The sequence below is a fragment of the Pseudomonas sp. A34-9 genome (assembly GCF_029543085.1).
GTDB lineage: Bacteria > Pseudomonadota > Gammaproteobacteria > Pseudomonadales > Pseudomonadaceae > Aquipseudomonas.
Genome location: NZ_CP119967.1, coordinates 6,008,015 through 6,123,357 on the forward strand (window position 1 = coordinate 6,008,015; position 115,343 = coordinate 6,123,357).

Below are 115,343 nucleotides of genomic sequence, written 5' to 3' on the forward strand. Positions count from 1 at the left end.
GCCACCGGATCAAGTCCGGCGACAGCACAACGGTCTGGCAGGTTGGCGCGCTACAGGCGAGCGTGCTGATTGGCGGCACGACGTAGCGTGCGCTTGCGGGGAAAGGGCGGGGGGTGGCGTGATCGACTATCCATCATGCGTTCTCCCAGAACCTGATGTGGATAACTGACGGCTGTCCTTGTGCCATTGCAGTGAAGACAGCGCAGGAATCGAAGTCAAGGCAACGCCTTAGAACTGTATGAAATGTGATCAATTGCCGTTTGGACTATACCGGACGGGGCTTGCAGGGTTTGACGAACAAGTTATCCACATAGCCGCCCACAGCAAATGGGGGTAACTGTGGATGACTGGAAAAATAACTTGCTGATTTGTGAAGAAAAATCGTGACTTATCCGGAAGGACGGTTTGCGAGAGGTATTGGCTGTTTTTTGATCACTTCCCTGTAAGCCACGTTCCACGTGACCTGTAGCGGATGGCGAACACGTTATCCACAGAAGCGCCAACAGAGATCGGGGGTAACTTTATGGTATCTGTGGAAAAACCTTGGAGGCTGTGTGAAATCGGGGTTTACATAGGGATTTCCAGCTGAAACAGGTGAATTGACTATTTTTTGATCAAACCTTTGAAAGCCACGTTTTACATGGTCCCCAGCGGATAGCGAACATCTTATCCACAGAAGCGCCAACAGAGATTGGGGGCAACTTGTTCAGTTATCCAAGAGAAAAAGCCCTGAAAATCCGTGACTTAGGCTGGTTGTTTTTTGATCTGCGGCCTGCAAGCCACGGTTAACGTGACTTGCAGTGAAGCGCGAACACGTTATCCACAGACTGACCAACAGGGATTGTGCGTAAAACCCTGTCAGTGGATAACCAGCATCATGCGCGGTGCATCAGATACGCAGCACCTGTCACCCGGATCATCGGATGCGGCGTCACCTGGCAGGTTTTGACGATGATGAAGCCATGCCGTTCATAGAACCGCCGCGCGCCGGTATTGGCGGCATAATCGATCAGGCTCAGGCCTTTGAGCGCGAGTTGATCGGCGCGCGCCTGGGCGTGCTGGAGGAACCGTACTCCCAACCCTTGATTGCGCCAGCCTTCATGCAGCGCCAAGCTGGAGATGTACAGCGTGTCCGCCACTTCCATATCGGCGTAAGGCGCCAGCACTGGATCGGTGGGCGGTGTCGGGTCTGGGTCTTCGCGTGTGACATAGCTGTGCATCATGCCAACGACGCGGCCCTCGGCTTCGGCAATCAGGCAGTTCTGCCAGGAAAAGTCCACATCGTCGCGGGCATAACGCCGCTCGCCGACATCCAGCAATGGCTCGCCCGGCTCCGCCAATTGACTCCAGATGTAATCCGAAGCGCCCTCCGAGGAAATCTGAAACAAACGCGCAATGTCGCGCGCATCCGTGCGCCGGGCAGGTCGAAACTCAACAGTCATTCACTTAATTCCTTGTGTAGTGAGTGGCTTTTCTAACCTGCGTCTGAAAACGGCTGCAATCAGATGCACAATGTTTTTCATGTCAAAAAATGACCTAAAAGATATTGGGGGATTTTCAGCGCACCACACCTTCTTCGATCAGCAACTTGAGGATGGCCTCGGCACCGGCCTGCGGGGTCACGCCTTTGAGCACTTGTCCACCGCCGCCACTGGCTTTGGCGGTCGCGGCCTTCATGCGGTCGGCACCGCTTTTGGCCTTGATCACTTTCAGGCGTTTGGGCCTTGGTTTGGCCGGTTGCAGGGTGGCGACCGACAGGAGTTCGTCGTCGACAACCTCGACATCCGCAGCCGCCAATACACCGCGCCGCGCCGGGCCATAAGCGCTTTGCCGAGGCTTCGGCGCAGCGTTATCCACAGTCGCCAGAAACGGCAGCTTCACTTTCAACCGCCGCCGCTGCCCACGGGGCAATGCTTGCAGCACCAGTGCCGAACCGTCATTGATCGACTCGACCTGCGCCAGCCCGACCACCAACGGCCAGCCCAATCCTTCGGCGAGCAAAAACGGCAGCATCCCCGACCCTTCACCGGTTTCCGCCTGACTACCGGTCAGCACTACCTGCGCCCCGGCCTCGCGCAGATACGCGGTCAGCGCCGGCAGCGCATCGGCGCCAGCCGGTTGCTCCAGCACGTGCATCTGCTCAAGACCCATGCCCAAATAAGCACGCAATGCCGGTTCCGTAACGTCGCCGGCATGCAGCACTTGCAGGTTATCCCCAGCCAGTTGCAAACCGAGCTCCACGGCACGCGCGTCCTGATCAGCGCGGCGCGGCCGGCCCGAGGTCGGGTGGGCGCCGATTGAAACCAGACTGATAATCTTCGTGTTCATAGCGTTTCCTTAAGCCGCATCGCGCTTGGCGTCGTTGCGGTAAGCCGCGACGGCCTCGATCAACGCCTGAAGAATCTCTGCGCTCTCGCCGATCACCGAGAGGTCGGCGCGCTTGATCATGTCGCAACCCGGATCGAGGTTGATCGCCACCACCTTGTCGCAGGCACCAATGCCTTGCAGGTGCTGGATCGCACCGGAGATACCCACAGCCACGTAAACCCGCGCCGTGACCCAGGTGCCCGACGCGCCGACCTGGCGATCACGAGCCATGAAGCCATCGTCCACCGCCACCCGCGACGCGCCCTCAGTCGCTCCGAGTGCTGCCGCTGTTTCGTGGAATAGCTGCCAATCCTTGACGCCGTTACCGCCGGAGAAAATGAATTCGGCTTCGGCCATCGGAATTGCCGCCGGGTCCACCGCCACCGCACCGAGATCTTCGATCCGCGACAGACTGCGCGCGACACTTGTGGATAACTCTACCGGCAAGGCTTCATGACGGGTTTCGCTGACCGGCTCGGCGCATTCGGCGGCGGCCAGAATCAACCGCGCGACCGGACGGGCGAGGTCTTGCAGCCCAGCGCCAGCGCGGCCAATACATTCCTGATCCTTGACCTGCCAGACCCGCGTTGCCGGGCGCTCGCCCAGTGCAGCGGCAAAGCGCCGACCCAGTTCACCGCCACCGCTGCGACTGTCCGGCAGCAGCCAGTGGCGTGGGTTGAACTGGTTATCCACAGCGCGCAAACCTTGCACTCGCTGTTCCGGTGCATAACCGCTGAACTGGTCGCCTTCCAGCACCAGCAAGCGATCGACGCCGGCGGTCGCGAAAGCGTTTTCCTTATGCTCGCCAAACACGACTGCCAACACCGCACCGTCCGTGCCGGCGAGTTGATGGGCAAGGCCGAGCAGATCACGGTCGTGGCTGCTCAAGCGGCCGCCGACCATGTCCGGTACCACGCTGATGTAGAACGCCGGGGCCGGCACTTGATGCAGCGGCAATTGCACCTCAATCGTGGCCGAACGTTTGACCGCCCCGCCCTGCTGCGCGCCGCTGCGGTCGATACGTTTAACACCGTTGGGACCGATAAAACCGATGCCGTGCAGGTTCTTGCGAATGACGCCGTTGGGCCCCATCCAGCTGTGTTGCGCCGGTTGCATGGCCGCGTGCAGCGGGTGCAAACGGTTACGCGCTATCCATTCGGCGCGCGGGTCGCGGCGGATAATGTCGCTCATCAGTGGGCCTCCGCAGGTTCACGTTTGGCCGGGGTGGCAGGCTTGCCTGGCGCAGCGTCTTCGAGCAGCGCGTCGGCCACCAGTTCGGCGATGTCCTTGATCAGCGGACGTGGTTCGACCACGCCTTCGAGCATCGCCGTGCACTGTGGACAACCCACCGCCACCAGTTCGGCGCCGGTTTCGCGAATGTCTTCCATGCGCATGTCGGGAATCCGCTGTTTACCCGGAATGTCGGTGATCGGCGCCCCACCGCCACCGCCGCAGCAGCGCGAACGGAAGCCGGAACGTTGCATCTCTTTGACTTCGATACCGAGGGCACGCAGCACTTCACGTGGTGCTTCGTACTCGCCGTTGTAGCGGCCGAGGTAGCACGGATCGTGATAGGTCACGCTGTTGCCTTTGTGCTGGCCGAGATTGAGTGCGCCGGCCTGAATGATTTCCGCCATATAGGTGCTGTGGTGCTGCACCAGGTAGTTGCCATCAAACGCGCCGTACTCGTTTTTCAGCACATGGAAACTGTGCGGATCGCAGGTGACGATGCGGTTGAAGCTGTATTTGGCCAGGGTCTGGATGTTGCGTTTGGCGAGCAACTGGAAGGTCGCTTCATCGCCGAGACGCCGCGCGACATCACCGCTGTCACGCTCTTCGAGACCGAGCACGGCGAAGTCGATTTTCGCCGCTTTCAACACTTTGACGAAGGCGCGCAGGGTGCGCTGGTTGCGCATGTCGAAGGCGCCGTCGCCGACCCAGAACAGCACGTCGGTGGATTTCTTTTCGCTGAGCAGATTGAGGTTCAAGTCCGCAGCCCAGTTCATCCGCCCGCCCGGTGCAAATCCGCCAGGGTTGTCGGTGGCAATCAGGTTTTCGAGGACTTCGGCGCCCTTGTTCGGGGTCGCGCCTTTTTCCAGGGTCAGGTGCCGGCGCATGTCGACGATGGCATCGACGTGCTCGATCATCATCGGGCATTCCTCGACGCAGGCGCGACAAGTGGTGCACGACCACAGGGTTTCGGCGTCGACCAGACCGTTGACGATCGGTTGATGCGGATTGCCCGCGTGTTCACCGATTGGTTTGCCCGGATATGGGCTACCGGCGAATTTCGCGTCAGTGCCGCCAGCCAGGCCGACGACCATGTCCTGAATCAGTTTTTTCGGGTTCAGTGGCTGACCGGCAGCGAACGCCGGGCACGCCGCTTCGCACTTGCCGCACTGCACGCAGGCGTCAAAACCGAGCAACTGGTTCCAGGTGAAATCCTTGGGTTTTTCCACGCCCAGCGGCGCTGATGGATCGCTCAGATCCAGCGGTTTCAAACCGGTGGAACGACCGCCGCCAAAGCGTTCGGCGCGACGGTGCCAGGCCAGATGCAGGGCGCCGGCGAAGGCGTGCTTCATCGGCCCGCCCCAGGTCATGCCGAAGAACAATTCCGACACGCCCCATAGCACGCCAAGCCCCAGAATGACCGCGAGCACCCAGCCGCCGAAGTTCTCCGGGAGGATCCCGGCCACAGGCAATGTCAGCAGAAAGAACGACGCCGAGAACGCCAGCAGGCTCTTCGGCAGGCGCATCCACGGGCCCTTCGACAGCCGAGCCGGCGGGTTTCGTCGACGCAAATAAACGAAGATCGCGCCGACGAACATCACTGCCGTCATCAGCAGCAAGGCATAACCAAGAATGCGGTTATGCAGGCCGAAACCGTGCACCAGCAGCGCCAGCACAATCGACGCCACCGCACCGCCGGCCGTGGCCACGTGGGTGTTGGCAATGTATTTGTCCCGCGCCACCACGTGGTGCAAGTCGACCATGTAACGCTTGGGCATGGCGAACAGGCCGCCGATCAGATCGACCTTCGAGGCCCGGCCCCGACGCCACATGGCCACCCGCCGCAATGCGCCGAGGACACCAAGGCCCAGGGCTGCGAACAACAGGATTGGAAGAAGGGTGTTCAACATGGTGAAGCTCCCACCAGTACAACCTGGAGAAACACGATCCGCTTTACTGTGGGAGCGAGCCTGCTCGCGAAAGCGGTGGGTCGGTCGACATCATCGTCAACTGACAGATTGCATTCGCGAGCAGGCTCGCTCCCACAGGGTTTGGTGCAAGCCCTTAGAAATCCTTGCAGAGCCGCAGGGCGTCATAGATCGCGGCGTGGGTGTTGCGCTGCGCCACGCAGTCGCCGATGCGGAACAGCAAGTAGCCGTCGCCCGCCTCGCTCAACGAAGGTTGTGGCTGGATCGCAAACAACGCTTCAACATCGATCTGACCCTTGTTGCGCGAGCCTTCTTTGAGCGCGTAGTAGATTTCCTCATCCGGACGCACGCCGTTTTCCACCACCACTTGATCGACCACCCGCTCCTCTTTGGCGCCGGTGTATTCGTTCTCCAGCACCGCGACCAGTTTGTCGCCTTCGCGGTAGACCTTCTCCAGCATCATGTCGCCGGTCATGATCACTTCTTTCGGGTACATGCTGCGGTAGTAGGTCGGGAACGACGTACCGCCGATGGCCACGCCCGGTTTGATGTCGTCGGTGACGATCTCGACCTGGCTGCCTTTGTCGGCGAGGAAGTCGGCGACCGACATCCCGGTGAACTCGCAAATGGTGTCGTAGACCAGCACGTTCTTGCCCGGCGCCACCTTGCCGTCGAGCACGTCCCAGCTGCTGACCACCAGCCCTTCGGCAGCGCCCCAGTGTTCGTTCTGCTCCAGGTACGGATGCCCGCCGACCGCCAGCACCACCACGTCCGGACGCAAGTCCATGATGGTGTCGGCATCGGCCGCCGTGCCCAGGCGCAGATCGACTTTCAGCCGCGCCAGTTCCAGCTGGAACCAGCGTGTGATGCCGGCGATCTGGTCACGCTGCGGCGCTTTCGACGCGGTAGTGATCTGCCCGCCGATGAATTCCTTCTTCTCGAACAGCGTCACGTCGTGGCCACGCTCGGCGGCAACGCGGGCCGCTTCCATCCCGGCAGGGCCGGCACCGACGATCACCACTTTGCGTTTCGGCCCGGTGGATTTCTCGATGATGTGCGGCACACCCATGTATTCACGGGACGTGGCGGCGTTCTGGATGCACAACACATCGAGACCTTGATACTGGCGATCGATGCAATAGTTGGCGCCGACGCACTGTTTGATCTGGTCGATCTGGCCCATCTTGATCTTGGCGATCAGGTGCGGGTCGGCGATGTGCGCGCGGGTCATGCCGACCATGTCGACGTAACCGCCCTCAAGAATCCGTGTGGCCTGGTTCGGGTCCTTGATGTTCTGTGCGTGCAGCACCGGCACCTTGACCACTTCCTTGATCCCGGCGGCCAGATGCAGGAACGGCTCCGGTGGATAACTCATGTTCGGAATCACGTTGGCCAGGGTGTTGTGGGTGTCACACCCCGAGCCGACGACGCCGATAAAATCGAGCATGCCGGTGTCGTCGTAATACTTGGCGATCTGCTTCATGTCTTCGTGGGACAAGCCGTCCGGGTGGAACTCGTCACCGCAGATACGCATGCCCACGCAGAAGTCGTCACCGACCTCGGCGCGCACGGCTTTCAAGACTTCCAGACCGAACTTCATCCGGCCTTCGAAGGTGCCACCCCACTCGTCGGTACGCTTGTTGACGCGCGGGCTCCAGAACTGGTCGATCATGTGCTGGTGCACCGCCGACAGTTCGACGCCGTCGAGCCCACCGGCCTTGGCCCGGCGCGCAGCCTGGGCGTAGTTGCCGATCACCCGCCAGATTTCTTCCGGCTCGATGGTTTTGCAGGTCGCACGGTGTACCGGTTCACGGATGCCCGACGGCGACATCAGGGTCGGCCAGTGGAAACCGTCCCAGCGCGAGCGCCGGCCCATGTGGGTAATCTGAATCATGATCTTGGCGCCATGCTTGTGCATGGCGTCGGCGAGATTCTGGAAGTGCGGAATGATCCGGTCGGTGGACAGGTTGACCGAACTCCACCACTGCTGTGGGCTGTCGATGGCGACCACGGAAGAACCGCCACAGATCGCCAGGCCGATGCCGCCCTTGGCTTTCTCTTCGTAATATTTGACATAGCGCTCGGTGGTCATGCCACCGTCAGTCGCGTAGACCTCGGCGTGCGCGGTGCTGAGCACGCGGTTGCGGATGGTCAGTTTGCCGATCTGGATCGGCTGGAACATTGCTTCGAAAGCCATGGCGGGTTCCTCGACTTACAACGGCTTGACGGTGAACAGGCCGTCGTCGTGGCCTTCTTCGGAGCCACCGTAGACTTGCTCGGCAACCGTGCGAATCTTGCTGCCGCGCGCCTCAAGAATCTGATCCATGGCCCCGGCAAACCAACCGGTGAACATGTAATCGACCTTGCGCCCGACCTTGCCGTAGACGTAGACGAACGCCGAATGTTCGAGCTTGACGCTGGCGGTGCCTTTGTCGAGGTCGATGTCCTGGATCTTGAACAGGCCCCAGCCGCGTTGCGACAGGCGCTTCATGTAGTGCTCGAACACCGCGACGCCTTCCAGGCCGTGGCATTCAGCTTCTTTTTCGCACCAGTGCCAGGCTGACTTGTAGCCGGCCTTGTAGAGGATCTCGGCGTAGGCGTCAGCGCCCAGTACTTCCTCGATACCCATGTGGTTGTTGACGAAGAAGTGACGCGGTACGTAAAGCATCGGCAGGGCGTCGGAGGTCCAGACACCGGTTTCGCTGTCGACTTCGATTGGCAATTGCGGGGCGATCTTGGCCATGGAAACTTAACTCCAGAAAAATTTGTGTATTGCCCCCGGCGCGGACGGCCGGGGGAAAGGATTCAGAAGTGCGGTGGCTTATTCGCCCCAGACGTCCTTGAGAACGTTGACCCAGTTTTCGCCCATGATCTTGCGCACCACGCGCTCGGAATGGCCGCGCTTGAGCAGGGTTTCGGTCAGGTTCGGGAACTCGCCGACGGTGCGGATGCCCAGCGGGTTGATGATCTTGCCGAAGCTGGTCAGACGGCGGGCGTAGCCCTTGTCGTGGGTCAGGTATTCGAAGAAGTCCTGACCGTGACCCTGGGTGAAGTCGGTGCCGATGCCGATGGCGTCTTCGCCGACAATATTCATGGTGTATTCGATGGCTTCGGCGTAGTCGTCGATGGTCGAATCGATGCCCTTGGCGAGGAACGGCGCGAACATGGTCACGCCGACAAAACCGCCGTGGTCGGCAATAAACTTCAGTTCTTCATCGGACTTGTTGCGCGGGTGCTCTTTGAGGCCCGAGGGCAGGCAGTGGGAATAGCACACCGGTTTTTTCGATTCGAGGATGACTTCTTCAGAGGTTTTGGAACCGACGTGGGACAGGTCGCACATGACGCCAACGCGGTTCATCTCGGCGACGATTTCGCGACCGAAACCCGACAGGCCGCCGTCACGCTCGTAGCAACCGGTGCCGACCAGGTTCTGGGTGTTGTAGCACATCTGCACGATGCCGACGCCGAGCTGCTTGAACACCTCGACATAGCCGATCTGATCTTCAAAGGCATGGGCATTCTGGAAGCCGAAGAGGATGCCGGTCTTGCCTTGTTCTTTGGCGCGACGGATGTCGGCGGTGGTGCGCACCGGCATCACCAGGTCGCTGTTTTCGCGGATCAGCTTCTGGCTCGCGGCAATATTGTTCACGGTCGCCTGAAAGCCCTCCCACACCGACACCGTGCAGTTGGCTGCCGTCAGACCGCCCTTGCGCATGTCTTCGAACAGCTCGCGGTTCCATTTGGCAATGATCAGACCGTCGATAACGATGCTGTCGGCGTGTAATTCGGCTGGGCTCATCAGGCGTCCCCTTATTGGCGATTCATGCGCCGAATCGTCTGCCGGCGCTTTGGGGCCAGCATATGCCTCGGTGCCGGGGCGACCGGGTGCAAAAACGACAGGGGAATTGCCGAAAGCGTCAATCCGCGACAAAGGGTCGCCGGACGCTCCGATCAGCTACCTGTTCAAGCCCGCCAGCTTGAGCCAGAATCTCCGGCATCTTGGATACACCACTGGATTAGAGCGGCGACAACAATGAAATCGATCTTTCTGGCTTTGGCACTGATGGCGACCGGCGTACACGCCGCCGAAGAGTCCGACAACAACCCCTGCGACGCCGTCGAAAACGACGTGCAGACCCTGGAATGCTCGACCTACAGCCGCACCACCGCCGAAGACCTGCTCAAGGACAACTACGCCAGCCTCAACGAACGCATGCAGACGGCTTACGGCAAGAACCCGACGCAACTGGCGGACATCACCGCCAAACTGAAAACGGCGCAACAGCAGTGGCTGAAGACTCGCGATGCCGATTGCGCGGTGGAAGCGTTCCCGGCGACGGCGGGGAGCAAAGCGTTCACGATTGCGCAGAATGATTGCATCGCGCGGATGAGTGATGAACGGTCGGAGTTTTTGGAGTCGATTGGGCAGGAGTGATCCTGACCACTCGTAACATGCCGTCAATTCTTGTTGATTGGCCTTGGGAGAAATATAAGCAAAGATTCTGAAATCTTATAAAAGGCTTATATTTATCCGAATATGAAGTTACCCACAGATATCCAAATCATCAACAACGCTGATGGCAAACCAGCTTTCGTCGTCATCCCTTACGCGCAGTACGTTGCGCAGAAAATGCAGCCCGACTTGATTCCCCATGAGGTCGTCAGTCGGATGGTCGACGGCGCGACACCGATCCGTGCCTGGCGCGAACACCTCAATCTGACTCAGGAAGAAGTCGCCAAACGCATGGGCATTTCGCAACCGGCGTTCGCCCAGCAGGAAACCGTCGCCAAGCCTCGCAAGGCTACGCGTGAGAAAATTGCATCGGCGTTCGGCATCACCGCCAATCAGCTAGAGCTGTAAGCTGCCCTCTTCACTTCAAGGAATCCCCCATGAACATCTGCGGCATTGAAATCAAAGGCAGCGAAGCGATCATCGCCGTGGCCGCTCTCGACGGTCCGGCGTTGAGCCACGTTCCCCTTGCTACCAAGAAGATCGCCCTCGAAGACGATGACGAGGCGGCCAACGTGAAGCTGTTCGCGGCGCAGGTGGCGTCGTTTGTGCGGGAGAATTCGGTTGACCGGATTGCGATAAAGAAGCGCAGCAAGAAGGGTGAATTTGCCGGTGGCCCGACGACGTTCAAGATTGAAGGGATTTTGCAGTTGCTCGATGGCTGTGAGGTGACGTTGTTGTCGCCGCAGACGATCAATGCGCAGGCGAAAAAGCATAATTTTGAGCTGCCGGGGACGTTGAACAAGTATCAGCATGAAGCTTATAAGGCTGCGTGTTCGGCGTTGGTGAAGAAGTAACCAACAGCAAGATCAAAAAGATCGCAGCCTTCGGCAGCTCCTACAGGGCAATGCATTCCAAAGTAGGAGCTGCCGAAGGCTGCGATCTTTTGATTTTAGGCCTGGGCGGTACGGCGGTCTTCACGGGGGCAGCGCGCAAAGCGTGCCCGGTAGCTGCGGGTGAAGTACGACGGTGATTCAAAGCCGCAGGCGATGCTGACTTCGAGCACGCTCATGTCAGTCTGGCGCAGCAACTGCCGGGCCTTTTCCAGGCGCAGGCGCAGATAGAAATTGCTCGGTGTATCGTTCAGGTGCAGCCGAAACAGGCGCTCCAGTTGCCGCCGCGTCACCTTGATCGATTCCGCCAATTGCAGCGTGGTCAGCGGCGGTTCGCTGTGTTGTTCCATCTCGCCGATCACCTGCACCAGTTTCTTGTTGTTGATCCCGTAACGCGTGGCGACTTCCATGCGCTGGTGATCTTTGCGCGGTCGAATGCGCCCCAGCACAAACTGCTCGCTGACCTGAATCGCCAGCTGCGGGCCATGCGCCTGGGCGATCAGATCGAGCATTAGATCGATAGAAGCCGTACCGCCCGCCGAGGTGATGCGCCGGCGGTCGATCTCGAACAGCTCTTGGGTCACGCTGAGCTGTGGATAAGATTCCTTGAAGGCGTCGATGGCTTCCCAGTGCAGGGTCAGGCGATGACCGTCAAGCAGGCCCGCTTCAGCGAGGACAAAGCTGCCGGTGTCGATGGCACCGAGGGTCACGCCTTCGTTATCCAGCCGCCGCAACCAGTGTTCAAGGGTTGGCGTGGCGAACTTCAACGGCTCAAACCCGGCCACCACCAACAACGTCGCCCCTTTCTTCAGCGGCTCCAGCGCCGCATCGGCGTTGACCGACATGCCATTGCTCGCCAGCACCGCCCCGCCATCGGCACTCAGCACATGCCAGCGGTACAACTCGCCGCGAAAGCGGTTGGCCACCCGCAGCGGTTCGATCGCAGAGATAAAGCCGATGGCGGAGAACCCCGGCATCAGCAGAAAGTAGAAATCCTGAGACATGTGCGCACTCGATTCGCGGGTAACGAGAAGGAGGGTAGCGTGGCTCGTTGATACGCCGATTGTCGTCGGCGTTCAAGCGCACAGGTCGCTACAGTGCAAATGCCAGTCGCCGCAGTGCGTTTTCACCGGGGCATTGCTGCGTAACTTTGCATCACCGGCGCATCAGACGCCGGGAACCACAATAAACGACCTGCCGAGGAACCCGACATGAAACGACTGATCAGCAGCTGTGTTCTTGCACTCAGCGGTACCGCTTTCTTGAGCGCCAGCGTCATGGCGGCCGACCCGGCATCGTGCCAGAACGTACGCATGGGCGTGGTCAACTGGACCGACGTGATCGCCACCAGTGCCATGACCCAGGTCCTGCTCGACGGCCTCGGCTACAACACCAAACAGACCAGCGCCTCCCAGCAAATCATTTTCGCCGGGATCCGCGATCAGCGCCTGGACTTGTTCCTCGGTTACTGGAACCCGCTGATGACCCAGACCATCACCCCGTTCGTCGATGCCAATCAGGTCAAAGTACTTGAAGCGCCGAGCCTGAAAGACGCCCGCGCCACTCTCGCGGTGCCGACTTATCTGGCGGACAAAGGCCTGAAAACCTTCGCCGACATCGCCAAGTTCGAAAAGGAACTGGGTGGAAAAATCTACGGCATCGAGCCAGGCTCGGGCGCCAACACGCAAATCAAGGCGATGATCGCCAAGAACCAGTTCGGCCTCGGCAAGTTCCAGTTGGTCGAGTCCAGCGAAGCCGGGATGCTTGCCGCCGTCGACCGCGCCGTGCGCCGTAAAGAAGCCGTGGTGTTCTTCGGCTGGGCGCCACACCCGATGAACGTCAACGTCAAGATGACCTATTTGACCGGCAGCGATGACGCCCTCGGCCCGAACGAAGGCATGGCCACCGTGTGGACGGTGACCGCGCCGAAATACGCCGAGCAGTGCCCGAACGTGGGCCGTCTGCTGACCAACCTGACGTTCACCGCCGAAGACGAGAGCCGGATGATGCAGCCGCTGCTCGATCACAAGGACGCCTTCGAATCGGCCAGGCAATGGCTCAAGGATCACCCGGAAGACAAGCAGCGCTGGCTTGAGGGTGTGACCACGTTCGATGGCAAACCGGCCGCTGAAAACCTGCAGCTGACCAGTAAATAACCCTCTTATTTAAAGGCCCCTCACCCTGGCCCTCTCCCATAGGGAGAGGGGCCTTACCGAAGCTTCGCAGCCGCGAAAAGGGCTGCGGACAGACCCATCACGCCTGAAGGAAACCGCACCATGAACCACGACGTCATCATCACCTGCGCACTCACCGGTGCTGGCGACACGACCGCCAAGAGCCCGCACGTGCCGGTCACCCCGAAACAAATCGCTGCAGCTGCGGTGGAAGCAGCCAAGGCCGGCGCCACCGTGGTGCACTGCCATGTGCGCGACCCGCAGACCGGCAAGTTCAGCCGTGACGTGGCGCTGTACCGCGAAGTGATGGAGCGCATCCGTGAGGCGGACGTAGACATCATCGTCAACCTCACCGCCGGCATGGGCGGCGACCTGGAAATCGGCGCCGGCGAAAACCCGATGGAGTTCGGCCCGAACACCGATCTGGTTGGCCCGCTGACCCGTCTCGCCCACGTCGAAGCACTGCTGCCGGAAATCTGCACTCTCGATTGCGGCACCCTGAACTTCGGCGATGGCGACACTATTTACGTCTCCACTCCGGCGCAACTGCGGGCCGGCGCCAAGCGCATCACCGAGCTGGGCGTGAAGGCCGAGCTGGAAATTTTCGACACCGGTCACCTGTGGTTCGCCAAGCAGATGATCAAGGAAGGTTTGCTCGATAACCCGTTGTTCCAGCTGTGCCTGGGCATCCCGTGGGGCGCACCGGCGGACACCACGACCATGAAGGCCATGGTCGATAACTTGCCGGCGGATGCGGTGTGGGCCGGGTTCGGGATTGGCCGGATGCAGATGCCGATGGCCGCGCAAGCGGTGCTGCTGGGCGGCAACGTGCGGGTCGGGCTGGAAGACAATCTATGGCTGGACAAGGGCGTGCTGGCGACCAACGGCCAACTGGTCGAACGCGCCACCGAGATCCTCAGCCGCCTCGGTGCCCGCGTGCTGACCCCGGCGGAAGGCCGCAAGAAAATGGGCCTGACCCAGCGCGGCTAACCCTCAGCTCAAAAAACGGGGCTCTGACTGCCCGCCAATTTCACCTGTAGGAGCTGCCGAAGGCTGCGATCTTTTGACTTTGACTTTTAGAAGCAAGATCAAAGGATCGCAGCCTTCGGCAGCTCCTACAGGGATCACCCAATCTTCAGGAAATCACCATGAGCTTTATCACCGAAATCAAAACCTTCGCCGCGCTGGGCAGCGGTGTCATCGGCAGCGGCTGGGTGGCCCGCGCCCTCGCCCATGGCCTCGACGTGGTGGCCTGGGATCCGGCCCCCGGCGCCGAAGCAGCACTGCGCAAGCGCGTGGCCAATGCCTGGGGCGCGCTGGAGAAAAACGGCCTGGCGCCGGGCGCGTCGCAAGAGCGTCTGCGCTTTGTCGCGACCATCGAAGAGTGTGTGCGCGATGCCGACTTCATTCAGGAAAGCGCCCCGGAACGTCTGGAGCTGAAACTCGATCTGCACAGCAAAATCAGCGCTGCGGCCAAGCCCAATGCGCTGATCGGTTCGAGCACTTCCGGTCTGCTGCCAAGCGAGTTTTACGAGAGTTCAACGCACCCGGAGCGTTGCGTGGTTGGCCACCCGTTCAACCCGGTTTATCTGCTGCCATTGGTCGAAGTCGTCGGTGGCAGGAACACCGCACCGGAAGCCGTGCAGGCGGCCATGAAAGTTTATGAGTCCCTCGGCATGCGCCCGTTGCACGTACGCAAGGAAGTGCCCGGCTTCATCGCCGACCGCTTGCTCGAAGCGTTGTGGCGTGAGGCGCTGCATCTGGTGAATGACGGCGTGGCGACCACGGGCGAGATCGACGATGCGATTCGGTTTGGCGCAGGTTTGCGCTGGTCGTTCATGGGCACGTTCCTGACCTACACGTTGGCCGGTGGTGACGCGGGCATGCGCCACTTCATGTCGCAATTCGGCCCGGCGTTGCAGTTGCCGTGGACGTATCTGCCAGCCCCGGAGCTGACCGACAAGTTGATTGATGACGTGGTCGATGGCACCAGCGATCAGCTCGGCCGGCACAGCATATCGGCGCTGGAACGCTATCGTGATGATTGTCTGCTGGCGGTGCTGGAGGCGGTGAAGAGCACCAAGGAGAAGCATGGGATGGCGTTCAGCGAGTAATCGGTTCGCTACAAACCGCTGCCCTCACCCTAGCCCTCTCCCGGAGGGAGAGGGGACTGACCGCAGTGTTCATGCGAGCTGCACCGACCTGCACCACCGAGCCGAACTCCAGTTTTGAAAGGCCCCCGATCGGCTCCCTTTCCCCCTCGCCCCCCCTGGGGGAGAGGGCTGGGGTGAGGGGGTTGCTCTTGATCCTGACCACCCGCCACCTGCCGGAATCCAAACCATGCCGCACCTCACCACTTACCAAACCAGAATCATCCCCGACTGGGTGGACTACAACGGTCACCTGCGCGACGCCTTTTACCTGCTGATTTTCAGCTACGCCACCGACGCCCTGATGGATCGCCTCGGCATGGACAGCAACAACCGCGAAGCCAGCGGCCATTCGCTGTTCACCCTCGAACTGCACCTCAACTATCTGCACGAAGTGAAGCTCGACACTGAGGTCGAAGTGCGTACACAAATCATCGGCCACGACAGCAAGCGCCTGCACCTCTATCACAGCCTGCACAAGGTCGGTGACGAGCAGGAACTGGCCGGCAATGAACAAATGCTGCTGCACGTCGACCTCGCCGGCCCGCGCTCGGCACCGTTCAGCCCCGATACCTTGAGCCGCCTGCAAAGTATCGTCGCCGAACAGAAAGACCTGCCCGCCCCCGCTTACATCGGCCGCGTCATCGCGCTGCCACCTGCAAGGTAAATCCATCAATCGCAAGGAGCCGCCATGAACACCGCTGCCGCTGTTGCCGATTTCCGTACTTATCCGTTGATCAGCGCGCTGAGCGACGTGCAGAGTCTGGCGGATCGCGTTGCAATTGAATGGGCCGACGGGCGCGTCAGCCCGTTTCACCACGTCTGGCTGCGGGACAACTGCCCGTGTCAGCACTGCGTCTATAGCGTCACCCGTGAGCAGGTTTTCGAGATCGTCGATGCGGCTGAAGATCTGAAATCCACAGCCGCACACATCGATACCGACGGCTGCCTGCGCATCGACTGGCAGGACGGCCATCGCAGCCGCTTCGATCCGGGCTGGTTGCGCGCTCACGCCTACGACGATGAATCCCGCGCCGAACGCTTGGCCGCCAAGCCCAAACCTTATCTGTGGCGCAGCGATCTGCAATTGCCGGTGTTCGAATACACGGCGCTGATGAACGACAACGCCGCCCTGCTGCAATGGCTGCTCGCCCTCCGCGACACCGGCCTGACGCAGGTGCGCGGTGTGCCCACCGAACCCGGTTCGCTGAAACTCGTCGCGCAGCGCATTTCATTCATCCGCGAAAGCAACTTCGGCGTGCTGTTCAACGTGCAGTCCAAGGCCGATGCCGACAGCAATGCTTACACCGCTTTCAACCTGCCGCTGCACACGGATCTGCCGACTCGTGAGCTGCAACCGGGCCTGCAATTTCTGCATTGCCTGGTGAATGACGCCGAGGGTGGCGAGAGCATTTTTGTCGATGGCTTTGCGATTGCCGATGCGTTGCGCAGTGAAGACCCGGCATCGTTTCAGGCCCTGTGTGAAATCCCCGTGGAGTTTCGCAACAAGGATCGGCATAGCGATTATCGCTGTCTGGCGCCGATCATCGCTTTGGATGCCCTGGGTCGCGTGGCGGAAATACGCATGGCGAACTTTTTGCGCGGGGCGTTTGATACGTCGGTGGAACAGATGCCGCTGTTGTATCGGGCTTATCGGCGGTTTATTGCGATGACTCGCGAGCCACGGTTTCGGCTGATGCAGCGGCTCAATCCCGGTGAACTGTGGTGCTTCGATAACCGCCGCACGTTGCATGCGCGCAATGCCATTGATCCGGCCACGGGGGCGCGGCATTTCCAGGGCTGTTATGTCGACCGGGATGAGTTGTTGTCGCGGATTCTGGTATTGCAACGTTAAACCGTAAAAAGATCGCAGCCTTCGGCAGCTCCTACAGGGAAATGCATTCCAATGCAGGAGCTGCCGAAGGCTGCGATCTTTTGCTTTTCAGCAGGCAAAAAAAAGCCCCGATACCAGCCGTGACAGGATCGGGGCTCAAGCTACTGTTGAGGAGCTGCGATTCGCGGGTGACCAAACCTTCGTGAAGCGAGCTGAGGCCAGTGTGCCCACTGCCCTTTATCGTGAGTTAGCCGAAAACGACCTGTTCATAGCCGTCGCGGCCACTGCGACAAATCGCCCTTGCCGTCACTCCCCATGCCTACCAGAATCGAGCCACGACCTCCGTTACCGAAGAAGGATGCGCGTCATGATGTATGCCGATTTGATCGATCAGGAAGATTTGTTGGGCCAGCTCAAGGCGTTGGGGTTTCAAGTGCCGAGCGGCTCCACAGCGGAGCAGGCCTGCGAGTGTGCAGTGCGCGGCCTGGATAATGTGCGTGCGTTTGAACTGCGCAAGATGGTCAAGGACATGTACACCAGCGGCGCCAGCATTCAGCCCGCGGTGCGGCAGGCGATCGACAAGCAATTGTTGCCGGCATTGGCGCAATACCAGCAAACCCATAGCGCCTGAAAAATCCATTCGCGAGCAGGCTCGCTCCCACATTTGATCGAGTTTTCATGGAAGAACTCGGTTAAATGTGGGAGCGAGCCTGCTCGCGAAGAACGATGACGCGGTCTACAGCCTCACGCTGGCAAACGTCGACTCGTTACGCGCCTGACTCAACGCCGACATCGGCCCCGACAGCGGCGACATCACGATCGCCTGCGGCAGCGGCAGCATCGCCACTTGCTGGGTGGTGTTGGAACCCACGCGCTCGTCACGCGGCGGAATGCCGAAGTATTCGCGGTAGCACTTGGAGAAGTGCGGCGTCGAGACGAACCCACACACCGACGCCACTTCGATGATCGACATCGGCGTCTGCTTCAGCAACTGCCGAGCGCGGATCAAACGCAGCTTCAAGTAGTAACGCGACGGCGAGCAGTGCAGGTATTTCTGGAACAGCCGCTCCAGTTGTCGACGCGACACGGCGACGTACACCGCCAGTTCATCGAGGTCGATCGGCTCTTCCAGGTTGGCTTCCATCAGCGCTACGATTTCCTGCAGTTTCGGCTGGTTGGTGCCGAGCATGTGCTTGAGTGGCACGCGCTGGTGATCCTGTTCGTTACGGATGCGTTCGTAGACGAACATCTCCGAGATCGCGGCGGACAGTTCACGACCGTGATCGCGGCTGATCAGGTGCAGCATCATGTCCAGCGGCGCGGTGCCGCCGGAGCTGGTGAAACGGTTACGGTCGAGGGTGAACAAACGAGTGCTCATGGCCACGCGCGGGAAAGCTTCCTGCATCGCCGCGAGACATTCCCAGTGCACGCTGCAATCGAAACCATCCAGCAGGCCAGCGCAGGCCAACGCCCAACTGCCGGTGCACACGGCGCCGAGGCGCTTGGATTGACGCGCCTGGCTTTGCAACCACGAGACGTGTTCACGGGTGACCGTGCGTTGGATACCGATACCGCCGCAGACGATCACGGTGTCCAGTGGCGGGGCTTTGTGCATGGAAGCGTCGGGAGTGATTTGCAGACCGTCACTGGCCCACACCTGGCCGCCATCGACGGTGAGGGTGCTCCAGCGATACAGCTCGCGACCGGACAATTGGTTGGCCATGCGCAGAGGTTCTACTGCGGAGGCCAGAGAAATCAGCGTGAAATTGTCCAGCAGCAGAAAGCCGATGGATTGAGGCGCACGGTTCTGGGGTTGGGCCCCGGAGTTGAACGACGTCATCGCGGTATCTCCTCACACAAAGCGGGTGATGGCCTCAGGCGGAGGCTCTTGTTATTGCCAGCGTTCTCGCGTGGGAGACGGGCTTTGTTATGACAGAGCAATTGCCATGCCTAAAATTGGATGGCCGTTCAATAACTCCTGAAAACGACGTCGCGACGTGTCTATACGAGCCGTCCGACAAAAGGTATTTCGAAGTGCCATTAGCGACGGCGAGCGCGCTGTCCCAAGGTGTGTGAGCAAATCGGTAGCACTTGTGGGAACTGGCCTGCGCGCAGTTTGTGGGGAGTGTCACCGCAAGCACGGGTGACGGACGGTCGGGGCGCTAATCGCGCTCAGTGCGTGGGAAGGGTTCTTGTCTGAGAGCGACGCGCTAAAAGGTGGCGTGTTTGAGTTCGGGTGTTCCGTTAGCGAGCAGTTTTGACTGGTCTGGCCCCTTCGCGAGCAGGCTCGCTCCCACATTTGGAATGCATGCTCCTGTGGGAGCGAGCCTGCTCGCGAAGAACTCACCTCGGTGTCACTGATTCAGCACTCAACAGCACTGACCGCCAAGCCACCGCGCGAGGTCTCTTTATATTTGTCATGCATATCCGCGCCGGTATCACGCATGGTGCGGATCACCCGATCCAGCGAAATAAAATGCTGACCATCGCCACGCAGTGCCATTTGCGCCGCGTTGATCGCCTTCACCGCCGCGATCGCATTGCGCTCGATGCACGGCACTTGCACCAGGCCACCGACCGGATCGCAGGTCAGCCCAAGGTTATGTTCCAGGCCAATCTCCGCCGCGTTGCACAATTGCTCCGGCGTAGCGCCCAGAATCTCCGCCAGCCCCGCCGCCGCCATCGCACACGCCGAACCGACTTCGCCCTGACAGCCAACCTCGGCACCGGAGATCGAAGCATTCTTCTTGCACAGAATCCCCACCGCCGCAGCGCCAAGGAAGTAATCGACCACGTTGGCGTCGGTCACCGCTTCACTGAACTTCATAAAGTAGTGCAACACCGCCGGGATGATCCCCGCTGCACCATTGGTCGGCGCCGTGACCATGCGCCCGCCCGCCGCGTTTTCTTCATTCACCGCCAGGGCGAACAGGTTGACCCACTCCATCGCACTCAACGTCGAGCCGATCACATTGGGCTTGTTCAACTCCTGCAGACTGCGATGCAACTTCGCCGCACGCCGACGTACATTCAATCCACCGGGCAGGATGCCTTCGTGTTTCAGCCCCTGCTCGACGCAATCCTGCATCGCCCGCCACAGCTTCATCAGCCCGGCGCGAATCTCTTCTTCACTGCGCCAGACCTTTTCATTGGCCATCATCAGTTCAGCGACGCGCAAATTGTTCTTCTTGCACAACTCCAGCAGCTCGACCGCGCTGGAAAAGTCGTAAGGCAATTCAGTGCGATCCAGATCGACGACACCGCTGGAGGCCTGTGCCTGATCCACCACGAAACCGCCGCCGACCGAATAGTAGGTGTCGCGATGCAGTTCGCCGTGATCGCCCTCAGCAACAATCGTCATCGCATTGGGGTGGAACGGCAGGTTTTCATCGATCAGGCGCATATCCCGCGCCCAGACAAACGGCACCGACAAACGACCGTCCAATAGCAGTGTGTGAGTTTCGCGCAGCGCCTGAATGCGCGGGCCGATCTGCGACGGGTCGATTGCGTCCGGCCACTCGCTCATCAGCCCCATGATCACTGCGTTGTCGCTGCCGTGACCGATGCCGGTAGCAGACAGCGAACCGAACAGCTGCACTTCGATCCGCCGCACCTGTTCCAGTTGATGCTTGCCCCTTAACGACTCGACGAACAACGCCGCCGCGCGCATGGGCCCGACGGTGTGGGAACTGGAAGGGCCGATGCCGATTTTGAACAGGTCGAAAACGCTGATAGCCATTGCTGCAGAGCTCCTGAGGATGCCGGTCCGGGGCGTGAAGCGCCCGCTGGCGGAGCTGCTACGCTCAAGCTGCGATCCGCCGGAATGCCCGCATCATCAGGCTTTTGTCGGGGCGCACGGCGTCTGACACCGACGCACTCATGTCCACCAGCGCCGCGCCGTTTTCTTCCCGGTTTTTCGCCGTTTTTATGCGGCTCAGAGGGTCATTCGGGGCAGAAAAAAGCTGTAAACGACGTCACTGACACTAGATACGACCATCCCTGTACTGGATACGACCCCCCCTGTAGGCGTCAGATTTTCACTGGTACATGATCGTTATGACTCGATTGCAAGGCGCCGTGGTAGAGCTGTCTCCAGAACGCCATCCAACCGCAACCTATAAGTGCGGTGGTCCACAGTCGGAACACTGCCAAAAAAAACACCAAGGAGTCCATCCATGAAAGGTTCCCCGTCGTTGTTGTTGGCCGCCATGCTGAGTCTGCCGTTACTGGCGCAAGCTGCAGAACCGGCGCAGTGCAGTACCGTTAACTTCTCCGATGTCGGCTGGACCGACATCACCGCCACCACCGCTACCACCTCCGTCGTACTCAACGCCCTCGGCTACAAGACCAAGACCACCATGATCTCCGTGCCCGTGACCTACAAGTCGCTGGCCGACGGCAAGAACATGGACGTGTTCCTCGGCAACTGGATGCCGACCATGGAAAACGACATCAAGGCCTACCGCGACGCCGGCACCGTGGAAACCGTACGCACCAACCTCAAGGGCGCCAAGTACACCCTCGCCGTGCCGCAAGCCCTGTATGACAAGGGCCTGCATGACTTCGCCGACATCGCCAAATTCAAGAAAGAACTCGACGGCAAGATCTACGGCATCGAGCCTGGCAACGACGGCAACCGCCTGATCCAGAGCATGATCGACAAGGACGCCTTCGGCCTGAAAACCGCCGGTTTCAAAGTCGTCGAATCGTCGGAAGCGGGCATGCTCTCGCAGGTTGATCGCGCGCAGAAACGCGACACCGCCGTGGTCTTCCTCGGCTGGGCGCCGCACCCGATGAACAAGCGCTTCAAGATCCAATACCTGACCGGTGGCGATGATTTCTTCGGCCCCGATTTCGGTGCTGCGACCGTGGCGACCAACACCCGCAAGGGCTACGCCACCGAGTGCAGCAACGTCGGTCAGTTGCTGAAGAACCTGGAGTTCACCGTCGACATGGAAAGCGAACTGATGGGCAACATCCTCGACGACAAGATGAAGCCTGACGCGGCCGCCAAGGCCTGGCTGAAAAAGAATCCACAGGTGCTCGATACCTGGCTCGCTGGCGTGACCACCATTGACGGTAAACCTGGCCTGGAGGCCGTGAAAGCCAAGCTGAATCAGTAATCGCTTATGCCGGGTGGGCTCGCCCACCCGGGCTGTTTATTTCCTTGCATGCGGACGTTCACTACCATGCTGATTGATCAGAAAATACCTTTAGGCCAGTACATCGCGGGATTCGTTGAATGGTTGACGCAACACGGCGCCAGCACCTTCGACGCAATCGCCGTGACCCTGGAAACGATGATCCACGGCGTGACGTTTGCGCTGACCTGGTTCAACCCACTGGTCTTGATTGGCCTGATCGCCCTGCTCGCGCACTTGATCCAGCGCAAATGGGGATTGACCGCTTTCGTGATCGCCTCCTTCTTGCTGATCCTCAATCTGGGTTACTGGCAGGAAACCATGGAAACCCTCGCCCAGGTCATGTTCGCGACCCTGGTCTGCGTGGTCATCGGCGTGCCGTTGGGCATCGTCGCCGCGCACAAACCGATGTTCTACACGTTAATGCGTCCGGTACTCGATCTGATGCAGACCGTACCGACCTTCGTTTACCTCATTCCTACCCTGACCCTCTTCGGGCTGGGTGTGGTGCCGGGCCTGATCTCCACGGTGGTGTTCGCCATCGCAGCGCCGATCCGCCTGACCTACCTGGGCATCCGCGATGTCCCGCAAGAACTGATGGACGCCGGCAAGGCCTTCGGCTGCTCGCGTCGCCAATTGCTCTCACGGATCGAACTGCCTCACGCCATGCCGAGCATCGCGGCCGGCATCACCCAATGCATCATGCTGTCGTTGTCGATGGTGGTGATCGCCGCACTGGTAGGCGCCGACGGACTCGGCAAACCGGTGGTCAACGCACTGAACACTGCTGATATCGCCCTGGGCTTCGAAGCGGGCCTGGCGATCGTACTGCTGGCGATCATGCTCGACCGTATCTGCAAACAACCCGACGCCAAAGTAGGGGGTGACGCATGAGCATAATTCGCTTCGAAGACGTCGACGTAATCTTCTCCAAGGATCCACGCGAGGCGCTCAAGCTGCTGGATCAGGGTATGACCCGCAACGAGATCCTGAAGAAGACCGGACAGATCGTCGGCGTGGAAAAAGCCACGCTGGACATCAACAAAGGTGAGATCTGCGTACTGATGGGCCTGTCCGGTTCCGGCAAGTCGAGCCTGCTGCGCTGCATCAACGGCCTCAACACCGTGAGCCGCGGCAAGCTGTTCGTCGAGCATGAAAACCGTCAGATCGACATTGCCTCCTGCACCCCCGCCGAGCTGAAAATGATGCGCACCAAACGCATCGCCATGGTGTTCCAGAAGTTCGCCCTGATGCCGTGGCTGACGGTGCGCGAGAACATCAGTTTCGGTCTGGAAATGCAGGGCCGTCCGGAGAAAGAACGCAAGAAACTGGTCGATGAAAAGCTCGAACTGGTGGGCCTGACCCAGTGGCGCAACAAGAAGCCCGACGAACTCTCCGGCGGCATGCAGCAACGTGTCGGTCTGGCGCGGGCGCTGGCGATGGACGCCGATATTCTGCTGATGGACGAACCGTTCTCGGCGCTCGACCCGCTGATCCGGCAGGGATTGCAGGATGAACTGCTGGAACTGCAACGCAAGCTGAGCAAGACCATTGTCTTCGTGAGTCACGACCTCGACGAGGCGCTCAAATTGGGTAGCCGCATCGCGATCATGAAAGACGGCCGGATCATCCAGTACAGCGTACCGGAAGAGATCGTGCTGAACCCGGCGGACGACTATGTGCGTACGTTCGTGGCGCACACCAATCCGCTCAACGTGCTCTGCGGCCGCAGCCTGATGCGCACGCTGGACAAGTGCAAGCGTATCAACGGTTCGGTGTGCCTCGATCCGGGCGGCGACTCGTGGCTGGACCTGGCCGAAGGCAACACCATCAAGGGTGCGCGGCAGAACGGTTCGGTGCTGAACCTGCAGAACTGGGCACCGGGACAAGCGGTGGAAGGCCTGGAACGCAAGCCGACGCTGGTGGATTCGAACATCGGCATGCGCGATGCGTTGCAGATTCGTTATCAGACCGGCAACAAGCTGGTGCTGCACGATAACAATCATGTGGTGGGGATCTTGGGCGACAGTGAGCTGTATCACGCGTTGCTGGGCAAGAATCTCGGTTAAGACGGGATAAAAAAAGGGATCGCGGTGAGCGATCCCTTTTTTATTGGGTCAGGGAAAAGCCCCTCATCGGAACGCCGCCCGCCTAGCCCTCTCCCAGAGGGAGAGGGGACTGATTGGGGGGATGCTGCAGAGCTACACCGACCTGATCCTGCTTTACCGAATCCATAATCGACTCGATCTTCCATTTCGGTGCACTACGCCAGACACCTCGGTCAGCTCCCTCTCCCTCCGGGAGAGGGTCGGGGTGAGGGAGCTTTTGACTTTAGCTATACACCCGGCCAAGGAGCTGCCGATGGCTTTCAAACTGATCGAGCACATCGCGTGTGATCTGATCCTGCGTGAAGCCCATCAGGTCGTAATCCTGGCTGCCGTTGTGCAGATACACCTCGGCGCGGTAGTAACGCTGGCGCGCTTCATCGGACTGAGCCGATTCGGTTGGGGTCGCCAGATAGCCGTCCAGGCTGACTTCGTAGACGAAAGGGTTGCCCTCTTCCATCTCGACGCGCACGCCCATGCAACGCTTGGACTTGCCCAGCAACGTCTGCACTTGCAGACCCTGCGCACGCATCTGTGCGCTCGCGTCTTCCAGCGCCGGGCTGACTTGCTTGTCCATGAAACGCTGCACCACCGATTGGCTCGGTTGCAGGTCCAGCTGCGTCAAACGCTCGCTGAAACCACGACGACCACGCTCCGCCAGTTGCGCCTGCTCCTGTTCGATCTGCACGTCCTGGCGCATCGCCTTGTGCAGGCCGAACATGAAGAACACCAGCACCACCGAGAACGGCAGACCGGCCAGCACCACCATGGTTTGCATGGCTTCGAAGTTACCGGCGAACAGCAGACCGATGGTCACCAGGGTGATCACCACCGACCAGAAGATCCGCAGCCAGTGCGGCGCATCTTCATCGACGTTGCCGCCCTTGCAGGACAGGTTCGCCATCATTACCGCACCAGAGTCGGCCGGGGTCAGGAACAGCACGAAGCCGACAAAGATCGACACACCGATGACGACTTTCGACGCCGGGTAGTGCTCAAGCAATTGATAGATCGCCATCGACGGCTGTTCCAGCGCCGTCTTGCCAAGCTCCACCGCCCCCTGGTTCATCACCAGATCCAGTGCCGAGTTACCGAAGATCGACAGCCAGGCCAAGGTGAAGCCCAGCGGAATCAGCAGCACGCCCGCCACCAGCTCACGCACGGTACGACCACGGGAAATACGCGCGATGAACATGCCGACGAATGGCGCCCAGGAAATCCACCACGCCCAGTAGAACAGGGTCCACAGGCCCAACCAGCGGTCGGACTTGGCGCTGTCGCCTTCATAAACGTACAGGTCGAACGTTTTCAGCACGACGCCGTTGAGGTAGTCGCCGATGTTCTGCACGAAGCCGTTGAGCAAGTGCAGGGTCGGGCCGAACAGCAGCACGAAAATCAGCAGGCCGCTGAACAGCACGATGTTCAGGTTGGACAAACGACGGATGCCGTTCTCCACACCGGACACGGCAGCGATGGTCGCCACGGTGCTCATCACAATGATCACGATCAGCAGGTTGGTGTTGCTGTGTTCCATGCCGAACAGGTTTTCCAGGCCCGACGACACTTGCAGCGAGCCAATCCCCAGGTTCGTCACCAGACCCAGCAGGGTCACGAACATGCCGAAGCCGTCCACCGCGTGACCGGCCGCGCCTTTGACCCAACGCTCGCCGACCAGCGGATACAGCGCCGAACGCAGGGCCAGCGGCTGGTTATGACGGTAAGCAAAATACGCCACGGCCAGACCGACCAGTGCGTAGATCGCCCAGCCGTGCAGACCCCAGTGCAGGAACGTCAGCTGTACCGCCTGACGCGCAGCCATGTTGGTGGCCGATGCGCCTTCCGGCGGATTGAAGTAGTGGTCCAGTGGCTCGGACGCGCCGAAATACAGCAGCGAAATACCGATACCCGACGAGAACAGCATCCCCGCCCAGGCGCCGTAACTGAAATCCGGGGTGTCATCCTTGCTGCCCAGTTTGAGTTTGCCGTAGGAGGAAAACGCCAGGCCCACGACGAATACCAGGTAGGCGGCAATCACCACCATGTAGTACCAGCCGAAGCTGCGCGACAACCAGGCCTGAGCGATACCCAACAATCTGCCGGCCTCTTGCGGGGCGATAATCAGAATGGCGGTCAACAACAGAATCAGCGCGGTAGAGGTGTAAAACACCCAACCGTTGACCGTCACCTTCTCGGGCGGGGTCTTTATAAGCGAGGCAGAACTCATGGCACAAATGCTCCAGGCAGTGCGAGAGAAGAACACAAGGCAACACGGAACCCGACCAATCGGTTAGTTGGCAGCCGACCGGCGGGTGATATAAAGACATCCCGAAAAAAGCCCGAACCTGCCGAAATGGCGCTGCGAATCGCTTTCGTGGCCGAAGGTGGACGGACGTTCATCCGAAACCTGGCCCTGAGCGTCTTGCCCTTTCAACACGTCCATCGAATCGCGAACCGCGCCATGCCCCACGCAGGTTTCGAGCTGTTTCGCATGTCGGTTTTATCGCCACTTACACGTAGGAAAAATCTGTAGGCAGCGACGATTTGTCGCAGATCTTATTCTTTGTTGATTGAACGTTCAATCAAAACAAAATAGACTGGCCCTCAATCCGATAGGCGTGATTCGCCGCTCGGAAGGCCTAAGGAGATGTGCAAGATGCCCAAGGTCGGTATGCAACCCATCCGCCGCCAACAACTGATCGAAGCCACTTTGCAGGCGGTCGATCAGGTCGGAATGGGGGACGCCAGCATTGCGCTGATCGCCCGTTTGGCCGGTGTCTCGAATGGCATCATCAGTCATTACTTTCAGGACAAGAACGGCCTGATTGCCGCCACGATGCGGTATCTGATGAGCGTCCTCAGCGAGAACGTCACCCTGCGCCGCCAAGCGCTGGCAGATGACAGCCCACGGGCGCATCTGCAGGTGATCATCGAAGGCAACTTCGACGCCAGCCAGGTCAATGGCCCGGCAATGAAAACCTGGCTGGCCTTCTGGGCCACCAGCATGCACCAGCCGTCTTTGCACAGGTTGCAGCGGATCAACGATCACCGTCTGTATTCCAACCTGTGCTGCGAGTTCCGCCGTGTGTTGCCGCTCGAAGATGCGCGCAGTGCTGCGCGAGGACTGGCAGCGTTGATTGACGGCTTGTGGTTGCGCGGCGCTTTGTCGGGAGACGCTTTCGACACGGCGCAGGCGCAACAGATCGCTTACGAATACATGGATTTCCAATTGGCCAAGAAGGTGAGCTAGAGCACACAGAAAACGCTCGGCCCCTGAACGCCACCGCAGCCTCACCGCGGTGGTCACGCCAACCACTAATGCACTTGCGAGGACACTATGGCCCGTTTCGAACTGCAAAAACTTTACATCGATGGTGCGTACTCCGACGCCGGCAGCGATGCCACCTTCGAAGCCATCAACCCGGCTAACGGTGAAGTCCTCGCACTGGTGCAACGTGCGACCAAGGAAGACGTCGAGCGCGCTGTGGTCAGCGCTGAAAAGGGCCAGAAAATCTGGGCCGCGATGACCGCCATGGAGCGTTCGCGCATCCTGCGTCGTGCCGTCGACATCCTGCGCGAGCGCAACGATGAACTGGCCGCACTGGAAACCCTGGACACCGGTAAATCCTTCTCCGAAACCAAGTACGTCGACATCGTTACCGGCGCTGACGTGCTGGAATACTACGCAGGCCTGGTGCCAGCGATCGAAGGCGAGCAGATTCCACTGCGCGACACTTCGTTCGTCTACACCCGTCGCGAGCCGCTGGGCGTTGTCGCCGGTATCGGCGCGTGGAATTATCCGATCCAGATTGCGTTGTGGAAATCCGCGCCAGCCCTGGCCGCCGGTAACGCGATGATCTTCAAGCCAAGCGAAGTCACCTCGCTGACCACCCTGAAACTGGCCGAGATCTACACCGAAGCCGGCGTTCCAAACGGCGTGTTCAACGTGCTGACCGGCAGCGGCCGTGAAGTCGGTACCTGGCTGACCGAGCACCCGCGCATCGAAAAGATCTCCTTCACCGGCGGCACCGACACCGGCAAGAAGGTTATGGCCAGCGCTTCGGCTTCGTCGCTGAAAGACGTGACCATGGAACTGGGCGGCAAGTCCCCGCTGATCATCTGCGACGACGCCGATCTCGATCGCGCTGCCGACACTGCGATGATGGCCAACTTCTACAGCTCCGGTCAGGTCTGCACCAACGGCACTCGCGTGTTCGTTCCGGCGCACCTGAAAGCCGCTTTCGAAGCCAAGATCGTTGAGCGCGTTGCGCGCATCCGCATCGGCAACCCGGAAGACGAAAACACCAACTTCGGCCCACTGGTCAGCTTCCCGCACATGGAAAGCGTGCTCGGCTACATCGCCAAGGGTAAAGCAGAAGGCGCCCGCGTGCTGTGCGGCGGCGAGCGTCTGACCGACGGCGAATTCGCCAAAGGCGCGTTCGTCGCTCCGACCGTGTTCACCGATTGCACCGACGACATGACCATCGTCCGCGAAGAAATCTTTGGCCCGGTGATGGCGATCCTCTCCTACGAAACCGAAGAAGAAGTGATCCGTCGCGCCAACGACACCGACTTCGGCCTGGCCGCCGGTATCGTCACCAAAGACCTGAACCGCGCGCACCGCGTGATTCATCAACTGGAAGCCGGTATCTGCTGGATCAACGCCTGGGGCGAGTCCGACGCAAAAATGCCGGTTGGCGGTTACAAGCAGTCGGGTGTTGGCCGTGAGAACGGCATCAGCTCGCTGAACAACTTCACCCGCATCAAATCGGTACAGGTCGAGCTGGGCGATTACGTCTCGGTGTTCTAAGACCCGAGTCTTGTATTGCTCGTGAGGCCGTCTTCGCGAGCAGGCTCGCTCCTACATTGGAACAGTGTCTCCTGTGGGAGCGAGCCTGCTCGCGAATCGAGTGCAAAGCACTCGTCAGGCCCGACCTGACCACTATCAAAGAGGGTGCATTCAATGTCCCAAGAATTCGATTACATCATCATCGGTGCCGGCTCGGCCGGTAACACCCTGGCGACCCGTCTGACTGAAGACGAAGGCGTCACCGTTCTGCTGCTTGAAGCCGGCGGCCCTGACTATCGTTTCGACTTCCGTACGCAAATGCCGGCTGCTCTGGCATTCCCGCTGCAAGGTCGTCGCTACAACTGGGCTTACGAGACCGATCCAGAGCCACACATGGACGGTCGCCGGATGGAATGCGGGCGCGGCAAAGGCCTCGGCGGTTCCTCGCTGATCAACGGCATGTGCTACATCCGTGGCAACGCGATGGACTATGACGGCTGGGCGAAACTGCCAGGTCTGGAAGACTGGTCGTACCTCGACTGCCTGCCGTACTTCCGCAAAGCCGAAACCCGCGACATCGGCCCGAACGACTACCACGGTGGCGAAGGCCCGGTCAGCGTGACCACGCCGAAGGCGGGCAACAATCCGCTGTTCCACGCCATGGTTGAAGCTGGCGTACAAGCCGGCTACCCGCGCACCGAAGACTTGAACGGTTATCAGCAGGAAGGCTTCGGCCCGATGGACCGCACCGTGACGCCGAAAGGCCGTCGTGCCTCCACCGCCCGTGGCTACCTCGATGTCGCCAAGAAGCGTTCGACCCTGACCATCGTCACCCACGCCCTGACCGACAAGATTCTGTTTGAAGGCAAGCGTGCCGTTGGCGTGCGTTACCTGGTCGGCGATGCTGAAGAGCGTGTTGACGTCAAAGCCCGCAAGGAAGTGCTGCTGTGCTCCGGCGCCATCGCTTCGCCGCAGATTCTGCAGCGTTCCGGTGTCGGCCCTGCCGAACTGCTGAAATCGCTCGACATTCCGGTCGTTCACGATCTGCCGGGCGTTGGTGAAAACCTGCAGGATCACCTTGAGCTATACCTGCAATACGCCTGCACCCAACCGGTTTCGCTGTACCCGTCGCTGCTCTGGTACAACCAGCCGGCGATCGGTGCCGAGTGGCTGTTCAACGGCACCGGCATCGGCGCCAGCAACCAGTTCGAAGCCGGCGGTTTCATCCGTTCGCGTCCGGAATTCGAATGGCCGAACATCCAGTACCACTTCCTGCCGGTGGCGATTAACTACAACGGCAGCAACGGTGTGAAAGAGCACGGTTTCCAGGCGCACATGGGTTCCATGCGTTCGCCAAGCCGTGGTCGCATCCAGGCCAAGTCGAAAGACCCGCGCCAGCACCCGAGCATTCTGTTCAACTACATGGCCACCGAGCAGGACTGGCAGGAATTCCGCGACGGCATCCGCCTGACCCGTGAAATCATGCAACAGCCGGCACTGGACGCTTTCCGCGGCCGCGAAATCAGCCCGGGCATTGAAGTGCAAACCGATGAGCAGCTGGACAAGTTCATCCGCGAGCACGCCGAAACCGCGTTCCACCCGTCCTGCTCGTGCAAGATGGGCACCGACGAGATGGCCGTAGTGGATGGCGAAGGTCGCGTGCACGGCATGCAGAGCCTGCGTGTGGTCGATGCCTCGATCATGCCGATCATCACCACCGGCAACCTCAACGCGCCGACGATCATGATCGCCGAGAAAATCGCCGACAAGATCCGTGGCCGCAAGCCACTGCCGCGCAGCAACGCCGCCTACTACGTAGCGGGCGGTGCGCCGGTGAAGGGCAAGCCGATGCGTGATATCACGCCGGTTGCTCAGTAAGACGTAATACCGAGGCGCGGCCTTCGCGAGCAGGCTCGCTCCCACAGTAGATCTCCAGCGAACACAAAATGTGTGAGCGCTCAGGATTTAATGTGGGAGCGAGCCTGCTCGCGAAGGGGCCCTCACATTCAGCACAAATTCCCCCGCTGCACAGTAAATCCTCCTACAGCCCCTCTTCACTTGATCCTACCCCCACGCAGGCCTACTCTAGACCTCGCGCAACCATTTCACCCCCTCCCCGCCGTCGCTTTACCGCTTCCCCCTGACAAGGAGGTTCCCGAATGTTCGATTTCCACCCCCAGCTCAAGCAGCGCTTCGCTGCCTTGCGCACGGGCGCCGAGTTTTTTTCCCTGCGGTATGTACGCGAGTCCGGCCAGTACCTGTCGGTACGCAAGAACGTCGCCGAACCGCCGAGCCTGAGCCGCGACGAAGGTGCGATGCTCACCGTTCGCGTCAACGGCGTTGAGGCGTACGCCGCCACCAATGACCTGTCGCAGCGTGGCCTGCAAGCCGCCCTCGAACGCGCCGAGCTGCAAGCCCGTCGGCTCAAGCCGCACGCCTTGCTCGACCTGCGTGATCAGCCCGTATCGAGCGACCGCGCTGATTACTTTTCACCCAATCTCGAACAACCCTTCCCGTCCTTGAGCGAATGCTTCGAGCTGCTCGGCGCGGAATCCGCCTCGGTGCCCAAGGATGAGCGCCTGGTGAATTGGCAAGTGAGCATCGGCATCACCCACGTCGAACAGATCTACCTGAGCAGCGCCGGGGCCGAATTGCGCCAGGCCCAGCGCTTCGTCTATCCAGGCCTCGACGTCACCGCCTACGACGGCAACGACAGCCAGACCCGCAGCCTCGGCCGCGAGAACTTCGGCCAACAGGGCGGTGCTGACGTGATCAGCCGTTGCGGTCTGGTCGGCGCCGGCCCGCAAGTCGCCGATCAGGCCCTGCAACTGCTGCTCGCGCCGAACACCCCGCAAGGCCCGCGCGACCTGCTGCTGATGCCCGATCAGATGATGTTGCAAATCCACGAATCCATCGGCCATCCGCTGGAACTCGACCGCATCCTCGGCGACGAGCGCAATTACGCTGGCACCAGTTTTGTTAAAGCGAGTGACTTCGGCAGCCTGCAATACGGCTCGAAACTGCTCAACGTGACCTTCGATCCGGGCATTCCCGAAGAACTCGCCAGCTATGGCCACGATGACGACGGTACCCAGGCCAGCAAACAATTTCTGATTCGCGATGGCTTGCTGCTGCGGCCGCTGGGCGGTGCGCTGTCGCAATATCGTGCCGGGATGGAAGGCGTCGCCAACAGTCGCGCCTGTGGCTGGAACCGCGCGCCGATCGACCGCATGGCCAACCTCAATATCGAACCGGGCGACCAGCCACTTGAGCAGTTGATCAAAGGCATCGAGCACGGCATTTTGATGAGCACCAACCGTTCGTGGTCGATTGACGATGCGCGCAATAAATTCCAGTTCGGCTGCGAATGGGGTCAGTTGATCGAAAATGGTGAACTGAAAGGTGTGGTGAAAAATCCGAACTACCGGGCAATTTCTGCGCACTTCTGGAAAAGCCTGCGCGCCGTCGGCGACGCCAACACCGTCAAGGTGCTGGGCACGCCGAACTGCGGCAAGGGTGAACCGAATCAGGTGATCCGCGTCGGCCACGCTTCGCCGGCCTGCGTATTCAGCAACGTTGATGTGTTTGGGGGAGACGCCTGATGAGCATTTCGAAGAGTCAGTCCGACGCCTTCAAGGTCATGGTCAATTGGCTGCGTGACAGCGTGCGCGAGCCGGAGCAGTTCACCCTCAGCTACGCCGCCGAGTCTTCGGCGTTTGTGCGTTTCAATCACGCCAAGGTGCGTCAGGCCGGGCAAGTACAGCAGGCCAACATCGTTCTGAAGTTGATCAACGACGGGCGTCACGCCGACCTGCAAGTCACCCTGTCCGGTGATCAGGAAGGCGATTTGCAACGCCTCGCCGAAGGCCTGCAACAACTGCGCGAAACCTTGCCGTTGCTGCCGCAGGATCCGTATCTGCTGCTCAACCACAACGGCTGGCAGAGCCACAACGTGCAGGAACATCCGCTGCCGGACACTGAACAGGTGGTCGATGAAATCTGCGCCGCCGCTGAAGGTCTGGATCTGGTGGGCTTCTATGCCGCCGGCCCGATCAGCCGTGGTTTCGCCAGTTCTTCAGGGGCGTTCGGCTGGCATCAGGCCAACAGCTTCAATTTCGACTTCAGCCTGTTTCACGAAAACGGCGAAGCGGTCAAAGCCAGCTACGCCGGACACGACTGGAGCAGCGAAGGTTTTGCCAAGCGTTTCCAGCAGGCACGCGAGCAACTGGAATTTCTCGGTCGTCCGCTGCGCACCTTGGCACCGGGGCAGTACCGCGCATACCTGGCGCCAGCGGCGCTGGAGGAAATCATGGGCATGTTGAGCTGGGGCGGTTTCTCGGCGCAGTCGATTGCCAGCAAGAGCAGCCCGTTGCAGAAGCTGTACGTCGGCGATCAGGCATTCAGTCCGCTGCTGTCGCTGGACGAGAAAGTCAGCGAATCGTTGAGCCCGGCGTTTTCCGGCGAAGGTTATCCACGCAGTGATTTGCGCCTGATCGTCGAAGGCAAGGCGGGTGATCAACTGGTGGGCTCGCGCAGTGCCGCCGAATACGGTCTGACTGCCAACGGCGCCGGCGGCGGTGAAATGCCGAGTGCGTTGAACATGGCGGCGGGTGATCTGTCGCAAGCAGAGATCCTCAAGCAATTGGGCACCGGGCTGTACATCAGCAACCTGTGGTACCTGAACTACTCGGATCAACCGGCCGCGCGCATGACCGGCATGACCCGCTTCGCGACCTTCTGGGTCGAGAACGGCGAGATCCAGGCGCCGGTCAGCACCATGCGTTTCGATGACAGCGCCTACAGCCTGCTCGGTTCGCAGCTGGAGGCGTTGACCGCCGAGCGCGAGTTGCTGCTGTCGGCGAGTACGTATAGCCAGCGCAATACCTCCTCGGCATTGCTGCCGGGCGCGCTGGTCAGCCGGCTGACCTTGACCCTGTAAACGCAAAACCTGTGGGAGCGAGCCTGCTCGCGAAAGCGGTAGCTCAGTCGACATCAATGTTGAGTGAAATGGCCTCTTCGCGAGCAGGCTCGCTCCCACACTGACCGCGCTCGACAATGGATATGCATTAACTCCAACGACAAGAGGTTCCATGCCCAACCGCCCGCCTCTCGACGCCATCACCGCCCGCTGGTTGCCGTGGGTCGTCGCTATCGCGTTCTTCATGCAGTCCCTCGACGGGACCATCCTCAACACCGCGCTGCCCGCCATGGCCCGCGATCTCGCCGAAGACCCGCTGCGCATGCAGGGCGTGGTCATCTCTTACATGCTCACCGTGGCCTTGCTGATACCGGCCTCGGGCTGGATCGCCGACCGTTTCGGCACCAAGAAAATCTTCTTCGGCGCGATCCTGCTGTTCAGCTTCGGCTCACTGCTCTGCGCCCTGTCGAGCAGCCTGAGCATGCTGATCGGTGCGCGCGTCATTCAGGGCCTGGGCGGCGCACTGATGCTGCCCGTCGGGAGGCTCGTGGTACTGCGCGCGTATCCACGATCCGAGCTGGTGCGGATCATGGGTTTCATCACCATCCCCGGCCTGCTCGGCCCGCTGATCGGCCCGACCATGGGCGGCTGGATGGTCGAATACCTGACGTGGCACTGGATCTTTTTGATCAACCTGCCGGTCGGCGTCATCGGTTGCTACGCGGTGTGGAAATTCATTCCGGATCTGCGCGGCACCGAGCGCACGCGCTTCGATAGTCTGGGTTTCCTGCTGTTCGGCGCGGCGATGATCCTGATCACCATCGCCATGGAAGGACTCGGCGAATTGCACTTGCCGCACCTGCGCGTGATGTTGCTGCTGTTCGGCGGCATGGCCTGTCTGGCAGCGTACTGGTTGCGAGCCGGGCACATTGAAAACCCGCTGTTCGCACCGTCGCTGTTCAAGACCCGCACCTTTGCCGTCGGTATTCTCGGCAACCTGTTCGCCCGTCTGGGCAGCGGCGCACTGCCGTTTCTGGTGCCGTTGCTGCTGCAAGTGGCGCTGGGTTATTCACCGTCGCAGGCGGGGATGAGCATGCTGCCGCTGGCCGCGGCGGCGATGATCGCCAAGTGGGTGGCGCGGCCGCTGATCGAGCGACTCGGTTATCGCATTGTCCTCACCGGCAACACGCTGGCGCTGGGGATTATGCTGGCGAGCATGGGGTTGGTCAGCGAGCAGACGCCGTACTGGTTGTTGCTGTGTCTGCTGGCGATTCTCGGAGCGATCAACTCGCTGCAGTTTACCGCGATGAACACGGTGACCCTGATCGACCTCGATGATGCGAGCGCCAGCAGCGGCAACAGTTTGCTCTCGGTGGTGGCGCAGTTGTCGTTGAGTCTTGGGGTTGCCTGCGCCGGTGCGTTGCTCGGCGGATTTACTGCGGAGATTGGTAACGATGGCGTCGAGACCGTGCTGGGCGCGTTCCAACTGACCTTCGTCACCGTCGGGATCATGGCGATGCTTGCCGCGACGATCTTCTCGCAACTGTCGAAAGAAGACGGCCGCCGCGCCAAACGCCCGCAAGAACACATCGAACACTGACCACTGTTCGTCCAGAACTTTCGAAGAAAGTGGCACGGGGCTGCTACACTGCGCGACATTTTGTTTTGCAGGCCAGTCCCGTGACCACCATCGCCACCGCTTTTAATACTCTGCCACTGTCCGCCGCCATGCTGGCTAACCTCGAATCCCTCGGTTATGCCCAGATGACGCCGATCCAGGCGCAGAGCTTGCCGGTGATTCTCAAGGGGATGGACCTGATCGCCCAGGCCAAGACCGGCAGCGGCAAGACCGCCGCATTCGGTATCGGCCTGCTCAACCCGATCAACCCGCGCTACTTCGGTTGCCAGGCCCTGGTGATTTGCCCGACGCGCGAGCTGGCCGATCAGGTTGCCAAGGAAATCCGTCGTCTGGCCCGTGCCGAAGACAACATCAAGGTGCTGACCCTGTGCGGCGGCGTGTCGTTCGGCCCGCAGATCGCTTCGCTGGAACACGGCGCGCACATCATCGTCGGCACCCCGGGGCGCATCCAGCAGCACCTGCGCAAGGGCTCGCTGGTCCTCGATGGCCTGAACACGCTGATCCTCGATGAAGCCGACCGCATGCTCGACATGGGCTTCTACGACGCCATCGAAGACATCATCGTCAAGACCCCGGAGCGTCGTCAGACCTTGTTGTTCTCGGCGACGTACCCGGTGGGCATCAAGCAACTGGCCTCGAAGTTCATGCGTGACCCGCAAACGGTGAAAGCCGAAGCGTTCCACGATGACACGCAGATCGAGCAGCGTTTCTACGAGATTTCCCCGGAAGATCGCATGAGCGCAGTGACCAAAGTCCTGCATCACTTCCGCCCGGCGTCCTGCGTGGCGTTCTGCTTCACCAAGCAGCAAGTGCAGGAAACCGTCGATCACCTGACCGCCAAAGGCATTTCCGCCGTCGGCCTGCACGGCGATCTGGAACAGCGTGATCGCGATCAGGTACTGGCGATGTTCGCCAACCGCAGCACTTCGGTACTGGTTGCCACCGACGTCGCCGCCCGTGGTCTGGACATCGACGCGCTGGACATGGTGATCAACGTCGAACTGGCCCGCGATTCGGAAATCCACATTCACCGCGTCGGCCGTACCGGTCGTGCTGGCGAGAAAGGCATCGCGATCAGTCTGGTTGCACCGGGCGAAGCGCATCGCGCTCAAGCCATCGAACAATTGCAGAAATCGCCGCTGAACTGGGATCAGGTCGACAACCTCAAGTCCCAGGGCCTTGCACCGCTGCAACCGCCAATGACTACCCTGTGCATCGGCGCTGGTCGTAAAGACAAAGTGCGTCCGGGCGACATTCTTGGCGCATTGACCGGCGACGCCGGCATTCCGGGTGCGCAGGTTGGCAAGATTGCGATCTTCGATTTCCAGGCTTATGTAGCCGTTGACCGCACCGTGGCCATGCAGGCTTTGCAGCGTTTGAACGACGGCAAGATCAAGGGCCGTTCGTTGCGCGTGCGTATTTTGTAAACGATCTTCCATTTAACGAAGATCCCTTGTGGGAGCGAGCCTGCTCGCGAATGCAATCTGTCAGTCGACATCAATGTTGAATGACACACCGCTTTCGCGAGCAGGCTCGCTCCCACAGTTTGTTTTGTAGCGACCCACCAAGAGGACACCGTTTTGCGCTCTACCGAAGTCGTGATCATTGGCGCTGGCGCCGCTGGGTTGATGTGTGCACTGACCGCCGCCGGGCGTGGGCGTCAGGTGTTGCTGCTCGACCATGCGAACAAGGCCGGCAAGAAAATCCTGATGTCGGGCGGTGGCCGCTGCAATTTCACCAACATGTACACCGAACCGAGCAATTTCCTCTCGCAGAACCCACACTTCTGCAAATCCGCGCTGGCGCGTTATACCCAGTGGGATTTCATCGGCATGGTCGGCAAACACGCCGTGCCGTATCACGAGAAGAAACTCGGCCAGTTGTTCTGCGATAACAAATCCAGCGACATCCTCGAAATGCTGCTCACCGAGTGCGATCAAGTTGGCGTCGAACTGCACCTCGATACCTCGATCCAGACTATCGAGAAAGTCGAGAGCGGTTACCTGCTCGACACCACCCTGGGCCAAGTCCAGTGCCAGTCGCTGGTGATCGCCACTGGCGGTCTGTCGATCCCGACCTTGGGGGCTACCGGTTTCGGCTATCAAGTCGCCAGACAGTTCGGCCATGAACTGCTGCCGACCCGCGCAGGACTGGTGCCGTTTACCATCACCGACCAGCTCAAGGAACTGTGCACCGAGTTGTCCGGGACGTCGGTGGATTGTCTGGTCAGCTGCAACGATCAGAGCTTTCGCGAGAACATCCTGTTCACTCACCGTGGCCTCAGTGGCCCGGCGATCTTGCAGATTTCCTCGTTTTGGGAATCCGGCGACACCGTGGAAATCAACCTGCTGCCGGATCACGACGCCGCCGCCTGGCTGCAACAGCAAGTAGCCGAGCGGCCGAACAGCGAGCTGAAAACCCTGCTCGGCGAGATCTTCACCAAGAAGATGGCCAATCTGCTGGCGGACAACTGGTTCGTGTCCAAGCCGATGAAGCAGTACACCCACGCGGAACTGGCAGAAATCGCCGACAAGCTGGGCAGCTGGAAAGTCGTGCCGGCGGGGACTGAGGGTTATCGCACTGCCGAGGTAACACTCGGTGGCGTCGATACCCGCGAGGTGTCGTCCAAGACCATGGAATCGCTGAAAAGCCCGGGCCTGTACTTCATCGGTGAAGTGCTCGACGTCACTGGCCATCTGGGCGGCTTCAACTTCCAGTGGGCCTGGGCCTCCGGCTACGCCGCCGCGCAGTACGTCTAACTCAAAGCCAAATACAAAACCCTCCATGTAGGAGCTGCCGAAGGCTGTGATCTTTTGATCTTGATCTTAAAAAACAGGATCAAAAGATCGCAGCCTTCGGCAGCTCCTACAGAGAGCGCGGGGCGATCAAGGAACACTTTTTGCTGTCAGATGTGATCGGCGCCATTGCGTCGGCGTCATTACTGGCTCAATTTAGCGGCATCGCCTCGGAAGGCCTTCGCACTTCATGTCCTCGACCTCGTTTCGTCAGTCTTTGCGGCGCCTGTGGGCGCTGGATAAATTCAGCTACAGCGTGCGGGTGTTCATCGCCCTGACCGGCAGCATGGCGCTGTGTTGGTATCAGGATGAAATGGGCCTGTTGATCCCGTTGTTCCTCGGCATCATCGCCAGCGCTTTGGCGGAAACCGACGACAGTTGGCAGGGCCGCCTCAATGCCCTCGCGGTGACGCTGGTGTGTTTCAGCATCGCCGCGCTGTCGGTGGAATTGCTCTTCCCCTACCCCATCGTGTTTGCCATTGCCCTGGCGCTGGCCAGTTTCGGCCTGACCATGCTCGGGGCGCTCGGCGAGCGCTATGGGGCAATTGCTTCGGCGACGTTGATCCTGTCGGTGTACACGATGATCGGCGTTGATCAGCGCGGTGGCGCGGTCACCGATTTCTGGCATGAACCGATGCTGCTGGTTGCCGGTGCCGCGTGGTACGGCTTGCTCTCGGTGTTGTGGCAGGCGATGTTCTCCAACCAGCCGGTGCAGCAAAGCCTGGCGCGGTTGTTTCGCGAACTGGGTTTTTACCTGAAGTTGAAATCCTCGCTGTTCGAACCGATCCGGCAAATGGACGTCGAAGCCCGACGTCTGGAACTGGCCCAGCAAAACGGCCGCGTGGTGGCAGCGCTGAACAGTGCCAAGGAAATCATCCTGCACCGGGTCGGCAATGGCCGCCCCGGCTCGAAAGTCAGCCGTTACCTGAAGCTGTACTTCCTCGCCCAGGACATCCACGAACGCGCCAGCTCTTCGCACTATCCGTACAACGCCTTGGCGGAAGCGTTCTTCCACAGTGACGTGCTGTTCCGCTGCCAGCGCCTGTTGCGCCAGCAAGGCAAGGCCTGCCGCGCACTGGCTGAATCGATCCAGATGCGCCAGCCGTTCATCTATGACGCGAGTTTCGCCGAAGCCCTGAGCGACCTCGACGCCTCCCTCGAACACCTGCGTATCCAGAGCAACCCGGCATGGCGCGGACTCCTGCGCTCGTTGCGCGCACTGGCGGCCAACCTTGGCACCCTCGACCGTTTGCTCAGCGACGCGAGCAACCCCGACGCCCTGGCCGATGCAACCGACAGCAGCTTGCTCGACCGCTCGCCGCGCAATCTCAAGGATGTCTGGATTCGTTTGCGTACGCAGCTGACGCCAACGTCTCTGTTGTTCCGTCACGCCCTGCGCCTGCCGTTGGCCCTGAGTATCGGCTACGGCATGGTGCACTTGATTCACCCGTCGCAGGGCTACTGGATCATCCTCACCACATTGTTCGTCTGCCAGCCGAACTACGGCGCGACGCGGCGCAAACTCGGTCAGCGAATTCTTGGCACCGCCATCGGCCTGACCGTGGCGTGGGCGCTGTTCGATCTGTTCCCCAGTCCGTTGGTGCAGTCGTGTTTCGCCATTGCCGCCGGCGTGGTGTTCTTTACCAACCGCACCACCCGCTACACCCTGGCGACAGCAGCGATCACCATCATGGTGCTGTTCTGCTTCAACCAGGTCGGTGACGGTTACGGGCTGTTCCTGCCACGCCTGTTCGATACCTTGCTCGGTAGCCTGATTGCCGGCCTGACGGTATTCCTGTTCCTGCCGGACTGGCAGGGCCGACGCCTGAATAAAGTGCTGGCCAACACCCTGACCTGCAACAGCATCTATCTGCGCCAGATCATGCAGCAATACGCCGCCGGCAAGAGCGATGACCTCGCCTATCGTCTGGCTCGGCGCAACGCCCACAACGCCGACGCGGCGCTGTCGACGACGCTGGCGAACATGCTCATGGAGCCGGGGCATTTCCGTAAGGAAGCGGATGTCGGTTTCCGCTTTCTGGTGCTGTCGCACACCTTGTTGAGTTATCTGTCAGGGCTTGGCGCACACCGCGAGACGCAGTTGCCGGCCGATGTACGCGAACATTTGATTGATGGCGCCGGAGTGAAACTGGCGACGAGCATCGATGAAATCGCCCAAGGGCTGGCGAACAAGCAGCCGGTGGCGATTCAGAGTGATGAGGAAGAAGCGCTGGCCAACGAGCTGGAGCAGATGCCTGACGAGATTGATGAAGGGCAGCGGTTGGTGCAGACGCAATTGGCGTTGATCTGCCGGCAGTTGGGGCCGTTGCGCACGTTGGCGGCGCATTTGATCAAGGACACCAGTGAGGTCAGCGCTGGCTGAAAGGACGCCTTCGCGAGCAGGCTCGCTCCCACACTGGATTTGTGCACGACACAGACCCCCTGTGGGAGCGAGCCTGCTCGCGAAGAGGCCATCAGCCACACAGGGGATTCTGGATCAGCCCTCACATCCCATGCTGGCGCAGCAAGCGCTCATAACTGCCATCCGCCTTCATCGCCGCAATCGCCTTGTCAAACCCCGCGACAATCTGCTCATGCTGCGGATTCTTCAGGCTCACCAATATATGCAGGCTGTTCTCACTCAACGGCTTGGGCAAAAACTCCACCGAGTTGCGCACCTTGGCTGATTCGCGCGCCAGGTAATACTTCGCCACATACTCATCTTCCAGCGTCAATTTGACCCGATCCGCCGCGAGCATGCGCACGGCCATGGCGAAGTTATGCACAGGGACTTTCTGCAGCGCCGTGTCGGCATCGAACGGCGCCGAATAGGCGTAGCCGCGCACCACGGCAATCGGATAGGTGTGCAGTTGCTGCAGATTGGCGTAGTCGAGTGGCGTGTCTTTGCGCTTGAGAAAGCGGATGCGATTAACCAGGTATTCCCCGGAAAACTGGCCCAGCCTGGTCCGTTCGTCGTTGTACCAAGCGTTGACCAACACATCGTAGCGGCCCTCGCCAACGCCAAGCAGCGCCCGCGCCCACGGCACCTGCTCATAACCGCTGGCATAACCGGCCCGGGCCAGCGCAGTGCTGACAATGTCGGTGGCCAGTCCGCCGTTGACCAGCGTGTCGTCGGTAAAGGGTGGCCAGATATCAAACACCAGCCGCAGCTTCTCCGCTGCTGCGGTCTGAGCCAGCAAGAGCAATCCGATCAAAGCAAAGGCTCGATGCAAACGCGGCATGCTTGAAAATCCTTAGCGGGCGAGTTGCCCAGCATGTTTTCAGTCAAAACCCCAAGGCCCCTTACCGGCAAAACCCAGGCCCTAACATTAGCTCATTGCAGCCAGTGCACAGCGCTCTTCAGCAGATTACACAAAGTCGCCGCGGCTGCGAGAAAGGAATGATGGCATTTTGACCTTTGTCACAGACTCTTAAGCCATAAAGACATCTTTGCCGCAGGCGCTTAGTATCGGGCGACACGTTCAGGGAATCGGAAAATGACAATCGAGTGGATCTGCAAACATCACAGTGATCTGGGCAAGGAGCAGCTGTACGCGCTGTTGAAGCTGCGCTCGGACGTGTTCGTCGTCGAGCAGAAATGCGCATATCCGGACCTCGACGGTCAGGATCTGGAGGGCGACACCTACCATTTGATGGGTTGGGAAGATGATCAGTTGATGGCGTATCTGCGCCTGCTCGATCCCGAGTCCCAAGGCGGGGACGTCGTGATTGGCCGCGTGATTACCGCACCGCAGGGGCGAGGCAAAGGGCTGGGGCACGAGATGATGGAGCAGGCGCTGAAGCAGGCCGAAAAACACTGGCCGCAGGTGCCGATCTATCTGTCGGCGCAGGCGCATTTGCAGGGGTATTACGGCAAGTACGGGTTTGTCGTGGCGGGTGAGGAGTATCTGGAGGACGACATTCCACACATCGGGATGCGTCGTGCCTGAACAGCCCTCACCCTGGCCCTCCCGAAACGTCGGACCGCCCATAGGGAGAGGGGACTGACCGAGTTGTGCTGCGCTATCCACCGACCTGAAAAACCGCGTCGATTATGGATTCAGAGAAATTCGCTCAAGTCGGCGAACTTCTCCAATATCCCCCAATCGGCTCCCTCTCCCTCTGGGAGAGGGCTGGGCGGGCGGCGTTCCGATGAGGGGTTCTTCAGGGATACTCCAGAACTGCCTTGATCTGCCGCAAATTGCGCTCGATCCACCCACGATCAATCGCCCCCCACTCACGAATCCGATAGCGCCCGGCGTGATTACGCGCGCCCTCCTCCTGCTCGAACTCACAAACGATATCCAGATCGGCCAGCGCGGCAATGGTGTCCTGCGCCGTGCGCCGGGGCATGCCGGTCACTTCGGTCAGCGTCGGCACGCTCGGCGCCAGACCGCTGTCGATCAGGTACGCCACATACAAGCGGCGGTAGAAACTGCTTTTGGTCTTGCTGACGTCCATCCCTACCTTCCTGGTTGCGTACTGTTAAGCCTGCAGATCCCGCCACGTCAGGTACACGCGCAGATCAAACTCGACCTGGTGATACCCCGGCAGCATGTGCTCGCACAATTTATAAAACGCCTTGTTGTGATCCGACTCCTTGAAGTGCGCCAGTTCATGCACGACGATCATTTTCAGAAAGTCCGGCGCGGCGTCTTTGAACAACGAGGCGATACGAATCTCTTTCTTGGCCTTGAGCTTGCCGCCCTGCACCCGCGAAACCGTGGTGTGCAGACCCAGTGCCCGGTGCGTCAGGTCGAGGCGGTTGTCGAAAAGCACCTTGTCGATGGCCGGCGCGTTGCGCAGGTATTCCTGCTTCAGGTCCAGCGCGTAGCTGTACAGCGCCTTGTCGCTCTGCACGTCGTGCCGTCCCGAATAGCGTTGATTGAGGTATTCGCCCAGACGCCCTTCGGCGATCAATTGGCGCACCTGATCCTGTAATTGCGCGGGATAGGCCTGGAGGTACTTCAACACAGTCATGGACGAGCGACACGGTTCGAAAAAGGTGCGCCAGTGTAGCGAATTCAACCGGGCAGCGCGCTCCAGTCAAACGGTTCGGCGAAGCTGGCAGCGTCCTCGGCGATCAATGGCCGGGCCACGAGGAAGCCTTGCACATACTCGCAGCCGTGGGCTTGCAGCCATTGGTATTGCTCGATGGTTTCCACTCCTTCGGCGATCACCAGCAAACCGTATTGCTTGCACAGACTGATGACCGTGCTGACCAGCGAGGCGTCTCGCCTGGAGTCCGGCAATCGGGCAATAAGATGGCGATCAAGCTTGAGGGTATCGAGCTCCAGATCGCGCAGATGCGCCAGCGAGCACGGCCCGGAACCGAAGTCATCCAGCGCCACGCGTACACCGAGATTGCGCAGCAAACGCAACTGCTTGCGGGTTTCGTCGGGGTTTTGCATCAAGGCTTCTTCGGTGACTTCGACCTCCAGTTGCCGAGGCTGCAAAGCGTGCCGCTCCATGACCTGACGCAATTCAGTGACCAGATTCGGCAGGCTGAACTGGGTGTTGCTCAAACTCACGCCCAGCACCAGATCTTCGGCAAACAGGGTGTCCCAGGCTTTGCGCTGACCGGCGCCGCGATGATAAATCCAGCTACCGAGGCGACTGATCAACCGCGCTTCTTCCAGCAGCGGCAGGAACAATCCCGGCGGCACATCGCCCACGCTCGGATGCTGCCAGCGCAATAACGCTTCGAAGCCACGAATCTGGCCGCTGTCGATGGCCACTTGCGGCTGATACACCAGATTGAAGTCGCGGTTCTCGATGGCCGCGCGCACGCTCTCTTCGAGCATCAGCCGCGAGCGTGCCCGACCGTTCATTTCATGATCGTAAAAACGATATTGCTGTCGCCCGGCTCGCTTGGCTTCGTACATGGCGATGTCGGATGCACGCAGCAATCCGTCGAGGTTCGAGCCGCAGTCCGGATAGGTGGCGATGCCGATGCTGGCGCCGAGGGCGATGTCCAACCCTTCAATCTGCTGACAGATCGACACCCGTTCAATCAGTTTTTCGGCAATCTTCGCCGCTTGCTCGGGAAACTCCAGATCCAGCAGCGCGGTGAATTCATCGCCGCCCATGCGCGCAAGAATATCGAACGGCCGCAGGCAGGCTTTCAATTGTTCGGAGACCCAGCGCAACACGCGGTCGCCGGCATCGTGACCAAGCGAATCGTTGACCCGTTTGAAGCCGTCGAGATCCAGATACAGCAAAACCCAACTGCTGTCGCTGCGCTCACCGCGCAGCAACAGGTTTTCAACCGTCTGGTAAAAGCCGCGACGGTTGAGCAAACCGGTCAGCGGATCGGTCACTGCCTGAAATTCGAGCTGCTGGTGCAAGTGCCGCACCACCGACATGTCCAGCACCGTCACCACCATCGCATGTTGTTCGCTGGGCAACGCCGCGCAGGACAGCGCCACCGGCACCTGTTGGCCAGGCGCCGTGCGCAGCAAGGCGTCGTGCAGCCTCAGCGTTTCACCACGTTTATAGCCGGCATAAAACTCGGAATCAGCCCACACCGGAATGTGCGGCTTCTGTAGAAAATCAAGAAACTCCTGACCTTCCAACTCCTTCACCGGCGCATTCAGCAACCGCGAAATGGCCGGATTGGCGAAGCGGATCAAACCGTCTTCACCCACCACCAGAATGCCCTCGGCGGCGTTATCCAGCACCGACGCGTTGAAAGCGCGCGCCACTTCCAGGTCATGACTCAGGCGTTGCAAGGCGCGACGATTGCGTTGGTGTTCCAGCAACGCCTGCACCTTGGGCTTGAGGATCTGCGGGTCGAACGGCTTGAACAGGTAATCCACCGCGCCACTGGCATAGCCCTTGATCACGGCGTCCTGGGATTGTTCGTTGGCGGTCAGAAAGATGATCGGCGTCAGGCGCGTGCGCTGGCTGCCACGCATCAGACGCGCCACTTCAAAGCCGTCCATGCCCGGCATCTGCACATCCAGCAGCACCAGGTCGACGTCATGCACGAGCAGAATATTGAGCGCTTCGAAACCGGAGGCTGCGGTGAGGACGTGCCAATCCTGGCGCTGCAGCAACGCGCGCATGCTGATCAGATTTTCAGGGTAATCATCAACGATCAAAAGGACAGAGCTGCCTTCACCTGGCGGGGGTTGCGCGCATTCCATGCTGCTTCTCTTGTCGGGACTTTTGGTCGGTTTCCGGTAAAAACCGCACACATACTGAGCCTTCACTCTAGTACTGGATCCAACAAAGCAGAAGCTGTCATCAGGCCATCATTTAACCAAAGCGTGAGTTTGCCGACTAACGGTCACCGCTCAAGCCCCCGGAAACCGGCACAGATGGCATTTCGACAGGATGTTGACGTCAATCATCTGCCAAACGGGCGTTAACAAAATTTCCCTCTACGCTTATAAAGGCCGCCCCAAAACGTGCGGGCTAGAGCTTCTGGCACGTACGTGCAGTGAAACTTGAGTGGAAGAACCGACATGATCGATCTCGCAACCTGGAACCTCAGCGTTCCCGTTGGCAGCCCGCCATACACCGTCGAAACCTCCAAACTGGTGAACGGCTTCAAAGATCAGTACTTCCATTCCGACACCGGCACCTTGTTCTTCTGGTCACCGGTTACCGGGTCAAAAACCGAAAACGCCATCTACCCACGCACCGAATTGCGCGAAACCTACAGCAACGGCACCCTGCGCAACTGGTACTACCCGGATGCCGACAACTCATTGCGTGCGACCGTGACGGTGAACAAGGTGCCGAGCTCCGGCAAGATCGTCATCGGCCAGATCCACGCGTATGAAAGCCAGAAGCCGATGGTCAAACTTGAATACCAATACAAGACCAAAACCGAAACCGGCAACCTGGTGATCAAAGTTCGCATGCACCCGGACGAGGATGAGAGCCGCGTCATTACCCTGGCTACCGGGATCAAGCTGGATCGCGAATTCAACTACCTCATCCACTTAAGCCCCGGCGGCGCACTCGGCATCAGCGCGGCGGGTTATCAGTGGGACTCACAGATCAGTGCGACGTGGCGCAACAAGCCGTTGTATTTCAAGGCTGGGGTTTATGTGCAGGACAACACCGGGTACACCAGCGAAGGTGGCCAGGTAACCTTCTCCAAACTCGACATCGATCACGACAAATAACCCGCCCGCCCAACGCATTCTCCCGGTAGAAGCTGCCGGAGGCTGCGATCTTTTGATCTTGTTTTTGATTCTTGAAAGACAAATCAGAAGATCGCAGCATTCGGCAGCTCCTGCAGGTTTCAGCAGCCATTTCCGCTTCGATCAAACGGACTTAAAAAACGTAGCGAAATCCAAAAACGGTATAAAAACCTGTCAGACCTGACAGTTGGCCCTGTTAACCAACCCCGATAACGTTGGTTGACACGTCAATCCGCCAAGAAGCCACGCCATGCCAGGTCCACTCGGAAACTTCTGCAACGACGACAACAGCTTCTGCATAGACATTACCCATGCAAACGCAAACAACGGGCAGTTGTGGGGCACGCTGAAAGATAACGCTCAGAGCTACCCGATTGCAGGGTCTTATTACCACCGAGACAGCACCTACACCGACGTTTGGTTCATGGCCGACAACGCCGATGCAAAAGACAGCTGGCAAGGAGAAATAGACTGCTTGAGAGGTTACCCGACACTCAGCGCCATCCGCGCTCATGCGACGGGAGAAGGTCGCCACGTCCTGACCGGTTATCACTTGAAAGAGAAGCCTGCTCCCCAGTCAATTCAATGCGCCCATTCAAGTACGCAGACACCGCTTTACGGTGGGCTACTCGTTCATTTGAAGCGCTGGATGCTTGGTTGAGCCGTTTTAGTTCCAGCCTTTAAACAGCGCTGTTTAGATCTGTCCGCTGTTACTTCCGGATGCCTACAACAGCTTGCGTCGTTGCCTACCACTACGCCAGAATCCGCCGGCTTGTGAGCCTGGCGGGCCATCGGTAACTTGATTCGCGTCACTGATTTCCAGTGATCGGGTTTAGTAGCCCGAGGTTTCAAGCGTTGTGCACAAGCATCTGTCAGTCAGGTATTTCCATACCTGCGCTTGATGGTAACTGTGCGCAGGGCACCTTCGGGTGCGCCGGCTTGCTCGAAACCCCGGTCTACTAACCTGCGTACAGTTGCCTCCACTTTGATTTAGTAGCCAAAGCGGGGGCACTCCAATCAGGTTTCGAGCAAATGACAAAATCAACGCCGCACCCGCCAGAAACAGATCCCGCATCGCCCTACGAATCCCTCGATCCCAAAAAGCTCCACGACGCCGCCGAACGCGCCCTCGACCACTACCTCAACCCAGCCGCCCACATCATGGCGAGCACTCGCGAACCCGAGGCCATGTACCTCGCCAACCCGAAATACAACACCGAATCCCTGTTGGCCAACGCCAGCGAAACCCTGGGTTCAGCCAGCGAAATGCTCAACAACTTCGCCGCCATGCTCGACACCTCACACCGCAAGACCGCGCTGGGCATCGCACAGGTCGTCATGCTTGGAGAACTGGCGGTGAATCAGGCACTGGATCATGTCGAACTAAAGGAATAACCGCCCACAAAAAACCCGCCTCATGGCGGGTTTCTTTTAAAGCAGTTTAACGGTCAGGCTTATTTAACCTTGGCGTTCAACTGCCCTTCAGATAACGCCGAAAAATCGCTTCCGGCAAAATCTTAATTAATAAATTCGTCTCCCTTTGACAGACAGAATTTCAAAACTACCAGCTCCTTAGTGAACAGCACATGCAATACCTACTCCTCAACCATGGATGCGCCAAGGGTGCTTCTAATAATTAAACCTTACGGACAGAGCCATAAATCCTGATGTCCTTTGATTTTTGATCTGCCCCGCAATTACTTATAACCATTTAGTGAATCGCCCGACCAGAACATCGCAAATAACTATAAAAAACTGTCATTTCTATCAGGTTACAGAAGCCCGCCTTCAACCTAACCTCATCAACGTGATACGAAAAAAACCACTTCGGACTGGCATGCAGCCCGAGCCTTAAATATCGCGAACGAAAGGTTAATATAATGCCTACTTATCAAGGTACCGTCTCTGATACAGGCGAAAGCAATTGCGCCACACTGACATTTGACGAACCAAGCCAACAAAACGGACAGTTAAGCCATGGCAAAATGCAATATTACGGGCTCAACTTTACCGTCACCGGAAACTACACCGCGAAGAACTCAAGGACCTTTAATCTTCAAGCCAAAGCAAAGGCCTCAGATGGAGATGAATATGGGCATGGCGACAGTTCACTCACCATCAGCTTAAAATCGACCGACGCCAACGACAGTAATTTGAACGGTACTGTCAAGGTTGTATCAGGCGGGCCGAATGTGGGTAAAACCTACAATATGAACTTCACAAAAGGGTAACAACAGTGCACAAAAAACCCGCCTCACGGCGGGTTTTCTATGACACAGGAGAGTCCGAAGGCTTAGTTAACCTTGGCGTTCAACTCACCCTTCAGATAACGCTGATACATCGCTTCCAGCGAGATCGGTTTGATCTTCGAGGCATTACCGGCAGTGCCGAACGCTTCATAACGAGCGATACACACATCGCGCATCGCGGTCACGGTTGCGCCGAAGAATTTACGCGGGTCGAATTCGCTCGGGTTGGTGGCCATCAGGCGTCGCATGGCGCCGGTGGAGGCCAGACGCAGGTCGGTGTCGATGTTGACCTTGCGCACGCCGTACTTGATGCCTTCGACGATTTCTTCAACCGGTACGCCGTAGGTTTCTTTGATGTCGCCGCCGTACTGGTTGATGATCGCCAGCCACTCTTGTGGCACCGACGAGGAACCGTGCATCACCAGGTGAGTGTTCGGGATGCGCTTGTGGATTTCCTTGATGCGGTCGATGGCCAACACGTCGCCGGTAGGTGGCTTGGTGAACTTGTAAGCGCCGTGGCTGGTGCCGATGGCGATGGCCAGGGCGTCGACCTGAGTGCGTTTTACGAAGTCAGCGGCTTCTTCCGGGTCGGTCAGCATCTGGCTGTGATCCAGAACGCCTTCGGCGCCGATGCCGTCTTCTTCACCAGCCATGCCGGTTTCCAGCGAACCCAGGCAGCCCAGCTCGCCTTCTACCGAGACGCCGCAGGCGTGAGCCATGGCTACGGTTTGCTGGGTAACACGGACGTTGTAGTCGTAGTCGGTCGGGGTCTTGCCGTCTTCGCCCAGCGAGCCGTCCATCATCACCGAGCTGAAGCCCAACTGGATCGAGCGCTGGCAGACGTCAGGGCTGGTGCCGTGGTCCTGGTGCATGCACACCGGGATGTGCGGGAATTCTTCGATCGCGGCCAGGATCAGGTGGCGCAGGAAAGGCGCGCCGGCGTATTTGCGAGCGCCGGCCGAAGCCTGAACGATCACCGGGGAGTCAGTCTTGTCAGCGGCTTCCATGATGGCGCGCATCTGCTCAAGGTTGTTGACGTTGAAGGCTGGAACGCCGTAGCCGAATTCGGCTGCGTGGTCCAACATCTGGCGCATGCTGATAAGTGCCATTGTGTGTGTCTCTCCCGGTTTGGGTCGTTAATCGTGCCAGCCTGCCGGAGCGGCGGCGGCTATTCAAGTGATTGCAGATCGGGGGTTGAGGCCCGGCCTGGTGATTCGGTGTTACCAAAACTGTGTGAACAACAGAGAACCCCTGTGGGAGCGAGCCTGCTCGCGAAAGCGGTCTGACAGACACTGCATCATCGACGGCAAGATTGCTTTCGCGAGCAGGCTCGCTCCCACATCTGGATCTCTGTACATCAATTCAATCGTGCTACTCGGCTTTGCAGCCGCGGCCAATCAAGTCATTGGTGGCGACCCAGTACACCAGGCCTTCGTCACCCTTGACGTGTAACGCCAGCATGCCGTCGCTGTACAGCGTGCCCGAGGCGCCCGGCTCTTCTTTCAGGCGATAGACCTGATCACCGCCACCCAGCCGCACGTCGACTTCCTTCTGGCCAGCGTCGGCGTAACGCCACAGCACTTTGGCCTGGCTGTCGCAGGTCCAGGTGGTCCAGTTATCCGCCGGGGCAGATGACTGAAACAGGTTCAACTGCGCGCAACCGCCCAACAATGCCAACGCCGCAATGGCGATCAAGCCTTTCATCCGTGTTCCTCGACTGACGGCACATGCCGCCAGCCCTGAGTTAAAGAGTCAGACCCGTCAAGGACAACCATGTTCCTTGGCCGGGGTTTGCGTCTCGTATTTGTCCAGACCGTCCGGCCCCGAGCGCTTGTTCAGCACCGGGTTGGTTTCGGCCTGCCAGTCGGCCTGATAGCAGCCTTTCTGCGACTCGCTCGGCGCCGGCGTCGCTTCGGCCTTCGGGTTACTCCCGCAAGCCGCCAGCGTACCGGTCAGCAACAACAGTGCTAACGACTTGACCATGTAAACACTCCTTTGCCTGGCCAAACGGGCGGCCTCAGGCCTTGGCCCGGCTTTCCAGGACTTCTACGGCTGGCAACACTTTGCCCTCGACGAATTCGAGGAATGCGCCGCCACCGGTGGAAATGTAGGAGATTTGCTCAGCCACGCCATATTTATCGATCGCGGCCAAGGTGTCGCCACCGCCGGCAATGGAGAACGCCGAGCTTTCAGCGATGGCCTGGGCCAACACTTTGGTGCCATTGCCGAACTGGTCAAATTCAAACACGCCGACCGGACCGTTCCACAGAATGGTTTTCGACGATTTCAGCAGTTCAGCGAAGTTGGCTGCGGTTTGCGGGCCGATGTCCAGAATCATGTCGTCAGCCGCCACGTCAGCGATCAGCTTGACGGTCGCTTCAGCGCTTTCGGCGAATTCTTTGGCGACGACTACATCAACCGGCAGCGGCACGCTGACTTTGGCAGCGATGGCGCGCGCAGTGTCGAGCAGGTCTGGCTCGTACAGGGATTTGCCAACCGGGTGACCGGCTGCCGCCAGGAACGTGTTGGCGATGCCACCGCCGACGATCAATTGATCGCAGATCTGGCTCAGGCTGTTGAGTACGTCGAGTTTGGTCGACACCTTGGAACCGGCAACGATGGCCGCCATCGGTTGCGCTGGAGCGCCGAGGGCTTTGCCCAGTGCGTCCAGTTCAGCAGCCAGCAATGGGCCCGCAGCCGCAACCTTGGCGAATTTGGCCACGCCGTGGGTCGAACCTTCGGCGCGGTGAGCGGTGCCGAAGGCGTCCATCACGAACACGTCGCACAGGGCAGCGTATTGCTGGGCCAGTTCGTCAGCGTTCTTTTTCTCGCCTTTGTTGAAGCGCACGTTTTCGAACAGCACGATGTCGCCAGCCTTGACGTCAACGCCGCCCAGGTAATCAGCGACCAGCGGCACTTCGCGGCCCAAGGCCTTGCTCAGGTAGTCAGCGACAGGCTTGAGGCTGTTCTCGGCGGAGAACTCGCCTTCGGTCGGACGACCAAGGTGCGAGCAGACCATCACGGCCGCGCCTTTTTCCAGGGCCAGCTTGATGGTCGGCAGCGAAGCCAGGATACGCGCATCGCTGGTGACAACACCGTCCTTGACTGGGACGTTGAGGTCTTCGCGGATCAATACGCGCTTACCTTGCAGATCGAGGTCGGACATCTTCAACACGGTCATGGGTCGCACTTCCTACGGTTTTTTTGAAGTTGCTGTTTGCAGATAGTGTTCTGCAACGTCCAGCATTCGGTTGGCAAAACCCCATTCGTTGTCGAACCAGGCCAGGATGTTCACCAGCCTTGGGCCGGAAACACGAGTCTGACTGGCATCGACGATGGCCGAATGTGGGTCATGGTTGAAATCACAGCTTGCATGCGGCAATTCGGTGTAGGCCAGCAGACCTTTGAGCGGGCCGCTGGTGGCGGCTTCGCGCAGGATCCGGTTGACCTCATTGGCGTCGGTCGCCGTGGCGGTCTGCATCGTGATGTCGAGGCAGGACACGTTGACCGTCGGCACGCGTACGGCTTTGGCCTGAATTCGCCCGGCAAGTTCCGGCAGCAGGCGCTCGATACCGCGTGCCAGACCAGTGGACACCGGGATCACCGACTGGAACGCCGAACGGGTGCGGCGCAGATCTTCGTGGTGATAAGCGTCGATCACTGGCTGATCGTTCATCGCCGAGTGAATCGTGGTGATCGACACGTAATCGAGGCCGATCGCCTTATCAAGCAAGCGCAACAGCGGCACACCGCAGTTGGTGGTGCAGGAGGCGTTGGACACCAGCAACTCATCGCCGGTCAGGCAATCCTGATTGACGCCGTAAACGATGGTGGCGTCGACATCCGCCTCGCTGGCCATCGGCTGCGAGAACAACACGCGTGGCGCGCCGGCGTCGAGGAAACGCTGGCCGTCCGCACGGGTGTGGTAAGCGCCAGAGCATTCCAGCACCAGATCGACGCCCAGTGACGCCCAATCGATGCCTTCGGGGGTTGCACTGCGCAAGACCTTCACGCAGTCGCCATTAATATGCAGACAATCGCCTTCTACGCGCACCTCGCCCGGAAAGCGGCCGTGGGTGGAGTCAAAGCGTGTCAGGTATTCGATGCTGGCCATGTCCGCCAGATCGTTGATCGCGACAATTTCAAACCCGGCTTTCTCGCCTCGCTCAAACAACGCACGCAAGACGCAACGACCAATCCGGCCGTAGCCGTTGAGTGCAACTTTGTAGGGACGCGGTTGAGGCATGGGGTTCTCGATTACCGTGGTGAATCAGGCAGTACGATGTTGCCCGAACCAACGCTTTCGCGAGCAGGCTCGCTCCCACAGGGAAACGCGTTCCAATGTGGGAGCGAGCCTGCTCGCGAAGGCGTCAGCTCAGACGACATCTTTTCTGGATCAGTCTTCCAGCAGCTCTTCAGCCTGACCCAGGATGTTTTCCAGGGTGAAACCGAACTCTTCGAACAGTGCCGAAGCCGGAGCCGATTCGCCGTAAGTGGTCATGCCGATCACGCGACCTTCCAGCCCCACGTACTTGAACCAGAAGTCGGCGTGAGCCGCTTCGATGGCGATACGCGCGCCAACCTGCAACGGCAGCACGGCTTGCTTGTAGCCCGCGTCCTGAGCGTCGAACACGCTGGTGCAAGGCATGGAAACCACGCGCACCTTGCGGCCCTGCTCGGTCAGTTTGTCGTAAGCCTGAACCGCCAGACCGACTTCCGAACCCGTCGAAATCAGGATCAGCTCAGGCTCGCCTGCGCAGTCCTTCAACACGTAACCGCCACGGCTGATGTCGGCAATCTGGCCGGCATCGCGTTCCTGGTGCTGCAGGTTCTGACGCGAGAAGATCAGCGCCGATGGGCCGTCCTTGCGCTCCAGAGCGTTTTTCCAGGCCACGGCCGATTCAACGGCATCGGCTGGACGCCAGGTGTCGAGGTTCGGTGTGGTACGCAGGCTGGTCAGTTGCTCGATCGGCTGGTGCGTCGGGCCGTCTTCGCCCAGACCGATGGAGTCGTGGGTGTAGACGTGGATCACTTGCTTTTTCATCAGCGCCGACATGCGCACGGCGTTGCGGGCGTATTCCATGAACATCAGGAAGGTCGCGCCGTAAGGCACCAGGCCGCCGTGCAAGGTCACGCCGTTCATGATTGCGGTCATGCCGAATTCACGCACGCCGTAGTACATGTAGTTGCCGCTGGCATCTTCAGCGCTGACGCCCTTGCAACCTTTCCACAGGGTCAGGTTGGAACCGGCCAGGTCAGCCGAACCGCCGAGCAGTTCCGGCAGCAGCGGGCCGAACGCGTTCAGGGTGTTCTGGCTGGCTTTACGGCTGGCGATGGTTTCGCCTTTGGCCGCGACTTCAGCGATGTAGGCCGAGGCTTTTTCGGAGAAGTCAGCCGGCAGCTCACCGCTCAGACGACGGATCAGCTCGTTGGCTTCGGTCGGGAACGCAGCGGAGTAGGCAGCGAAACGCTGATCCCACTCGGCTTCGGCCGCGCGACCTTTTTCCTTGGCGTCCCACTCGGCATAGATGTCGGCCGGGATTTCGAACGGACCGTAGTTCCAGTTCAGCGCCTTGCGGGTCAGAGCGATTTCCGCGTCACCCAGTGGCGCGCCGTGGCAGTCTTCTTTGCCCTGCTTGTTCGGCGAACCGAAACCGATGGTGGTCTTGCAGCAGATCAGCGTCGGCAGCGGGCTCTTGCGCGCGGTCTCGATGGCGGTCTTGATCTCTTCCGGGTCGTGACCGTCAACGTTGCGGATCACTTGCCAGTTGTAGGCTTCGAAACGCTTCGGGGTGTCATCGGTGAACCAGCCTTCGACTTCGCCGTCGATGGAGATGCCGTTGTCATCGTAGAACGCGATCAGCTTGCCCAGACCCAGCGTACCGGCCAGGGAAGCGACTTCGTGGGAAATGCCTTCCATCATGCAGCCATCACCCAGGAACACGTAGGTGTGGTGGTCGACGATGTCGTGGCCAGGACGGTTGAACTGCGCGCCCAGCACTTTTTCAGCCAGGGCGAAGCCCACAGCGTTGGCCAGACCCTGACCCAGCGGGCCGGTGGTGGTTTCAACGCCTGGGGTGTAACCGAATTCCGGGTGGCCCGGGGTGCGGCTGTGCAGTTGACGGAACTGCTTGAGGTCTTCGATCGACAGGTCGTAACCGGTCAGGTGCAGCAGCGAGTAGATCAACATCGAGCCGTGGCCGTTGGACAGCACGAAGCGGTCACGGTCGGCGAACGATGGATTGCTCGGGTTGTGCTTGAGGTAGTCGCGCCAAAGCACTTCGGCGATATCTGCCATACCCATAGGGGCACCGGGATGGCCGCTGTTGGCTTTTTGCACGGCATCCATGCTGAGGGCACGAATGGCGTTGGCACGCTCACGACGGCTAGGCATCGCTGATCTCCTGGGTTCTGGTAAGTCGAAACGGAAAAAAGGAGGGCATTTTCCCTCACCGGAGCGTCTCGGGGCAATGACAGATAGTCATCGGGAGGCGTTTTTCCAATGGATAGCGGCGCTTTCTCTTGGTGAAACCTTTCCGCTACTCGTTTGTAGAGTTAACCGGTGGGTGAGAAGTGCAATAAAAAGCGCCATTGATCGAGCAATATCAAAACTTTTTGATATTGGCCTTGCGATGAATTGCCCCCCTCTCTAGACTGCCAGCCCTATGAACTTACGCGTGCCTTCCATTCGCCATGACGATTGCGACGAGCTGGCGGCCCTGTGCAAGGCCGGCGGCGATCCGTTGCGGCTGAATGTCTTGCGTGCGCTGGCCAACGATTCGTTCGGTGTATTGGAGCTGGCGCAAATTTTTGGCATGGGTCAGTCCGGCATGAGTCATCACCTCAAGGTACTGGCACAAGCCGACCTGGTGGCGACACGCCGCGAAGGCAACGCGATTTTCTATCGCCGCGCCCTGCCTCACACCGAATTGCTCGGCGGCAAGCTGCACGCGGCATTGTTAGAAGAAGTCGACAACCTGGCACTGCCTGACGAGGTGCAAGCGCGCATCGAGCAGGTTCACGGCCAACGCGCCGCGGCCAGTCAGGACTTTTTCGCCCGGGTAGCAGAGAAATTCCGTGCCCAGCAAGACTTGATTGCAGGCCTGCCGCAGTACCGTGACAGCGTGCTGGCCCTGCTCGACAAACTGAACTTCAATGGTGCAGCCACGGCCATTGAAGTCGGCCCCGGCGATGGTGCTTTTTTGCCGGAACTGGCGCGGCGCTTCGACACCGTAACCGCGCTGGACAACAGCCCGGCGATGCTCGAACTGGCACGTCAGGTATGTGAACGTGAAAAGCTGGCTAACGTCAGCCTGCAATTGGCCGATGCATTGAACGGCACAAGCCTTCAGGCCGATTGCGTGGTGTTGAACATGGTGTTGCACCATTTCGCCGCGCCGGCCGATGCGCTCAAGCACATGGCCGACCTGCTGCAACCGGGCGGTAGTCTGCTCGTGACAGAGTTATGTAGCCACAACCAGAGTTGGGCCAGGGAGGCCTGCGGTGATCTGTGGTTGGGGTTTGAACAGGACGATTTGGCCCGTTGGGCCACCGCTGCGGGACTCGTTCCCGGGGAAAGCCTCTATGTAGGCTTACGTAATGGTTTCCAGATCCAGGTCCGCCATTTTCAGCGACCGGCTGGCGACACTCACCATCGGTAAATTCAGGAAAACATCGAGATGAGCGAATACTCCCTCTTCACCTCCGAGTCCGTGTCCGAAGGGCATCCGGACAAAATCGCCGACCAGATTTCCGATGCGGTGCTGGACGCCATCATTACCCAGGACAAACACGCACGCGTTGCCGTGGAAACTCTGGTCAAGACTGGCGTGGCCATCGTTGCCGGTGAAGTCACCACCAGCGCCTGGGTCGATCTGGAAGAGATCGTGCGTAACGTGATTCTCGACATCGGCTACAACAGCTCCGACGTCGGCTTCGACGGCGCGACCTGCGGCGTGATGAACATCATCGGCAAGCAATCCCCGGACATCAACCAGGGTGTTGACCGTGCCAAACCTGAAGATCAGGGCGCCGGCGACCAGGGCCTGATGTTCGGCTACGCCAGCAACGAAACCGACGTTTTGATGCCAGCACCGATCACCTTCTCGCACCAACTGGTACAGCGCCAGGCCGAAGCCCGCAAATCGGGTCTGCTGCCTTGGCTGCGTCCAGACGCCAAGTCGCAAGTGACTTGCCGTTACGAAGGCGGCAAGGTTGTCGGTATCGACGCGGTTGTCCTGTCGACCCAGCACAACCCTGAAGTGTCGTACAAAGACCTGCGCGAAGGCGTGATGGAGCTGATCGTCAAGCACGTGCTGCCTGCCGAACTGCTGAGCAAAGACACCCAGTTCCACATCAACCCGACCGGCCAGTTCATCATTGGCGGCCCGGTAGGTGACTGCGGCCTGACCGGTCGCAAGATCATCGTCGACAGCTACGGCGGCATGGCCCGTCACGGCGGCGGCGCGTTCTCCGGTAAAGATCCATCGAAGGTTGACCGTTCGGCTGCCTACGCTGGCCGTTACGTTGCCAAGAACATCGTCGCTGCCGGCCTGGCCGAGCGTTGCGAGATTCAGGTGTCCTACGCGATCGGTGTGGCTCAGCCTACTTCGATCTCGCTGAACACCTTCGGCACCGGCAAGATCAGCGATGACAAGATCGTCAAACTGGTACGTGAAGTGTTCGACCTGCGTCCATACGCAATCACCACCATGCTCGATCTGCTGCATCCGATGTATCAGGAAACTGCAGCGTACGGCCACTTCGGTCGCACGCCAGAGACCAAGACCGTTGGCGAAGACACCTTCACCACGTTCACCTGGGAAAAAACCGACCGCGCCGACGCACTGCGTTCTGCTGCTGGTCTGTAAGACTTCCCCGGCGGTACAAAAAGCCCCGCACGGTTCGCGCCGTGCGGGGCTTTTTCATGGTTCGAAAAAAGCAAAAGATCGCAGCCTTCGGCAGCTCCCACAGGTGAAACGCATATTCGGTGTAGGAGCTGCCGAAGGCTGCGATCTTTTGCTCCTCATAGCTGAAACACGATGCAAAACACCCACCCGGCGCTGCTCTGAATCCTGACTAGCCTTCAAGCATTCCCCCCTGAGCAAGGACGCTCAACATGCTTGCCACGCTGCGCCTGTTTTCAATTCTTCTGCTGGGTTTCACCCACCTGATCACTTACGCCGCTTGCCCTGAATGGTCTGCCGCCACCGCGCAAAACGAAATCGCTACTCTGCAAAAGCAGATCGACGAATGGGACGACGCTTATCACCGCGAAGGCCGCTCACTGATTGCCGATGAGCTCTACGATCAATCGCGCACACGCCTGAACGAATGGCGAGAGTGTTTCAAATTGCCCCCGCGCCCCGATCCCTTGCGCACGGCCTCAGGCTCCATCGCCCACCCCATCGCCCATACCGGCCTGGATAAACTGCATAAAGCCGAGGCTGTGCAAGCCTGGCTGCGCGACCGCCAGGATGTCTGGGTACAACCCAAAGTCGACGGCGTCGCGGTAACGCTGATTTATCGCGCAGGCGTTCTGCATCAAGCCATCAGTCGTGGTGACGGGGTTGGTGGCCAGGACTGGACGCTAGCGGCGCAGAAGATTGGCGCCATTCCTCAACGCCTTTCACAACCCGTGGATCTGCTGGTGCAAGGCGAACTCTACTGGCGCTTGAGCGAACACGTGCAAGCCCGAGCGGGGAGCGTCAACGCCCGCGCCACCGTTGCCGGATTGATGGGCCGCAAATCCCTGAATGCTGAACAAGCCGCCGGTATCGGACTGTTCGTCTGGGACTGGCCACAAGGACCTGTGGACTTGCCTGAGCGAATATCCGGATTGGCCGCACTGGGTTTCGCCACCATTGAACCGTACAGCCATCCCGTCAGCGATGTCGCAGAAGCACAAAAATGGCGCGATCACTGGTACCGCTCTCCTCTACCCTTTGCCACCGACGGCGTGGTGTTGCGCCAGAGTCAGCGCCCGCCCGCCGAACGCTGGCAGGCTCGCGCGCCGTACTGGGCGGTCGCCTGGAAATACCCGTTTGCGCAAGCATTGGCTGAAGTTCGCAAGGTCAACTTCAAGATTGGTCGCACTGGCCGCATCACACCGGTGATCGAGTTAACCCCGGTCATGCTGGATGACCGAGAAATCAAACGGGTCAGCGCCAGTTCGTTGAAACGCTGGCAAGCGTTGGACATTCGCCCCGGCGATCAGGTGGCGATCAGCCTCGCCGGCCTGACCATTCCTCGGCTCGACAGTGTTGTACTGCGCACCACCGAACGCACGGATATCGATATCCCCGACGCGAAGGATTTCCACGCCTTGAGTTGCTGGCAACCTGACCCCGGTTGTGAAAGCCAGTTTCTCGCCCGTTTGACCTGGCTCAGTGGCAAACAGGGGCTGGCGATGCAGCATGTCGGTCGCGGTACCTGGGAGAAACTTCTCGAAACACGCCGCGTGAACAACCTGCTGGATTGGTTGACCCTCGACGCGCCAGAGCTTGCTAACATTGCCGGCTTCGGCGAGCGCAGCAGCGAACGCCTGATGAACAGTTTTCAGAGCGCCCGCCAGCGGCCGTTCGCCCAGTGGCTCAAGGCCTTGGGTGTGCCGCCAACCGGTCAGGCCCAACTGCCTGATTCCTGGCAGGCGCTGGCACAACGCAACACCGAACAATGGCAGGCAGAAGCCGGTATCGGCCCAGGACGCGCAGCGCAATTGAGCGCATTCTTCCGCGACCCGCAGGTACTGGCTTTGAGCAACACCTTACATGCCGCCGGAATCGACGGTTTCTGACCACGCAATCCCGGCGCGCCGGGAACCCATCGGCCACTGAGGCGCTCCAACAGCGCAGTGCCTGACCGACCCGACTGCCTTTGCACATGGAGCTTTTATGAAATTTCTCGCACCGCTCGCCATGCTGACCCTTTGCGGCGTAATGGCCGCCCCCGTCATGGCCGACGAAGACGCCCCGGGCCTGACCGGCTGCGCCGCCAAGAAGCAGGGCATCATGAACCAGATCGAACAGGCCAAGTCGCGCGGCAATGCCGATCAACAGGCGGGCCTGCAGACGGCTCTGGATGAAGTGACAAAAAACTGCACCGACGCGGGCCTGAAGAAAGAACGCGAAAACAAGGTACTCGACGCCAAGCACGAAGTGAACAAGCGTCAGGCTGATCTCGACAAAGCCATGAAAAAAGGCGACCCGGAAAAGATCAACAAGCGCAAAGACAAACTCGCCGAGTCGCGCAAAGAACTGCAGGATGCGCTGGACGAAATCGATAAGTAAAAATCAAAAGATCGCAGCCTGCGGCAGCGCCAACCCTGATCAATGCAGGCGCTGCCACAGGCTGCGATCTTTTAAATATCAATGATCGCGAAACTGTTTATGGCAAGCGCTGCAGGCATCTTCCACTTTCTGCACCGCGGGCCCGAGGTTGCTGGCCTTGTAGGGCTGGACCTGACTGGCGATCACCAATTCACCGGTGGCCGCTTCAAGGTTGCGGGCCATTTCCTGAAAACGGGCCTGCTGCTTCCAGACATCGTCCTTGGCGCTGGTGTGATCTTCTTCGCGAACCTGCGGGAAATGCTTCCACGGCTCATGGGACAACGTATCGAGCTTGACCGCGCCTTCGGCGAACTTCGGCCCGTCGAACGGAATGCGCCCACGCAACATGCCGCCCAGGTCTTCGCCGGTCTTGAGCATCTGTTTGAAGATTGCCTTGCGCTGGCCCAGCGGAGAATTCGGATCGACACCGCCACAGGCGGACAAGGTCAGACAGGCCAGCAATACAACAGAAATGCTTTTAAAAGTCATGGTGGCTTCAGGTCACGGAATTCGGCGGTCAGTATCCTCGCGTCACCGCCAAACACCAATAGCCCTATTAAAAATACGGGTTGTTCGAGCGCATGGAGCACGCGGACAACCGACTCAGGAATCACTCCATGAACAGCCGTCTCAAGGCCTGGCGTCACCCGTTGATCGCCACCCTGCCCCTGCTGGCGATTCTCGCCGGCTGCACCGGTGGCGACAGCGCCAAGCCAAAAACCCACGCACTGGCCACTTACTCCAGCGCTACCTGGGAAGCCCTGCCGGCAGTGTCCGACAGCGATCTGGTTGCCGGTTTCGGTTCGTGGCGCAGCGCGTGCACCCGACTCAAGGCTGATGCGATCTGGGCCACTACCTGCGCAGCCGCGGCCAACGTGCCGCAGAGTGCCGCAGAAATTCGCGCGTTCCTAAAACAGAATCTCGATGTCTACGGCCTGCGCGCTGAAAACGACAACCCCAACGGTTTGATCACCGGCTACTACGAGCCGGTCTACCCCGGCAGCCTGACGCCCACCGACGTGGCGAACGTGCCCGTGTATGGCGTGCCGGAAGACATGATCATCGTCTCGCTCGACAGCATTTATCCCGAACTCAAGGGCAAACGCCTACGCGGTCGCCTTGAAGGCCGGGTGCTCAAACCTTACGACGACGCCGCGACCATCGAGTCCAAAGGTGTGAAAGCACCGGTGGTTGCCTACCTGACCGACCCGATGAACCTGCAATTCCTGCAAATCCAGGGTTCTGGGCGAATTCAGACACAGGACGGCAAACAGCTGCGCATCGCCTACGCCGATCAGAATGGGCATCCGTACCGGCCGATCGGCCGCTGGCTGGTCGAACAAGGTGAGCTGAAGAAAGAAGACGTGACCATGAGTGCGATCAGCAATTGGGCCAAAGCCAATCCATCGCGCATTCCCGAACTGCTGGGCAGCAACCCGAGCTATGTGTTCTTCACCCGCAATCCGGACAGTAACGAAGGCCCCCGCGGCTCGCTGAATGTGCCGTTGACGGCCGGCTACAGCGCGGCGGTGGATCGCAAGGTGATTCCGTTGGGCAGTCTGTTGTGGCTGTCGACCACGCGCCCGGATGGTACGGCACTGGTACGCCCGGTGGCGGCGCAGGATACCGGCGGCGCGATTGCCGGCGAGGTTCGTGCGGATCTGTTCTGGGGCACCGGTGATGCGGCCGGGCAGTTGGCCGGGGACATGAAACAGCAAGGGCAGATCTGGATGCTCTGGCCCAAAGGCGCAGCGCTGCCGCAAGTGCCGCAGGTGGCAGACAAACCTTAAAAGCAAAAGATCGCAGCCTGCGGCAGCTCCTACACGGGATACGTGTTCAACCCTGTAGGAGCTGCCGCAGGCTGCGATCTTTTGATCTTGCTTTATCTACACCGACACGAAGAAGAACGAAGCAATCAGCCCCATCCCCACAAACCACACCAGCGACCGCAGGATCGCCCAGTCCGCCAGGTAGCAAATGATGTACAGCAGGCGACTGGTAATAAACATCACCGCCAGCACATTGACTGTCACCAACTGCGCGGTTCCCACCAGGTGCGCGACGATCACCGCCGCTGCAAACGCCGGCATCACTTCAAAGCTGTTCAGTTGCGCCGCGTGCGCCCGACGGGCCACACCGTTGAGGCTTTCGAGAAAGTCGCGCGGATCGTGGTTGTCACTCAACCGGTAGCCGCCCACGGCTTTCGCCACGCCAGTGCAGATGTACGGCAGAAAAATCGCAATCAACACACACCACAGAGCCACCGTCATAACGCCGTCCTTTTTTCGAGTTATACAATTGGCGAGCGCTCAGAACTTCATCACCAACATGCCGATCAGCACCAGCCCACAGGCTAAGAGCCGTGGACGGCCGAAAGGTTCTTTCAAGTAGCGCATGCCGAACAGCACCACCAGAATCACGCTGATCTCACGCAATGCCGCCGCCTCCGCAATCGAGCCCAACTGCATCGCCCACAGCACCAGAGCGTAGCTGGCCAATACGCAGAAGCCCACCGCCAACCCCAGCTTCCATTGCTCACGCCAGAACAACATGAACGCCGGGCGTTTGGCGACCCACGCCAGCAGAGGAAACGGCCAGGCGCTGAGCAGCGTGACCCAGACCAGGTAATCCAGCGGATGCGACCAGCGCCGCAGCGCCTGGCCATCGATGTAGGTGTAGCAGCCGATACACAGGCCAATCAGCGCCACTACCGGCAACATCGACCATGGCAAATGCTTGCCACCGCCACCCTGCCACAGCAGACAAACCATGCCGAACGGGATCAGCATGATGCCGAAGATTTGCTGCGTGGTGAGCACTTCACCGGCGAAGATCAAGGTCAGCGCCAGCACCACCAGCGGCGACAACCCGCGCATCAGTGGATACACCAGGCCCAGATCGCCGACCCGATACGCCTGGATCAGCAGGTAGCGATACAGCAGCTCGAATGCTGCCGACGCCAGAATCCATGGCCAGATTTCCATGGGCGGCAAGCTCACGAATGGAAACGCGATGGCGACGACCAGCAGCGCCACGGTGTCCATGCACGCCACTACCAGCAGCCGCTCGGCGCTGAACTTGATTAACGTATTCCACGTCGCATGCAACAGCGCCGCCATCAATACCAACCCCGTCGCCAGCACTATCACACTCCTTATTGTTTTTAGTCCGCTGACATTTAACAGCCGAAAACCGAATAGTCAGATTATTGATTCGCGATGTGTCAGCAGCTGTTTATACTGCAAACGACCACGCCGCACTCAGTTGCGCACAGAAAAATACCAATAATTCCTGCCTGCACCGCCCTCCATCGAGATCGGTCGTCGGCCTGCGTATGCCTGATCAAAGCGTCAAGACTACCGACAGAGACCTTGCGCATGCCACTCGCCTTGCTTGCACTCGCTGTTGCCGCGTTCGGCATCGGCACCACCGAATTCGTCATCATGGGCCTGCTGCCCGATGTCGCCCGCGACCTTGCCGTGAGCATTCCCCACGCCGGCCTGTTGATCACCGGTTACGCGCTGGGCGTAGTGTTCGGCGCGCCGATCCTGGCGATCGGCACCGCGAACATGCCGCGCAAAGCGACGCTGCTGGGCATGACCGTGATGTTCATCCTCGGCAACGTACTCTGTGCACTGGCGCCGAACTACGCCACGCTGATGGCCGCTCGTGTGGTCACGGCGCTGTGTCACGGGGCATTTTTCGGTATCGGTTCGGTAGTTGCCGCCGGGCTGGTGGCGCCGAACAAACGCGCGCAGGCGATTGCGATGATGTTCACCGGCCTGACATTGGCCAACGTCCTCGGCGTACCGCTGGGCACGGCGCTCGGGCAATACGCCGGTTGGCGTTCGACTTTCTGGGCGGTGTCGGTGATTGGTGTGATCGCCGCGCTGGCGCAGTGGCTGTGGTTGCCGAAACACATCCCGATGGACAAGGCCAACCTGGCCAGCGAATTCAAGGTGCTGGGCAAGGTCAACGTGTTGCTGGCGCTGGGCATGAGTGTTTTGGCGTCGACCAGCCTGTTCAGCGTGTTCACCTATATCGCGCCAATCCTGCAGGACATCACCGGCGTCAGCCCACATGGGGTAACGGTGATGCTGCTGTTGTTCGGCGTCGGCCTGACCGGCGGCAGCATGCTCGGCGGGCGTCTGGCCGATAGTCGTTTGTTGCCTTCGCTGGTCGGTGTGGCCTTGGCGGTGGTGGTGATTCTGGCGGCGTTCAGCCAGACCAGTCGCTCGGTGGTGCCGGCAGCGATCACACTGGTGCTGTGGGGGATTTTTGCCTTTGCGCTGTGCCCGATTCTGCAACTGCTGATCATCGATCAGGCGCACGAAGCACCGAACCTGGGCTCGACCTTGAACCAGAGTGCTTTCAACCTTGGCAACGCGGCCGGTGCGTGGATTGGCGGGCTGGTGGTTGCCAGTGGCGCGGACCTGGCGGACTTGCCGTGGACGGGGGCGCTGGTCGGCGTGTTGACCGTGCTGACGGCGCTGTTTTTCATCTACCTGCAACGTCGCGGCGCGGCTGCGGTCAATGTCTCCGGTTAATCGTGCTGTGCCAGAAAGTGCCCTCACCCTAACCCTCTCCCAGAGGGAGAGGGGACTGACCGTGTTGAATGTTCGAGTTACATCGACCTGACATTTCGAGCCGAGCTCAGGCCCTGAAAGACTTGAAGATCTGCTCCCTTTCCCCCTCTCCCTCTGGGAGAGGGCTGGGGTGAGGGGCTCTTGATCTTCCCCCCATTTCAACTGTGCCCTGAATCGGCCTCAACCCATCCAACCCCTGCACCAAAGATTCGGTGCGCTATCTTTCACCCCTCATCCAAAGGACCCCGGATGCTTGAACTTGTCGCCGCTTTCATCTGCCTCACCACCCTCCTGACCTTCGTCAACTTCCGCTTCATCGGCCTGCCGCCGACCATCGGTGTGATGGTTACCGCACTGCTGTTCTCGCTGATCCTGCAAGGCCTGAGCGTGCTCGGCTACCCCGGTCTCGAAGAGCGCGTGCAGCAACTGATCGGCCAGATCGACTTCGGCGATCTGCTGATGAACTGGATGCTTTCATTCCTGCTGTTCGCCGGCGCCCTGCACGTCAACCTCAACGACCTGCGCAGCTACCGCTGGCCCATCGGCCTGTTGGCGACCTTCGGCGTATTGATTGCCACCACGGTGATCGGCAGCCTCGCCTATTACATTTTTGCCCTGTTCGGCTGGCACGTGAGCTTCCTGTACTGCTTGCTGTTCGGCGCATTGATTTCGCCGACCGATCCGATTGCAGTGCTTGGCGTGTTGCGTACCGCCAACGCATCGAAACCATTGAAAACCACCATCGTCGGCGAATCGCTGTTCAACGACGGCACTGCTGTCGTGGTGTTCACCGTATTGCTGGGCATCGCCCAACTCGGCGAGACCCCGACCGTCAGCGCCACCGCGATGTTGTTCGTTCATGAAGCCATCGGCGGTGTGCTGTTCGGCGGCCTGATCGGTTATCTGGTCTATCGGATGATCAAGAGCGTCGAGCAGCATCAGATCACTGTGATGCTGACCTTGGCGCTGGTTATCGGCGGTTCGGCAATGGCCACCGAGATTCATGTTTCGGCACCAATTGCGATGGTGGTCGCCGGCCTCATCATTGGTAACGTCGGGCGTAATCTGGCGATGAATGACATGACCCGCCGCTACCTCGACGGCTTCTGGGAATTGCTGGATGACATGCTCAATGCGCTGCTGTTCGCACTGATCGGCATGGAGCTGTTGCTGCTGCCATTCAACTGGCTGCACATGGCGGCGGCAGGTTTGCTGGCGGTGGCGATTCTGCTGTCGCGCCTGCTCACCGTGGCCCCGGCAATTGTCCTGCTGCGCCGCTGGCGGACAGTGCCTGCCGGCACCATCCGCATTCTGACCTGGGGCGGTTTGCGCGGCGGTGTCTCGGTGGCACTGGCGCTGGCCCTGCCGCTGGGCCCGGAGCGCGATCTGTTGCTGAGCATCACTTACATCGTGGTGCTGTCGTCGATCCTGCTGCAGGGTCTGACCATCGGCAGGCTGGTCAAACACGCGACTCGCAACGAGCCCGTGACCAGCAGCGAACCCGCGCATCACTGATCATTTTTTGATCTCCTGCGGATCAGGTTTCTCGGCCTGATCCGCAGATTCCTTCGGCGCCCCGCTCTCACTGCGAATCTGCGCATGGCTGATCAGCGCGAAGATAAAGCTGCCGCCAATGATATTCCCCGCCAGCGTCGGCCCTGCGAATACCGCCCAGAAATCACTCCACGGCAACTCGCCGGCAAATACCAGATATGACACCTCCGCCGAACCCACCACGATATGGGTGAAATCGCCGAGCGCCATCAGATAGGTGATGAGGATGATGATCCACATCTTCGCGCTCTCCATGGACGGGATCATCCAGACCATGGTGGCGATCATCCAGCCGGAGACGATGCCTTTGGCGAACATCTGGCTGGCGTGGTTTTCCATGACCTTGCGGCCGATTTCGAGAAAGGCATGGTCAGTCTTGGTGTCGAAGATCGGCAGTTCGAGCATTACGTACGCGACCAGAATCGTGCCGCACAGGTTGCCGACCAATACCACTGTCCACAGACGGATCAGCCGGCCGAAATTACGGATCGTCGGCTTGGTCATGACTGGCAATACGGCGGTCAGGGTGTTTTCGGTGAACAGTTGCTGCCGGGCGAGAATCACCGCCAGAAAGCCTGCGCAGTAACCGAAACTGGCGATCACCTTGAACTCATCGCCCTCGGGCAGGCGCGAATTGAGCAGGCCCATGCCCATCAGTGACAGGCCCATGGTCAGCCCGGCCGCCAGCGCCGACCACCAGAGTGCGGCAATGCTGCGCTCCAGTTCCTGGTCGCCCTGGGTGCGGATGATTTCATGCAGAACCGCCGCGCGGGGCGGCTGGCTTTTCTCGACTTCATGTTTTTCATCGGTCGAGAGGTTGGGGGTCTTGCCGTCTGTCGGGGTACTCATGGCGCGGGAACCAGTGGGGGGCTTTCAGCTACGACCCCTGCCATTTGGAATACGTTCTGTAGGCGCCACGTAAATCCCTGGATATACGCTGATAATGTAGGAGTTGCCGAAGGCTGCGATCTTTCGATCTTGCTTTACAAAAAACAAAGTCAAAAGATCGCAGCCTTCGGCAGCTCCTACAGGGCTCGCATTATTTGGTGACGAGTTCATCTTCCTGAAACTGGTCTTTGACGTACTTGATCTCGGTGCGGCCGTGCGGCGCCGGCAGACCGTCTTCACCGAGGTTCACAAAAACCATCTTCTCGACGGTGAGAATGCTCTTGCGAGTGATCTTGTTGCGCACTTCGCAGGTCAGGGTAATCGAGGTGCGGCCGAACTCGGTGGCCGTAATGCCCAGCTCGATGATGTCGCCCTGGCGCGAGGCGCTGACGAAGTTGATTTCGGAAATGTACTTGGTCACCACGCGCTGATTGCCCAACTGCACGATGGCGTAAATCGCTGCTTCTTCGTCGATCCAGCGCAGCAGACTGCCGCCGAACAGAGTGCCGTTGGGGTTGAGGTCTTCGGGTTTTACCCACTTGCGGGTGTGGAAATTCATGTTCACTCCTGAGCGTTTGCCGAAAGATGGGCGCCATCTTGGCAGACCGAGCGGTCAGGCTCCATGCGGCTTCGACTATGGTCGCCATTAACGATCTTCATCTGGCCGACAGAAACCCTTTGGAAGATCAGTCTAGACGGCTATAATCGCCCCCGTTTCAAAACGGTCATCTTCAATTGATACCGTTTTCCCGCCACCTGTCCGAGGGGCGCTGCAGCAGGTTCAACCTGTCAGGCTCGGATGGGGCGTTGACCGGCCTTAGGCTGGACACTAAACGCACAACGGCGCCCATTCGCATACATTACGAATGGAGGCTCTTCATGAGCGCTGTTATCACGCCTGCAGATTTTAACGATTACAAAGTTGCCGACATGTCCCTGGCTGCCTGGGGCCGTCGCGAAACCATCATCGCCGAATCGGAAATGCCGGCCCTGATGGGTCTGCGTCGCAAGTACTCCGGCGAACAGCCGTTGAAAGGCGCCAAGATCCTCGGCTGCATCCACATGACCATTCAGACTGCCGTGCTGATCGAAACCCTGGTTGCCCTGGGTGCCGAAGTACGCTGGTCGTCGTGCAACATTTTCTCGACTCAGGATCAGGCTGCTGCCGCTATCGCTGCTGCCGGTATCCCGGTTTTCGCCTGGAAAGGCGAAACTGAAGAAGAGTACGAGTGGTGCCTGGAACAAACCATCCTGAAAGATGGCCAGCCATGGGACGCCAACATGATCCTCGACGACGGCGGCGACCTGACCCAGCTGCTGCACGACAAGTACCCACAAGTACTGGATCGCGTTCACGGCGTGACCGAAGAAACCACCACCGGCGTACACCGTCTGCTGGACATGCTGGCCAAGGGCGAACTGCGCATCCCGGCCATCAACGTCAACGACTCGGTGACCAAGTCCAAGAACGACAACAAGTACGGCTGCCGTCACAGCCTGAACGACGCGATCAAGCGCGGTACCGACCACCTGTTGTCCGGCAAGCAAGCACTGGTCATCGGTTACGGTGACGTGGGCAAGGGCTCCGCTCAGTCCCTGCGCCAGGAAGGCATGATCGTCAAGGTTTCCGAAGTTGACCCGATCTGCGCCATGCAAGCGTGCATGGACGGTTTCGAACTGGTTTCGCCGTTCATCGACGGTATCAACGACGGTTCCGAAGCCAGCATCGACAAAGCACTGCTGGGCAAGATCGACCTGATCGTGACCACCACCGGTAACGTCAATGTTTGCGATGCGAACATGCTCAAAGCCCTGAAGAAGCGCGCCGTTGTCTGCAACATCGGTCACTTCGACAACGAAATCGACACCGCTTTCATGCGCAAGAACTGGGCATGGGAAGAAGTGAAGCCACAGGTACACAAGATCCACCGTACCGGCCCGGGCGCTTTCGACGCACAGAACGACGACTACCTGATCCTGCTGGCCGAAGGCCGTCTGGTTAACCTGGGTAACGCCACTGGCCACCCAAGCCGCATCATGGACGGTTCGTTCGCCAACCAGGTGCTGGCGCAGATCTTCCTGTTCGGCCAGAAGTACGCCGACCTGTCGCCAGCCCAGAAAGCCGAGCGTCTGACTGTTGAAGTACTGCCGAAGAAACTCGACGAAGAAGTGGCCCTGGAAATGGTTCGCGGCTTCGGCGGCGTGGTCACGCAACTGACCAAGCAACAGGCTGACTACATCGGCGTGACCGTCGAAGGCCCGTTCAAGCCGCACGCTTACCGCTACTAAGACAAGAGCAGCTGCGAGCTTCCAGCTTCAAGCGGCAAGCGAGGTCAAAAGCCGAACTTGCCGCGCGAAGCCTAAGGCTCCGCCCCTATTTCAAAACAGTGTCAGGCCGCAAGCTTCAGGCACAAGAGACCGGCGCACCTCCGCTGCTCTTGCAGCTTGAAGCTTGCAGCTTGTAGCTGGAGGTTCCCTCCATGTCCCAAGACCGTCGCTACAGCTTCGAGTTCTTCCCGACCAAGACCGATGCTGGGCATGAAAAGCTGCTCAACGTTGCCCGTCAGTTGGCAACGTACAATCCCGATTTCTTCTCCTGCACCTATGGCGCTGGTGGTTCGACCCGTGATCGCACCCTCAACACCGTTCTGCAACTGGAAAGCGAAGTCAAAGTTCCGGCCGCACCGCACCTGTCGTGCGTCGGCGACAGCAAGGACGACCTGCGCGGCCTGCTGAACGAGTACAAGGCGGCCGGCATCAAGCGCATCGTCGCCCTGCGTGGCGACCTGCCGTCCGGCATGGGCATGACCAGCGGTGAGCTGCGTCACGCCAATGAACTGGTTGAATTCATTCGTGAAGAAACCGGTGACCATTTCCACATCGAAGTCGCTGCTTACCCGGAGATGCATCCGCAAGCGCGCAACTACGAAGACGATCTCGCCAACTTCGTGCGCAAGGCCCGTGCCGGTGCCGACAGCGCGATCACCCAGTACTTCTTCAACGCCGACAGCTACTTCTACTTTGTCGACCGTTTGCAGGCGCAGGGTGTGGATCTGCCGATCGTCCCGGGGATCATGCCGATCACCAACTACAGCAAACTCGCGCGCTTCTCCGATGCCTGCGGTGCGGAAATCCCGCGCTGGATCCGCAAGCAACTGGAAGCTTACGGCGATGACACTCAGAGCATTCAGCGCTTTGGTGAGCAAGTCGTCAGCGAGATGTGCGAACGCCTGTTGCAGGGCGGCGCACCGGGGCTGCATTTTTATTCCATGAACCAGGCTGAACCGAGTCTGGCGATCTGGAATAACCTGAAGTTGCCTCGTTGAAACAGCTGCAAGCTCCAAGCTGAAAGCTACAGGCAAGATCAAAAGATCGCAGCCTTCGGCAGCTCCTGCATTGGTGTTAATTACTCCGTGCAGGAGCTGCCGAAGGCTGCGATCTTTTGCTTTTAAAGCCCCGAAACAGAGCTTGTGCAGGCACTTTCTGGCTCTTTCGCGTTTCTCGTCGTAATCTCAAGCCATGCCTTTGATCACGCAATTATTCGCCGTGCTGGTTTTTGCTTGCCTGAGCTTCGCCGCTCGAGGCGAGAAGCTGCGTATTGTCACCGAGCCATGGGCGCCCTACGTGTATGAAGAGGGCGGCAAGAACCTGGGGCTCGACTACGAAACCACTGCCATTGTCTTCAAACGGCTGGGCATTGAAGTCGATTGGCAATTCCTGCCATGGAAGCGCTGCCTGTCGATGCTTGAGACCGGTCAGGCTGATGGCGCGCTGGACATTTTTCACAGCGAAGAGCGCGACGCCACCCTGCTTTACCCGAGCGAACCGCTATCGGATGTCGAGTTCGTGATGTTCTACGCCAACGACCGGCCGCATCCGTTCAGCAAACTCGAAGAACTCAAAGGTCTGACCATCGGCACTTCGCCGGGCTATCTATACAGCCCGGACTTTCGCGAGTCGACGCTGTTTAACCGTGAACCGGCACCGACCCACGAAGCCAACTTCGGCAAACTGGTGCGCGGTCGAATCGACTTGCTGATCACTGATCGCCGCGTTGGCCAGCATTTACTCGATGAGTTGAATATTCGCGATCAGATCACTGAAAACCCTACTGTCATTAGCCGTCAGAGCCAGTATCTGGCGGTTCGACGCAATGCCGGCATGGATTTGCTGGTGCAGCGGTTTGGCGCCGAACTCAAGCGATTCAAGCGCGAACCGGCCTACGCCGAGCTGAGCGCACGCTACGGCGCCGCCCCCGCCAGCAGCCCATCAATGAATTCAGCCAAGGCCAGCGGCAAAACCGTTGAGCAGCAGGAAAGCAGCGCGCAGTGATTGCTCTGTTATACTCCGGCGTTCCCGCCAGGCTCACGCCCGGACGCCCGGAACCGTAACAGGCCTCTCGACCCGCTACAGCGCAGCTTTGCAGCCCGCGCGAGCACTCCAGACGTGCCTTCGGAACCGCAGCAGGACCGGACGGGATTGCGTCCTCTTAAACGCCATTCGCGCCAGGCAAGACTCCCATTGGGCCAAGCCCTAACTAAAACAGGATTACTCATGTCCTTTGCTTCCCTCGGTCTCTCCGAGGCTTTAGTCCGCGCCATCGAAGATGCGGGCTATACCGAGCCTACTCCGGTGCAACAGCGGGCCATTCCCGCCGTGTTGCAAGGTCGCGACCTGATGGTTGCGGCACAGACAGGTACCGGTAAAACCGGCGGTTTCGCCCTTCCGATCCTGGAGCGGTTGTTCCCCAACGGTCACCCGGACAAATCCCAGCGTCATGGCCCGCGCCAACCGCGCGTACTGGTCCTGACCCCGACCCGCGAACTCGCGGCCCAGGTTCACGAGAGCTTCAAGATCTACGCCCGTGACCTGAAATTCGTCAGCGCCTGCATCTTCGGCGGTGTCGGCATGAACCCACAGGTTCAGGCCATGTCCCGTGGCGTTGACGTCCTTGTTGCCTGCCCGGGCCGTTTGCTCGACCTGTGCGGCCAGGGCAGCGTTGACCTGTCCCACGTGGAAATCCTCGTCCTCGACGAAGCCGACCGCATGCTCGACATGGGCTTCGTGCACGACGTGAAGAAAGTCCTCGCGCGCCTGCCGTCCAAACGTCAGAACCTGCTGTTCTCGGCAACCTTCTCCAAAGACATCACCGACCTCGCCGGCAAGCTGCTGCACAACCCGGAACGCATCGAAGTGACGCCGCCGAACACCACGGTCGAGCGCATCGAACAACGCGTGTTCCGTCTGCCGGCCAGCCACAAGCGCGCGCTGCTGGCCCACCTGATCACCGCCGGCGCGTGGGAACAGGTGCTGGTCTTCACCCGCACCAAGCACGGCGCCAACCGTCTGGCCGAGTACCTGGACAAGCATGGCCTGCCGGCTGTGGCGATCCACGGTAACAAGAGCCAGAACGCGCGCACCAAAGCGCTGGCTGACTTCAAGGCCAACCAGGTGCGCATTCTGGTCGCCACCGACATCGCCGCACGCGGTCTGGACATCGATCAGTTGCCGCACGTGGTCAACTTCGAACTGCCGAACGTCGATGAAGACTACGTTCACCGTATCGGCCGTACTGGCCGTGCCGGTCGTTCGGGCGAGGCGATCTCGCTGGTCGCGCCGGACGAAGAGAAGCTGCTGAAAAGCATCGAGCGCATGACCAAGCAGAAAATCGCCGACGGCGACCTGATGGGCTTCGATTCGAGCACCATTGAAGCCGAGAAGCCGGAAGTGCGTGAGCGTCCGGACGTGCGCAACCCGCGCAATCCACGTGGCCCACGCGGCGACGGTCCGAATGGCGGCGGCGGTGGCGGCGGTCGTAAAGACAAGGGCAAAGACAAGGGCAAAGAGAAGCCGGCCGGTGAACGTGGCGAGCGCCCTGCCCGTCAACAGAAACCGCGCGAAGGCACTCCGGCCCGTGAACAGCGCCCAAGCCAGCCGCCACGTGCGGCCGCTGATCGCGCACCGGACGAGTTCCTCGACGACGATATCGATAACTTCGGTAACCGCGTTGACTACGTGCCGAAGCCAGCTCCGGCCGGCGGCCGTGGTCGCCGTCCAGGTGCACCGGCTCAGGGCGCAGGTTCAGGCGCACCTCGCGGCGGTCAGTCGCAAGGTCGCCAGAACGGCCCGCGCAACAGCAACGGTTCGAGCACGGGTACCCCGCCAGCCAAACGCAGCGGCCCGCGCAACGGTGCACCGCGTGACGGTCAGTCGGGTCGTCGCGACGAGTCCTCCTCGTCGTCGCGCAACCGCCGCCCGGCCCGCGACGATCAGCCTCGTAGCGAGCCAGCCGTGCAGAACCCGCGCAGCAACGGCCCGAAGATCATGCACAAGGAATCGAAAGCCGACCGCTTCCCGACGCCTGAACAGCTTGATCAACTGCCAAGCCGCCCGCGTGGCGAAAAACCAGCACTGCTGACCCGCAATCGCTGAGTTAACGCCGCCATAAAAGATGCCCCGGTTCGCAAGAGCCGGGGCATTTTTATGAGCGCTGCAAATTGCTTTGTGTAGGAGCTGCCGCAGGCTGCGATCTTTTGATCTTGATCTTCAAAAACCAACATCAAAAGATCGCAGCCTTCGGCAGCTCCTACAGGGGTTTGTATTGTGACAGACAATAAAAAACGCCCCCGGCCTTGCGACCGGGGGCGTTTTTGTGTGGCGGCGAAAGTTATTTCGCTTTCACACCTTCAAACGAGATGTACAGGTCGACGTTGTCGGATTGTGGGCCCAGATCCATCATCTTGCCGAAATCAGAGCGCTTGATGCTGGTGGTGCCTTCGAAGCCGGCACGGTAGCCGCCCCATGGATCCTTGCCTTCACCCAGGAAGGTGGCTTTGACCACGATTGGCTTGGTCACGCCGTGCAGGGTCAGGTCGCCGGTCACGTCAGCAGTGTCTTTGCCAGCGGCGTTCTTGCCAGTGGATTTGACGCTGGTGGAGACGAATTTGGCGTCAGCGAATTTGCCCACGTCGAGGAAGTCTTTGCTGGAGATGTGCTTGTCGCGTTCGGCGTGGTTGGTGAACACGCTGGCGGTTTTCACATTGAATTCGATTTTGCTGTCTTCAGGCTTGGCAGCGTCGAAGCTGAACTTGCCATCGATATCCTTGAAGGTACCGGTGATGTAGCTGTAGCCCAGGTGGCTGATCTTGAAGTCAACGAAGGCGTGCTGGCCTTCCTTGTCGACGGTGTAGTCAGCGGCCATTACATTGGCGGACAGCACGGCAGAACCGATTGCCAGAGCGGCCAGAGTCTTTTTCAACATGCTTTCTTTTCCTTTGAGTCGAGGTTGAACTTCAGGCTTTGCGACCGAGCATTCGCGTCAGGGTCGCATCACGATCGATAAAGTGGTGCTTCAATGCTGCCAACGCATGGAGACCGGAAAAAATTACCAGTGCCCACGCCAGCCAGAGATGAATCACCCCAGCGGTATCTGCCTGATCCGGTAGCCCGGAAACCAGTGCAGGAACTTCAAACAGGCCAAACACCGGGATCCCGACACCGTCTGCGGTGGAAATCAGGTAACCGGCAATCATCACAGCGAACAGCGCCAGATACAGGAACCCGTGGCCGAATTTGGCGCCGATACGGGTCATGCGGCTGTAGCTTTGCAGCGTCGGCGGCGGTGGGCTGATAAAACGCCACAGCACCCGCAACACCATCACACCCAACAGCACCAGACCGATGCTCTTGTGCAGATCCGGCGCGTCTTTGCGCCAGGTGCTGTAGTAATCCAGCCCGACCATCCACAGGCCCAGCGCGAACAGTCCGAAGACCACCAGCGCCACGCCCCAGTGCATGAAGATGCTGACCCAACCATAGCGCGAAGAAGAGTTACGTAGCTGCATTGCCCAAATCCTGTGAGAACTGCGAACCAAGACTAGCGAGTTATCTATCGAATTAAAGCGGAAAATTTTGCTTTGAAATATCGAGAAATACGATCAAGAGTCTGTGAGTGGCTTGTTAAGGAAAGATTAAAGGGAAAAGTGTGGCTGGATGTTGTTGCCGGGCAATGGATTTGCGTTGTCTGAGCTGGCCCTGTGGCGAGCAGGCTCACTCCTACAGTGACCGTATTCCAACTGCAGAAATGCGTCCCCCTGTAGGAGTGAGCCTGCTCGCGATAGCGGTCTTACAGGCAAAAAAAAGCGCGGCATAAACGCCGCGCTTCTTCATTCACCGCAAGGCTTACTGCGCCTTGGTCTCCGTCGCCGCAGCAGGTTTAGCCGCTGGCTTCTTCGCCGGTTCAGCTTTCTTCACTGCCGGTTTCGCCGCAGGCTTTTTCGTTTCGGTTTTCGCCGCAGGTTTCTTCGCCGCAGGCTTGGCTGCCGCTTTCTTCGCTGGTTCAGCTTTCACCGGCGCAGCAGGCTTCGGCGCTTCCACCGGAGCTGGCGCTGGTGCCGGGGTCGGCGCGGGCGCTGGAGCGACCGGAGCAGGCGCTGGCTCTGGCGCCTTCACAGGCTCTGGCTTCTTCTCGTCATCCGAACCGCCGAACAGATTAGTGAAGAAGTTGCCCTTCTTCGCCGCCACGGCACCCGCCGCGCCTGCCGCTGCTGCAGCCGGCACCACTTTGACTGGCTCAAAGGATTTGCCCGCCGCCAGATCTTCAACCTGGCTGGCCGCACGCTGACCGGTGCGCAGTGCGCCTTCCAGCGTGCCCGGGTACAAGGTGTCGGTGTGTTCGCCGGCGAACGTCACGCGTTGCAGCGGACGCTCCCACAGGCGCCAGAACTTGCTGATCTGGCCCGGGCCGTAAGCCAGGTACGCGCCGCCCATCGACGGGTCGGTGCTGTAGCGACGGATTTCATAACCGGTGAACGAGCCACGGGCCTGTGGATAAAACGCGTGCAGACGGATCAGCACCTGATCGACCATCTGCTTGTCGCCGAATGCCTGCATCACGCGGGCATTGTCGCCGGACAGGTTGATCACCACGTTGGCGCCGCCCTTCAGGGCAGGTTCGATCCAGAGCATGCCGAGACCTGCGTTGCTGTAGATCTCGCCGGACATGCGCGCCTTGCTTTCCCACACCGGCGTCTTGAACTTCAACATGATCTGGTCGCGCCAGCCGTAGTTGGTGCCCTTGATCGCGGCCATGTGCTGGGCATCCAGCGCCGGCGTCAAAGCAATCTTGTTCAGCGCACGCAGCGGCACAGCCAGTACCACGTAGTCAGCCTGGTAGCCAACACTGCCGACCTTGACGGTCACGCCGTCCTTGTCCTGATTGATCGCCGACACCGGCGAGTTGGTCTTGATCGTCTTGATCTGTTTGACGAACGCCTGTGCCAGCACCTGGCTGCCGCCGACCAGACGCGAAGCACGCAGGTCACGGTCGGAGACGCCGCGATACACACGGTTCTGCTGGGCGAAATACAGCAGCGACAGACGCGAAGGTTCGTCGTAGTGAGTACGGATGTCCTGGTTGATCAACTGGCGCGCGGTGGCCGGCAGATTCTGCTTGTCGAGCCAACTCGCAACGGTGATCTGGTCCAGCGCGTGCAGGGTGCTGGTCGCCGCCGGGTTCTGCGGGTCGTCGATCGAGCGCGCCAGATCATCGAGGGTTTTCTGATAGCGCTTCAGGGCATCGGCGGTAGCCGGCTGCTTCGTCGCCAGATCGGCGGCAGAGAAATACTCGCCGTCGATCAGATAACCCGGCGTACGCACGAATTCCGGGGCCGGCGTGGTGCCGAGCTTGAAGGTCGAAACGTACTTGTTCAGCACTGGCTGCGTCTTGTCGTTGCCGATCCACTCGCTGGTGGCCATGCCCGAGCGCCCGCCCATGCTCGGCTTGGCTTCCAGCAGCGTGACCTGCCAGCCTTTGTTTTGCAGCTCATAAGCAGCGGTCAGACCCGACAGGCCGCCGCCGATCACGATTGCAGTTTTATCCTTGGCCAGCGCCGTAACGCTGAACAGCCCCAACATCACCAGCGCACAGGCGCGCAGCCAACCGACAGACATTCAGCGAACTCCGGAAATAACACAGAAAAAAGCAGTTGTGCGGGTCAGACGACCCAAAGAACCGCGAAGAATACGTTAGCCATCAAAACGCCGCCAGCGACGTCTATCGGCTCATACAAAGTAGCTCAATCGACACAATGGGTTGTCCCCGCGCGATGCATTGCATAGGCTTGCGCGATTGTTTGCCCGCGCCTGACGCGAGCCGCCTCGAGGAGACTGTAAATGGGCCTGAATAACCAGTGGATGCAACGCGACCTCGCGGTGTTGTGGCATCCCTGCACCCAGATGAAAGACCACGAACAGCTGCCGCTGATCCCGATCAAGCGCGGTGAAGGCGTCTGGCTCGAAGACTTCGAAGGCAAGCGCTACCTCGATGCGGTCAGCTCGTGGTGGGTCAACGTGTTCGGCCACGCCAACCCGCGGATCAACCAGCGCATCAAGGATCAGGTCGATCAGCTGGAGCACGTGATTCTGGCCGGTTTCAGCCATCAACCGGTGATCGAGCTGTCCGAGCGACTGGTGAAGATGACGCCGGAAGGCCTGAACCGGGTGTTCTACGCCGATAACGGTTCGTCCTGCATCGAAGTCGCGCTGAAAATGAGCTTTCACTACTGGCTCAATCGCAACCAGCCAAACAAGAAGCGCTTCGTCACCCTGACCAACAGCTACCACGGCGAAACCATGGCGGCGATGGCGGTCGGCGACGTGCCGCTGTTCACCGAAACCTACAAAGCACTGCTGATGGACACCCTCAAGGTGCCGAGCCCGGATTGCTACGGGCGCCCCGAAGGCATGAGCTGGGAAGACCACTCGCGCAATATGTTCGCCGCCATGGAACAGACCCTGGCCGAGAACCATGACAGCGTCGCGGCAGTGATCGTCGAGCCGCTGATTCAGGGTGCCGGCGGCATGCGCATGTATCACCCGGTGTATCTGACGTTGCTGCGCGAGGCCTGCGACCGCTATGGCGTGCACCTGATCCTCGACGAAATCGCCGTTGGCTTCGGTCGCACCGGGACCATGTTTGCCTGTGAACAGGCCGGCATCCGCCCGGATTTCCTCTGCCTGTCGAAAGCCCTGACCGGCGGCTATCTGCCGCTGGCCGCGTGCCTGACCACCGACGAGGTCTACAGCGCGTTCTACGACGACTACCCCACCCTGCGCGCGTTCCTGCATTCGCACAGCTACACCGGCAACCCGCTGGCGTGTGCGGCGGCATTGGCGACGCTGGATATCTTCGAGCAGGACAACGTCGTTGAGCACAACAAGGCCCTGGCCCAGCGCATGGCCTCGGCGACGGCGCATCTGGTCGATCACCCGAACGTCTCTGAAGTGCGCCAGACCGGCATGGTGTTGGCCATCGAGATGGTCAAGGATAAAGCCACCAAAGAGGCCTACCCTTGGCAAGAGCGCCGTGGTTTGAAAGTGTTCCAGCATGCTCTGGAGCGTGGCGCGTTGCTGCGTCCGCTGGGCAGCGTGGTGTATTTCCTGCCGCCGTACGTGATCACCCCGGAGCAGATCGACTTCCTCGCCGAAGTCGCCAGCGAAGGCATCGACATCGCCACGCGTGACAGCGTCAGCGTTGCCGTGCCAAAAGACTTCCACCCCGGCTTCCGCGATCCGGGCTGATTCAAAATTTGTGGCGCCTGAACTGCCGCTTTCGCGAGCAGGCTCGCTCCCACAGGGGAATGCGTTCCAAATGTGGGAGCGAGCCTGCTCGCGAATGAAGTCGACACCGATCCACCTGATTCACATCTTTCCAGAGACCCGAAATGAGACTGTCCCGCTTCTTTATCGACGCCCCCCTGAGCACTGGCGAACACGAATTGCCGGAGGCCCAGGCGCATTACATCAGCCGCGTGCTGCGCATGGCCGAGGGCGATGCGGTGCAGTTGTTCGACGGCTCCGGCCAGGAATTTCGCGGCGCCCTGCTGGAAGTCGGCAAGAAGCGCGTGACCGTGCAGATCGACGAGCAATTCGCCGGTCAGGTTGAATCACCGCTGCACATCCACCTCGGCCAGGGCCTGTCCCGGGGTGAGCGGATGGATTGGGCGATTCAGAAAGCCACCGAGCTGGGCGTGAATGAAATTACGCCTATCTTCAGTGATCGCTGCGAAGTGCGCCTCAAGGACGAACGCGCCGACAAGCGCCTGCTGCACTGGCGTCAGGTGGCAATCAGCGCGTGTGAGCAATGCGGGCGCTCGCGGGTGCCGGTGATTCATCCGCCGGTGCTGCTGGCGGACTGGATCAAGCAGACCGAAGCCGAGTTGAAACTGGTGCTGCATCCGGTGGCCGAGCCATTGGTGAGTCATGCCAAACCGGCAACTTTGGCGTTCTTGATCGGGCCTGAAGGTGGTTTGACGGATGCCGAAGTCGAGCAGGCCAAAGGCAACGGCTTCCACGCCGCCCGCCTCGGCCCGCGCGTGTTGCGCACCGAGACGGCGCCGGTGGTCGCACTGGCGGTGGCCCAACAGCTTTGGGGTGACTTCTAAGGCCCCATCGCTGGCAAGCCAGCTCCCACAAGAGATCCTGGGTTCGCACAAATGTTGTGTTCACTGGCTATCTACTGTGGGAGCGAGCCTGCTCGCGAAAGCGGTGTATCAGCCAACATCAGCATCAGCTGGACTGACGCCTTCGCGAGCAGGCTCGCTCCCACAGGGGATTGGGGATGATTCGGTTTAGAGGACGTAAAACAAGATCGCGACAAAGTGCAGCAAACTCCCGGCAATCACGAACAGATGCCAGATCCCGTGCGCATGCCGCAAGCGGTGATCAAGGGCAAAAAAGATAATCCCCACCGTGTACAAAACCCCGCCCGACGCCAGCCAGGCAAACCCGGTGGTGCCCAGCGCCGCAATCAACGGCTTCACCGCCACCAACACAATCCAGCCCATCACTGCGTAAATCACGATCGACAGAATCCGCGCCTCCGAACGCGGTTTGATCTCCTGCAGGATGCCGATCAGCGCCAGCCCCCAGACAATCCCGAACAGCGTCCAGCCCCACGGCCCGCGCAGGGTCACCAGGCAGAACGGCGTGTAGCTGCCGGCAATCAACAGGTAGATCGAGAAGTGATCGACCTTTTTCATGATCGCTTTCTTGCGCCCGCGCACGCTGTGGTACACGGTCGAGGCGCTGTAGAGCACCAGCAAGGTGAAAGCGTAAATCGCCACACTGACAATCTTCCACGGGCTGCCGTCGAGGCTGGCAATCACCAACATCCAGACGCCGCCGACAAAAGCCGCCACTGCCCCGACCAGATGGGTCCAGGCGTTCAATCGTTCTCCGTGATACATGTATCGCTTACCTCAATATTCGTTACGGCAGCGCGCAAGGCTCGGGCCTAGAGCGTAAAAGCGCAATGTTTCTGTTCAACACCAGGATCAAAAGATCGCAGCCTTCGGCAGCTCCTGCAGTGAGATCGCACTCCAATGCAGGAGCTGCCGAAGGCTGCGATCTTTTGCTCTTCAAGGCACAATCGACGCATTCCAAAAAGAGTCCGCGCCATGCTGATCGACGAAGAATTGACCCTGAAAAAACTCGAGGTGTTCCTCGCTTTCATGCGCACCGGCAACCTCGCCCGCGCCGCCGCCGAGTTGCAGACCAGCAACGTCAGTGTGCACCGCGCGATTCACTCGCTGGAAAGCGCCCTGCGCTGCCCGCTGTTCAAACACGAAGGCCGCAACCTGACGCCGCTGGAAAGCGCTTATGTGCTGGAGGAGCGCGCGCAGAAGCTGATCAACGACGTCGTCGAAAGCGTGCGCCTGACCCGCGAAGCGGCCGGGTTTTCCGCCGAACGCTTCAAACTCGGCTCGCTGTATTCACTGACAGTGAAAACCGTACCGCAACTGATCATGGGCCTGAAGATCCGCCGCAGCGAACTCAACATCGACCTGATCCTCGGTTCGAACATCGACCTGCTCTACAAGCTGAAAAACATGGAAGTCGACGCGATTCTGGTGTCGCTGGACGACAGCATCAACGACCCGGATTGCGAGCAAATTGCGCTGTTCTCCGACGACATCTTCCTCGCCACCCCGGCGGATTCAAAGTTCGCCCAGCGCAGTGAAGTGGACCTGGCGGAAGTGCGCGATGAAACCTTCATCACCCTGACCCAAGGCTTTGCCACGCATCAGGACGGCAACCGGGTGTTCAAGCAGGCGGGGTTCGAGCCAAAGGTGGCGATGCAGGTGAATGACATCTTCACGCTGTTGAGCATGGTCAGCTCGGGGGTGGGTTATGCGTTGCTGCCAGGAAGGATTGCGGCGGTGTATGAGAATCGGGTGAAGCTGATTCCGTTGCAGGAGAAGTACCGGTTGCAGCAGCACATTGGCGTGGTGTTTTTGAAGGCCAAGGAGAGGGATCCGAATTTGCTGGCGTTGCTGGCGGAGTGTCGGATGTATGCCAATCGCCAGACTGGGGTTTAGATCAAGATCAACAGCTACCCCCTCACCCCAGCCCTCTACCCCAAGGGGGCGAGGGGGAAAGGGAGCAGATCTCCGTGGGTTTCAAGGCCTGAGTTCGACTCAGAGCTTTCAGGTCGATGTATAACGCCAAAACAACTCGGTCAGTCCCCTCTCCCTCCGGGAGAGGGTTAGGGTGAGGGGCTCTTGATCTTCAGCCCACAATCCCGCGAACAATGAAGAACAACAGCGATGGCCCCAGCAAACACCCAAGCCCGGTGTGGAACGTCGCCGTCAGCGCCCCATAAGGCACCAACCGCCGATCCGTCGCCGCCAGCCCCGCTGTCACCCCGCTCACCGTCCCGGCCAAGCCACCAAACACCATCGCCGAACGCGGGTTATCCAGGCCCATCCAGCGCGCCGCGACCGGCGTGCCGACCATCACCAGAATCGCCTTGATCAACCCGGTGGCAATCGACAGCGCCATCACATCCGACGTCGCGCCAATCGCCGCGCCAGTCACTGGCCCGACGATGTAAGTCACCGCGCCTGCGCCAATGGTGGTCATGCTCACCGCATCGCGATAACCAAACGCCCAGGCCATGCTCGCGCCGACAATGAACGGCAGGATCGTGCCCAGCAGTAGCGCAATTACACCGATCATCCCGGCCTTCTTCGCCTCGGTCGCCTGCACTTCAAAAGCGGTGGCAACAATCGCAAAATCACGCAGCATTGCCCCGCCCATCAGGCCGATGCCGGAGAACAATGTCAGATCCGCCAAGCCTTTCTGCCCGCCAGTCATGGTGCCGCCGACCCACGCCAATACCAGCCCTATGACGATGGCGATCGCCGAGCCGTGAATGCGTCCGAACGTCAGGCGTTTGGACAGAATCACCGACACCCACATGATCACGCCGACGAAGGCGAATGCAGTGACCAGCCCGTTGTGTTCCAGACCTTTCTCGATGAGATCCCACATATCAGCGGCCTCCTACCGGGGTGCCAACCGGCGTGATTTCCGCCGGTTCATCGGGCAATGGTTCACCCTTGTGAGTACGACTGATCAAGGCAATCGTGCAGCCACAAACCACTACCGAACCAACCGCCGCCAGCACCGCCACCGGTCCACCATGCAGCGCCGTCACAACGTTCTGTTGCGCAGCCATTGCCACCACCACCGGAATGTACATCGCGCCCCAGAAGCCGACGCCCATCTCGCAATCCTTGGTCATGCCGCCGCGCTTCTGCATCCACAACCGCGCGCAGATCAACAGGATCATGGCAATGCCGACCCCGCCGACGTTGGATTTGACGCCCAACAACACGCCGAGCATGTCACCCATGATCACCCCTGCCAGCGTACAGATCGCGAGCAGCGCCACACCGTAAATAATCATTGTTGTAGTCCTCAAAGTGCATCGTCGAATGTTGTTTTTGTTGTTCGAAGCTTGAGTCGCGGCGGTCTAGAGTTGGCGGCTACCCTCCTCACGCAACAGCGCTTGCAGGGTATCGAGGCGAGCACTGTCGAAGGCAGTGACCGTGCCCTGTTCGAACACCCGGCGCGCCAGCCCGGTGAGTACCGCACCGGGCGGCAGTTCGATCTGTAAACGCACGCCGCGCTCATAAGCGCTTTGCACGGTGCCGCGCCAATCCACCACGCGGCACATGTTGAAGGCGAGGTCGTCGCGCAACGCTTCGACTTTGGTCACAGGCCGTGCGCGACTGCCGCTCAGGTAAGCGATTTTCGGTTTTTTCAGTTCAACCTTGGCGAAGGCTTCGGCGAGGGTTTGCGCCGGTTTTTCCAGCAGCGGACAGTGTGACGGCACACTCACTGCCAAGCGTTTTGCCAGACCGGCGCCACAACTGCGCGCCAGTTCGGCCACCGCTTGCATGGCCTTGTCACTGCCGGCAATCACCACCTGATTGTCGGCGTTGATATTGGCCAGATACACCGGCATATCCTCGCAGTGCACCTGCGCCAGCAACGTTTCGACTGTGGATAACTGCAGACCGATGATCGCGGTCATGCCGTAGCCTTGTGGATAAGCCTGCTGCATCAACTCACCGCGCAGGCTGACCAGATGCAGCGCATTGCTGAAGCTCAATGCACCTGCAACCACCGCTGCCGGGTAAGCACCGATGGATAAACCGGCGACGTAATCCGCTTTGAGTCCGTCCTGCAATAACTGCCGCGATGCTGCGACGCCAGCGATCAGCAGGCACAGCTGAACCGCCCTTGTCGTGCGCAATGCCTGGGCAGAGTCGAGCAGCACAACATCCTCACCGAGTACGTCGCTGGCCTCGACCAAGGTTTCCCGAGGCAAGCGCTGAAGCATGCCTGCCTGCTGCGCGCCCTGGCCGGGAAACACCAGCAGACTGCTCACGCCGCCTGCTCCTGCGGGTTCCATGGATCAACCACCAGGCACGCCTGACGAGCATTTTTCAGCAGCACGCGCGCCGAACCGCTGGCCCATTCACGCAGCGCCACAGCACCGAATGGCGTCTGCAATTGCAGGTCGACCCGGCACACTGCCTGATCGAAAAGCGCCACGAATTTGCGGGCCTGATTACGCGTGATCAGTTGCGGCGTACGCAAAATCAGATCGAGATCACTGGCCGCGTGCATCGCGGTAAAACCACTGGCCAATTCAAAGCCGACGCTGCCGCTGACACCCCAGACCCAACCGCAGTCATCGAGCATCGGCCGCAGTTGTTGCAGCGCCTGCATCACTGGCAGATCGCGCTCGCAATCGACATGACACAGCGCTTCGGGACTGACCCGACAGGTAATCGAATCAATAGCCATGAATGCCGCCAACCGCTGTTGGCGCAATACGCCGCGCACGCCGACCGCGATTAAACCTTCCTCGCTCAACGCCCGCCGCACCACCACCGGTTGCCCGGCGGCCAGCGACTCGACTGCCCACTGCGGCGCACCCGCCGGCAACTGCGCCGGGGTCATACCCCAGAGCAGATCGTGAGCCAGAGGGGTGATCACCACTGCGCCCTCAGCAACTCGCGAACGTTGCTCGAGGCCGCACGATTCTTGGCGCCGAGACGATTGCTCAGATCAGTGCTGGAAATATCGCCAATGGCTTGCTTCAGGCATTCGTTAACCCTTGATAGATCCTCCGCCGTCGGCTGTTCAATCTGCTCAACCGACAAGGTTTCCCAGAGCAATCCGAGGCTGGCGTAGCTGTCGATGTCATAGGCCATCGGCGGCACACTGGCGGCCAGCGCCTCCAACTCTTCAACACTGCGCAACGTCACCCGCGCTGCCGACGCCTTGCCCATCGCATGCACCATCACGCCCGGATCACGCAGCGCGATCAGGCGGTTGGCCTGATAACCGTGAGCCAGAAACGCCCCGGACATCGCCTTGCCCACCAGCAACGCAATCACCGGATGCCCGGCCAGACGCGCGCGGGCATAGCTGCCCGCCGCACCGGCCAGGGCCTGATGAATACCGAGCGCTTCTTCGCGGCGACCGTAAGCCTGGCTCGGCACATCGACGATGGCGATGATCGGGCGCTTCTGCGCCTTATCACGATCAGCAGTGACCGCATCATCCACAGCCTTGGCCAGACCCCAGCCTTCAAGCAAACCGACTTCGCCATTGCGAGCACGCGGAAAACGATTGTCCGGGTCAGCCACCACAGCGATAAAACGCCCCAGCTCACCGTCAGCGACCTTCAACGAGGCCGGCAGCCCTTCGACCGCGACAGCGCCCGCGCTCAAGGCGTTGAACCAGTTCAAACCGCGCAGTGAATAACCGCTCATGAGCGCTCTCCTTGATACAGATCGCGAACCACCGACGGTTCGATTTGCTGGTCAGTGTTCAGACTGCTCAGGCGTTGCAGGAACCATTCGGCACGTTGGCTGCGCGGTTGCGCCGGTAAACCTTGCTGGAGCAATTCACCGACCTGCTGACGAATCTTCGCCACATCATCAGCGACATACCGATCCACCAGTCCACTGCTGAAGCGCTGTTCGCCACCGGTCAGGCTCCAAATGAACGGCCGGTCGCGGGAGTCGTATTCTTCGATCCCCGCTTCCTGCTCAATCACCTGCGGGCCGTTGAGGCCGAGGCGTGCTTCCTGGGTCACCATCAAATAGCTGCACAGCGCCGCCGCAATCGACATACCTCCGAAGCAACCGACGCTACCGGCGACCACACCGACCACCGGTTGGTACTGCTGCAAATCGACAATCGCCGCATGAATATCGGCAATCGCCGCCAACCCGAGATTGGCTTCCTGCAAACGCACACCACCGGTTTCCAGCAGCAGGATGGCGCGGGTCGGGATGCCGTTGCGGTTGTCTTCGGCGGCCAGTTCCAGCGCGCCGGCAATCTTCGCCCCGCCGACTTCGCCGAGGCTGCCGCCCTGGAACGCACCTTCAATCGCCGCGATCACCACCGGCAAGCCGTCGAGGCTGCCCTTGGCGATCACCACGCCGTCATCGGCTTGCGGCACCACGCCCTGACGTTCCAGCCACGGCGACATCACCCGTTGAAACGGATCAAGCAATTCGCGAAAAGTCCCGGCATCGAGCAAGGCTTTCGCCCGTTGCCGCGCGCCGAGTTCGACGAAGCTGTGTTTGTGCAAAAGCGCTGCGCTGTCAGTCATGGCCGATCTCCTCGAAACCTTGTTCCAGTCGCAGTCGCACGACACCGGGGGTCGCGCCGAAATCGTGAATATCGATGGCCATGGCCGGCGGCGTGGTGCCGTCGAACATCCGCGCAAACAGATGCTGCCAGCGCAACTGCGCACCGTTGACCGAGGTCTGCACATTGATCGTCAGCTTGCCGGCCAGGCCCGGTTCGATCAGCACTTCCAGATCACCCGAGCCGACACAACCGACCAGCGCCCGCCCGCGTGGCGGCTGCCCGGCGGGGAATTCAAACGATAGGGTTTCCATCAAAACGCTCCCTGAAGGATGCCGTCGCGCTCGATGCGGTCGAGCAGCAGCGTGGCGGCAAGCAAATCGGCGGCGCCACCGGGCGAGGCATTCAATGCGATGAGTTGTTGATCGAGTTCGTGCAGGCGACGACGACCGCTGAGGCTGGCGCTGCCGCCGGCGTCGAGCACTGCTTGCGCGCCGTTCTGCATGGCGTGCAGGCCTTGTTCGCCAGCGCGGTAGAGCACGCAGGTGTCGGCCAGATCAGTCATGATCGCGAGCAAGGCGTCGAGCCGGGCATTCTGTTCGCCGTGGCCGTTGGCGCGGCTGCGCTTGAGTTGCGGCAGGCCGCGTTGCAGCACCGAAGGAAAGCCGAGTTGCGCTTCTTCACGGGCACCACGGGCGCCGTAACGCAGGGCGACTTGGGCGCCGTGGCTCAATGGCTTCGGTGCGTAGCGGTCATCCAGTAAGGCTAGACGTGCAGCGCGCAGGGTCACGGCGTTGGCGCTGGAGGATTGCGGTTCCAGTGCAGCGGCCGTCACCAACAGGCCCAAGGCCCAAATTGCTCCGCGATGCGTGTTCACACCGTTGGTGGTGGCGAGCATGGCTTGTTCGCCTTCACGGCCAATGCGGCCAATCGCTTCGCGCAACGTTGAACCGACCTCGCCGATTGCAACTGCCGCTTCAGCCATTTCCTTGAACGCCGGCCACAAGGCCAGCGCTGAAGCGTGCATCAGGCCCAGGTGCAAATCGGTGTGCGCGCCATTGCCACGACGGTCGACCAGCGCCGGTTTCGGCGACAGATCCGCTTCGTCGATCAGCGCGTCCACCGCCAGATCGGCCAATCGATCAGCCAGGGATAGCGGTTTCGCTTGCAGGTTAAATGCGTGCATTACCAGCTCCTGAATTTGGCGGGCGGGTTGTACAAGCCGCCGGACCACTCGACCAGATCAGCCACGCTTTTCGCCGCGAGCAGTTCGCGGGTGGCGTCGGTGCGGCGGATGCCGAGGTCTTCGGGCAAGGCGATCAGGCCTTCGCGGCGCATGCGTTCGGTGTCTTTCGGGTTGTGGCGCAGGCCGATGGCGGTGACGCCCGCAACGGCGGCGATCATCGCCTGACGCTCTTCCAGCGAGCGCGCCTTGTACAGGTAGGCGATGCCTTCTTCGGTAAGCAGGTGGGTGACGTCGTCGCCGTAGATCATGATCGGCGCCAGCGGCATGCCGCTTTTCTTCGCCACTTCGACCGCGTCGAGGGTTTCGACGAAGGTCGGTTTGCCGCCCTCCTGGAACGTCTCGACCATTTGCACCACAAGTTTCTTGCCGCGTTCGAGCATCGGTTGCTGCGAGTCGTCATGGCGCATGTCCAGCCACGCTGGAGTGCCGTGACGACGACCACGCGGGTCATGGCCCATGTTTGGCGCACCACCGAAACCGGCGAGGCGGCCACGGGTGACGGTCGAGGAATGGCCATCGCCATCGACCTGCAGCGTCGCGCCGATAAACAGGTCCACCGCGTACTGCCCGGCCAGTTGGCAGAACATCCGGTTGGAACGCAGCGAGCCGTCGCGGCCGGTGAAGAACACGTCGGGACGCGCGGCGATGTAGTTTTCCATGCCCAGCTCGGTGCCGAAGCAATGCACGCTTTCGACCCAGCCGCTCTCGATCGCCGGAATCAGCGTCGGGTGCGGGTTGAGCGTCCAGTTGCGGCAGATCTTGCCTTTAAGGCCGAGGGATTCGCCGTAGGTGGGCAGGATCAACTCGATGGCGGCGGTGTTGAAACCGATGCCGTGGTTGAGCGATTGCACGTTGTGTTTTTCGTAGATCCCGCGAATCGCCATCATCGCCATCAGCACGTGGACAGGCTTGATGTGGCGTGGGTCGCGGGTGAACAGCGGTTCGATATAGAACGGCTTGTCGGCAACTACGACGAAATCGACCCATGACGCTGGAATGTCCACGCGTGGGAGTTCACTGACGTCGTCGACCAACTGGTTGACCTGGACGATGACGATACCGTCGCTGAACGCTGCGGGTTCGATCAGTGCCGGGGTGTCTTCGGTGCTGGGGCCGGTGTAGATGTTGCCGGCGCGGTCGGCCATGAAACCGGCCGAGAGCACGACATTGGGGATCAGGTCCACCACCAGTCGGGCGTAGAGTTCGATGTAGGTGTGAATCGCGCCGATTTCCAGCAGGCCGTCTTCAAGCAACTGGCTGATGCGCAGACTTTGCGTGCCGGCGAAGGAGAAATCGAGCTTGCGGGCGATGCCGCGTTCGAACAGGTCGAGGTGCTCGGAGCGGCCGACGCTGGGCATGATCATGTGCAGGTCGTGGAGCTTTTCCGGGTCGGTCTTGGCCAGCGAACGCGAGAGAAAATCCGCCTGCTTCTGGTTGTTGCCTTCCAGCACCACACGGTCGCCGGGATGAATCAGCGCTTCGAGCGCGGCGACGATCTTGTCGGTGGGCAACACCACACCGTCGGCCAGCCCACGCACCTTGTCGAGGCGGCGCTGCTTCTCATCGCGCCGCCGCGTCCAGCGCGAGTCGGGGAAAATTGTTGTTGTCATGCTCACTCCACGGGGTTCGCTGTCGTGGAGCTAAGGTAGGCGTGTGGGGTGGGGACATCAATCAAGCGCGGCGGTGAATCATTACGCTCAGGGTAACGATCAAGAGCGCCCTCACCCTAGCCCTCTCCCGGAGGGAGAGGGGACTGATTGGGGGATGCTCAAGGGATACGCCGACCTGATCGTGCTTTACCGAATCCATAATCGACTCGCTTTACCAAACCCATAATCGACTCGGCTTTTCAGGTCGATGTATGACGCCAGACACCTCGGTCGGCCCCCTCTCCCTACGGGCGGTCCGACGTTTCGGGAGGGCTGGGGTGAGGGTCAGCTCTTTCGTTACTCCGTCGGCACCAACCTATCCAACAAACGATTGACGGCCATCTCCGCCACCATCACCACCTGAGCAATACCCTGCACAGTCTTGCGATGCGTACCTTCCACCATTGCCGCATGGTTGTTGAGCATCACCGTAGCCGAGCCAAGGGTTTCACTGGCGTCGGCCAGCAAGGATTCCGTGTCGGCATTGGGATTGGCCATGTACAGCGTGTTGGGGGTGTAAGGCGTGGCCATCAGATCGGCGTTGGTCGGGCCGAGGTAATGGTCGAGCGCGCGTTCGGCGGCTTCGTGGAATTTCTTTGAGTCGGGGGATTCGTAGGGGGATGCCGGGTCGGTGAGCGGGGGATTAGGCGTCGGTTTAATAATCTTCAGGTTCCGAAATAAAGCTGGAACCTCTTCTCTGCTAAAAGAAGGGTGGCAGCTGAACGCAGGTTAGCAGACCGGGGAACCTAAGGAAGCCGGCGCGCCGAAGCGCCCTGCGCACAGCCGCCATCGAATACAGGCGCTGAGCCTGACGATGATGCATGTGCACCCTTAGATTAACCACGGGCTGCTAAACCCGATCACTGGAAATCAGTGACGGAATCAAGTTACGCAGCATGCCAAAGGCGCACAAGCCGGCGGATTCTGGTGCATGCGTAGGCAGCGGCGCAAGGATTTGTAGGCCAGGGAGCCGTAACACCGGGTATCTTTAAACAACGCGACTGAAAGGCGTTTATTGCGCACAGAGATTGAGGATTTGTCTGTCGGATTGGAGTGTGGCGACTGGCGCTTTCGCGAGCAGGCTCGCTCCCACAGGGGGTCTGTGTCGTACGCAAAATCCGGGATCACTGAAGATCCAATGTGGGAGCGAGCCTGCTCGCGAAGAGGCCAGCAAGATCACCGCAAACTCAGGATCAGTGCACCAGTCCCGCATCCACCAACAACTGCTCCAGCCCCAACAAATCCGGCACCTTCGCCACCTGCTCCCCGACCTGCACCGCCGCCTGCTCCAGCGAGCACAACGGCACGTCGACATAACTCAGCTGGCTGTCGAGCTTGTACGAACGCGGAATCCCCTGCACCAGCAGCGCAATGAACTTCAGCTCCGGCAACCCGCCCAGCGCATTGAGAATCACGATCCGCGCGCGCTCGCCAATGACGATTTTCTGCCCGCAGGCCGATTCAAAACTCAGCAGCGGAATCTGCCGCTCGCGCCAGCTCACACGCCCCAGATACCACGGAGGCGTGTCCAGGTCGAAGGCGCTGGCCTGATAATCGATCAGCTCCGCGACAGCGACGTTAGGCAGGATCAAGTTGCGATCCGCCAACGGCAGCAGCAGCCCGGTGAGTTGACTGCTGCGCTGATTATGCCGGCGCTCATGCATGTTTCTTGCTCCATTGGGCAATGCTTTCAAGCAACACAGACTCTTGATACGGCTTGCCGAGGTAGTCGTTGACGCCAATTGCCATGGCGCGGTCGCGGTGTTTTTGCCCGGTGCGCGAGGTGATCATGATGATCGGCAGGTGTTGCAGGCGTTCGTCGTTGCGCACCTGGGTGGCGACTTCGAAGCCGTCCATGCGCGGCATTTCGATGTCGAGCAGCATCAGGTCGGGCATGTGTTCTTCCAGCAGCAACATGGCGTCGACACCGTCCTTGGCGGTCAGCACGTTCATGCCGTGGCGTTCGAGCAAGCGACTGGTGACCTTGCGCACGGTGACCGAGTCGTCGACCACCATCACCAGCAGCGGCTTTTGCGGTTCGCTGTCGATCTCTGGCAGCGCCGGCGGCTGTGCGACCCGCGCCTGCATCGCGCGGATCGGCGCGAGCAAATCGAGAATCAGCACCACTCGCCCATCGCCGAGAATCGTCGCGCCGGACACGCCTTGCACTGCCGCAAATTGCGCGCCGAGGCTCTTGACCACGATCTCGCGCGTACCGGCCATGGCATCGACCTGCACCGCAATGTGCCGGTCGTTGTAGTGCACCAACAGCACCGGCAATGGCAGGTTCTGCCCGAGCAGTTTCGGCCGTGGCGTGGTTTTCAGCAGCTCGCCGAGGTAGCACAGTTCGTAGGTCTGGCCGCCATACTGATAGCGCGGCGGATCAACGCGGAAGTGAGCTTCCAGATCATTCGGCAACACGCGAACGATGCCTTCGATGGTGTTCAGCGGAATCGCGTACTGATCCTCACTGCACTGCACCATCAACGCGCGGTTGACCGACACGGTGAACGGCAGACGAATGCGGAAATGCACGCCCTGCCCCGGCACCGAATCAATGCTCATGCTGCCGCCGAGTTGCCGTACTTCTTCATGCACCACGTCCATGCCGACGCCGCGCCCGGAAATCTGGGTGATCTTTTCTGCCGTGGAAAACCCCGGCTGAAGGATGAACTGCAACACATCGCGGTCGCTGATCTCGGCATTCGGTGCGAGCAATCCACGCTTGATCGCCTTGTTCCGCACCGCTTCCAACGGCACGCCGGCGCCGTCATCGCGGATATCGAAAACAATGTCGCCGCCCTCGCGAGACAGATCGAGGCTGATCTGCCCTTGCGCCGGTTTACCCGCCGCCAGCCGTACCTCGGCGGACTCCAGACCGTGGTCGACGGCGTTGCGCAGCATGTGCTCCAGCGGCGCGGCCATGCGTTCCAGCACGTTGCGATCCATCTCGCCTTCGGCGTTGCCGACGACAAACGCGACGTCTTTGTTCAGCTCTTCGGCGACCTGGCGGACGATGCGTTTCAAGCGCGGCAACATGCGCTCGAACGGCACCATGCGCGTGCGCATCAGGCCTTCCTGCAATTCGGTGTTGATGCGGCCCTGTTGCTGCAACAGGTTCTCGGCGTCGTGATTGCGGCGGTCGAGAGTTTCTTTCAGATCAAGCAAGTCGGAGGCGGATTCGAACAGCGCCCGCGACAGTTGCTGCAGCTGCGAATGGCGGTCCATTTCCAGCGGATCGAATTCTTCGTAGCCGAGGCGTTCGGCATCGACTTGCTGACGGCTGAGAATCCGCCCCTGGGTTTCAGTGTCGAGGCGGCGCAACTGATCGCGCATGCGCTCGATGGTGGTTTCCATCTCGTTGAGAGCAATCTGCGCGTCGTTGACTTGTTGCTCGATACGACCACGGAAGATCGAGGTTTCCCCGGCCAGATTGACCAGCTCATCGAGCAGTTCGGCGGAGACCTTGACCATGTCCGCGCCAGCCTCGGCAGCCGGCGGCGCGGGTTCGGTCTTGACCGGCACAGGGAGCACTGGCGGCGTTTCTACCGTCAGCGGGTGGCTGAAATTCTGGATCGCGTTGATCAGCCGATCCGCCGGTGGACACGGTTGCCCGGCGCGCACGCCATCGAGCATTTGCGCCAAACGATCATGCCCGCGCTGCACCAGCGCAAACAGCTCGGTCGATGGCTGCAATGTTCCGGAGGACAGGCGTTCGTAAAGGTATTCCAGTTCATGGGCAAGGTCGCCGATCGGGCCGATCTCGACCATGCGCGCGCCGCCCTTGAGGGTGTGCAGATCGCGCAGCAGGGTTTCCACTTCCTGACGATTGCCCGGTTCCGCCTGCCAGCGCAGCAACGCAGCGCCGGAGTTTTCGATGATGTCGAAACCTTCTTCGAGGAAGATTTCCAGCAGCTCGGGATCATGGCCGGCGCTGTCGTGATCGGCTGTTGCTGGCGGCGCTTCGGCAACGTTTTGACCTTGGCGGATCTGCCGGATCGTGTCGATCAGGTCCTGTGCCGGGGTCAGCGGCTGATGGTTTTGCAGTTGATCAAGCAACAGCGCCAAGCGGTCATGGCTCTTGAGCAGCAAGCCCGCCAAGCTTTCGCTGTAGTGGTAGCGACGATCCACCAAGCCTTCGTAAAAGCTTTCCAGCTCCTGAGCCAGATCGCCGATGGCCTCGACTTCGGCCATCCGCGCGCCGCCCTTGAGCGTATGCAAATCGCGCTGCAACGAGGACAGTGGCGCTGTGTTGTCCGGGTCGCTCAACCAGCGCTGCAAGGCCTGGCCTGAGCTGTCGAGAATGTCGACCGCCTCTTCGAGGAAGATCTCGACGATCTCATCATCGGGTTCGAGCGCCGTTGCCTTTTGCTGCAACTCAGCGGTGGCGCTGCCCAGTTCGCGAATGCTCAAAGTGCGGCTGCCATCGCTGCGAATCAGGCCCATCGATGACGGGTCGAGACTCTCATCAAGCAAATCATGCAAGGCACGAATCCGCGCCGGCTGCGGCGTCACTTCCTGCCCGGCCGCCAGTTCGTCGAGCATGTTGATCAGCGCTTCATGGGCGTTTTGCGCTTCCTGGAAAAACCGCTCGCTGACCGCCAGGCTGCTTTCTTCCACCGCGCCATACAGGTCGAGCAAGGCTTCACAGAGCACATCGACCGGTAGCAGATCGGCCATGTGCGCACCTTCGCCGAGGGTGGTCAGTTCATCCAGCAAGGCGCTGAGTTCCTGGCGCTCGCCAGGATGTTGCTGCCAACGCTGCAAGAGGTTTTCCGCGTCGAGGAGAATGTCCATGCCCTGGGCGAGGAAGTTGTTGATCAGTTGCGGATCGCGCTTGATCCGCAGGCCGGTGTGCGGCGCATCGAGGATCGACGCCAGACGCTCGGCGAGCAGGGTTTCCGAGCGTTTGATCAGCGACTGCGCACCGACAATCGGCGCCAGCGGATCATGCTTGAGTTGACGCAGGCCGACACGGAACAGGCCCTCGGCTTCGAGCAGCAACTCCACTTCGTCGAGGTCCAGCGGCAACTGGTGCGCCTTGAACTCGCGGGCCAGTTGATCGAGCGGTGCAGCGAGTTCGGCAATCGGCAATACGCCGGCCATCGAGGCGCTGCCCTTGAGCGTATGCAAGGCGCGCTGCAACTCGTCGCTGGCTTGCAACGGCACATGTTCGGCGGCCTGATCGAGAAAACGGTTGAGGCTGGCGAGGTGGGTTTCCGCTTCGTTGCGGAAGATTTCCAGCAACAGCGGATCCAGCGCGGCGACATCGTCGACGTCTTCGGCGGCCAACGGTTGATCGCCTTTGGCCAAGGCGTGCGCGCGGGCAGCGAGTTGATCGACATCACTGCGCTGACGCTGGCTGTTGGTGGCGAACTCATTGATCAATTCCGGCAGCAACAGCACCGTGTCGGTGAGCAGTTGTGGCACCACCGAGCCCGGTTCGACGCTTTGTTCGAGTACCCGGTTAAGCAGGTTCTCCACTGCCCACGCCAGCTCACCGAGGATCAGTGCGCGGACCATGCGCCCGCTACCCTTCAAGGTGTGGAAGGCGCGGCGCAATTCCGTCAGCGCGTCGCGATCCTGAGGATTGGCGGTCCAGCGCGGCAGGTATTGGTGGAGGACTTCGAGGACTTCGTCGGTCTCTTCGAGGAACACTTCACGCAATTCGTCGTCGACCGGTTCTTCATCGGCCGGCGGCGGCATCAGGCTGCCGGGGGTAATCAGCGCCGGCGGATTGACCGCAGAGACCGGGCTGGCCAACACGTCGGCCAGCGACTGCACAGTCTCGGGATCATCCAGCGTCTGCATGTCCTGCATCACCAGTACTTCGCTGGGGCTGAGAACTTCTTCGAGAACCGGCACATCGGGCTCTTCATCTGGAAAAAAACCGAGACGGGCGAGGCTCTTTTGCGCGATGTCGAGCAATTGTTCGCTCGGGGCCTGCGGGTCGTCGCTCAGGCGTTCAAGGTAATACTCAAGACTGCTGATGACATCGGCCAGACGATCCAGTTGCTCCCAACCCGGCTCATGCGGATCGAGCAACAAATGTTCGCCGATAAAACCGTTGCAAGCCTCGACCAGACTCGCCGCGCGATTCAGCGGAATCATCGCCAGCGCCCCGCGCACCTGGGTCAGCAGCGCCGGCAACGGTTGCAGGTGCTGGCGATCCCAATCGGCGTCGATGTAGTCGACGATCATGTCCTTGGCCTGTTGCAGGCAGATGCGCGCTTCCTTGATGACGATCTGGTGAATCTGCGTCAGGTCGGTGGTCGGCAGACGCGAATCTTCCGGGCTTTCCGGTTCGACGGTGCCGACCATCCCGGCCAGCGTCGCTTCGACGTAGAGCAAGGCGCCGGCGACGTCCATCAGGATCGCGTCGTTGGGTTCACGCTGGCCCTGGGCAAGGCTGAGCACCACCGCCAGTTGATCGATGATGACTTTGCGCGGCTGGCCAAATCCGAGTACCGCGAGGGTGTCGGCGATCTGTCGCAGCGGCGCCAGCAGGCTTTCCAGATCGGAGGTGTGCTGGCGGTCGCTGCGCACGAACAGGTCGAGGCGTTCCTTGACCCGCACCAGCTCTTCGCACAACGCCGCCAGCACCGAGCGCATCGCATCGCGGTCGGGGCCGGCCAGGCGCGCGCGTTCTTCGTCGACCATCGCGCTGTCGGGCAACGCGTCGTCCAGGGAGTAGCGATCTTTCATGGTCAGCATCTGCCCGGTGGGATGTTCGGCTTTGGCAATATAGAACAACAGGCTTTTCAGCAGCTCCGGCGGCGCAGGCTGATTGAGCCCGGTCATGCCCTGATCGAGCAGGCGTTTGAGTTCTTTGTCGGCGTCCTTGAACAGGCTGCGCAGCGCCGGGCTGTTGGCGATGACGCCTTCGCGCATGCCTTCGACCAGCGCCGAGGCGACCTGCCACAACGGGCTCAGGGGCGCATCGCCGCTCAACGCTTCGAGACGGGTGAACACTTTCGCCAGATAGCCAAGGTGCGTCTGGTCATCCTGCTCACGCAGCAAACCGACCAAAGCCATTTGCAGCATCTGGCGCAATTTGCGCAGTACGTTCGGCAGCTCTGCCGGCTCGAGCAGCGCCAGTGCTTCGGCGTTCAAGGGCGGTAACTCAGGCAGTTGCGGGCTGAACAGGCTGGTTTCAGACAACAGGCTTTGACCACGGGCGCTGCGCAGGTCGTTGATCAGCGGCAACACTACCAGCGGCAAATCGCGGCGGGCGCTCTGCACGCGGTCGAGGTAGATCGGCAATTGCCCAAGGGCTTGCAGCAACAGGTGCAGGGCTTCGTCGCGATGGCTGACGCGCTCGTGCTGCAAGGCTTCGACCAGATGCTCCATTTCTTCGGCGAGCAAGGCTGCGCCGTAGAACTCGACCATTTGCAAACTGCCGTGGACCTGATGGATGTAATCCAGGCACTCGTCCAGCCCGGGAAAGGCCTGCGGATCATCGAGCACGGCTTCAATCGCCTGATGCGCCTGCTTCAGCGTTTCGGCAATTTCGCCTTTGACCCATTCGAGGGCCACATAGTCGTGCCGATCACCCATAACCACTCCACTCACGCTTTATCTGTCGCCGCCGGCAAGGTGAATCCGGACACCGAACGCCGTAGCTGACTGGCCATTTTCGTCAGGTTGCCGATGCTCTCGGCGGTGGCCGTGGAGCCGGACGAGGTCTGCGACGTGATCTGCTGGATCACGTTCATCGTCAGGGAAATCTGCCCGGCCGACGTCGTCTGCTGCTGCGCGGCGTTGGAGATGCTTTGAATCAGCGCGGCGAGGGTCTTCGACACGCCTTCGATTTCTTCCAGGGCCACACCGGCATCCTGCGCCAGTCGCGCGCCGCGCACCACTTCGGTGGTGGTTTGCTCCATCGAGATTACGGCTTCGTTGGTGTCGGTCTGAATCGCCCGCACCAGGGTTTCGATCTGCCGGGTGGCGGCAGACGAGCGTTCGGCGAGGCGCTGCACTTCGTCGGCAACCACGGCAAAGCCGCGCCCGGCGTCACCGGCCATCGACGCCTGAATCGCCGCGTTGAGGGCGAGGATGTTGGTCTGGTCGGCGATGTCGTCGATCAGGCTGACGATGTCGCCGATTTCCTGCGACGACTCGCCGAGGCGCTTGATGCGTTTGGCGGTGTCCTGAATCTGTTCGCGGATGTTGTCCATGCCGTGGATGGTGTTGTGCACGACCTCGTTGCCCTTGTTGGCGATTTCCACCGAACGCTCGGCTACCGCTGAGGATTCCGCAGCGTTGGCCGAGACCTGATCGATCGACTGGGCCATGTCGCTGATCGCTGTCGACGCTTCGGAAATCTGCTGCGCCTGATGCTCCGAGGCCTGGGCCAGGTGCATGGCGGTGGCCTGGGTTTCCTGCACCGCAGCGGCAACCTGGCCGGCGGTGAGGTTGATGGTCGCGACCAGATCGCGCAACTGGTCGACGGAATAGTTGATCGAGTCGGCGATGGTGCCGGTGAAGTCTTCGGTCACCGAGGCGGTCACGGTGAGGTCGCCGTCGGCGAGGTCTTCGATTTCATCGAGCAGGCGCATGATCGCGTTCTGGTTGCGCTCGTTCTTCTCGGCGGTTTCACGCAACTGGCGATTGGTTTCGCGGACCATCACCAAGCCGATCAGGATGATCGAAGCCAGCGCCAGCAAACCGAGGACGTAGCCGCCGATGGTGTCGGTGTTGCGCCCGCCGGCAAGGTTCTCGAAACCGGTCGCCAAGTGCGAGGCTTCATCGAGCAGGGTTTGCGAGAGGCTGAAGATGTTGCTCGCCGATTCGCGGACCTTGAACAGCTCGGGCGAGGTTTCGAGGATTTCATCGACGGACCCGGAGACGAACTGGAACAGCTCGGATATTTCACTCAGGCGCGCACGGGCGTCACGGTCTTCGACCTGGCTTATTTTCAGCGTCGGGTTGCCTTGCAGCATGCCGTTGAGGACCTGGCCAAAACGGGTGGCGTCGCGGCCAAAGGCATCGGCGGCCTGCTGCGAGTTTTCGTCGCCGGCCAGTACGGTGTTGACCGCACCGAGGATGCGTTCAGCCAACAGCGACTGACGCTGAGCCATCGCCACCTGCGCGGCCGGGGCACCACGTTGCAGGAGGATTTCGACGACTTTTTCGTATTCGATCTGCAACTGCGGCACGGTTTCGGCCAGGGTTGCGGCGACCTGATGCAGCGACAGCACGGTCTGTTCGCTGGAGAGAATCGCGTCGGTGTTTTTCAGCAGACGTTCCCAGTCGAGCTGCACGGCGCGCATTTCCGGGCGCACGGTCGACGGCGCGGGCGGCAGGCCGGTGGCCGGGTCGCCCTTTTTCAGGTAACCCCAGCGCTGGGCGAAATCGTTGCGCGCATCGCTGAGCAGCTTGAACGCGGCAGCCTTGCCGGCGGCGGCTTCGGTGGCGTTCTTGGCGATGCGTTGCGAGAGCACGCGCAGCTCACCGGCGTGGCCGATGTACTGCTTGTCGTAGTTCGCCTGGGTGTTGAGGTAAGCGAAGTTGGCGAACAGCAGCATGATGAACACGATCAGTGCGATGAACAGCACGATGATCTGCGAGCGACTGCGCGATCCTTCCGCCGGCTTGCCTGTTTTTGCTTTTGTCATCGGTCCTCGCCCTTAACCCACCACCTTTGAGGCCTGCTGCAATCCCTGTGGGAGCGAGCTTGCTCGCGAAAGCGGTAGGTCAGCCAATATTTATTTCGCCTGACACGCCCTCTTCGCGAGCAAGCTCGCTCCCACAGGGGACGGTGTTGAATCTGTTATATCGCAACGCTCATGAACACCGGCGACTTGGCCAGCGCAAACAGGCTGAACACCCGCCAGTTCTGCTCGCGCCGGAAATAGCCTTTGACGAACTCGGCCTTGGAACCCTGGCGCTTGCTGATCGACAGCGGTTCAAAGCTGTCCTGCTCAAAATGCTGCAGGCCGATGACCTCATCGACCATCAACCCGGCAAACACGTCCCCATGCTCAACCACCAAGACCCGCCGCTGTTTACGCAATGGCGACAGTTCATGCCCGAAGAAACCGCACAAATCCATGATCGGCAGCAATCGTCCGCGCAGATTGGCCACGCCTTTGACCCACGGCTTGACCCCGGGCAACTGGGTGAAGCGCGGTTCGTGCAGCACTTCACTGACTTCGCCCATCGGCGCCACATACCAATGCTCGCCGAGGCGGAAGCCGATGCCGCTCCAGCGATCCTGACGCGCCGGTTGCGACGGCAGGTCCGCCGCCAGCAAGCGGCAGCGCTGGTCGATTTGCCAGAGCAGTTCGAACGCGGTCAGCGATTCGCTCATGGTTGCGCGATCAGCCTTTGAGCACGTTGTTCAGGGTCTTGATCAGAGTGTCTTCGTCGACCGGTTTGGTCAGGTAGTCCTTGGCGCCCTGGCGGGTGCCCCAGACCTTGTCGGTTTCCTGATCCTTGGTGGTGATGATGATCACCGGGATGTGGCTGGTCTCGGCATCCTTGGTCAGTTGACGGGTGGCCTGAAAACCGTTGAGGCCAGGCATGACGATGTCCATCAGCACCGCGTCGGGTTTTTCCTGACGGGCCAGGGCCACGCCGTCGGCACCGTTTTCGGCCTTCAGCACTGCATGGCCGTGCTTTTCCAGCATGCCGGTGAGTTTGTACATTTCAGTCGGCGAATCATCGACGATCAGGATACGTGCCATGGTTTTCCCCATTTTTCTTGTCGACCCGCGGCCCGCTGGCCGAGCGTCACTGTACGTGTCTTACTGCGGCAAAACGGCGGCGAAGCCCGGAACATGGGCCTGAATCGCGTTGAGCAGTTCTTCCTTGCTGAAAGGCTTGGTCAAAAATTGATCAGAACCGACAATCCGCCCCTTGGCCTTGTCGAACAGCCCGTCACGCGATGACAGCATGATCACCGGCGTGGCCTTGAACGCACTGTTGTTCTTGATTAAAGCGCAGGTCTGATAACCATCCAGACGCGGCATCATGATGTCGACAAAAATGATCCCGGGATGGTTGTCGGCGATCTTGGCCAGGGCGTCGAAACCGTCGATCGCGGTGATCACTTCGCACCCGACATTCTTCAATAAGGTTTCGGCGGTGCGTCGAATCGTTTTCGAGTCGTCGATGACCATGACCTTCAAGGCGCTGGACTGCTGTTCCATAAGAGGGCTCTACCGTCGCCTTTGCGAATCAAATTGTCCGTTTTGCGATGACTGATGGCTGGAAACCCTTGATGCTCAAGGGCCAGCACGGCATGGCAGCCTTTTTAGCACAGTCTCCAGATGCAATCTATCGACGGGTTTTTCCTTGACCGAAAACCCGCCCGGCGCCACTCTGGCGGCACTTTTTCAATACCGATCCGGTAGCCAATTTTCGAGGAAAACCCAATGAGCGTTCGCGTCGGGATTGTCATGGACCCTATCGCCAGCATCTCCTATAAAAAGGATAGCTCGCTGGCCATGCTGCTGGCCGCGCAGAAGCGTGGCTGGGAACTGTTCTATATGGAACAGCGCGACCTGTATCAGGGCGAAGGCCAGGCACGGGCACGGATGAAGCCGCTGAAAGTCTTCGCCAACCCGGAAAAATGGTTCGAACTGGACGCCGAGCAGGACAACCTGCTGAGCGACCTGGACGTGATCCTGATGCGCAAGGACCCGCCGTTCGACATGGAGTTCGTCTACTCCACCTACCTGCTCGAACAGGCCGAAACCGCCGGCGTGCTGGTGGTGAACAAGCCGCAGAGCCTGCGCGACTGCAACGAAAAACTGTTCGCCACGCTGTTCCCGCAGTGCACGCCGCCGACCATCGTCAGCCGCCGTGCCGACGTGCTGCGTGAGTTCGCCGCGAAACACGGTGACGTGATCCTCAAGCCGCTGGACGGCATGGGCGGCACGTCGATCTTCCGTCACCGCGCCGGCGACCCGAACCTGTCGGTAATCTTGGAAACCCTGACTGCCCTCGGTGGCCAGCAGATCATGGGCCAGGCTTACCTGCCGGCGATCAAGGACGGCGACAAACGCATCCTGATGATCGACGGCGAGCCGGTGGATTATTGCCTGGCGCGGATCCCGGCGCAGGGCGAAACCCGTGGCAACCTTGCTGCCGGTGGTCGTGGTGAAGCCCGTCCGCTGACTGACAAGGATCGCTGGATCGCCGCGCAAGTCGGCCCGACCCTGCGTGAGAAAGGCTTGTTGTTCGTGGGCCTGGACGTGATCGGCGAAAGCCTCACCGAAATCAACGTCACCAGCCCGACCTGCATCCGTGAAATCGACAACGCGTTTGGCACTGACATTGGCGGCATGCTGATGGATGCCATCGCCAAGAAGCTGCAAGCCGCCGGCAAAAAGCCACAAGCTTGATGTGTGTCACATGCAGTCTGTCGCTTGAAGCGTGAAGCCCAAGGCGTGAAACCAACATTGCGTTATCATGCGCAGCCTCTGAAAAACGCGATGTTGGTTTTCTTGTCATGACCCTCCCGTCCGATCTGCCCGCAGAACTCGCCCACCGTGGCGTGCGCCCGGCCGATCGCCTCGGATTTACCCTGTTCCTCGCGGCGCTGATTCATTTGGCGCTGCTGCTGGGCGTCGGCTTCACGATGGTCGAGCCCAAGCAAATCAGCAAAACCCTGGAAATCACCCTCGCCACCTTCAAGAGCGAAAAGAAGCCGGAGAAGGCTGACTTCCTCGCCCAAGAGCATCAGGAAGGCAGCGGCACGCTGGACAAGAAGGCGATCCCGAAGACCACCGAGGTGGCGCCGTTCCAGGACAATCAGGTCAAAAAAGTCACCCCGCCACCGGCCGCCAAACCGGAAGTGCAGGAAGCCGCGCCCAAGGCTGCGGTGACCACCGTCGCGCCGAAGCCGAAAAAAGCGCCGACCAAGAAAGAAGAAGCCAAAACCGCAGTCAAACCGACGGTCGATGCGCCGGAGTTCGACAGCTCGCAGTTGTCCAGCGACATCGCCAGCCTCGAAGCGGAACTGGCCAAGGAACAACAGCTGTACGCCAAACGCCCACGGATTCACCGTTTGAGCGCGGCGTCGACCATGCGCGACAAGGGTGCCTGGTACAAGGATGACTGGCGCAAGAAGGTTGAACGCATCGGCAACCTCAATTACCCCGAGGAAGCCCGGCGCAAGCAGATCTACGGCAATCTGCGCCTGATGGTCTCGATCAACCGCGACGGCTCGCTGTATGAAGTGCTGGTGCTGGAATCATCCGGTCAGCCACTGCTCGATCAGGCGGCGCAGCGCATCGTCCGACTGGCGGCACCGTTTGCCCCGTTTACCGGGGACTTGTCGGACATCGACCGCCTGGAAATCATCCGCACCTGGAAATTTGCCCGGGGCGACAAGCTCTCGAGCAATTAAAGGCAAAATCAAAAGATCGCAGCCTTCGGCAGCTCCTACATTTGAACTGCATTCCCCTGTAGGAGCTGCCGAAGGCTGCGATCTTTTGGCGGCTTCAGCTTGTCAGTTCGCCCCCCGAACGCCACACTAGCGCACATGAAAAACGTCAGCCCCAGCTACCTCAAGCATCAATTCCTGATCGCCATGCCCCACATGGCCGACCCGAACTTTGCCCACACCTTGACCTACATCGTCGAGCACACGGCCAATGGTGCTATGGGGATCGTGGTCAACCGGCCGCAAGAGCTGAATCTGGCCGACATTCTCGAGCAACTGCGCCCGGACATCGAGCCGCCAGCACTGTGCCAGCACGTGCCGATCTTCATCGGCGGCCCGGTGCAGACCGATCGCGGTTTCGTCCTGCATCCAGCGGGGAAAACCTTCCAGGCGACCGCGCAACTGGACGGCGATCTGGCCCTGTCGACCTCGCAGGACGTGCTGTTCGCCATCGCGGACGGCGTCGGCCCGGCAAAAAGCCTGATTGCCCTCGGTTATGCCGGTTGGGAAGCCGGGCAACTGGAAGCGGAACTCGCCGACAACGCCTGGCTGAACTGCCCGTACGACGCCGACATCCTCTTCAACACCAGCAGCGAATTACGCCTTGAAGCGGCGGCCAAGCACCTGGGGATCAACCTCAGCCTGCTGACCAGCCAGGCAGGTCACGCCTGATGGCCCTGCGCCTGATTCTCGGCTTCGACTACGGCACCAAACAGATCGGCGTCGCAGTCGGCCAGGTGATTACCGGCCAGGCTCGCGAGCTGTGCACCTTGAAGGCACAAAACGGCGTGCCGGACTGGAACCAGGTCGAAGCCCTGATAAAAGAATGGAAGCCCGACGCCGTCGTTGTCGGTCTGCCGCTGAACATGGACGGCACGCCGAGCGACATGTGCGTACGCGCGGAGAAATTCGCCCGCCGTCTCAACGGCCGCTTCAACCTGCCCTTCTATACCCACGACGAGCGCCTGACCACGTTCGAGGCAAAAGGCGAGCGACTGGCCCGTGGCGGTCAAAAAGGCAGTTACCGCGACAACCCGGTGGACGCCATCGCCGCCGCTCTGCTGTTGCAGGGCTGGCTCGATGAAAACACTGCATTGTTTGAATCCTGACAAGCGCTTCGGCGCTTTTCTTTTGAGTGAAAAACCGAGCCGCGTCCAAGGACCCGGCTCGCCCCCAACAAGGAGCAACCATGAGCCTGCCAAATCCCGCCGATCTGATCAGCCAGATGGCGACCCGCCTCAAGGCGCACCTTGCCCAGCGTGAAATTACTGAACCGCGTTACATCGGCATCCGCACGGGCGGCATCTGGGTCGCGCAGGCCTTGCTCAAGGAACTGGGCAGCGACGCGCCACTGGGCACGCTGGATGTTTCCTTTTACCGCGACGACTTCAGCCAGAACGGCCTGCACCCGCAAGTGCGCCCGTCCGCCCTGCCCTTCGAGATCGAAGGCCAGCATCTGGTGCTGATCGACGACGTATTGATGAGTGGCCGCACCATCCGCGCCGCCATGAATGAATTGTTCGACTACGGCCGCCCGGCCAGCGTGACCCTGGTTTGCCTGCTGGATCTGGACGCCGGCGAGCTGCCGATCCGCCCGAACGTGGTTGGCGCGACGCTGTCGCTGGCCGCTCACGAACGGGTGAAGCTGTCCGGCCCCGAGCCGCTGACGCTCGAACTGCAAGACTTCAACCTTTAATCCGCCCTATTGAGAGTCCCCTTCGCGATGACGCCTCTAGATACCAAGCGCCCGCTGCAGCTCAATGATCAGGGCCAGCTGCGCCACTTCCTCTCGCTCGACGGCCTGCGCCGCGAGTTGCTGACGGAAATCCTCGACACTGCCGACTCGTTCCTCGAAGTCGGTGCCCGGGCGGTGAAGAAAGTCCCGTTGCTGCGCGGCAAGACCGTGTGCAACGTGTTCTTCGAAAACTCCACGCGCACCCGCACCACCTTCGAACTGGCGGCCCAGCGGCTGTCGGCGGACGTGATCACCCTGAACGTGTCGACCTCGTCGGCAAGCAAGGGCGAAACCCTGCTCGACACCCTGCGCAACCTTGAAGCCATGGCCGCCGACATGTTTGTCGTGCGCCACGGTGATTCCGGCGCCGCGCACTTCATCGCCGAACATGTTTGCCCGCAAGTGGCGATCATCAATGGCGGTGACGGCCGTCACGCGCACCCGACGCAGGGCATGCTCGACATGCTCACCATCCGTCGGCACAAGGGCGGTTTCGAAAACCTCTCGGTGGCCATCGTCGGCGACATCCTGCACTCGCGGGTCGCGCGTTCGAACATGCTCGCGCTGAAAACCCTCGGCTGCCCGGACATCCGCGTGATCGCGCCGAAGACCCTGCTGCCGATCGGCATCGAGCAATACGGCGTGAAGGTCTACACCGACATGACCGAAGGCCTGAAAGACGTCGACGTGGTGATCATGCTGCGCCTGCAGCGTGAACGCATGACCGGCGGCCTGTTGCCGAGCGAAGGCGAGTTCTACCGCCTGTTCGGCCTGACCACCGCCCGCCTGGCCGGGGCCAAACCCGATTGCATCGTCATGCACCCGGGGCCGATCAACCGGGGGGTGGAGATCGAGTCGGCAGTGGCCGACGGCCCGCACTCGGTGATCCTCAACCAGGTCACCTACGGCATCGCGATTCGTATGGCCGTGCTGTCCATGGCCATGAGCGGGCAAACCGCGCAGCGTCAATTCGAGCAGGAGAACGCCCAGTGAAGCTCAGCATTCTCGGCGCACGCGTCATCGATCCAAGCAGCGGCCTGGATCACATCACCGACATTCACGTTGAAGCCTGCAAGATCGTCGCCCTCGGCGCGGCCCCGGCCGGTTTCAACGCAGTGGAAACCATTGACGCCCAAGGCCTTGTCGCCGCTCCGGGCCTGGTCGATCTGAACGTGGCCCTGCGTGAACCGGGCTACAGCCGTAAAGGCTCGATCATCAGCGAAACCCGCGCAGCCGCGGCCGGCGGTGTAACCAGCCTGTGCTGCCCGCCGAAAACCAGACCGGTGCTCGACACCTCCGCCGTGGCCGAGCTGATCCTCGACCGCGCCCGCGAGGCCGGCAACACCAAAGTTTTCCCGATTGGCGCGCTGAGCAAAGGTCTGGACGGCGAACAGCTGGCTGAATTGGTTGCGCTGCGCGACGCCGGTTGCGTGGCGTTCGGCAACGGTCTGGAGAGCTTCCGCAACACTCGCACCCTGTGCCGGGCGCTGGAATACGCGGCGACGTTCGATCTGACGGTGATTTTCAACTCGCAGGATCATGATCTGGCTGAAGGCGGTTTGGCTCACGAAGGCGCGGTTGCCAGTTTCCTCGGCTTGCCCGGGATTCCGGAAACGGCGGAAACCGTGGCCCTGGCCCGTGACCTGCTGCTGGTCGAGCAGACCGGCGTGCGTGCGCACTTCAGCCAGTTGACCAGCGCTCGCGGCGTCGCGTTGATTGCTCAGGCGCAGGCCCGTGGCTTGAAGGTGACGGCGGATGTCGCGCTGTATCAGTTGATCCTGACCGACGAAGCGCTGATCGACTTCAGCAGTCTGTACCACGTGCAGCCACCGCTGCGCACTCGCGCGGATCGCGACGGTTTGCGTGAAGCAGTGAAATCCGGCGTTGTGTCGGCGATTTCCAGCCATCACCAGCCGCACGAACGTGACGCCAAACTGGCACCGTTCGGCGCGACTGAGCCGGGCATCAGCAGTGTTGAGTTGCTGCTACCGCTGGCGATGACGCTGGTCGAGGATGGTTTGCTCGATCTGCCGACCTTGCTGGCGCGTTTGAGCGCGGGTCCGGCTGACGCGCTGCGTCTGCCGGCAGGCAAACTGGCGGTCGGTGGTGCGGCGGATATCGTGTTGTTCGATCCAAAGGCGTCGACGGTGGCCGGTGAGAATTGGCTGTCGAAGGGTGAGAACTGCCCGTTCATCGGGCACACTTTGCCGGGTGTGGTTCGCTATACGCTGGTGGATGGGCGGATCAGTCACCAGGCTTGATACCGAGTCGCCCCATTCGCGAGCAAGCTCGCTCCCACAAGGATCACCGCGAATCCTGTGGGAGCGAGCTTGCTTGCGAAGACTTACTGGAAGGCGCCTCTACCTTCGGCGTTACGCACCGAGACCTGATCATTCAGCGTCCAGAAGTCATACAGCACACCAATAAAGAACAACCCGCCCGTCAGCAGATAGATCAGTCCGCTGATCCACTTGCCCTGATACATCCGGTGCACGCCCAGCGCGCCGAGGAACGTCAGCAGAATCCACGCCACGTTGTACTCGATCGGCCCTGCGGTAAAACGCAGATCCGCCTCACGATCCATCGCCGGGATCAAGAACAGGTCGATCAGCCAGCCAATGCCCAGCAAACCGAAGGTGAAGAACCAGATCGTCCCGGTCACCGGCTTGCCGTAATAGAAGCGGTGGGCGCCGGTAAAACCGAAAATCCACAGTAGATAACCGATGATTTTGCTGTGCGTATCTTGCTGCTGAACAAATTGTTGATAGGGGTTCATGAAGACCTCGATTCACACGATAGATAAATATTCTTGAATTCTTTGTGACTTTTTTACAGGTAGCCGACGTACGGCAAATGTTACCGTTGCTACCGTCAAAGCCTTATAGCACCTGACTTCTGTCCGACAATTGCGTCCATTTGCCGCTTATTTGGTTCCGTTGGCCGCCAACTGAATCGACCAACGGACTCGGAATGAAAAAAAACTCTGTTATAAAGTTGCGCGCTATCACTGAAGAGCCACGCCTAATGCGACCATTTTTCAAGACATGGCTAACCATCTGCCTATTAATGCCACTGGCCGCCCACGCCACCAATCGTGAGCAACGTCTTCCTAACGTTAACGGTTTCACCCCTAAATCCCATGCTTCGGCTCCTTCGAGCAAGAGCAGCAAAAGCAAAACCACCACGCTGAGCAGCAAGAGCCACAGCAAGCTGGTGCCACCGATGGCGAGCAAGGAAAGCAGCAATGTGCTGAGCCGTGCGGTCAACGTCCTCGGTACCCCTTATCGTTGGGGCGGCAGCAGCCCAAGTAAAGGCTTCGATTGCAGCGGTCTGGTGAAATACGCGTTCAACGACGCCACGTTCGACCTGCCACGCACCTCGAACGCCATGGCCAGCGGCCACGGCGAGAAAGTCGAGCGCAAGGATCTGAAACCGGGCGACCTGATTTTCTTCAACATCAAGAGCCGTCGGGTCAACCATGTTGCCATCTACCTGGGCAACGACCGCTTCATCCACGCCCCGCGTCGTGGCAAAGCGGTGAGCATCGACACGCTGAACAAGCCGTATTGGGAACAGCATTACGTGGTTGCCAAGCGTGTGTTGCCGAAAGAGCCTGCCAGCAAGCAGATGCGCGTGGTTCAGCGCTAACAGCACGTACCGATCGTTCCCACGCTCTGCGTGGGAATGCCTCAATGGACGCTTCGGCAGGGACGCAGAGCGTCCCGGGCTGCATTCCCACGCGGAGCGTGGGAACGATCCCCCCTTCAGAAATTATCCGGCGTACGCGCCTTCTCCCGCGCATGGTCGCGGCTGATCAAACCCTTGGTCACCAGATCCTTCAGGCACATGTCCAGTGTCTGCATCCCCAACGACCCACCGGTCTGAATCGCCGAATACATCTGCGCCACCTTGTCCTCGCGGATCAGGTTACGGATCGCCGACGTCCCCAGCATGATCTCGTGTGCCGCCACCCGCCCGCCGCCGATCTTCTTGATCAGCGTCTGCGAGACCACCGCCAGTAACGACTCCGACAACATCGAGCGCACCATCGACTTCTCGTCACCGGGGAATACGTCGACCACGCGGTCGATGGTTTTCGCCGCGGAGGTGGTGTGCAGCGTGCCGAACACCAGGTGACCGGTCTCGGCAGCAGTCAGCGCCAGGCGGATGGTTTCCAGATCGCGCATCTCGCCGACCAGGATCACGTCGGGGTCTTCGCGCAACGCTGAACGCAACGCGGTGGCGAAACTGCGGGTATCACGGTGGACTTCGCGCTGATTGATCAGGCACTTGCGCGATTCGTGAACGAATTCGATCGGGTCTTCAATGGTCAGGATATGGTGATGACGGTGGGTGTTGAGGTAATCGATCATCGCCGCCAGCGTGGTCGACTTGCCCGAACCGGTCGGCCCGGTGACCAGCACCAGCCCGCGCGGCGCATCGGTGATCTTGCGAAAGACGTCGCCCATGGCTAGATCTTCCATGCTCAGCACTTTCGACGGAATGGTCCGGAACACCGCTCCGGCACCCCGGTTCTGGTTAAAGGCGTTAACCCGGAACCGCGCGACACCGGGGACTTCGAAGGAAAAGTCGGTTTCCAGATGTTTCTCGAAGTCGACCCGCTGGATGTCGTTCATGATGTCGTAGATCAATTCGTGCACTTGCTTGTGATCCAGCGCCGGCAGATTGATCCGCCGCACATCGCCATCGACACGGATCATCGGCGGCAGACCGGCCGACAGGTGCAGGTCGGAAGCTCCCTGTTTGGCGCTGAAGGCCAGCAGTTCAGTGATATCCATAGCGCTCCTCAATTCCAGTAGAATGCCGCGAACCTTCAGACCGCTGGCGCCTCTTGATGTCCACGATAGCAGACAACATCCAACTGGTTAGTTCGCGCATCCAGGCAGCGGTAACAGCTGCAAACCGCCCTGAAAACAGCGTCCAGCTGCTGGCGGTCAGCAAGACCAAACCCGCCCAGGCGCTGCGCGAAGCGTATGCCGCCGGCCTGCGCGACTTTGGCGAAAACTACCTGCAGGAAGCCTTGGGCAAACAGCTCGAACTGGCCGACCTGCCCTTGATCTGGCACTTCATCGGCCCCATTCAATCGAACAAGACTCGCGCCATCGCCGAGCATTTCGACTGGGTGCACTCCGTGGATCGCCTGAAAATCGCTCAACGCCTGTCCGAACAACGCTCGGCCGAGCTGCCGCCGCTGAATATCTGCATTCAGGTCAACGTCAGCGGTGAGGCCAGTAAATCCGGCTGCACCCCGGCTGACCTGCCGGCACTGGCCGCCGCGATCAGCGCACTGCCGCGCCTGAAGCTGCGCGGGCTGATGGCGATTCCCGAGCCGACCGAAGATCGCGCCGAACAGGACGCCGCATTTGCTGTCGTGCAAAAGTTGCAGGCCAGCCTCGAACTGCCGCTCGACACACTGTCCATGGGCATGAGCCACGACCTTGAGTCGGCCATCGCTCAAGGCGCCACTTGGGTCCGTATCGGTACGGCCCTGTTTGGTGCCAGAGATTATTCCCAGTCTTGAACGATTCCAGATAAGGACCACACATGAGCAACACACGTATTGCGTTTATCGGTGCGGGCAACATGGCGGCCAGTCTGATTGGCGGCCTGCGCGCCAAAGGGCTGGAAGCGGCGCAGATCCGCGCCAGTGATCCGGGCGAAGAAACCCGCTCCAAGGTCAGCGCCGAGCACGGCATCGAAACCTTTGCCGACAACGCCCAGGCCATCGACGGCGTCGATGTGATTGTGCTGGCCGTTAAGCCGCAGGCGATGAAAGCCGTGTGTGAGGCTATTCGTCCGAGCCTGAAACCCAATCAACTGGTGGTCTCCATCGCGGCTGGCATCACCTGCGCGAGCATGACAGCCTGGCTCGGCGAGCAGCCAATCGTGCGCTGCATGCCGAACACCCCGGCGTTGCTGCGTCAGGGCGTCAGCGGTTTGTACGCGACCAGCGAAGTGACCGCTGAACAGCGTCAGCAAGCCGAAGAGCTGCTGTCCGCCGTCGGCATTGCCCTGTGGCTCAACGAAGAGCAGCAACTGGACGCGGTTACCGCTGTTTCCGGCTCCGGCCCGGCCTACTTCTTCCTGCTGATCGAAGCCATGACCGCCGCCGGCGTCAAACTCGGCCTGCCGAAAGACATCGCTGAACAGCTGACCCTGCAAACCGCCCTTGGCGCCGCGCACATGGCGACTTCCAGTGACGTTGACGCTGCCGAACTGCGCCGCCGCGTGACTTCGCCAAACGGCACCACCGAAGCTGCCATCAAATCATTCCAGGCCAATGGCTTCGAAGCCCTGGTCGAAACCGCACTCGGCGCCGCCGCGCACCGCTCGGCCGAAATGGCCGAACAACTGGGCAAATAAGGAGCCTTACATGATTGGATTGAATACCGCAGCGGTTTATGTGCTGCAAACCCTCGGCAGCCTGTACCTGCTGATTGTGCTGCTGCGTTTCGTACTGCAACTGGTACGCGCGAACTTTTACAACCCGCTGTGCCAGTTCATCGTCAAAGCGACCCAGCCACTGCTCAAGCCGCTGCGCCGGATCATCCCGAGCCTGTTCGGTCTCGACATGTCGTCGCTGGTGCTGGCGATTCTGGTGCAACTGGCGCTGATGGCGCTGACCCTGCTGCTGACTTACGGCACCACCGGTAACCCGCTGCAACTGTTCATCTGGTCGATCATTGGCGTGACCGCGCTGTTCCTGAAGATCTTCTTCTTCGCCCTGATCATCAGCGTGATCCTCTCGTGGGTGGCGCCGGGCAGCCACAATCCGGGTGCTGAACTGGTCAACCAGATCTGCGAACCGGCCCTGGCGCCGTTCCGCCGCTTTCTGCCGAGCATGGGCGGTCTGGACCTGTCGCCGATCTTCGCGTTTCTGGCGCTGAAGCTGATCGACATGCTGGTGATCAACAATCTGGCGGCGATGACGATGATGCCGGAAATCCTGCGTTTGCTGATGTGAGCTGGTTCCGTTGGGACGGTGACGACTTGATCCTCGAGTGTCACCTGCAACCGGCAGCCCGCAGCGATGACTTCGCCGGACTGCACGGTGATCGTTTGAAGATTCGCCTGACCGCGCCGCCAGTCGAGGGCAAGGCCAACGCTTATCTGATGGGCTTTCTGGCCAAGGCGTTTGGGGTGTCCAAGAGCCAGGTCAGTTTGCTCAGTGGCGAGTTGAACCGGCAGAAGCGCGTGAAGATCTGCTCGCCGAAGAAATTGCCGGATTTGCCGGGGTTGGTTGGGCGCTCGTCTTGAGTTTTGCGGCGTCTGCGCCCCTCACCCCAGCCCTCTCCCCCTGGAGAGGGAGCCGATTTGGGTGATTTACAAGACCTGAGTTCAACTCGATAGCTCAGGTCGGCGTAGCCCAAAAGAACACCTCGGTCAGTCCCCTCTACCTCTGGGAGAGGGTTAGGGTGAGGGCTGCTTGCCGCTAACCCCCCCGGTCTTTAGACTTACGCCTCATTTCAACGAGAGCAGGGTCGATGCCAACTGCCTTTCCCCCCGATTCTGTTGGTCTGGTGACGCCGCAAACCGCGCACTTCAGCGATCCGCTGGCGCTGGCCTGTGGCCGCTCGCTGGCCGCCTATGACCTGATCTACGAAACCTACGGCACGCTCAACGCGCAAGCGAGCAACGCCGTGCTGATTTGCCACGCCTTGTCCGGCCATCATCACGCTGCCGGTTATCACAGCGTCGACGACCGCAAACCCGGTTGGTGGGACAGCTGCATCGGCCCCGGCAAACCAATCGATACCAACAAGTTCTTCGTTGTCAGCCTGAACAACCTCGGCGGCTGCAACGGCTCCACCGGCCCGAGCAGCGTCAACCCGGAAACCGGCAAACCGTTCGGTGCCGATTTCCCGGTGCTCACCGTGGAAGACTGGGTGCACAGCCAGGCACGCCTCGCTGATCTGCTCGGCATCGGCCAGTGGGCGGCGGTGATCGGCGGCAGCCTCGGCGGCATGCAGGCGCTGCAATGGACCATCACCTACCCGGATCGCGTGCGCCACTGCCTGGCCATCGCCTCGGCACCGAAGCTGTCGGCGCAAAACATCGCCTTCAACGAAGTCGCGCGTCAGGCAATCCTCACCGACCCGGAATTCCACGGCGGTTCGTTCCAGGAAGCGGGCGTGATCCCCAAGCGCGGCTTGATGCTGGCGCGCATGGTTGGGCACATCACTTACCTGTCCGACGATTCGATGGGCGAGAAATTCGGCCGTGGCCTGAAGAGCGAAAAGCTCAACTACGACTTCCACAGTGTCGAGTTCCAGGTCGAAAGCTACCTGCGTTATCAGGGCGAGGAGTTCTCCGGTCGTTTCGACGCCAACACCTATCTGTTGATGACCAAGGCACTGGATTACTTCGATCCGGCGGCGAATTTCGACGATAACCTGGCAAAAACCTTCGAAAACGCCACGGCCAAGTTCTGCGTGATGTCGTTCACCACCGACTGGCGCTTCTCCCCTGCCCGTTCGCGCGAGCTGGTGGATGCCTTGATGGCGGCGCGCAAAGACGTCAGCTATCTGGAAATCGACGCACCGCAGGGCCACGACGCCTTCCTGATTCCGATCCCGCGCTACTTGCAGGCATTCGGCAATTACATGAACCGCATCACGTTGTGAGAAAGCCATGAGAGCTGATCTGGAAATCATCCAGGAATGGATCCCCGCCGGCAGCCGCGTCCTCGACCTCGGTTGCGGTGACGGCGAGCTGCTGACCTGGCTGCGCGACAACAAGCAGGTCACCGGTTATGGCCTGGAAAACGACGCCGACAACATCGCCGAGTGCGTGGCCAAGGGCATCAACGTCATCGAGCAGGACCTGGACAAAGGGCTGGGCAACTTCGCCAGCAACAGTTTCGACATCGTCGTCATGACTCAGGCCCTGCAAGCCGTGCATTACCCGGACAAAATCCTCGACGAAATGCTCCGGGTCGGTCGCCAATGCATCATCACCTTCCCGAACTTCGGTCACTGGCGTTGCCGCTGGTACCTGGCGAGCAAGGGCCGCATGCCGGTGTCCGAATTTCTGCCGTACACCTGGTACAACACACCGAACATTCACTTCTGCACCTTCGAAGACTTTGAAGAACTTTGCCGCGAACGTGATGCGAAGGTCATTGATCGGCTTGCCGTGGATCAACAGCACCGCCACGGGTGGGCCAGTAAGCTATGGCCTAATCTGTTAGGTGAGATCGGTATCTACCGCGTCAGCAGCCCGCAGCTTGCAGACCACAAAGTCGCGGTCTGAATCCCGTCATTTCGAGGAGCACGATCATGGGTCGTTTAGCGTTGTTGTTATTGACTGCCTGCCTGAGCGCCAGCGCTCTGGCGGCTGATGTCATCAAGGGCGAGCGTCAGGAAACCTTTGGCGACGTGACGGTGCACTACAACACTTTCAACTCGACGTACCTGCAACCGGACATCGCCAAGGCAGCGGAGCTGATCCGCAGCAAGAATCAGGGCGTGATCAATGTCTCGGTGATCAAGGACGGCAAACCGCTGATCGCCAACGTCACCGGCACGGTCAAAGACCTGACCAGCCAGAGCGTGACGCTGAATTTCCGCCAGGTGACCGAACAGGGCGCGGTGTACTACATCGCCCAGTACCCGGTGGAACAGCAGGAAACCCGCACCTTTGAAATCAAGGTGCAGAACGGCGACAAGATCAACACCATCAATTTCAACCAAGAACTCTTTCCCGGCGAATGATGAACATCAAGCAGCTCGTACTGGCCAGCCATAACGCCGGCAAACTCAAAGAACTTCAGGCCATGCTCGGCGACTCGGTGCAACTGCGCTCGATTGGCGAGTGGAGCAAGGTCGAGCCGGAAGAAACCGGCCTGTCGTTCGTCGAGAACGCGATCCTCAAGGCGCGCAACGCCGCGCGCATTTCCGGGTTGCCGGCGCTGGCCGACGATTCCGGCCTGGCGGTGGATTTCCTCGGCGGTGCGCCAGGCATCTATTCGGCGCGCTATGCCGACGGCAAGGGCGATGCGGCGAACAACGCCAAATTGCTCGACGCCTTGAAGGATGTCCCGGAAGGCGAGCGTGGCGCGCAGTTCGTCTGCGTATTAGCGCTGGTGCGTCACGCTGACGATCCGTTGCCGATTCTCTGCGAAGGCCTGTGGCACGGGCGGATTCTGACGGCTGCCAGCGGCGAGCACGGTTTCGGTTATGACCCGCTGTTCTGGGTGCCGGAACGTGACGTCTCCAGCGCCGAACTGAGCCCGGCCGACAAGAACCAGATCAGCCACCGCGCCCGTGCAATGGATCTGCTGCGCCAGCGTCTGGGCTTGAAATGACCGGTGACTCTTCTGCGTCGTCGCTGATCGTCGGCGGCGCCGCTTCCTCGCCTCGGGCGCCGCTGCCGACGCTGCCGCCCCTGGCGCTGTACATCCACATCCCGTGGTGTGTGCGCAAATGCCCGTATTGCGATTTCAACTCGCACACCGCCAGCCCGGTGTTGCCGGAGCAGGAATACGTCGACGCCTTGCTGGCCGATCTCGATCAGGATCTGCACGCCGTTTACGGCCGTGAAATCAGCTCGATTTTCTTCGGTGGCGGTACACCAAGCCTGTTCAGCGCCGAAGCGCTTGGGCGTTTGCTGGAAGGCGTCGAGCAGCGCATTCCATTTGCTCATGACATTGAAATCACTCTGGAAGCCAATCCGGGCACCTTCGAACAAGAGAAGTTCGTCGCCTACCGCAAGCTGGGGATCAATCGCCTGTCGATCGGCATCCAAAGCTTCCAGCAGGAAAAACTCAAGGCGCTCGGGCGCATTCACAACGGTGACGAAGCGGTGCGCGCGGCGAGCATGGCGCGTCAGGCCGGGTTCGATAACTTCAACCTCGACTTGATGCACGGCTTGCCCGACCAATCGCTGGACGACGCCCTTAGCGATCTGCGTCAGGCCATCGCACTCAATCCGACGCACATCTCCTGGTACCAACTGACGCTGGAGCCGAACACCGTGTTCTGGAATCAGCCGCCGGTACTGCCGGAAGACGACACGCTGTGGGACATTCAAGAGGCCGGGCAGGCATTGCTGGCTGAACACGGTTACGCGCAATACGAAGTGTCGGCGTATGCCCAGGCCGGTCGGCCGGCGCGACATAACCTCAATTACTGGAGTTTCGGCGACTTCATCGGCATCGGCGCGGGCGCG

105 protein-coding genes, 1 pseudogene and 1 riboswitch (1 of these 107 cut by a window edge) are annotated in these 115,343 nt (G+C 60.2%); of the genes and pseudogenes, 58 read left to right on the top strand and 48 right to left on the bottom strand.

Going from position 1 to position 115,343, the window contains the following annotated elements:
- Window positions 1-875: 875 nt before the first annotated feature.
- The 7 genes from P3G59_RS26995 to P3G59_RS27025 all read right to left on the bottom strand — a co-directional run bounded on the left by P3G59_RS26995 (window position 876) and on the right by P3G59_RS27025 (window position 9,324).
- On the bottom strand, window positions 876-1,442 hold the full coding sequence (locus tag P3G59_RS26995) for a GNAT family N-acetyltransferase (protein WP_277759633.1): 567 nt from the start codon (window positions 1,440-1,442) through the stop codon (window positions 876-878).
- Window positions 1,443-1,557: 115 nt separating this feature from the next.
- Entirely contained in the window at window positions 1,558-2,328 is a 771-nt protein-coding gene (locus P3G59_RS27000; protein ID WP_277759634.1) for an electron transfer flavoprotein subunit beta, read from the bottom strand.
- A gap of 9 nt (window positions 2,329-2,337) precedes the next feature.
- Entirely contained in the window at window positions 2,338-3,558 is a 1,221-nt protein-coding gene (locus tag P3G59_RS27005) for an electron transfer flavoprotein subunit alpha/FixB family protein (protein WP_277759635.1), read from the bottom strand.
- Entirely contained in the window at window positions 3,558-5,507 is a 1,950-nt protein-coding gene (gene dgcB, locus P3G59_RS27010; protein ID WP_277759636.1) for a dimethylglycine demethylation protein DgcB, read from the bottom strand. The genes P3G59_RS27005 and dgcB overlap by 1 nt, the downstream gene beginning before the upstream one ends.
- Window positions 5,508-5,661: 154 nt before the next feature.
- The gene (gene dgcA, locus P3G59_RS27015) at window positions 5,662-7,722 is read right to left on the bottom strand and encodes a dimethylglycine demethylation protein DgcA (RefSeq protein ID WP_007911244.1); all 2,061 of its coding nucleotides are present in this window, start codon (window positions 7,720-7,722) and stop codon (window positions 5,662-5,664) included.
- Window positions 7,723-7,737: 15 nt separating this feature from the next.
- On the bottom strand, window positions 7,738-8,268 hold the full coding sequence (locus tag P3G59_RS27020; RefSeq protein WP_005792152.1) for a DUF5943 domain-containing protein: 531 nt from the start codon (window positions 8,266-8,268) through the stop codon (window positions 7,738-7,740).
- 78 nt (window positions 8,269-8,346) lie between these two features.
- Window positions 8,347-9,324, bottom strand: coding sequence for a dipeptidase (locus tag P3G59_RS27025; RefSeq protein WP_027610650.1), 978 nt, complete (start codon window positions 9,322-9,324; stop codon window positions 8,347-8,349).
- A 234-nt stretch (window positions 9,325-9,558) separates the two neighbouring features.
- Here P3G59_RS27025 and P3G59_RS27030 point away from each other — a divergent pair, with 234 nt between their 5' ends.
- The 3 genes from P3G59_RS27030 (at window position 9,559) to P3G59_RS27040 (ending at window position 10,832) form a co-directional block, all read left to right on the top strand.
- Complete coding sequence (locus P3G59_RS27030; protein ID WP_277759637.1) at window positions 9,559-9,960, top strand: lysozyme inhibitor LprI family protein; 402 nt, start codon at window positions 9,559-9,561, stop codon at window positions 9,958-9,960.
- 102 nt (window positions 9,961-10,062) lie between these two features.
- Window positions 10,063-10,386, top strand: coding sequence for a helix-turn-helix domain-containing protein (locus P3G59_RS27035; RefSeq protein ID WP_277759638.1), 324 nt, complete (start codon window positions 10,063-10,065; stop codon window positions 10,384-10,386).
- A 29-nt stretch (window positions 10,387-10,415) separates the two neighbouring features.
- The gene (locus P3G59_RS27040; protein ID WP_277759639.1) at window positions 10,416-10,832 is read left to right on the top strand and encodes a DUF3010 family protein; all 417 of its coding nucleotides are present in this window, start codon (window positions 10,416-10,418) and stop codon (window positions 10,830-10,832) included.
- Window positions 10,833-10,927: 95 nt separating this feature from the next.
- On the opposite strand, the gene P3G59_RS27045 is transcribed toward P3G59_RS27040, so the two are convergent.
- A complete protein-coding gene (locus P3G59_RS27045; RefSeq protein ID WP_027610647.1) occupies window positions 10,928-11,872 on the bottom strand; it encodes a GlxA family transcriptional regulator in 945 nt (314 codons plus the stop codon).
- A 207-nt stretch (window positions 11,873-12,079) separates the two neighbouring features.
- Between P3G59_RS27045 and P3G59_RS27050 the strand changes: the two genes are divergently transcribed.
- The 6 genes from P3G59_RS27050 (at window position 12,080) to P3G59_RS27075 (ending at window position 17,657) form a co-directional block, all read left to right on the top strand.
- Window positions 12,080-13,024, top strand: a complete 945-nt coding sequence (locus P3G59_RS27050; protein WP_277759640.1) for a choline ABC transporter substrate-binding protein — start codon at window positions 12,080-12,082, stop codon at window positions 13,022-13,024.
- 120 nt (window positions 13,025-13,144) lie between these two features.
- Window positions 13,145-14,032, top strand: coding sequence for a 3-keto-5-aminohexanoate cleavage protein (locus P3G59_RS27055; RefSeq protein WP_093429893.1), 888 nt, complete (start codon window positions 13,145-13,147; stop codon window positions 14,030-14,032).
- Window positions 14,033-14,190: 158 nt separating this feature from the next.
- A complete protein-coding gene (locus tag P3G59_RS27060) occupies window positions 14,191-15,156 on the top strand; it encodes an L-carnitine dehydrogenase (protein WP_277759641.1) in 966 nt (321 codons plus the stop codon).
- A 226-nt stretch (window positions 15,157-15,382) separates the two neighbouring features.
- The gene (locus P3G59_RS27065) at window positions 15,383-15,859 is read left to right on the top strand and encodes a thioesterase family protein (protein WP_277759642.1); all 477 of its coding nucleotides are present in this window, start codon (window positions 15,383-15,385) and stop codon (window positions 15,857-15,859) included.
- A 24-nt stretch (window positions 15,860-15,883) separates the two neighbouring features.
- Window positions 15,884-17,047 carry a gamma-butyrobetaine dioxygenase gene (locus P3G59_RS27070; RefSeq protein ID WP_277759643.1) on the top strand — a complete coding sequence of 388 codons (1,164 nt, stop codon included), beginning with the start codon at window positions 15,884-15,886 and terminating at the stop codon, window positions 17,045-17,047.
- A gap of 346 nt (window positions 17,048-17,393) precedes the next feature.
- Window positions 17,394-17,657 carry a hypothetical protein gene (locus P3G59_RS27075; protein WP_103304375.1) on the top strand — a complete coding sequence of 88 codons (264 nt, stop codon included), beginning with the start codon at window positions 17,394-17,396 and terminating at the stop codon, window positions 17,655-17,657.
- Window positions 17,658-17,762: 105 nt separating this feature from the next.
- On the opposite strand, the gene P3G59_RS27080 is transcribed toward P3G59_RS27075, so the two are convergent.
- Complete coding sequence (locus P3G59_RS27080; RefSeq protein ID WP_007949927.1) at window positions 17,763-18,866, bottom strand: GlxA family transcriptional regulator; 1,104 nt, start codon at window positions 18,864-18,866, stop codon at window positions 17,763-17,765.
- A gap of 522 nt (window positions 18,867-19,388) precedes the next feature.
- Window positions 19,389-20,765 (bottom strand): L-serine ammonia-lyase, encoded by a 1,377-nt coding sequence (locus tag P3G59_RS27085; RefSeq protein WP_277759644.1) that lies wholly within the window; start codon window positions 20,763-20,765, stop codon window positions 19,389-19,391.
- 436 nt (window positions 20,766-21,201) lie between these two features.
- On the opposite strand from P3G59_RS27085, the gene P3G59_RS27090 reads away from it, so the two are divergent.
- The 3 genes from P3G59_RS27090 (at window position 21,202) to choV (ending at window position 24,236) form a co-directional block, all read left to right on the top strand.
- Window positions 21,202-22,149 (top strand): choline ABC transporter substrate-binding protein, encoded by a 948-nt coding sequence (locus P3G59_RS27090; protein WP_277759645.1) that lies wholly within the window; start codon window positions 21,202-21,204, stop codon window positions 22,147-22,149.
- A gap of 66 nt (window positions 22,150-22,215) precedes the next feature.
- Window positions 22,216-23,061, top strand: coding sequence for a choline ABC transporter permease subunit (gene choW / locus P3G59_RS27095; protein ID WP_277759646.1), 846 nt, complete (start codon window positions 22,216-22,218; stop codon window positions 23,059-23,061).
- Complete coding sequence (choV, locus tag P3G59_RS27100; RefSeq protein WP_016772804.1) at window positions 23,058-24,236, top strand: choline ABC transporter ATP-binding protein; 1,179 nt, start codon at window positions 23,058-23,060, stop codon at window positions 24,234-24,236. Before choW ends, choV begins: the two co-directional genes overlap by 4 nt.
- A 262-nt stretch (window positions 24,237-24,498) precedes the next feature.
- Here the strand turns inward: choV and betT are convergent, their stop codons facing one another.
- A complete protein-coding gene (gene betT / locus P3G59_RS27105; protein ID WP_277759647.1) occupies window positions 24,499-26,496 on the bottom strand; it encodes a choline BCCT transporter BetT in 1,998 nt (665 codons plus the stop codon).
- Between the two features lie 429 nt (window positions 26,497-26,925).
- Between betT and betI the strand changes: the two genes are divergently transcribed.
- The 10 genes and pseudogenes from betI (at window position 26,926) to yccS (ending at window position 40,793) form a co-directional block, all read left to right on the top strand.
- Window positions 26,926-27,519, top strand: coding sequence for a transcriptional regulator BetI (betI, locus tag P3G59_RS27110; protein WP_277759648.1), 594 nt, complete (start codon window positions 26,926-26,928; stop codon window positions 27,517-27,519).
- 87 nt (window positions 27,520-27,606) lie between these two features.
- Entirely contained in the window at window positions 27,607-29,079 is a 1,473-nt protein-coding gene (betB, locus tag P3G59_RS27115; protein WP_277759649.1) for a betaine-aldehyde dehydrogenase, read from the top strand.
- A gap of 153 nt (window positions 29,080-29,232) precedes the next feature.
- Entirely contained in the window at window positions 29,233-30,936 is a 1,704-nt protein-coding gene (betA, locus tag P3G59_RS27120; protein ID WP_277759650.1) for a choline dehydrogenase, read from the top strand.
- A gap of 281 nt (window positions 30,937-31,217) precedes the next feature.
- Entirely contained in the window at window positions 31,218-32,660 is a 1,443-nt protein-coding gene (locus tag P3G59_RS27125; RefSeq protein ID WP_277759651.1) for a TldD/PmbA family protein, read from the top strand.
- The gene (locus P3G59_RS27130) at window positions 32,660-33,997 is read left to right on the top strand and encodes a TldD/PmbA family protein (protein WP_277759652.1); all 1,338 of its coding nucleotides are present in this window, start codon (window positions 32,660-32,662) and stop codon (window positions 33,995-33,997) included. Before P3G59_RS27125 ends, P3G59_RS27130 begins: the two co-directional genes overlap by 1 nt.
- A gap of 151 nt (window positions 33,998-34,148) precedes the next feature.
- A complete protein-coding gene (mdtD, locus tag P3G59_RS27135; RefSeq protein ID WP_277759653.1) occupies window positions 34,149-35,576 on the top strand; it encodes a multidrug transporter subunit MdtD in 1,428 nt (475 codons plus the stop codon).
- Between the two features lie 128 nt (window positions 35,577-35,704).
- Window positions 35,705-37,042: an ATP-dependent RNA helicase DbpA gene (dbpA, locus tag P3G59_RS27140; RefSeq protein ID WP_230669476.1), complete on the top strand. Its 1,338-nt coding sequence runs from the start codon at window positions 35,705-35,707 to the stop codon at window positions 37,040-37,042.
- Between the two features lie 28 nt (window positions 37,043-37,070).
- Window positions 37,071-37,160: pseudogene (locus tag P3G59_RS29480) on the top strand (metal ABC transporter ATP-binding protein); the annotation flags it as partial.
- A 35-nt stretch (window positions 37,161-37,195) separates the two neighbouring features.
- Window positions 37,196-38,374 carry an NAD(P)/FAD-dependent oxidoreductase gene (locus P3G59_RS27145; protein WP_277759654.1) on the top strand — a complete coding sequence of 393 codons (1,179 nt, stop codon included), beginning with the start codon at window positions 37,196-37,198 and terminating at the stop codon, window positions 38,372-38,374.
- Between the two features lie 226 nt (window positions 38,375-38,600).
- Window positions 38,601-40,793 carry a YccS family putative transporter gene (gene yccS / locus P3G59_RS27150; RefSeq protein WP_277759655.1) on the top strand — a complete coding sequence of 731 codons (2,193 nt, stop codon included), beginning with the start codon at window positions 38,601-38,603 and terminating at the stop codon, window positions 40,791-40,793.
- A gap of 121 nt (window positions 40,794-40,914) precedes the next feature.
- Here the strand turns inward: yccS and P3G59_RS27155 are convergent, their stop codons facing one another.
- A complete protein-coding gene (locus P3G59_RS27155; RefSeq protein WP_277759656.1) occupies window positions 40,915-41,652 on the bottom strand; it encodes a transporter substrate-binding domain-containing protein in 738 nt (245 codons plus the stop codon).
- A 255-nt stretch (window positions 41,653-41,907) separates the two neighbouring features.
- On the opposite strand from P3G59_RS27155, the gene P3G59_RS27160 reads away from it, so the two are divergent.
- Window positions 41,908-42,360 carry a GNAT family N-acetyltransferase gene (locus P3G59_RS27160; RefSeq protein WP_277759657.1) on the top strand — a complete coding sequence of 151 codons (453 nt, stop codon included), beginning with the start codon at window positions 41,908-41,910 and terminating at the stop codon, window positions 42,358-42,360.
- A 214-nt stretch (window positions 42,361-42,574) separates the two neighbouring features.
- Here the strand turns inward: P3G59_RS27160 and P3G59_RS27165 are convergent, their stop codons facing one another.
- The 3 genes from P3G59_RS27165 to P3G59_RS27175 are packed head-to-tail and all read right to left on the bottom strand — an operon-like array spanning window position 42,575 to window position 45,558.
- Window positions 42,575-42,871: a winged helix-turn-helix domain-containing protein gene (locus tag P3G59_RS27165; protein WP_007913779.1), complete on the bottom strand. Its 297-nt coding sequence runs from the start codon at window positions 42,869-42,871 to the stop codon at window positions 42,575-42,577.
- A 24-nt stretch (window positions 42,872-42,895) separates the two neighbouring features.
- Window positions 42,896-43,390, bottom strand: coding sequence for a M48 family metallopeptidase (locus P3G59_RS27170; protein ID WP_095121442.1), 495 nt, complete (start codon window positions 43,388-43,390; stop codon window positions 42,896-42,898).
- A gap of 44 nt (window positions 43,391-43,434) precedes the next feature.
- Window positions 43,435-45,558: an EAL domain-containing protein gene (locus P3G59_RS27175; protein WP_277759658.1), complete on the bottom strand. Its 2,124-nt coding sequence runs from the start codon at window positions 45,556-45,558 to the stop codon at window positions 43,435-43,437.
- Between the two features lie 321 nt (window positions 45,559-45,879).
- On the opposite strand from P3G59_RS27175, the gene P3G59_RS27180 reads away from it, so the two are divergent.
- From P3G59_RS27180 to P3G59_RS27195, 4 genes are all read left to right on the top strand, one after another.
- Entirely contained in the window at window positions 45,880-46,548 is a 669-nt protein-coding gene (locus P3G59_RS27180; protein ID WP_141126203.1) for a polysaccharide lyase family 7 protein, read from the top strand.
- Between the two features lie 268 nt (window positions 46,549-46,816).
- Window positions 46,817-47,227 (top strand): hypothetical protein, encoded by a 411-nt coding sequence (locus tag P3G59_RS27185; protein WP_277759659.1) that lies wholly within the window; start codon window positions 46,817-46,819, stop codon window positions 47,225-47,227.
- A 371-nt stretch (window positions 47,228-47,598) separates the two neighbouring features.
- Complete coding sequence (locus P3G59_RS27190) at window positions 47,599-47,961, top strand: DUF6124 family protein (RefSeq protein WP_277759660.1); 363 nt, start codon at window positions 47,599-47,601, stop codon at window positions 47,959-47,961.
- Between the two features lie 485 nt (window positions 47,962-48,446).
- Complete coding sequence (locus P3G59_RS27195; protein ID WP_277759661.1) at window positions 48,447-48,797, top strand: hypothetical protein; 351 nt, start codon at window positions 48,447-48,449, stop codon at window positions 48,795-48,797.
- 62 nt (window positions 48,798-48,859) lie between these two features.
- On the opposite strand, the gene fba is transcribed toward P3G59_RS27195, so the two are convergent.
- The 6 genes from fba to tkt all read right to left on the bottom strand — a co-directional run bounded on the left by fba (window position 48,860) and on the right by tkt (window position 55,209).
- The gene (fba, locus tag P3G59_RS27200) at window positions 48,860-49,924 is read right to left on the bottom strand and encodes a class II fructose-bisphosphate aldolase (protein ID WP_007913760.1); all 1,065 of its coding nucleotides are present in this window, start codon (window positions 49,922-49,924) and stop codon (window positions 48,860-48,862) included.
- 262 nt (window positions 49,925-50,186) lie between these two features.
- Complete coding sequence (locus tag P3G59_RS27205; RefSeq protein ID WP_277759662.1) at window positions 50,187-50,519, bottom strand: MliC family protein; 333 nt, start codon at window positions 50,517-50,519, stop codon at window positions 50,187-50,189.
- A 57-nt stretch (window positions 50,520-50,576) separates the two neighbouring features.
- Window positions 50,577-50,798, bottom strand: coding sequence for a hypothetical protein (locus tag P3G59_RS27210; protein WP_007913756.1), 222 nt, complete (start codon window positions 50,796-50,798; stop codon window positions 50,577-50,579).
- Between the two features lie 34 nt (window positions 50,799-50,832).
- Window positions 50,833-51,996 carry a phosphoglycerate kinase gene (locus tag P3G59_RS27215; protein ID WP_064119175.1) on the bottom strand — a complete coding sequence of 388 codons (1,164 nt, stop codon included), beginning with the start codon at window positions 51,994-51,996 and terminating at the stop codon, window positions 50,833-50,835.
- A gap of 12 nt (window positions 51,997-52,008) precedes the next feature.
- Entirely contained in the window at window positions 52,009-53,061 is a 1,053-nt protein-coding gene (epd, locus tag P3G59_RS27220) for an erythrose-4-phosphate dehydrogenase (protein WP_277759663.1), read from the bottom strand.
- 150 nt (window positions 53,062-53,211) lie between these two features.
- A complete protein-coding gene (gene tkt / locus P3G59_RS27225) occupies window positions 53,212-55,209 on the bottom strand; it encodes a transketolase (protein WP_277759664.1) in 1,998 nt (665 codons plus the stop codon).
- A 271-nt stretch (window positions 55,210-55,480) separates the two neighbouring features.
- Here tkt and P3G59_RS27230 point away from each other — a divergent pair, with 271 nt between their 5' ends.
- The 4 genes from P3G59_RS27230 (at window position 55,481) to P3G59_RS27245 (ending at window position 60,103) form a co-directional block, all read left to right on the top strand.
- Window positions 55,481-56,476 carry a metalloregulator ArsR/SmtB family transcription factor gene (locus P3G59_RS27230; RefSeq protein ID WP_277759665.1) on the top strand — a complete coding sequence of 332 codons (996 nt, stop codon included), beginning with the start codon at window positions 55,481-55,483 and terminating at the stop codon, window positions 56,474-56,476.
- 18 nt (window positions 56,477-56,494) lie between these two features.
- Window positions 56,495-57,685, top strand: a complete 1,191-nt coding sequence (gene metK / locus P3G59_RS27235) for a methionine adenosyltransferase (protein WP_016987231.1) — start codon at window positions 56,495-56,497, stop codon at window positions 57,683-57,685.
- Window positions 57,686-57,933: 248 nt separating this feature from the next.
- The gene (gene ligB, locus P3G59_RS27240) at window positions 57,934-59,610 is read left to right on the top strand and encodes an NAD-dependent DNA ligase LigB (RefSeq protein WP_277759666.1); all 1,677 of its coding nucleotides are present in this window, start codon (window positions 57,934-57,936) and stop codon (window positions 59,608-59,610) included.
- A gap of 97 nt (window positions 59,611-59,707) precedes the next feature.
- On the top strand, window positions 59,708-60,103 hold the full coding sequence (locus P3G59_RS27245; protein WP_277759667.1) for a DUF1090 domain-containing protein: 396 nt from the start codon (window positions 59,708-59,710) through the stop codon (window positions 60,101-60,103).
- Between the two features lie 78 nt (window positions 60,104-60,181).
- On the opposite strand, the gene P3G59_RS27250 is transcribed toward P3G59_RS27245, so the two are convergent.
- On the bottom strand, window positions 60,182-60,631 hold the full coding sequence (locus P3G59_RS27250) for a cytochrome c (protein WP_277759668.1): 450 nt from the start codon (window positions 60,629-60,631) through the stop codon (window positions 60,182-60,184).
- 128 nt (window positions 60,632-60,759) lie between these two features.
- Between P3G59_RS27250 and P3G59_RS27255 the strand changes: the two genes are divergently transcribed.
- Window positions 60,760-61,932, top strand: coding sequence for an MltA domain-containing protein (locus P3G59_RS27255; RefSeq protein WP_277759669.1), 1,173 nt, complete (start codon window positions 60,760-60,762; stop codon window positions 61,930-61,932).
- 96 nt (window positions 61,933-62,028) lie between these two features.
- On the opposite strand, the gene P3G59_RS27260 is transcribed toward P3G59_RS27255, so the two are convergent.
- Together P3G59_RS27260 and P3G59_RS27265 are read right to left on the bottom strand one after the other, a co-directional pair.
- Complete coding sequence (locus tag P3G59_RS27260; RefSeq protein WP_016987225.1) at window positions 62,029-62,412, bottom strand: MAPEG family protein; 384 nt, start codon at window positions 62,410-62,412, stop codon at window positions 62,029-62,031.
- Window positions 62,413-62,451: 39 nt separating this feature from the next.
- The gene (locus P3G59_RS27265) at window positions 62,452-63,285 is read right to left on the bottom strand and encodes an EamA family transporter (protein WP_095049492.1); all 834 of its coding nucleotides are present in this window, start codon (window positions 63,283-63,285) and stop codon (window positions 62,452-62,454) included.
- A gap of 234 nt (window positions 63,286-63,519) precedes the next feature.
- Here P3G59_RS27265 and P3G59_RS27270 point away from each other — a divergent pair, with 234 nt between their 5' ends.
- Window positions 63,520-64,689, top strand: coding sequence for an MFS transporter (locus P3G59_RS27270; RefSeq protein ID WP_277759670.1), 1,170 nt, complete (start codon window positions 63,520-63,522; stop codon window positions 64,687-64,689).
- 288 nt (window positions 64,690-64,977) lie between these two features.
- Window positions 64,978-66,243, top strand: coding sequence for a sodium:proton antiporter (locus tag P3G59_RS27275; protein WP_277759671.1), 1,266 nt, complete (start codon window positions 64,978-64,980; stop codon window positions 66,241-66,243).
- Here the strand turns inward: P3G59_RS27275 and P3G59_RS27280 are convergent, their stop codons facing one another.
- Window positions 66,244-67,131 carry a formate/nitrite transporter family protein gene (locus P3G59_RS27280; RefSeq protein ID WP_277759672.1) on the bottom strand — a complete coding sequence of 296 codons (888 nt, stop codon included), beginning with the start codon at window positions 67,129-67,131 and terminating at the stop codon, window positions 66,244-66,246.
- Between the two features lie 190 nt (window positions 67,132-67,321).
- Complete coding sequence (locus P3G59_RS27285) at window positions 67,322-67,729, bottom strand: hotdog domain-containing protein (RefSeq protein ID WP_016984776.1); 408 nt, start codon at window positions 67,727-67,729, stop codon at window positions 67,322-67,324.
- A gap of 197 nt (window positions 67,730-67,926) precedes the next feature.
- A riboswitch (S-adenosyl-L-homocysteine riboswitch) is annotated at window positions 67,927-68,026 on the top strand.
- Between the two features lie 23 nt (window positions 68,027-68,049).
- Between P3G59_RS27285 and ahcY the strand changes: the two genes are divergently transcribed.
- The 4 genes from ahcY to P3G59_RS27305 all read left to right on the top strand — a co-directional run bounded on the left by ahcY (window position 68,050) and on the right by P3G59_RS27305 (window position 73,602).
- Window positions 68,050-69,459, top strand: a complete 1,410-nt coding sequence (gene ahcY, locus P3G59_RS27290; protein ID WP_277759673.1) for an adenosylhomocysteinase — start codon at window positions 68,050-68,052, stop codon at window positions 69,457-69,459.
- A gap of 191 nt (window positions 69,460-69,650) precedes the next feature.
- The gene (gene metF, locus P3G59_RS27295) at window positions 69,651-70,496 is read left to right on the top strand and encodes a methylenetetrahydrofolate reductase [NAD(P)H] (RefSeq protein ID WP_277759674.1); all 846 of its coding nucleotides are present in this window, start codon (window positions 69,651-69,653) and stop codon (window positions 70,494-70,496) included.
- Window positions 70,497-70,689: 193 nt separating this feature from the next.
- The gene (locus P3G59_RS27300) at window positions 70,690-71,502 is read left to right on the top strand and encodes a transporter substrate-binding domain-containing protein (protein ID WP_277759675.1); all 813 of its coding nucleotides are present in this window, start codon (window positions 70,690-70,692) and stop codon (window positions 71,500-71,502) included.
- A gap of 222 nt (window positions 71,503-71,724) precedes the next feature.
- On the top strand, window positions 71,725-73,602 hold the full coding sequence (locus P3G59_RS27305) for a DEAD/DEAH box helicase (RefSeq protein WP_277759676.1): 1,878 nt from the start codon (window positions 71,725-71,727) through the stop codon (window positions 73,600-73,602).
- Between the two features lie 235 nt (window positions 73,603-73,837).
- Here the strand turns inward: P3G59_RS27305 and P3G59_RS27310 are convergent, their stop codons facing one another.
- The 3 genes from P3G59_RS27310 to P3G59_RS27320 all read right to left on the bottom strand — a co-directional run bounded on the left by P3G59_RS27310 (window position 73,838) and on the right by P3G59_RS27320 (window position 77,121).
- Entirely contained in the window at window positions 73,838-74,431 is a 594-nt protein-coding gene (locus P3G59_RS27310) for a YceI family protein (RefSeq protein ID WP_277759677.1), read from the bottom strand.
- 31 nt (window positions 74,432-74,462) lie between these two features.
- Window positions 74,463-75,014 (bottom strand): cytochrome b, encoded by a 552-nt coding sequence (locus P3G59_RS27315; RefSeq protein ID WP_166221461.1) that lies wholly within the window; start codon window positions 75,012-75,014, stop codon window positions 74,463-74,465.
- 337 nt (window positions 75,015-75,351) lie between these two features.
- Complete coding sequence (locus P3G59_RS27320) at window positions 75,352-77,121, bottom strand: flavin monoamine oxidase family protein (protein WP_277759678.1); 1,770 nt, start codon at window positions 77,119-77,121, stop codon at window positions 75,352-75,354.
- A gap of 222 nt (window positions 77,122-77,343) precedes the next feature.
- Between P3G59_RS27320 and P3G59_RS27325 the strand changes: the two genes are divergently transcribed.
- Complete coding sequence (locus tag P3G59_RS27325; RefSeq protein ID WP_277759679.1) at window positions 77,344-78,750, top strand: adenosylmethionine--8-amino-7-oxononanoate transaminase; 1,407 nt, start codon at window positions 77,344-77,346, stop codon at window positions 78,748-78,750.
- Between the two features lie 143 nt (window positions 78,751-78,893).
- Complete coding sequence (locus tag P3G59_RS27330) at window positions 78,894-79,613, top strand: 16S rRNA (uracil(1498)-N(3))-methyltransferase (RefSeq protein ID WP_277759680.1); 720 nt, start codon at window positions 78,894-78,896, stop codon at window positions 79,611-79,613.
- Between the two features lie 186 nt (window positions 79,614-79,799).
- Here P3G59_RS27330 and P3G59_RS27335 read toward each other — a convergent pair whose 3' ends face one another.
- Window positions 79,800-80,417, bottom strand: a complete 618-nt coding sequence (locus P3G59_RS27335; RefSeq protein ID WP_129395881.1) for a hemolysin III family protein — start codon at window positions 80,415-80,417, stop codon at window positions 79,800-79,802.
- A gap of 210 nt (window positions 80,418-80,627) precedes the next feature.
- Between P3G59_RS27335 and P3G59_RS27340 the strand changes: the two genes are divergently transcribed.
- Complete coding sequence (locus P3G59_RS27340; RefSeq protein WP_116028388.1) at window positions 80,628-81,548, top strand: LysR substrate-binding domain-containing protein; 921 nt, start codon at window positions 80,628-80,630, stop codon at window positions 81,546-81,548.
- A gap of 190 nt (window positions 81,549-81,738) precedes the next feature.
- On the opposite strand, the gene madM is transcribed toward P3G59_RS27340, so the two are convergent.
- From madM to pilG, 16 genes are all read right to left on the bottom strand, one after another.
- Entirely contained in the window at window positions 81,739-82,503 is a 765-nt protein-coding gene (gene madM, locus P3G59_RS27345; protein ID WP_277759681.1) for a malonate transporter subunit MadM, read from the bottom strand.
- 1 nt (window position 82,504) lies between these two features.
- Entirely contained in the window at window positions 82,505-82,921 is a 417-nt protein-coding gene (gene madL / locus P3G59_RS27350) for a malonate transporter subunit MadL (RefSeq protein ID WP_277759682.1), read from the bottom strand.
- Window positions 82,922-82,987: 66 nt separating this feature from the next.
- On the bottom strand, window positions 82,988-83,908 hold the full coding sequence (mdcH, locus tag P3G59_RS27355) for a malonate decarboxylase subunit epsilon (protein ID WP_277759683.1): 921 nt from the start codon (window positions 83,906-83,908) through the stop codon (window positions 82,988-82,990).
- Window positions 83,905-84,525: a malonate decarboxylase holo-ACP synthase gene (locus P3G59_RS27360; RefSeq protein WP_277759684.1), complete on the bottom strand. Its 621-nt coding sequence runs from the start codon at window positions 84,523-84,525 to the stop codon at window positions 83,905-83,907. The genes mdcH and P3G59_RS27360 overlap by 4 nt, the downstream gene beginning before the upstream one ends.
- Entirely contained in the window at window positions 84,519-85,304 is a 786-nt protein-coding gene (gene mdcE, locus P3G59_RS27365; protein ID WP_277759685.1) for a biotin-independent malonate decarboxylase subunit gamma, read from the bottom strand. Before mdcE ends, P3G59_RS27360 begins: the two co-directional genes overlap by 7 nt.
- The gene (locus P3G59_RS27370) at window positions 85,301-86,152 is read right to left on the bottom strand and encodes a biotin-independent malonate decarboxylase subunit beta (RefSeq protein ID WP_277759686.1); all 852 of its coding nucleotides are present in this window, start codon (window positions 86,150-86,152) and stop codon (window positions 85,301-85,303) included. The genes mdcE and P3G59_RS27370 overlap by 4 nt, the downstream gene beginning before the upstream one ends.
- Window positions 86,145-86,444: a malonate decarboxylase subunit delta gene (locus tag P3G59_RS27375; RefSeq protein ID WP_007913697.1), complete on the bottom strand. Its 300-nt coding sequence runs from the start codon at window positions 86,442-86,444 to the stop codon at window positions 86,145-86,147. The genes P3G59_RS27370 and P3G59_RS27375 overlap by 8 nt, the downstream gene beginning before the upstream one ends.
- A complete protein-coding gene (locus tag P3G59_RS27380) occupies window positions 86,444-87,316 on the bottom strand; it encodes a triphosphoribosyl-dephospho-CoA synthase (RefSeq protein ID WP_277759687.1) in 873 nt (290 codons plus the stop codon). Before P3G59_RS27380 ends, P3G59_RS27375 begins: the two co-directional genes overlap by 1 nt.
- On the bottom strand, window positions 87,316-88,986 hold the full coding sequence (gene mdcA / locus P3G59_RS27385) for a malonate decarboxylase subunit alpha (RefSeq protein ID WP_277759688.1): 1,671 nt from the start codon (window positions 88,984-88,986) through the stop codon (window positions 87,316-87,318). Before mdcA ends, P3G59_RS27380 begins: the two co-directional genes overlap by 1 nt.
- A 336-nt stretch (window positions 88,987-89,322) precedes the next feature.
- On the bottom strand, window positions 89,323-89,688 hold the full coding sequence (locus P3G59_RS27390; protein ID WP_034153647.1) for a DUF6124 family protein: 366 nt from the start codon (window positions 89,686-89,688) through the stop codon (window positions 89,323-89,325).
- A gap of 530 nt (window positions 89,689-90,218) precedes the next feature.
- Window positions 90,219-90,689 carry a chemotaxis protein CheW gene (locus P3G59_RS27395; protein ID WP_277759689.1) on the bottom strand — a complete coding sequence of 157 codons (471 nt, stop codon included), beginning with the start codon at window positions 90,687-90,689 and terminating at the stop codon, window positions 90,219-90,221.
- On the bottom strand, window positions 90,682-96,582 hold the full coding sequence (locus P3G59_RS27400; RefSeq protein ID WP_277759690.1) for an Hpt domain-containing protein: 5,901 nt from the start codon (window positions 96,580-96,582) through the stop codon (window positions 90,682-90,684). The genes P3G59_RS27395 and P3G59_RS27400 overlap by 8 nt, the downstream gene beginning before the upstream one ends.
- A gap of 11 nt (window positions 96,583-96,593) precedes the next feature.
- Window positions 96,594-98,642 carry a methyl-accepting chemotaxis protein gene (locus tag P3G59_RS27405; RefSeq protein WP_277759691.1) on the bottom strand — a complete coding sequence of 683 codons (2,049 nt, stop codon included), beginning with the start codon at window positions 98,640-98,642 and terminating at the stop codon, window positions 96,594-96,596.
- 155 nt (window positions 98,643-98,797) lie between these two features.
- Window positions 98,798-99,337: a chemotaxis protein CheW gene (locus P3G59_RS27410; RefSeq protein WP_064116258.1), complete on the bottom strand. Its 540-nt coding sequence runs from the start codon at window positions 99,335-99,337 to the stop codon at window positions 98,798-98,800.
- A gap of 10 nt (window positions 99,338-99,347) precedes the next feature.
- Complete coding sequence (gene pilH, locus P3G59_RS27415) at window positions 99,348-99,713, bottom strand: twitching motility response regulator PilH (RefSeq protein WP_277759692.1); 366 nt, start codon at window positions 99,711-99,713, stop codon at window positions 99,348-99,350.
- Between the two features lie 60 nt (window positions 99,714-99,773).
- A complete protein-coding gene (gene pilG / locus P3G59_RS27420; RefSeq protein ID WP_007913673.1) occupies window positions 99,774-100,178 on the bottom strand; it encodes a twitching motility response regulator PilG in 405 nt (134 codons plus the stop codon).
- Window positions 100,179-100,403: 225 nt separating this feature from the next.
- Between pilG and gshB the strand changes: the two genes are divergently transcribed.
- The 7 genes from gshB (at window position 100,404) to P3G59_RS27455 (ending at window position 106,414) form a co-directional block, all read left to right on the top strand.
- A complete protein-coding gene (gshB, locus tag P3G59_RS27425; protein ID WP_007913671.1) occupies window positions 100,404-101,375 on the top strand; it encodes a glutathione synthase in 972 nt (323 codons plus the stop codon).
- A gap of 107 nt (window positions 101,376-101,482) precedes the next feature.
- A complete protein-coding gene (locus tag P3G59_RS27430; protein WP_277759693.1) occupies window positions 101,483-102,382 on the top strand; it encodes an energy transducer TonB in 900 nt (299 codons plus the stop codon).
- Window positions 102,383-102,517: 135 nt separating this feature from the next.
- Window positions 102,518-103,090: a YqgE/AlgH family protein gene (locus P3G59_RS27435; protein WP_277759694.1), complete on the top strand. Its 573-nt coding sequence runs from the start codon at window positions 102,518-102,520 to the stop codon at window positions 103,088-103,090.
- A complete protein-coding gene (gene ruvX, locus P3G59_RS27440) occupies window positions 103,090-103,527 on the top strand; it encodes a Holliday junction resolvase RuvX (RefSeq protein ID WP_064589634.1) in 438 nt (145 codons plus the stop codon). The genes P3G59_RS27435 and ruvX overlap by 1 nt, the downstream gene beginning before the upstream one ends.
- A gap of 80 nt (window positions 103,528-103,607) precedes the next feature.
- The gene (gene pyrR / locus P3G59_RS27445) at window positions 103,608-104,114 is read left to right on the top strand and encodes a bifunctional pyr operon transcriptional regulator/uracil phosphoribosyltransferase PyrR (RefSeq protein ID WP_034153653.1); all 507 of its coding nucleotides are present in this window, start codon (window positions 103,608-103,610) and stop codon (window positions 104,112-104,114) included.
- Window positions 104,115-104,141: 27 nt separating this feature from the next.
- On the top strand, window positions 104,142-105,146 hold the full coding sequence (locus tag P3G59_RS27450; RefSeq protein WP_007913665.1) for an aspartate carbamoyltransferase catalytic subunit: 1,005 nt from the start codon (window positions 104,142-104,144) through the stop codon (window positions 105,144-105,146).
- On the top strand, window positions 105,143-106,414 hold the full coding sequence (locus P3G59_RS27455; protein WP_277759695.1) for a dihydroorotase: 1,272 nt from the start codon (window positions 105,143-105,145) through the stop codon (window positions 106,412-106,414). Before P3G59_RS27450 ends, P3G59_RS27455 begins: the two co-directional genes overlap by 4 nt.
- Window positions 106,415-106,497: 83 nt before the next feature.
- Here P3G59_RS27455 and P3G59_RS27460 read toward each other — a convergent pair whose 3' ends face one another.
- Window positions 106,498-106,929, bottom strand: a complete 432-nt coding sequence (locus P3G59_RS27460; RefSeq protein ID WP_277759696.1) for a TM2 domain-containing protein — start codon at window positions 106,927-106,929, stop codon at window positions 106,498-106,500.
- A gap of 248 nt (window positions 106,930-107,177) precedes the next feature.
- Between P3G59_RS27460 and P3G59_RS27465 the strand changes: the two genes are divergently transcribed.
- On the top strand, window positions 107,178-107,801 hold the full coding sequence (locus tag P3G59_RS27465) for a C40 family peptidase (RefSeq protein ID WP_129395899.1): 624 nt from the start codon (window positions 107,178-107,180) through the stop codon (window positions 107,799-107,801).
- Window positions 107,802-107,917: 116 nt separating this feature from the next.
- Here P3G59_RS27465 and P3G59_RS27470 read toward each other — a convergent pair whose 3' ends face one another.
- A complete protein-coding gene (locus P3G59_RS27470; RefSeq protein WP_277759697.1) occupies window positions 107,918-108,952 on the bottom strand; it encodes a type IV pilus twitching motility protein PilT in 1,035 nt (344 codons plus the stop codon).
- Window positions 108,953-109,008: 56 nt separating this feature from the next.
- Between P3G59_RS27470 and P3G59_RS27475 the strand changes: the two genes are divergently transcribed.
- The 9 genes from P3G59_RS27475 to hemW all read left to right on the top strand — a co-directional run.
- Window positions 109,009-109,695, top strand: coding sequence for a YggS family pyridoxal phosphate-dependent enzyme (locus tag P3G59_RS27475; RefSeq protein ID WP_277759698.1), 687 nt, complete (start codon window positions 109,009-109,011; stop codon window positions 109,693-109,695).
- A 23-nt stretch (window positions 109,696-109,718) separates the two neighbouring features.
- Window positions 109,719-110,537 (top strand): pyrroline-5-carboxylate reductase, encoded by an 819-nt coding sequence (gene proC / locus P3G59_RS27480; RefSeq protein ID WP_277759699.1) that lies wholly within the window; start codon window positions 109,719-109,721, stop codon window positions 110,535-110,537.
- 10 nt (window positions 110,538-110,547) lie between these two features.
- On the top strand, window positions 110,548-111,138 hold the full coding sequence (locus P3G59_RS27485) for a YggT family protein (RefSeq protein WP_166221515.1): 591 nt from the start codon (window positions 110,548-110,550) through the stop codon (window positions 111,136-111,138).
- Window positions 111,135-111,431 (top strand): DUF167 domain-containing protein, encoded by a 297-nt coding sequence (locus P3G59_RS27490; RefSeq protein ID WP_277759700.1) that lies wholly within the window; start codon window positions 111,135-111,137, stop codon window positions 111,429-111,431. The genes P3G59_RS27485 and P3G59_RS27490 overlap by 4 nt, the downstream gene beginning before the upstream one ends.
- 227 nt (window positions 111,432-111,658) lie before the next feature.
- Window positions 111,659-112,798, top strand: coding sequence for a homoserine O-acetyltransferase (locus P3G59_RS27495; protein ID WP_277759701.1), 1,140 nt, complete (start codon window positions 111,659-111,661; stop codon window positions 112,796-112,798).
- 7 nt (window positions 112,799-112,805) lie between these two features.
- Window positions 112,806-113,426 carry a methionine biosynthesis protein MetW gene (metW, locus tag P3G59_RS27500; RefSeq protein WP_277759702.1) on the top strand — a complete coding sequence of 207 codons (621 nt, stop codon included), beginning with the start codon at window positions 112,806-112,808 and terminating at the stop codon, window positions 113,424-113,426.
- Window positions 113,427-113,452: 26 nt separating this feature from the next.
- The gene (locus P3G59_RS27505) at window positions 113,453-113,887 is read left to right on the top strand and encodes a DUF4426 domain-containing protein (RefSeq protein WP_277759703.1); all 435 of its coding nucleotides are present in this window, start codon (window positions 113,453-113,455) and stop codon (window positions 113,885-113,887) included.
- Window positions 113,884-114,480 (top strand): RdgB/HAM1 family non-canonical purine NTP pyrophosphatase, encoded by a 597-nt coding sequence (rdgB, locus tag P3G59_RS27510; RefSeq protein ID WP_277759704.1) that lies wholly within the window; start codon window positions 113,884-113,886, stop codon window positions 114,478-114,480. The genes P3G59_RS27505 and rdgB overlap by 4 nt, the downstream gene beginning before the upstream one ends.
- Window positions 114,477-115,343, top strand: partial view of a radical SAM family heme chaperone HemW gene (hemW, locus tag P3G59_RS27515; protein ID WP_277759705.1) — the 5' portion only. It continues 339 nt past the right edge of the window; the window shows 867 of its 1,206 coding nt (coding positions 1-867); the start codon lies at window positions 114,477-114,479; its stop codon lies beyond the right edge, outside the window. Before rdgB ends, hemW begins: the two co-directional genes overlap by 4 nt.

Coding starts and splice junctions, on each gene's coding strand:
- P3G59_RS27205 (WP_277759662.1), bottom strand. CDS start 50,519: ATGAAAGGCTTGATCGCCATTGCGGCGTTGGCATTGTTGGGCGGTTGC.
- P3G59_RS27495 (WP_277759701.1), top strand. CDS start 111,659: ATGCCAACTGCCTTTCCCCCCGATTCTGTTGGTCTGGTGACGCCGCAA.
- ligB (WP_277759666.1), top strand. CDS start 57,934: ATGCTTGCCACGCTGCGCCTGTTTTCAATTCTTCTGCTGGGTTTCACC.
- P3G59_RS27485 (WP_166221515.1), top strand. CDS start 110,548: ATGATTGGATTGAATACCGCAGCGGTTTATGTGCTGCAAACCCTCGGC.
- P3G59_RS27270 (WP_277759670.1), top strand. CDS start 63,520: ATGCCACTCGCCTTGCTTGCACTCGCTGTTGCCGCGTTCGGCATCGGC.
- P3G59_RS27400 (WP_277759690.1), bottom strand. CDS start 96,582: ATGGGTGATCGGCACGACTATGTGGCCCTCGAATGGGTCAAAGGCGAA.
- P3G59_RS27380 (WP_277759687.1), bottom strand. CDS start 87,316: ATGCACGCATTTAACCTGCAAGCGAAACCGCTATCCCTGGCTGATCGA.
- P3G59_RS27175 (WP_277759658.1), bottom strand. CDS start 45,558: ATGGAATGCGCGCAACCCCCGCCAGGTGAAGGCAGCTCTGTCCTTTTG.
- P3G59_RS27250 (WP_277759668.1), bottom strand. CDS start 60,631: ATGACTTTTAAAAGCATTTCTGTTGTATTGCTGGCCTGTCTGACCTTG.
- yccS (WP_277759655.1), top strand. CDS start 38,601: ATGTCCTCGACCTCGTTTCGTCAGTCTTTGCGGCGCCTGTGGGCGCTG.
- P3G59_RS27055 (WP_093429893.1), top strand. CDS start 13,145: ATGAACCACGACGTCATCATCACCTGCGCACTCACCGGTGCTGGCGAC.
- betT (WP_277759647.1), bottom strand. CDS start 26,496: ATGAGTTCTGCCTCGCTTATAAAGACCCCGCCCGAGAAGGTGACGGTC.
- P3G59_RS27070 (WP_277759643.1), top strand. CDS start 15,884: ATGAACACCGCTGCCGCTGTTGCCGATTTCCGTACTTATCCGTTGATC.
- P3G59_RS27275 (WP_277759671.1), top strand. CDS start 64,978: ATGCTTGAACTTGTCGCCGCTTTCATCTGCCTCACCACCCTCCTGACC.
- P3G59_RS27305 (WP_277759676.1), top strand. CDS start 71,725: ATGTCCTTTGCTTCCCTCGGTCTCTCCGAGGCTTTAGTCCGCGCCATC.
- ahcY (WP_277759673.1), top strand. CDS start 68,050: ATGAGCGCTGTTATCACGCCTGCAGATTTTAACGATTACAAAGTTGCC.
- P3G59_RS27065 (WP_277759642.1), top strand. CDS start 15,383: ATGCCGCACCTCACCACTTACCAAACCAGAATCATCCCCGACTGGGTG.
- fba (WP_007913760.1), bottom strand. CDS start 49,924: ATGGCACTTATCAGCATGCGCCAGATGTTGGACCACGCAGCCGAATTC.
- P3G59_RS27030 (WP_277759637.1), top strand. CDS start 9,559: ATGAAATCGATCTTTCTGGCTTTGGCACTGATGGCGACCGGCGTACAC.
- P3G59_RS26995 (WP_277759633.1), bottom strand. CDS start 1,442: ATGACTGTTGAGTTTCGACCTGCCCGGCGCACGGATGCGCGCGACATT.
- P3G59_RS27340 (WP_116028388.1), top strand. CDS start 80,628: ATGCTGATCGACGAAGAATTGACCCTGAAAAAACTCGAGGTGTTCCTC.
- P3G59_RS27330 (WP_277759680.1), top strand. CDS start 78,894: ATGAGACTGTCCCGCTTCTTTATCGACGCCCCCCTGAGCACTGGCGAA.
- P3G59_RS27430 (WP_277759693.1), top strand. CDS start 101,483: ATGACCCTCCCGTCCGATCTGCCCGCAGAACTCGCCCACCGTGGCGTG.
- P3G59_RS27395 (WP_277759689.1), bottom strand. CDS start 90,689: ATGCATGAGCGCCGGCATAATCAGCGCAGCAGTCAACTCACCGGGCTG.
- P3G59_RS27335 (WP_129395881.1), bottom strand. CDS start 80,417: ATGTATCACGGAGAACGATTGAACGCCTGGACCCATCTGGTCGGGGCA.
- P3G59_RS27160 (WP_277759657.1), top strand. CDS start 41,908: ATGACAATCGAGTGGATCTGCAAACATCACAGTGATCTGGGCAAGGAG.
- madL (WP_277759682.1), bottom strand. CDS start 82,921: ATGATTATTTACGGTGTGGCGCTGCTCGCGATCTGTACGCTGGCAGGG.
- metF (WP_277759674.1), top strand. CDS start 69,651: ATGTCCCAAGACCGTCGCTACAGCTTCGAGTTCTTCCCGACCAAGACC.
- P3G59_RS27085 (WP_277759644.1), bottom strand. CDS start 20,765: ATGGCTATCAGCGTTTTCGACCTGTTCAAAATCGGCATCGGCCCTTCC.
- P3G59_RS27310 (WP_277759677.1), bottom strand. CDS start 74,431: ATGTTGAAAAAGACTCTGGCCGCTCTGGCAATCGGTTCTGCCGTGCTG.
- P3G59_RS27210 (WP_007913756.1), bottom strand. CDS start 50,798: ATGGTCAAGTCGTTAGCACTGTTGTTGCTGACCGGTACGCTGGCGGCT.
- P3G59_RS27300 (WP_277759675.1), top strand. CDS start 70,690: ATGCCTTTGATCACGCAATTATTCGCCGTGCTGGTTTTTGCTTGCCTG.
- madM (WP_277759681.1), bottom strand. CDS start 82,503: ATGTGGGATCTCATCGAGAAAGGTCTGGAACACAACGGGCTGGTCACT.
- P3G59_RS27370 (WP_277759686.1), bottom strand. CDS start 86,152: ATGACTGACAGCGCAGCGCTTTTGCACAAACACAGCTTCGTCGAACTC.
- tkt (WP_277759664.1), bottom strand. CDS start 55,209: ATGCCTAGCCGTCGTGAGCGTGCCAACGCCATTCGTGCCCTCAGCATG.
- P3G59_RS27060 (WP_277759641.1), top strand. CDS start 14,191: ATGAGCTTTATCACCGAAATCAAAACCTTCGCCGCGCTGGGCAGCGGT.
- mdcA (WP_277759688.1), bottom strand. CDS start 88,986: ATGACAACAACAATTTTCCCCGACTCGCGCTGGACGCGGCGGCGCGAT.
- dgcB (WP_277759636.1), bottom strand. CDS start 5,507: ATGTTGAACACCCTTCTTCCAATCCTGTTGTTCGCAGCCCTGGGCCTT.
- betA (WP_277759650.1), top strand. CDS start 29,233: ATGTCCCAAGAATTCGATTACATCATCATCGGTGCCGGCTCGGCCGGT.
- P3G59_RS27405 (WP_277759691.1), bottom strand. CDS start 98,642: ATGACAAAAGCAAAAACAGGCAAGCCGGCGGAAGGATCGCGCAGTCGC.
- gshB (WP_007913671.1), top strand. CDS start 100,404: ATGAGCGTTCGCGTCGGGATTGTCATGGACCCTATCGCCAGCATCTCC.
- P3G59_RS27125 (WP_277759651.1), top strand. CDS start 31,218: ATGTTCGATTTCCACCCCCAGCTCAAGCAGCGCTTCGCTGCCTTGCGC.
- P3G59_RS27255 (WP_277759669.1), top strand. CDS start 60,760: ATGAACAGCCGTCTCAAGGCCTGGCGTCACCCGTTGATCGCCACCCTG.
- P3G59_RS27465 (WP_129395899.1), top strand. CDS start 107,178: ATGCGACCATTTTTCAAGACATGGCTAACCATCTGCCTATTAATGCCA.
- P3G59_RS27185 (WP_277759659.1), top strand. CDS start 46,817: ATGCCAGGTCCACTCGGAAACTTCTGCAACGACGACAACAGCTTCTGC.
- epd (WP_277759663.1), bottom strand. CDS start 53,061: ATGCCTCAACCGCGTCCCTACAAAGTTGCACTCAACGGCTACGGCCGG.
- P3G59_RS27260 (WP_016987225.1), bottom strand. CDS start 62,412: ATGACGGTGGCTCTGTGGTGTGTGTTGATTGCGATTTTTCTGCCGTAC.
- betB (WP_277759649.1), top strand. CDS start 27,607: ATGGCCCGTTTCGAACTGCAAAAACTTTACATCGATGGTGCGTACTCC.
- P3G59_RS27080 (WP_007949927.1), bottom strand. CDS start 18,866: ATGACGTCGTTCAACTCCGGGGCCCAACCCCAGAACCGTGCGCCTCAA.
- P3G59_RS27375 (WP_007913697.1), bottom strand. CDS start 86,444: ATGGAAACCCTATCGTTTGAATTCCCCGCCGGGCAGCCGCCACGCGGG.
- dgcA (WP_007911244.1), bottom strand. CDS start 7,722: ATGGCTTTCGAAGCAATGTTCCAGCCGATCCAGATCGGCAAACTGACC.
- ruvX (WP_064589634.1), top strand. CDS start 103,090: ATGGCCCTGCGCCTGATTCTCGGCTTCGACTACGGCACCAAACAGATC.
- P3G59_RS27410 (WP_064116258.1), bottom strand. CDS start 99,337: ATGAGCGAATCGCTGACCGCGTTCGAACTGCTCTGGCAAATCGACCAG.
- P3G59_RS27155 (WP_277759656.1), bottom strand. CDS start 41,652: ATGCCGCGTTTGCATCGAGCCTTTGCTTTGATCGGATTGCTCTTGCTG.
- P3G59_RS27130 (WP_277759652.1), top strand. CDS start 32,660: ATGAGCATTTCGAAGAGTCAGTCCGACGCCTTCAAGGTCATGGTCAAT.
- P3G59_RS27195 (WP_277759661.1), top strand. CDS start 48,447: ATGCCTACTTATCAAGGTACCGTCTCTGATACAGGCGAAAGCAATTGC.
- P3G59_RS27190 (WP_277759660.1), top strand. CDS start 47,599: ATGACAAAATCAACGCCGCACCCGCCAGAAACAGATCCCGCATCGCCC.
- mdcE (WP_277759685.1), bottom strand. CDS start 85,304: ATGAGCGGTTATTCACTGCGCGGTTTGAACTGGTTCAACGCCTTGAGC.
- P3G59_RS27460 (WP_277759696.1), bottom strand. CDS start 106,929: ATGAACCCCTATCAACAATTTGTTCAGCAGCAAGATACGCACAGCAAA.
- choW (WP_277759646.1), top strand. CDS start 22,216: ATGCTGATTGATCAGAAAATACCTTTAGGCCAGTACATCGCGGGATTC.
- P3G59_RS27180 (WP_141126203.1), top strand. CDS start 45,880: ATGATCGATCTCGCAACCTGGAACCTCAGCGTTCCCGTTGGCAGCCCG.
- P3G59_RS27020 (WP_005792152.1), bottom strand. CDS start 8,268: ATGGCCAAGATCGCCCCGCAATTGCCAATCGAAGTCGACAGCGAAACC.
- P3G59_RS27320 (WP_277759678.1), bottom strand. CDS start 77,121: ATGTCTGTCGGTTGGCTGCGCGCCTGTGCGCTGGTGATGTTGGGGCTG.
- P3G59_RS27215 (WP_064119175.1), bottom strand. CDS start 51,996: ATGACCGTGTTGAAGATGTCCGACCTCGATCTGCAAGGTAAGCGCGTA.
- P3G59_RS27450 (WP_007913665.1), top strand. CDS start 104,142: ATGACGCCTCTAGATACCAAGCGCCCGCTGCAGCTCAATGATCAGGGC.
- P3G59_RS27325 (WP_277759679.1), top strand. CDS start 77,344: ATGGGCCTGAATAACCAGTGGATGCAACGCGACCTCGCGGTGTTGTGG.
- choV (WP_016772804.1), top strand. CDS start 23,058: ATGAGCATAATTCGCTTCGAAGACGTCGACGTAATCTTCTCCAAGGAT.
- mdtD (WP_277759653.1), top strand. CDS start 34,149: ATGCCCAACCGCCCGCCTCTCGACGCCATCACCGCCCGCTGGTTGCCG.
- P3G59_RS27090 (WP_277759645.1), top strand. CDS start 21,202: ATGAAAGGTTCCCCGTCGTTGTTGTTGGCCGCCATGCTGAGTCTGCCG.
- P3G59_RS27040 (WP_277759639.1), top strand. CDS start 10,416: ATGAACATCTGCGGCATTGAAATCAAAGGCAGCGAAGCGATCATCGCC.
- P3G59_RS27025 (WP_027610650.1), bottom strand. CDS start 9,324: ATGAGCCCAGCCGAATTACACGCCGACAGCATCGTTATCGACGGTCTG.
- metW (WP_277759702.1), top strand. CDS start 112,806: ATGAGAGCTGATCTGGAAATCATCCAGGAATGGATCCCCGCCGGCAGC.
- P3G59_RS27475 (WP_277759698.1), top strand. CDS start 109,009: ATGTCCACGATAGCAGACAACATCCAACTGGTTAGTTCGCGCATCCAG.
- P3G59_RS27170 (WP_095121442.1), bottom strand. CDS start 43,390: ATGACTGTGTTGAAGTACCTCCAGGCCTATCCCGCGCAATTACAGGAT.
- P3G59_RS27315 (WP_166221461.1), bottom strand. CDS start 75,014: ATGCAGCTACGTAACTCTTCTTCGCGCTATGGTTGGGTCAGCATCTTC.
- P3G59_RS27280 (WP_277759672.1), bottom strand. CDS start 67,131: ATGAGTACCCCGACAGACGGCAAGACCCCCAACCTCTCGACCGATGAA.
- P3G59_RS27045 (WP_027610647.1), bottom strand. CDS start 11,872: ATGTCTCAGGATTTCTACTTTCTGCTGATGCCGGGGTTCTCCGCCATC.
- P3G59_RS27000 (WP_277759634.1), bottom strand. CDS start 2,328: ATGAACACGAAGATTATCAGTCTGGTTTCAATCGGCGCCCACCCGACC.
- P3G59_RS27505 (WP_277759703.1), top strand. CDS start 113,453: ATGGGTCGTTTAGCGTTGTTGTTATTGACTGCCTGCCTGAGCGCCAGC.
- pilG (WP_007913673.1), bottom strand. CDS start 100,178: ATGGAACAGCAGTCCAGCGCCTTGAAGGTCATGGTCATCGACGACTCG.
- pyrR (WP_034153653.1), top strand. CDS start 103,608: ATGAGCCTGCCAAATCCCGCCGATCTGATCAGCCAGATGGCGACCCGC.
- P3G59_RS27435 (WP_277759694.1), top strand. CDS start 102,518: ATGAAAAACGTCAGCCCCAGCTACCTCAAGCATCAATTCCTGATCGCC.
- metK (WP_016987231.1), top strand. CDS start 56,495: ATGAGCGAATACTCCCTCTTCACCTCCGAGTCCGTGTCCGAAGGGCAT.
- P3G59_RS27005 (WP_277759635.1), bottom strand. CDS start 3,558: ATGAGCGACATTATCCGCCGCGACCCGCGCGCCGAATGGATAGCGCGT.
- P3G59_RS27230 (WP_277759665.1), top strand. CDS start 55,481: ATGAACTTACGCGTGCCTTCCATTCGCCATGACGATTGCGACGAGCTG.
- betI (WP_277759648.1), top strand. CDS start 26,926: ATGCCCAAGGTCGGTATGCAACCCATCCGCCGCCAACAACTGATCGAA.
- P3G59_RS27245 (WP_277759667.1), top strand. CDS start 59,708: ATGAAATTTCTCGCACCGCTCGCCATGCTGACCCTTTGCGGCGTAATG.
- P3G59_RS27165 (WP_007913779.1), bottom strand. CDS start 42,871: ATGGACGTCAGCAAGACCAAAAGCAGTTTCTACCGCCGCTTGTATGTG.
- P3G59_RS27470 (WP_277759697.1), bottom strand. CDS start 108,952: ATGGATATCACTGAACTGCTGGCCTTCAGCGCCAAACAGGGAGCTTCC.
- P3G59_RS27075 (WP_103304375.1), top strand. CDS start 17,394: ATGATGTATGCCGATTTGATCGATCAGGAAGATTTGTTGGGCCAGCTC.
- P3G59_RS27035 (WP_277759638.1), top strand. CDS start 10,063: ATGAAGTTACCCACAGATATCCAAATCATCAACAACGCTGATGGCAAA.
- rdgB (WP_277759704.1), top strand. CDS start 113,884: ATGATGAACATCAAGCAGCTCGTACTGGCCAGCCATAACGCCGGCAAA.
- pilH (WP_277759692.1), bottom strand. CDS start 99,713: ATGGCACGTATCCTGATCGTCGATGATTCGCCGACTGAAATGTACAAA.
- proC (WP_277759699.1), top strand. CDS start 109,719: ATGAGCAACACACGTATTGCGTTTATCGGTGCGGGCAACATGGCGGCC.
- dbpA (WP_230669476.1), top strand. CDS start 35,705: ATGCTGGCTAACCTCGAATCCCTCGGTTATGCCCAGATGACGCCGATC.
- P3G59_RS27050 (WP_277759640.1), top strand. CDS start 12,080: ATGAAACGACTGATCAGCAGCTGTGTTCTTGCACTCAGCGGTACCGCT.
- P3G59_RS27285 (WP_016984776.1), bottom strand. CDS start 67,729: ATGAATTTCCACACCCGCAAGTGGGTAAAACCCGAAGACCTCAACCCC.